This is a genomic window from Streptomyces sp. GbtcB7 (genome assembly GCF_019091445.1).
Taxonomy (GTDB): domain Bacteria; phylum Actinomycetota; class Actinomycetes; order Streptomycetales; family Streptomycetaceae; genus Streptomyces; species Streptomyces mirabilis.
In genome coordinates, this window is record NZ_JAGXJM010000027.1 from 55,685 (window position 1) to 169,507 (window position 113,823).

General features: G+C 70.8%; 101 protein-coding genes, 5 pseudogenes and 1 riboswitch (2 of these 107 only partly in view). Of the genes and pseudogenes, 56 read left to right on the plus strand and 50 right to left on the minus strand.

Annotated features, from left to right (window positions below):
• Positions 1-758, minus strand: the 5' portion of a protein-coding gene (locus KVT44_RS36480) for a VWA domain-containing protein (RefSeq protein WP_217571706.1). 625 nt of this gene lie to the left of the window's left edge; only the first 758 of its 1,383 coding nucleotides appear in the window; it begins with the start codon at positions 756-758; its stop codon lies off the left edge, out of view.
• The gene (locus KVT44_RS36485) at positions 755-1,612 is read right to left on the minus strand and encodes a MoxR family ATPase (protein WP_217571845.1); all 858 of its coding nucleotides are present in this window, start codon (positions 1,610-1,612) and stop codon (positions 755-757) included. Before KVT44_RS36485 ends, KVT44_RS36480 begins: the two co-directional genes overlap by 4 nt.
• Before the next feature lie 158 nt (positions 1,613-1,770).
• Between KVT44_RS36485 and KVT44_RS36490 the strand changes: the two genes are divergently transcribed.
• The gene (locus tag KVT44_RS36490; protein WP_217571708.1) at positions 1,771-2,340 is read left to right on the plus strand and encodes a TetR/AcrR family transcriptional regulator; all 570 of its coding nucleotides are present in this window, start codon (positions 1,771-1,773) and stop codon (positions 2,338-2,340) included.
• 9 nt (positions 2,341-2,349) lie between these two features.
• On the opposite strand, the gene KVT44_RS36495 is transcribed toward KVT44_RS36490, so the two are convergent.
• The 3 genes from KVT44_RS36495 to KVT44_RS36505 form a co-directional block, all read right to left on the minus strand.
• Complete coding sequence (locus KVT44_RS36495) at positions 2,350-2,703, minus strand: SCO4225 family membrane protein (protein ID WP_217571709.1); 354 nt, start codon at positions 2,701-2,703, stop codon at positions 2,350-2,352.
• A 177-nt stretch (positions 2,704-2,880) separates the two neighbouring features.
• The gene (locus tag KVT44_RS36500) at positions 2,881-3,963 is read right to left on the minus strand and encodes a beta-ketoacyl-ACP synthase III (RefSeq protein ID WP_217571711.1); all 1,083 of its coding nucleotides are present in this window, start codon (positions 3,961-3,963) and stop codon (positions 2,881-2,883) included.
• 84 nt (positions 3,964-4,047) lie between these two features.
• Positions 4,048-4,221, minus strand: coding sequence for a hypothetical protein (locus KVT44_RS36505; RefSeq protein WP_180292795.1), 174 nt, complete (start codon positions 4,219-4,221; stop codon positions 4,048-4,050).
• A gap of 50 nt (positions 4,222-4,271) precedes the next feature.
• Here KVT44_RS36505 and KVT44_RS36510 point away from each other — a divergent pair, with 50 nt between their 5' ends.
• On the plus strand, positions 4,272-4,853 hold the full coding sequence (locus KVT44_RS36510) for a dienelactone hydrolase family protein (protein ID WP_099919679.1): 582 nt from the start codon (positions 4,272-4,274) through the stop codon (positions 4,851-4,853).
• A gap of 10 nt (positions 4,854-4,863) precedes the next feature.
• Positions 4,864-5,670 (plus strand): DinB family protein, encoded by an 807-nt coding sequence (locus tag KVT44_RS36515; protein ID WP_217571713.1) that lies wholly within the window; start codon positions 4,864-4,866, stop codon positions 5,668-5,670.
• A 27-nt stretch (positions 5,671-5,697) separates the two neighbouring features.
• On the opposite strand, the gene KVT44_RS36520 is transcribed toward KVT44_RS36515, so the two are convergent.
• Together KVT44_RS36520 and KVT44_RS36525 are read right to left on the minus strand one after the other, a co-directional pair.
• Complete coding sequence (locus tag KVT44_RS36520; protein WP_217571715.1) at positions 5,698-6,864, minus strand: acyl-CoA dehydrogenase family protein; 1,167 nt, start codon at positions 6,862-6,864, stop codon at positions 5,698-5,700.
• A 60-nt stretch (positions 6,865-6,924) separates the two neighbouring features.
• On the minus strand, positions 6,925-8,127 hold the full coding sequence (locus tag KVT44_RS36525) for a CaiB/BaiF CoA-transferase family protein (RefSeq protein ID WP_217571717.1): 1,203 nt from the start codon (positions 8,125-8,127) through the stop codon (positions 6,925-6,927).
• 224 nt (positions 8,128-8,351) lie between these two features.
• Between KVT44_RS36525 and KVT44_RS36530 the strand changes: the two genes are divergently transcribed.
• The 4 genes from KVT44_RS36530 (at position 8,352) to KVT44_RS36545 (ending at position 12,327) form a co-directional block, all read left to right on the plus strand.
• Positions 8,352-9,305 (plus strand): LysR family transcriptional regulator, encoded by a 954-nt coding sequence (locus KVT44_RS36530; RefSeq protein WP_217571719.1) that lies wholly within the window; start codon positions 8,352-8,354, stop codon positions 9,303-9,305.
• A 178-nt stretch (positions 9,306-9,483) separates the two neighbouring features.
• On the plus strand, positions 9,484-10,362 hold the full coding sequence (locus tag KVT44_RS36535; protein ID WP_217571721.1) for a hypothetical protein: 879 nt from the start codon (positions 9,484-9,486) through the stop codon (positions 10,360-10,362).
• Between the two features lie 61 nt (positions 10,363-10,423).
• Entirely contained in the window at positions 10,424-11,326 is a 903-nt protein-coding gene (locus KVT44_RS36540) for a helix-turn-helix domain-containing protein (protein ID WP_217571723.1), read from the plus strand.
• Positions 11,323-12,327, plus strand: a complete 1,005-nt coding sequence (locus tag KVT44_RS36545) for a hypothetical protein (protein ID WP_217571724.1) — start codon at positions 11,323-11,325, stop codon at positions 12,325-12,327. Before KVT44_RS36540 ends, KVT44_RS36545 begins: the two co-directional genes overlap by 4 nt.
• 28 nt (positions 12,328-12,355) lie before the next feature.
• Here KVT44_RS36545 and KVT44_RS36550 read toward each other — a convergent pair whose 3' ends face one another.
• The gene (locus KVT44_RS36550; protein ID WP_217571725.1) at positions 12,356-13,399 is read right to left on the minus strand and encodes a zinc-binding dehydrogenase; all 1,044 of its coding nucleotides are present in this window, start codon (positions 13,397-13,399) and stop codon (positions 12,356-12,358) included.
• 108 nt (positions 13,400-13,507) lie between these two features.
• Positions 13,508-13,996, minus strand: coding sequence for an SDR family oxidoreductase (locus KVT44_RS36555; RefSeq protein WP_217571726.1), 489 nt, complete (start codon positions 13,994-13,996; stop codon positions 13,508-13,510).
• A gap of 306 nt (positions 13,997-14,302) precedes the next feature.
• Here KVT44_RS36555 and KVT44_RS36560 point away from each other — a divergent pair, with 306 nt between their 5' ends.
• The 3 genes from KVT44_RS36560 (at position 14,303) to KVT44_RS36570 (ending at position 17,665) form a co-directional block, all read left to right on the plus strand.
• Positions 14,303-14,827 (plus strand): MarR family winged helix-turn-helix transcriptional regulator, encoded by a 525-nt coding sequence (locus KVT44_RS36560; protein WP_217571727.1) that lies wholly within the window; start codon positions 14,303-14,305, stop codon positions 14,825-14,827.
• A 693-nt stretch (positions 14,828-15,520) separates the two neighbouring features.
• Complete coding sequence (locus tag KVT44_RS36565; RefSeq protein WP_217571728.1) at positions 15,521-16,237, plus strand: response regulator transcription factor; 717 nt, start codon at positions 15,521-15,523, stop codon at positions 16,235-16,237.
• A gap of 165 nt (positions 16,238-16,402) precedes the next feature.
• Positions 16,403-17,665, plus strand: coding sequence for an NAD(P)/FAD-dependent oxidoreductase (locus KVT44_RS36570; protein ID WP_217571729.1), 1,263 nt, complete (start codon positions 16,403-16,405; stop codon positions 17,663-17,665).
• A gap of 62 nt (positions 17,666-17,727) precedes the next feature.
• Here KVT44_RS36570 and KVT44_RS36575 read toward each other — a convergent pair whose 3' ends face one another.
• Positions 17,728-19,257: an MFS transporter gene (locus KVT44_RS36575; RefSeq protein ID WP_217571730.1), complete on the minus strand. Its 1,530-nt coding sequence runs from the start codon at positions 19,255-19,257 to the stop codon at positions 17,728-17,730.
• A gap of 142 nt (positions 19,258-19,399) precedes the next feature.
• Here KVT44_RS36575 and KVT44_RS36580 point away from each other — a divergent pair, with 142 nt between their 5' ends.
• From KVT44_RS36580 to KVT44_RS36595, 4 genes and pseudogenes are all read left to right on the plus strand, one after another.
• The gene (locus KVT44_RS36580; protein ID WP_217571731.1) at positions 19,400-20,620 is read left to right on the plus strand and encodes a cytochrome P450; all 1,221 of its coding nucleotides are present in this window, start codon (positions 19,400-19,402) and stop codon (positions 20,618-20,620) included.
• 6 nt (positions 20,621-20,626) lie between these two features.
• Positions 20,627-21,310: a TetR/AcrR family transcriptional regulator gene (locus KVT44_RS36585; RefSeq protein WP_099919665.1), complete on the plus strand. Its 684-nt coding sequence runs from the start codon at positions 20,627-20,629 to the stop codon at positions 21,308-21,310.
• Between the two features lie 56 nt (positions 21,311-21,366).
• Positions 21,367-21,543 (plus strand): annotated as a pseudogene (locus KVT44_RS36590) (cytochrome P450); the annotation flags it as partial.
• Between the two features lie 112 nt (positions 21,544-21,655).
• Positions 21,656-22,141 (plus strand): hypothetical protein, encoded by a 486-nt coding sequence (locus KVT44_RS36595; RefSeq protein ID WP_217571732.1) that lies wholly within the window; start codon positions 21,656-21,658, stop codon positions 22,139-22,141.
• Between the two features lie 47 nt (positions 22,142-22,188).
• Here the strand turns inward: KVT44_RS36595 and KVT44_RS36600 are convergent, their stop codons facing one another.
• From KVT44_RS36600 to KVT44_RS36610, 3 genes are all read right to left on the minus strand, one after another.
• Complete coding sequence (locus tag KVT44_RS36600; protein WP_217571733.1) at positions 22,189-23,490, minus strand: YhgE/Pip domain-containing protein; 1,302 nt, start codon at positions 23,488-23,490, stop codon at positions 22,189-22,191.
• Positions 23,491-23,652: 162 nt separating this feature from the next.
• Positions 23,653-25,095 (minus strand): MFS transporter, encoded by a 1,443-nt coding sequence (locus KVT44_RS36605; protein ID WP_217571736.1) that lies wholly within the window; start codon positions 25,093-25,095, stop codon positions 23,653-23,655.
• Positions 25,096-25,150: 55 nt separating this feature from the next.
• Positions 25,151-25,594, minus strand: coding sequence for a DUF3291 domain-containing protein (locus KVT44_RS36610; RefSeq protein ID WP_217571738.1), 444 nt, complete (start codon positions 25,592-25,594; stop codon positions 25,151-25,153).
• Positions 25,595-25,743: 149 nt separating this feature from the next.
• Here KVT44_RS36610 and KVT44_RS36615 point away from each other — a divergent pair, with 149 nt between their 5' ends.
• A complete protein-coding gene (locus KVT44_RS36615; protein ID WP_217571740.1) occupies positions 25,744-26,370 on the plus strand; it encodes a MerR family transcriptional regulator in 627 nt (208 codons plus the stop codon).
• 96 nt (positions 26,371-26,466) lie between these two features.
• On the opposite strand, the gene KVT44_RS36620 is transcribed toward KVT44_RS36615, so the two are convergent.
• Positions 26,467-26,940, minus strand: coding sequence for a hypothetical protein (locus KVT44_RS36620; RefSeq protein WP_217571742.1), 474 nt, complete (start codon positions 26,938-26,940; stop codon positions 26,467-26,469).
• Between the two features lie 305 nt (positions 26,941-27,245).
• On the opposite strand from KVT44_RS36620, the gene KVT44_RS36625 reads away from it, so the two are divergent.
• Together KVT44_RS36625 and KVT44_RS36630 are read left to right on the plus strand one after the other, a co-directional pair.
• Complete coding sequence (locus KVT44_RS36625; RefSeq protein WP_217571743.1) at positions 27,246-28,130, plus strand: dioxygenase; 885 nt, start codon at positions 27,246-27,248, stop codon at positions 28,128-28,130.
• A 55-nt stretch (positions 28,131-28,185) separates the two neighbouring features.
• Positions 28,186-28,980, plus strand: a complete 795-nt coding sequence (locus KVT44_RS36630) for a maleylpyruvate isomerase family mycothiol-dependent enzyme (protein WP_217571745.1) — start codon at positions 28,186-28,188, stop codon at positions 28,978-28,980.
• Between the two features lie 24 nt (positions 28,981-29,004).
• Here KVT44_RS36630 and KVT44_RS36635 read toward each other — a convergent pair whose 3' ends face one another.
• The gene (locus KVT44_RS36635; RefSeq protein WP_217571748.1) at positions 29,005-29,550 is read right to left on the minus strand and encodes a MarR family winged helix-turn-helix transcriptional regulator; all 546 of its coding nucleotides are present in this window, start codon (positions 29,548-29,550) and stop codon (positions 29,005-29,007) included.
• A gap of 158 nt (positions 29,551-29,708) precedes the next feature.
• Between KVT44_RS36635 and KVT44_RS36640 the strand changes: the two genes are divergently transcribed.
• Positions 29,709-30,224: a YceI family protein gene (locus KVT44_RS36640; RefSeq protein WP_099919655.1), complete on the plus strand. Its 516-nt coding sequence runs from the start codon at positions 29,709-29,711 to the stop codon at positions 30,222-30,224.
• A gap of 48 nt (positions 30,225-30,272) precedes the next feature.
• On the opposite strand, the gene KVT44_RS36645 is transcribed toward KVT44_RS36640, so the two are convergent.
• Complete coding sequence (locus KVT44_RS36645; protein ID WP_217571750.1) at positions 30,273-30,962, minus strand: cell envelope biogenesis protein OmpA; 690 nt, start codon at positions 30,960-30,962, stop codon at positions 30,273-30,275.
• A gap of 287 nt (positions 30,963-31,249) precedes the next feature.
• A riboswitch (SAM riboswitch) is annotated at positions 31,250-31,395 on the minus strand.
• A 466-nt stretch (positions 31,396-31,861) separates the two neighbouring features.
• Between KVT44_RS36645 and KVT44_RS36650 the strand changes: the two genes are divergently transcribed.
• From KVT44_RS36650 to KVT44_RS36685, 9 genes are all read left to right on the plus strand, one after another.
• The gene (locus KVT44_RS36650) at positions 31,862-32,827 is read left to right on the plus strand and encodes an amino acid ABC transporter permease (RefSeq protein ID WP_217571752.1); all 966 of its coding nucleotides are present in this window, start codon (positions 31,862-31,864) and stop codon (positions 32,825-32,827) included.
• Positions 32,824-33,609, plus strand: a complete 786-nt coding sequence (locus tag KVT44_RS36655) for an amino acid ABC transporter ATP-binding protein (protein ID WP_217571754.1) — start codon at positions 32,824-32,826, stop codon at positions 33,607-33,609. Before KVT44_RS36650 ends, KVT44_RS36655 begins: the two co-directional genes overlap by 4 nt.
• 110 nt (positions 33,610-33,719) lie before the next feature.
• Positions 33,720-34,745 (plus strand): ABC transporter substrate-binding protein, encoded by a 1,026-nt coding sequence (locus KVT44_RS36660; protein WP_217571756.1) that lies wholly within the window; start codon positions 33,720-33,722, stop codon positions 34,743-34,745.
• A gap of 26 nt (positions 34,746-34,771) precedes the next feature.
• Positions 34,772-35,509, plus strand: a complete 738-nt coding sequence (locus KVT44_RS36665; RefSeq protein WP_217571758.1) for a GNAT family N-acetyltransferase — start codon at positions 34,772-34,774, stop codon at positions 35,507-35,509.
• A gap of 106 nt (positions 35,510-35,615) precedes the next feature.
• Positions 35,616-35,705, plus strand: a complete 90-nt coding sequence (locus KVT44_RS61150; protein ID WP_343326426.1) for a putative leader peptide — start codon at positions 35,616-35,618, stop codon at positions 35,703-35,705.
• 75 nt (positions 35,706-35,780) lie between these two features.
• Positions 35,781-37,016: an LLM class flavin-dependent oxidoreductase gene (locus KVT44_RS36670; protein ID WP_308314206.1), complete on the plus strand. Its 1,236-nt coding sequence runs from the start codon at positions 35,781-35,783 to the stop codon at positions 37,014-37,016.
• A 17-nt stretch (positions 37,017-37,033) separates the two neighbouring features.
• On the plus strand, positions 37,034-38,422 hold the full coding sequence (locus KVT44_RS36675) for an NtaA/DmoA family FMN-dependent monooxygenase (RefSeq protein ID WP_217571760.1): 1,389 nt from the start codon (positions 37,034-37,036) through the stop codon (positions 38,420-38,422).
• Positions 38,419-39,564 carry an LLM class flavin-dependent oxidoreductase gene (locus tag KVT44_RS36680; RefSeq protein ID WP_217571762.1) on the plus strand — a complete coding sequence of 382 codons (1,146 nt, stop codon included), beginning with the start codon at positions 38,419-38,421 and terminating at the stop codon, positions 39,562-39,564. The genes KVT44_RS36675 and KVT44_RS36680 overlap by 4 nt, the downstream gene beginning before the upstream one ends.
• A 13-nt stretch (positions 39,565-39,577) precedes the next feature.
• Entirely contained in the window at positions 39,578-40,705 is a 1,128-nt protein-coding gene (locus KVT44_RS36685; protein WP_217571764.1) for an LLM class flavin-dependent oxidoreductase, read from the plus strand.
• A gap of 66 nt (positions 40,706-40,771) precedes the next feature.
• Here the strand turns inward: KVT44_RS36685 and KVT44_RS36690 are convergent, their stop codons facing one another.
• Positions 40,772-41,587, minus strand: a complete 816-nt coding sequence (locus KVT44_RS36690) for a DUF899 domain-containing protein (RefSeq protein ID WP_217571766.1) — start codon at positions 41,585-41,587, stop codon at positions 40,772-40,774.
• 260 nt (positions 41,588-41,847) lie between these two features.
• Here KVT44_RS36690 and KVT44_RS36695 point away from each other — a divergent pair, with 260 nt between their 5' ends.
• Entirely contained in the window at positions 41,848-42,147 is a 300-nt protein-coding gene (locus KVT44_RS36695) for a hypothetical protein (RefSeq protein ID WP_254650400.1), read from the plus strand.
• A 49-nt stretch (positions 42,148-42,196) separates the two neighbouring features.
• Here the strand turns inward: KVT44_RS36695 and KVT44_RS36700 are convergent, their stop codons facing one another.
• Positions 42,197-43,024: an alpha/beta fold hydrolase gene (locus KVT44_RS36700; protein ID WP_217571768.1), complete on the minus strand. Its 828-nt coding sequence runs from the start codon at positions 43,022-43,024 to the stop codon at positions 42,197-42,199.
• 289 nt (positions 43,025-43,313) lie between these two features.
• Between KVT44_RS36700 and KVT44_RS36705 the strand changes: the two genes are divergently transcribed.
• Positions 43,314-43,682 (plus strand): hypothetical protein, encoded by a 369-nt coding sequence (locus tag KVT44_RS36705; protein ID WP_217571770.1) that lies wholly within the window; start codon positions 43,314-43,316, stop codon positions 43,680-43,682.
• A 134-nt stretch (positions 43,683-43,816) separates the two neighbouring features.
• On the opposite strand, the pseudogene KVT44_RS36710 reads toward KVT44_RS36705, so the two are convergent.
• From KVT44_RS36710 to KVT44_RS36720, 3 genes and pseudogenes are all read right to left on the minus strand, one after another.
• Positions 43,817-44,776 (minus strand): annotated as a pseudogene (locus KVT44_RS36710) (RNA polymerase sigma factor); the annotation flags it as partial.
• 62 nt (positions 44,777-44,838) lie between these two features.
• Positions 44,839-47,035: pseudogene (locus KVT44_RS36715) on the minus strand (excinuclease ABC subunit A).
• A gap of 93 nt (positions 47,036-47,128) precedes the next feature.
• Entirely contained in the window at positions 47,129-47,965 is an 837-nt protein-coding gene (locus KVT44_RS36720; RefSeq protein WP_217571772.1) for a CDP-alcohol phosphatidyltransferase family protein, read from the minus strand.
• Between the two features lie 106 nt (positions 47,966-48,071).
• On the opposite strand from KVT44_RS36720, the gene KVT44_RS36725 reads away from it, so the two are divergent.
• The 5 genes and pseudogenes from KVT44_RS36725 to KVT44_RS60685 all read left to right on the plus strand — a co-directional run.
• On the plus strand, positions 48,072-49,052 hold the full coding sequence (locus KVT44_RS36725) for a zinc-binding alcohol dehydrogenase (RefSeq protein WP_099919640.1): 981 nt from the start codon (positions 48,072-48,074) through the stop codon (positions 49,050-49,052).
• A 137-nt stretch (positions 49,053-49,189) separates the two neighbouring features.
• Positions 49,190-49,588: a 6-carboxytetrahydropterin synthase gene (locus tag KVT44_RS36730; RefSeq protein WP_060900963.1), complete on the plus strand. Its 399-nt coding sequence runs from the start codon at positions 49,190-49,192 to the stop codon at positions 49,586-49,588.
• Entirely contained in the window at positions 49,585-50,850 is a 1,266-nt protein-coding gene (locus KVT44_RS36735; protein ID WP_229888710.1) for a glycosyltransferase family 4 protein, read from the plus strand. The genes KVT44_RS36730 and KVT44_RS36735 overlap by 4 nt, the downstream gene beginning before the upstream one ends.
• Positions 50,847-51,791, plus strand: a complete 945-nt coding sequence (locus tag KVT44_RS36740; RefSeq protein ID WP_217571774.1) for a class I SAM-dependent methyltransferase — start codon at positions 50,847-50,849, stop codon at positions 51,789-51,791. The genes KVT44_RS36735 and KVT44_RS36740 overlap by 4 nt, the downstream gene beginning before the upstream one ends.
• Before the next feature lie 182 nt (positions 51,792-51,973).
• Positions 51,974-52,735 (plus strand): annotated as a pseudogene (locus KVT44_RS60685) (lysylphosphatidylglycerol synthase domain-containing protein); the annotation flags it as partial.
• A 167-nt stretch (positions 52,736-52,902) separates the two neighbouring features.
• Here the strand turns inward: KVT44_RS60685 and KVT44_RS36750 are convergent.
• Positions 52,903-53,706: a creatininase family protein gene (locus tag KVT44_RS36750; RefSeq protein WP_217571776.1), complete on the minus strand. Its 804-nt coding sequence runs from the start codon at positions 53,704-53,706 to the stop codon at positions 52,903-52,905.
• Positions 53,707-53,755: 49 nt separating this feature from the next.
• On the opposite strand from KVT44_RS36750, the gene ribA reads away from it, so the two are divergent.
• The 5 genes from ribA to KVT44_RS36775 all read left to right on the plus strand — a co-directional run bounded on the left by ribA (position 53,756) and on the right by KVT44_RS36775 (position 58,872).
• On the plus strand, positions 53,756-54,445 hold the full coding sequence (ribA, locus tag KVT44_RS36755; protein ID WP_217571778.1) for a GTP cyclohydrolase II: 690 nt from the start codon (positions 53,756-53,758) through the stop codon (positions 54,443-54,445).
• A 75-nt stretch (positions 54,446-54,520) separates the two neighbouring features.
• Entirely contained in the window at positions 54,521-55,498 is a 978-nt protein-coding gene (locus tag KVT44_RS36760; RefSeq protein WP_217571780.1) for an ornithine cyclodeaminase family protein, read from the plus strand.
• Positions 55,495-56,640, plus strand: coding sequence for an FAD-binding oxidoreductase (locus tag KVT44_RS36765; protein WP_099919633.1), 1,146 nt, complete (start codon positions 55,495-55,497; stop codon positions 56,638-56,640). The genes KVT44_RS36760 and KVT44_RS36765 overlap by 4 nt, the downstream gene beginning before the upstream one ends.
• Positions 56,637-57,728, plus strand: a complete 1,092-nt coding sequence (locus KVT44_RS36770; protein ID WP_190168207.1) for a saccharopine dehydrogenase — start codon at positions 56,637-56,639, stop codon at positions 57,726-57,728. The genes KVT44_RS36765 and KVT44_RS36770 overlap by 4 nt, the downstream gene beginning before the upstream one ends.
• On the plus strand, positions 57,721-58,872 hold the full coding sequence (locus KVT44_RS36775) for a saccharopine dehydrogenase family protein (RefSeq protein WP_217571782.1): 1,152 nt from the start codon (positions 57,721-57,723) through the stop codon (positions 58,870-58,872). Before KVT44_RS36770 ends, KVT44_RS36775 begins: the two co-directional genes overlap by 8 nt.
• 6 nt (positions 58,873-58,878) lie before the next feature.
• Here the strand turns inward: KVT44_RS36775 and KVT44_RS36780 are convergent, their stop codons facing one another.
• From KVT44_RS36780 to KVT44_RS36790, 3 genes are read right to left on the minus strand one after another with little or no spacing between them, the layout of a single operon-like run.
• Positions 58,879-60,105: a serine hydrolase gene (locus KVT44_RS36780; RefSeq protein ID WP_217571784.1), complete on the minus strand. Its 1,227-nt coding sequence runs from the start codon at positions 60,103-60,105 to the stop codon at positions 58,879-58,881.
• A 57-nt stretch (positions 60,106-60,162) separates the two neighbouring features.
• Complete coding sequence (locus KVT44_RS36785; RefSeq protein ID WP_217571786.1) at positions 60,163-61,575, minus strand: MFS transporter; 1,413 nt, start codon at positions 61,573-61,575, stop codon at positions 60,163-60,165.
• Positions 61,572-62,150, minus strand: a complete 579-nt coding sequence (locus KVT44_RS36790) for a TetR/AcrR family transcriptional regulator (RefSeq protein WP_217571788.1) — start codon at positions 62,148-62,150, stop codon at positions 61,572-61,574. Before KVT44_RS36790 ends, KVT44_RS36785 begins: the two co-directional genes overlap by 4 nt.
• A gap of 99 nt (positions 62,151-62,249) precedes the next feature.
• On the opposite strand from KVT44_RS36790, the gene KVT44_RS36795 reads away from it, so the two are divergent.
• Positions 62,250-62,690 (plus strand): PPOX class F420-dependent oxidoreductase, encoded by a 441-nt coding sequence (locus KVT44_RS36795; RefSeq protein WP_217571791.1) that lies wholly within the window; start codon positions 62,250-62,252, stop codon positions 62,688-62,690.
• Here KVT44_RS36795 and KVT44_RS36800 read toward each other — a convergent pair.
• The gene (locus KVT44_RS36800; RefSeq protein ID WP_217571793.1) at positions 62,643-63,569 is read right to left on the minus strand and encodes an NAD(P)-dependent oxidoreductase; all 927 of its coding nucleotides are present in this window, start codon (positions 63,567-63,569) and stop codon (positions 62,643-62,645) included. The two genes, KVT44_RS36795 and KVT44_RS36800, sit on opposite strands and share 48 nt — an antisense overlap.
• Positions 63,570-63,702: 133 nt before the next feature.
• Between KVT44_RS36800 and KVT44_RS36805 the strand changes: the two genes are divergently transcribed.
• Positions 63,703-64,368: a TetR/AcrR family transcriptional regulator gene (locus tag KVT44_RS36805; protein WP_099919626.1), complete on the plus strand. Its 666-nt coding sequence runs from the start codon at positions 63,703-63,705 to the stop codon at positions 64,366-64,368.
• Between the two features lie 81 nt (positions 64,369-64,449).
• Here the strand turns inward: KVT44_RS36805 and KVT44_RS36810 are convergent, their stop codons facing one another.
• Complete coding sequence (locus tag KVT44_RS36810; RefSeq protein ID WP_190168213.1) at positions 64,450-65,802, minus strand: MFS transporter; 1,353 nt, start codon at positions 65,800-65,802, stop codon at positions 64,450-64,452.
• 296 nt (positions 65,803-66,098) lie between these two features.
• Complete coding sequence (locus KVT44_RS36815) at positions 66,099-66,764, minus strand: TetR/AcrR family transcriptional regulator (RefSeq protein WP_099919624.1); 666 nt, start codon at positions 66,762-66,764, stop codon at positions 66,099-66,101.
• A 156-nt stretch (positions 66,765-66,920) separates the two neighbouring features.
• On the opposite strand from KVT44_RS36815, the gene KVT44_RS36820 reads away from it, so the two are divergent.
• The 3 genes from KVT44_RS36820 (at position 66,921) to KVT44_RS36830 (ending at position 71,034) form a co-directional block, all read left to right on the plus strand.
• Positions 66,921-67,802, plus strand: coding sequence for a shikimate dehydrogenase (locus KVT44_RS36820; protein WP_217571794.1), 882 nt, complete (start codon positions 66,921-66,923; stop codon positions 67,800-67,802).
• A gap of 203 nt (positions 67,803-68,005) precedes the next feature.
• Complete coding sequence (locus KVT44_RS36825) at positions 68,006-69,808, plus strand: bifunctional sugar phosphate isomerase/epimerase/4-hydroxyphenylpyruvate dioxygenase family protein (RefSeq protein WP_217571796.1); 1,803 nt, start codon at positions 68,006-68,008, stop codon at positions 69,806-69,808.
• 263 nt (positions 69,809-70,071) lie between these two features.
• Complete coding sequence (locus KVT44_RS36830) at positions 70,072-71,034, plus strand: hypothetical protein (protein WP_217571798.1); 963 nt, start codon at positions 70,072-70,074, stop codon at positions 71,032-71,034.
• A 53-nt stretch (positions 71,035-71,087) separates the two neighbouring features.
• Here KVT44_RS36830 and KVT44_RS36835 read toward each other — a convergent pair.
• The 8 genes and pseudogenes from KVT44_RS36835 to tkt form a co-directional block, all read right to left on the minus strand.
• A pseudogene (locus KVT44_RS36835) lies at positions 71,088-71,575 on the minus strand (tellurite resistance TerB family protein).
• A gap of 82 nt (positions 71,576-71,657) precedes the next feature.
• On the minus strand, positions 71,658-72,263 hold the full coding sequence (locus KVT44_RS36840; protein WP_054234524.1) for a histidine phosphatase family protein: 606 nt from the start codon (positions 72,261-72,263) through the stop codon (positions 71,658-71,660).
• Between the two features lie 5 nt (positions 72,264-72,268).
• Positions 72,269-73,147, minus strand: a complete 879-nt coding sequence (gene gnd / locus KVT44_RS36845; protein WP_248003255.1) for a phosphogluconate dehydrogenase (NAD(+)-dependent, decarboxylating) — start codon at positions 73,145-73,147, stop codon at positions 72,269-72,271.
• 5 nt (positions 73,148-73,152) lie between these two features.
• Positions 73,153-74,802, minus strand: coding sequence for a glucose-6-phosphate isomerase (pgi, locus tag KVT44_RS36850; RefSeq protein ID WP_217571800.1), 1,650 nt, complete (start codon positions 74,800-74,802; stop codon positions 73,153-73,155).
• The gene (gene opcA, locus KVT44_RS36855; protein ID WP_217571802.1) at positions 74,795-75,733 is read right to left on the minus strand and encodes a glucose-6-phosphate dehydrogenase assembly protein OpcA; all 939 of its coding nucleotides are present in this window, start codon (positions 75,731-75,733) and stop codon (positions 74,795-74,797) included. Before opcA ends, pgi begins: the two co-directional genes overlap by 8 nt.
• Positions 75,730-77,415, minus strand: a complete 1,686-nt coding sequence (gene zwf / locus KVT44_RS36860) for a glucose-6-phosphate dehydrogenase (protein WP_254650401.1) — start codon at positions 77,413-77,415, stop codon at positions 75,730-75,732. Before zwf ends, opcA begins: the two co-directional genes overlap by 4 nt.
• Positions 77,412-78,557 (minus strand): transaldolase, encoded by a 1,146-nt coding sequence (gene tal, locus KVT44_RS36865; protein ID WP_217571804.1) that lies wholly within the window; start codon positions 78,555-78,557, stop codon positions 77,412-77,414. Before tal ends, zwf begins: the two co-directional genes overlap by 4 nt.
• Positions 78,558-78,576: 19 nt before the next feature.
• Positions 78,577-80,670 carry a transketolase gene (tkt, locus tag KVT44_RS36870; protein WP_217571806.1) on the minus strand — a complete coding sequence of 698 codons (2,094 nt, stop codon included), beginning with the start codon at positions 80,668-80,670 and terminating at the stop codon, positions 78,577-78,579.
• A gap of 146 nt (positions 80,671-80,816) precedes the next feature.
• Here tkt and KVT44_RS36875 point away from each other — a divergent pair, with 146 nt between their 5' ends.
• Positions 80,817-81,728, plus strand: coding sequence for an AraC family transcriptional regulator (locus tag KVT44_RS36875; RefSeq protein WP_099919616.1), 912 nt, complete (start codon positions 80,817-80,819; stop codon positions 81,726-81,728).
• A gap of 99 nt (positions 81,729-81,827) precedes the next feature.
• Here KVT44_RS36875 and KVT44_RS36880 read toward each other — a convergent pair whose 3' ends face one another.
• The 4 genes from KVT44_RS36880 to KVT44_RS36900 all read right to left on the minus strand — a co-directional run bounded on the left by KVT44_RS36880 (position 81,828) and on the right by KVT44_RS36900 (position 86,323).
• Positions 81,828-83,213, minus strand: a complete 1,386-nt coding sequence (locus KVT44_RS36880) for a glycoside hydrolase family 16 protein (protein WP_217571808.1) — start codon at positions 83,211-83,213, stop codon at positions 81,828-81,830.
• Between the two features lie 177 nt (positions 83,214-83,390).
• Positions 83,391-84,662, minus strand: a complete 1,272-nt coding sequence (locus KVT44_RS36885; RefSeq protein WP_217571853.1) for an Ig-like domain-containing protein — start codon at positions 84,660-84,662, stop codon at positions 83,391-83,393.
• Positions 84,663-85,007: 345 nt separating this feature from the next.
• The gene (locus tag KVT44_RS36895) at positions 85,008-85,775 is read right to left on the minus strand and encodes an IclR family transcriptional regulator (RefSeq protein ID WP_217571809.1); all 768 of its coding nucleotides are present in this window, start codon (positions 85,773-85,775) and stop codon (positions 85,008-85,010) included.
• Positions 85,772-86,323, minus strand: a complete 552-nt coding sequence (locus KVT44_RS36900) for a MarR family winged helix-turn-helix transcriptional regulator (protein ID WP_254650402.1) — start codon at positions 86,321-86,323, stop codon at positions 85,772-85,774. Before KVT44_RS36900 ends, KVT44_RS36895 begins: the two co-directional genes overlap by 4 nt.
• Positions 86,324-86,488: 165 nt before the next feature.
• Between KVT44_RS36900 and KVT44_RS36905 the strand changes: the two genes are divergently transcribed.
• From KVT44_RS36905 to KVT44_RS36920, 4 genes are read left to right on the plus strand one after another with little or no spacing between them, the layout of a single operon-like run.
• Positions 86,489-87,406 carry an SDR family oxidoreductase gene (locus KVT44_RS36905; RefSeq protein WP_308314207.1) on the plus strand — a complete coding sequence of 306 codons (918 nt, stop codon included), beginning with the start codon at positions 86,489-86,491 and terminating at the stop codon, positions 87,404-87,406.
• A complete protein-coding gene (locus KVT44_RS36910; RefSeq protein ID WP_099919613.1) occupies positions 87,406-88,278 on the plus strand; it encodes an amidohydrolase family protein in 873 nt (290 codons plus the stop codon). Before KVT44_RS36905 ends, KVT44_RS36910 begins: the two co-directional genes overlap by 1 nt.
• A gap of 10 nt (positions 88,279-88,288) precedes the next feature.
• Positions 88,289-89,797: an o-succinylbenzoate--CoA ligase gene (menE, locus tag KVT44_RS36915; protein WP_190168222.1), complete on the plus strand. Its 1,509-nt coding sequence runs from the start codon at positions 88,289-88,291 to the stop codon at positions 89,795-89,797.
• Between the two features lie 14 nt (positions 89,798-89,811).
• Positions 89,812-90,267, plus strand: a complete 456-nt coding sequence (locus KVT44_RS36920; RefSeq protein ID WP_217571811.1) for a MaoC family dehydratase — start codon at positions 89,812-89,814, stop codon at positions 90,265-90,267.
• A gap of 26 nt (positions 90,268-90,293) precedes the next feature.
• On the opposite strand, the gene KVT44_RS36925 is transcribed toward KVT44_RS36920, so the two are convergent.
• From KVT44_RS36925 to KVT44_RS36955, 7 genes are all read right to left on the minus strand, one after another.
• The gene (locus KVT44_RS36925) at positions 90,294-91,964 is read right to left on the minus strand and encodes a histidinol-phosphatase (RefSeq protein ID WP_217571813.1); all 1,671 of its coding nucleotides are present in this window, start codon (positions 91,962-91,964) and stop codon (positions 90,294-90,296) included.
• 59 nt (positions 91,965-92,023) lie between these two features.
• Positions 92,024-93,868, minus strand: coding sequence for a LamG-like jellyroll fold domain-containing protein (locus tag KVT44_RS36930; protein ID WP_217571815.1), 1,845 nt, complete (start codon positions 93,866-93,868; stop codon positions 92,024-92,026).
• 110 nt (positions 93,869-93,978) lie between these two features.
• On the minus strand, positions 93,979-96,897 hold the full coding sequence (locus KVT44_RS36935; RefSeq protein WP_217571817.1) for a glycoside hydrolase family 2 TIM barrel-domain containing protein: 2,919 nt from the start codon (positions 96,895-96,897) through the stop codon (positions 93,979-93,981).
• Positions 96,897-97,781, minus strand: coding sequence for a carbohydrate ABC transporter permease (locus KVT44_RS36940; RefSeq protein WP_229888716.1), 885 nt, complete (start codon positions 97,779-97,781; stop codon positions 96,897-96,899). The genes KVT44_RS36935 and KVT44_RS36940 overlap by 1 nt, the downstream gene beginning before the upstream one ends.
• Positions 97,782-97,793: 12 nt before the next feature.
• A complete protein-coding gene (locus KVT44_RS36945; protein WP_099919607.1) occupies positions 97,794-98,756 on the minus strand; it encodes a carbohydrate ABC transporter permease in 963 nt (320 codons plus the stop codon).
• Complete coding sequence (locus KVT44_RS36950) at positions 98,756-100,042, minus strand: ABC transporter substrate-binding protein (protein ID WP_099919606.1); 1,287 nt, start codon at positions 100,040-100,042, stop codon at positions 98,756-98,758. Before KVT44_RS36950 ends, KVT44_RS36945 begins: the two co-directional genes overlap by 1 nt.
• A gap of 160 nt (positions 100,043-100,202) precedes the next feature.
• On the minus strand, positions 100,203-101,240 hold the full coding sequence (locus KVT44_RS36955) for a carbohydrate kinase family protein (RefSeq protein ID WP_099925241.1): 1,038 nt from the start codon (positions 101,238-101,240) through the stop codon (positions 100,203-100,205).
• Between the two features lie 126 nt (positions 101,241-101,366).
• On the opposite strand from KVT44_RS36955, the gene KVT44_RS36960 reads away from it, so the two are divergent.
• The 4 genes from KVT44_RS36960 (at position 101,367) to KVT44_RS36975 (ending at position 107,595) form a co-directional block, all read left to right on the plus strand.
• On the plus strand, positions 101,367-102,134 hold the full coding sequence (locus tag KVT44_RS36960; protein ID WP_054234544.1) for a DeoR/GlpR family DNA-binding transcription regulator: 768 nt from the start codon (positions 101,367-101,369) through the stop codon (positions 102,132-102,134).
• Positions 102,131-103,468 (plus strand): 6-phospho-beta-glucosidase, encoded by a 1,338-nt coding sequence (locus KVT44_RS36965; protein ID WP_217571819.1) that lies wholly within the window; start codon positions 102,131-102,133, stop codon positions 103,466-103,468. Before KVT44_RS36960 ends, KVT44_RS36965 begins: the two co-directional genes overlap by 4 nt.
• A gap of 43 nt (positions 103,469-103,511) precedes the next feature.
• The gene (locus KVT44_RS36970) at positions 103,512-106,559 is read left to right on the plus strand and encodes a glycoside hydrolase family 38 C-terminal domain-containing protein (protein WP_217571821.1); all 3,048 of its coding nucleotides are present in this window, start codon (positions 103,512-103,514) and stop codon (positions 106,557-106,559) included.
• 151 nt (positions 106,560-106,710) lie between these two features.
• Positions 106,711-107,595 (plus strand): sulfotransferase, encoded by an 885-nt coding sequence (locus KVT44_RS36975; RefSeq protein WP_308314208.1) that lies wholly within the window; start codon positions 106,711-106,713, stop codon positions 107,593-107,595.
• Positions 107,596-107,622: 27 nt separating this feature from the next.
• On the opposite strand, the gene KVT44_RS36980 is transcribed toward KVT44_RS36975, so the two are convergent.
• Positions 107,623-109,320 carry a carbohydrate binding domain-containing protein gene (locus KVT44_RS36980; protein WP_308314209.1) on the minus strand — a complete coding sequence of 566 codons (1,698 nt, stop codon included), beginning with the start codon at positions 109,318-109,320 and terminating at the stop codon, positions 107,623-107,625.
• A gap of 215 nt (positions 109,321-109,535) precedes the next feature.
• The gene (locus KVT44_RS36985; RefSeq protein WP_217571823.1) at positions 109,536-110,714 is read right to left on the minus strand and encodes an ATP-grasp domain-containing protein; all 1,179 of its coding nucleotides are present in this window, start codon (positions 110,712-110,714) and stop codon (positions 109,536-109,538) included.
• A gap of 288 nt (positions 110,715-111,002) precedes the next feature.
• Between KVT44_RS36985 and KVT44_RS36990 the strand changes: the two genes are divergently transcribed.
• Both KVT44_RS36990 and KVT44_RS36995 read left to right on the plus strand, forming a co-directional pair.
• Positions 111,003-111,911, plus strand: a complete 909-nt coding sequence (locus KVT44_RS36990) for a metallophosphoesterase (protein WP_099919601.1) — start codon at positions 111,003-111,005, stop codon at positions 111,909-111,911.
• Complete coding sequence (locus KVT44_RS36995; protein WP_217571825.1) at positions 111,859-112,551, plus strand: 4'-phosphopantetheinyl transferase superfamily protein; 693 nt, start codon at positions 111,859-111,861, stop codon at positions 112,549-112,551. Before KVT44_RS36990 ends, KVT44_RS36995 begins: the two co-directional genes overlap by 53 nt.
• Here KVT44_RS36995 and KVT44_RS37000 read toward each other — a convergent pair.
• Positions 112,548-112,790 (minus strand): hypothetical protein, encoded by a 243-nt coding sequence (locus KVT44_RS37000; RefSeq protein WP_099919599.1) that lies wholly within the window; start codon positions 112,788-112,790, stop codon positions 112,548-112,550. The genes KVT44_RS36995 and KVT44_RS37000 overlap by 4 nt on opposite strands.
• A 239-nt stretch (positions 112,791-113,029) precedes the next feature.
• On the opposite strand from KVT44_RS37000, the gene KVT44_RS37005 reads away from it, so the two are divergent.
• A protein-coding gene (locus KVT44_RS37005) for an alpha/beta fold hydrolase (protein ID WP_190168233.1) crosses the window boundary here: on the plus strand, positions 113,030-113,823 show its 5' portion. It continues 250 nt past the right edge of the window; 794 of the gene's 1,044 nt are visible here — the first part of the coding sequence; its start codon is at positions 113,030-113,032; the stop codon falls past the right edge of the window.

Genomic DNA, 113,823 nt, shown 5'->3' on the forward strand with positions numbered 1-113,823 from the left:
GCCCGGCGGCGGCGTGCGGCGAGCCGGGTGGCCAGCTTGCGCGCCAGCGGCTGCACCGTCCTGCGCAGCTCGGCGAGCCGGTCCCGCCCCGCGAACAGGAAGTCGACCCGGTCGGCGGTCGGGGCCACCGCCCGCCGCGCCAACTCGTCCCGGCCGCGCCGCTCGGCGACCCGGCGCCGCGCCTCCGTGGCGACCAGTGCGCGGAACATCTCGATACGCCGCCGGATCTCATCCTCCAGCAGCCGGTCGGCGAACCCCGCCGCTCCCTCCTGCCGTGCCCGGACGCTGTCACGGACGCGCGCCATCAGCGTCTGCGGGCGGAGCCGGTCGAGTGTCTGGTACGACGACCAGCCGTCCGACCCCGGCGAGGAGCCGTAGCCCCCGAAGCCGTCCACCGCCTCGATCGCCAGCCGCTCCAGCGTCTCCCGGTCGCCCGCGGCGAGCGCGGCCGCGAGCCGCTCGCGCAGCTCCTCCCGGTCGGCGGCGGGAGCGTCGCTCTCCCGTTCTTCGGACATCGGCGCCCCGACGAGACGCGGGAAGTACAGGTCGAAGACGGGGTCGAACACCCGGCGCTGCCCCGTGCTGTGCAACAGGGTGGCGGCGAGGCCCTCACGCAACAGTTCCCGGTCGGTCAGGCCGAGCGCCGCCACCGCCTGCGCGGCGTCCACCGTCTCGCCGGTACCGATCCGCACGCCGTGCGCGCGCAGCGCGCCGACCAGTCCCGTCAGCCGCTCGGCGACGCCCGTCGGCGCGTTCACATGGCGTCCAGGTCGAGCTTGGCGGCCGCCTTGAGGATGTCGTCCTGGTGCTTGAGGAGCACGCCGAGACTGTCACGTACGACGGTCCCGTCGAGGGTGTCGGCGCCCAGCGCGAGCAGGGTGCGCGCCCAGTCGATCGTCTCGGCGACCGAGGGGACCTTCCGCAGGTCCATCTCGCGCAGTGCGCCGACCACCCGCACCACCGACTCCGTCAGCGCCGCGTCCAGACCCGGCACCTTCAGTCGTACGATGCGACGCTCCAACTCCTCCTCCGGGAAGCCGATGTGGAGGAAGAGGCAACGGCGGCGCAGCGCCTCCGACAGCTCACGGCTCGCGTTCGAGGTGAGGACCACGAAGGGCCGGCTGGTCGCGGTGATCGTGCCGAGCTCCGGGACGGTGACCTGGAAGTCGCTGAGCACTTCCAGCAGCAGCCCCTCCACCTCGACGTCGGCCTTGTCGGTCTCGTCGATCAGCAGCACCTTGGGATCGTCGCCGCGGATGGCGGTCAACAGGGGGCGCGCCAGCAGGAAATCCTCGCTGAAGATGTCCGTGCGCGCCTCGTCCCACGTCTCGTCGCGGCCCGCGCTGATGCGCAGCAGCTGCTTGGCGTGGTTCCACTCGTACAGCGCCCGGGACTCGTCGACGCCCTCGTAGCACTGAAGCCGGACCAGTCGCGCCCCGGCCACCTGGGCGACGGCCTTGGCGAGTTCGGTCTTGCCGACCCCGGCGGGGCCCTCCACCAGGAGCGGCTTGCCCAGGCGGTCGGCCAGGAAGACCGTGGTCGCGACCGCGGGCGAGGCCAGATAGCCGGTCTCGGCGAGACGCGCGGAGACATCGTCGACGGATGTGAACAGCAACGGGGCCTCCAGCGCGGCACGGCGGGGTGGGACACACGGTCCGAACTTCACTATCCAAGCGCTTGTTCAGTCGCTGTGTCACGTGTGATTGCGCCCACGCGGCCTGGGGAGACCGATCGGTTTCCTTGTCTCGTCCCGCGCGGTAACCTGCCCTTATGGCCACTACAGACAAGGCGTCCACCAGGGACCGGTTGCTGGACGCGGCGGCCGACCTCGTCTACCGCGAGGGCGTATCCGTAGGCATCGAGGCGCTGTGCCGGTCGGCCGGTGTCTCGAAGCGGTCGATGTACCAGCTCTTCGAGAGCAAGGACGACGTCCTCGCGGCGAGCCTGGAACGGCAGATTCCGCTGTACGAGAAGCAGCTCGCGCCGGATCCGGAGGATGCCGGGACACCGCGCGAGCGCATCCTGGGCATCTTCGAGCGGATGGAGGCGGCCTCGGTGCGGCCCGAGTACCGCGGCTGCGCGTTCCTCGCCGCGCTCGTCGAACTCAAGGACCCCGGGCACCCGGCGTCGGTGGTCGCGGGCGGTGCGAAGGAACGTATGAAAGAGGTGTTCCGTGCGCAGGCCGAGTCGGGTGGTGCGCGTGATCCCGAGCTTCTCGCCCGGCAGTTGATGCTGGTGTTCGACGGCGCGAGCGCCCGGGCCGGTGCCGGGATCGAGACGCTGGAAGGGCTGACCACGACGACGGTGACGGCGCTGCTGGATGCGGGCGGGGTGAAGTAGGCGGGACCTTCAGGCGCTGGGTGCGGTGCCGGGGAACGGCTGGCGGAGCCTGTGGACGACGTGGCCCATGAAGGCGGCGTTCGCGAGGGCGGCGAAGGCGATCCCCGCGAGGTAGAGGGCGGTGAACGCGCCGGTGCTCGTGCCGGAGAAGGTGCCGTCGGGCAGGAGGGTGTACAGCAGGCTCAGCGGGGCGGTCAGCAGCCAGGGCACCACGGCGGCCATGGAGGCGTCGGGGTGGTCGACGAAGAGGGCGTCGAAGAGGAAGTAGCCGGTCGCGGCGGTGACGGCGGCCAGGTAGACACGGGAGAGCCAGTTGTCCGTGGCCCGGGTGAGCGCGGTACGGGTGCGGCGCGAGATGTTCATGATGTCCTCCGTCGGACGAAGCCGGTGTGACGCGGTCCCCCTCTCCGCGTGGGTGCCGGAGGGGCGTGGACATCACGATGGCGGCTGCGTCCGCGAGCGGGCATGAGTACGACTACTCATCTGATCCGGCCGATGCACTCGAGTGATCCGACTGATCCACTGAGTGGCATACGGGTGTCACGGCTGTGGTCCGTTCTGACAGGGTACCGGCGCCGGGGCCGGGATCATGGCCGGCCGGCGCACGGCGGGGGCCGGGAGGGGCCGGTGGACCGGCACCGCGGCCGGCCAGGACAGGGCGATGGAACCCCAGGTCAGGCCCCCGCCGAAGGCGGTGAGCAGGCTGCGCTCGCCGGGCCGTACGAGGTCACGTGCGGCGGTGTCCGCGAGGGCGAGGGGGATGGAGGCGGCGGCGGTGTTGCCGACCTCCGCGATGTTCCCGAAGCGGTGCGGGGCGCCGATGCCGAGCCGGTCGCCCACGGCGTCGAGGATCCGCTGGTTGGCCTGATGGCCGACGAAGGCACGCACCGAGGTCGGCGACCAGCCGGCCCGCTCCAGCGCGAGCCGCGAGGAGGCGGTCATCCGGTGCACCGCGTGCCGGTACACCGTACGGCCCTGCATCCGGAAGTACCTTTGGGAGCGCGGGAGTTCGCCGTCGGCGCGGGGACGGCGGGAGCCGCCCGCGGCCACCGTGATCAGTTCGCCGCCCGAGCCGTCACTGCCGAGGTCGACGGCGCGCAGCGCTCCCGACTCCGTGGGCCCGCCCTCGCGCAGCACGACCGCCCCGGCCCCGTCGCCGAAGATCACCGCGGTGTCCCGGTCGAGCGGGTCGATGATCGACGTGTACACCTCGGCGCCGATCACCAGCGGGCGGGCGCAGGTCCCGGACGCCAACAGGGATCTCGCCACCGTGACCGCGTACACGAATCCCGAGCAGACCGCCGAGACGTCCATCGCCGGTACCTCGCCGAGCCCCAGGCGATGCGCCACCTCGGGCGCCGTCGCCGGGCAGGGACGGTCCGGGGTCGTCGTCGCCAGCAGGACGAAGTCGGCGCCGTGCCCCGCGGAGTCCAGCGCGGCCCGTCCCGCGGCCACCGCGAGATCACCGGTACTGGTGCCCGGCTCCACGATCCGGCGCCGTGCGATGCCGGTACGGGAACGGATCCAGGCGTCCGAGGTGTCCAGCCGGGCCGCCAGGTCGTCATTGCTGACGACACGCTCCGGCAGGCACGTGCCGATCCCACAGACCACAGCAGCTGACATCACGACCACCTCTCCCCGCGTCAGCTGCCGTTCAGCAGCATGGTGCTTACCTAACCCGTTGTGGATCAACAGGGACAAGTGCGCTCAGGGGGCGTGCACTTCGGCAAAGAAGCACTCCACCGTCGCGCCGCGCATCCGATGGACGGAATGCGGAATGGCCAACTCCAGGCGCCCGCCGAACACCACACCCGCCCACCGGACGAGGTGTTTGGCGTGGGTGCGCGGCGACCGCCGGGCGATGTCAGTGCCCCGGTCCATACTCGGTCCCGCGGAGTCACCTGGGCTGCGCGCCGACGGAGGGGGCCGACATGGCTGAAGTACTGCTGTTCCACCACGCGCAGGGACTGACGTCCGGCGTGCACGCGTTCGCCGAGTCGCTCCGGGGCGCCGGACATGCCGTCCACGTGCCGGATCTGTACGAAGGGCGGGTCTTCGAGAACCTGGAAGAGGGGGGCGCGCACGCCCAGGGCATCGGGTTCGGCACCCTTGTCGAGCGCGGCCGGGCAGCCGCGGCCGAGCTGCCCGCCGAGCTGGTGTACGCCGGTTTCTCGCTGGGCGTCCTGCCGGCGCAGTACCTCGCCCAGACCCGGACCGGCGCGAAGGGCGCGCTGCTGTTGCACTCCTGCGTCCCGGCCTCGGAGTTCGGCGGCGACTGGCCGCGGCAGGTCCCGGTCCAGATCCACGGCATGGAGGGGGACGAGTACTTCGTCGACGAGGGCGACCTCGACGCGGCCCGCGCCCTCGTCGAATCGGCCCCCGACGCCGCGGAACTGTTCCTCTACCCCGGCAAGCAGCACCTGTTCGCCGACAACAGCCTGCCGTCGTACGACGAGCACGCCGCCACCCTGCTCACCCGGCGCGTGCTCGCCCTCCTCGACGGCATCGAGTAGGGGCCCGCCCATGGCAGCGGCACAGTACGGTCCGCACCGGTGGTCGGCGGGGGAGTACGACAGCGACCACACGGACGCGTTCCGCGGTGCGCGCTTCACGGTCGCCGACCTCACCGCGACGACGTTCGTCGACTGCGACCTGAGCCGGGTCAGGATCGTCGACTCGTGGCTCGTCGACGTCGACGTGTCCGGTCACGTCAGCAACTTCGTCGTCAACGGCGTAGACGTCACCGCGTTCGTGGCCGCCGAGCTGGACCGACGACACCCCGAGCGCGTGCAGCTGCGGGGCATGCGGACGGCCGACGACCACCGCGCGATGTGGGACACGATCGAACGGCTCTGGTCGGACGCGGTCGCCCGCGCCGAGCGGCTGCCCGAAGCGGCGCGCCACCAACGGGTCCACGACGAGTGGTCGTTCGTCGAGACCCTGCGCCACCTCGTCTTCGTCACCGACGCCTGGGCGCGCCGTACGGTCCTCGACGAACCGCTGCCGTACCACCCGCTCGGCGTCCCCCAGACCGCGTATCCGCGCGCGGACACGGCGGCCCTCGGCATCGACCTGGCCGCGCGTCCGTCGTTCGTGGAGGTGATGTCGGCGCGCGCCGACCGCATGGCGCTGATACGCGGCCTGGTCGACACTCTCACCGACGCCGAGCTCGAACGGCCCTGTGCGCGGACGCCCGCGCCCGGCTACCCCGAGGAGACACGCACGGTCGGCGGCTGCCTGGAGGTGGTGATGGACGAGGAGTGCGAGCACCTCCGCTTCGCGGTGCGTGACCTGGCGGCGCTGGAGGCGGCGGGGCGGGACGTGCCCTGACCGGCCGACGAGCGGGGCGGGACCGTCTCACGCGTCCAGCCCACCCCGCTCGACGAGCTGGCGCACGATCACGTTCCGCTGGATCTCGTTGGTGCCCTCGCCGACGATCATCAGCGGGGCGTCCCGGAAGTAGCGCTCCACGTCGAACTCGGTCGAGTAGCCGTAACCCCCGTGGATGCGCATGGCGTTGAGGGCGATCTGCATGGCGGTCTCGGAGGCGAACAGCTTGGCCATGCCCGCCTCCATGTCCACGCGCCGGCCGGCGTCGGCCTCGCGTGCGGCGTGCAGGGTGAGGTGGCGCGCGGCGGAGAGGGACGTGGCCATGTCCGCGAGGTAGTTGCCGATCGACTGGTGCCGCCAGATGGGCTTGCCGAAGGACTCCCGTTGCTGTGCGTACGCGAGCGAGTCCTCCAGGGCCGCCCGGCCGACGCCGAGGGCGCGGGCGGCGACCTGGAGCCGCCCGGTCTCCAGCCCCTTCATCATCTGGGCGAACCCCTGGCCCTCGACTCCGCCCAGGACTGCGTCGGCCGGCGCGCGGTGGTCCTCGAAGGTCAACTCGCAGCTCTCGACGCCCTTGTAGCCGAGCTTCGGAAGATCGCGGGAGACGGTGAGCCCGGGGCCGTGCTCGACGAGGAGGACGGAGATGCCCCGGTGGGCGGGGGTGGCGTCCGGATCGGTCTTGCACAGCAGGGCGATCAGCCCGGACCGCCGCGAGTTGGTGATCCACGTCTTCGAGCCGTTGACCACATAGCCGTCCGCGGTCCTGCGGGCGAGAGTCCGCATCGCCTGGAGGTCGGACCCGCCGCCGGGTTCGGTCAGCGCCATCGTCGCCCGGACCTCGCCGGTGGCCAGCCGCGGCAGCCAGCGGCGCTTCTGCTCCTCGGTGCCGAACCGCAGCAGCAGCTTGGCCACCACCGTGTGGCCGCCCATCGCTCCCGCCAGGCTCATCCAGCCGCGGGCGAGCTCCTCCGTGACGAGCACATAGCAGGAGGTGGAGACGGGTGTGCCGCCGTACTCCTCGGGGACGGCGAGCCCGAAGATCCCGAGCTTCTTCATCCGCTCGATCAGGGCTTCGGGATAGGTGTTGGCGTGTTCGAGTTCCCGGACGACCGGCTTGACGTCCTTGTCGACGAACTCGCGCACGGTGGCGACGACGAGCCGCTCGTCCTCGGACAGGACGTCGAGAGTGCTCATGCTGTGCCGCTCCTTGGGGACGGGCGCGGAAGGGGAGAGGAGAAGCGCCGGGCCGGGGATTCAGACGGCGCCGTCGGCCCGGAGGGCGGCGATGTCGGCCGCGCTGTGTCCCAGCGCGGCCAGGATCGTGTCGGTGTGCTCGCCGACGGCGGGAACGGCGTCCATACGGGGAGTGACCCCGGACAGGTCGACGGGCGGCAGCAGCGCGGGCACGGGCCCCGCGCCCCCGGGCAGTCGGACGTCCTGCCAGCGGTGGCGCTCCTCGAGTACTGGGTGGGTGAGGAACTCCTCGACCGTGTTCACACCGGAGTTGGCGATCCCCGCCGCGTCCAGCAGCTTCATCGCCTCCTGACTGTCCAGCGCGCGGAACCGCGCGGCCACGATCGCGTTCAGCTCCTCCCGGTGCGACACACGGTCCGAGCCGGTGGCGAAACGCGGGTCGTCGACGAGGTCAGGGCGCCCCAGGAACCGCTCGCACAGCGCGGCCCATTCACGCTCGTTCTGGATCGAGAAGAGCACGTCCTTGCCGTCGGCCGCGGGGTAGGCGCCGTACGGGGCGATGGTGGCGTGCTGGGTGCCGAGCCGTGGCGGCTGGGTGCCGCCGTGGCGCGTGTAGTACGCCGGCTGCCCCATCCACTCCGCCAGCGCCTCGAACAGCGAGACCTCCACCGCGCGGGCGACTCCCGTGGTGGCGCGCGTGAACAGGGCGGTGAGGACACCCGAGTACGCGTACATCCCGGCCGCGATGTCGGCGATCGACACCCCGGTCCGGGCGGACCCCTGCTCGTTCCCCGTCAGGGAGACCAGCCCGGTCTGGCACTGCACGAGCAGGTCGTACGCCTTGCGATCGGCCCAGGGCCCGCTGGTCCCGTATCCGGAGATGGTGCACGGGATCAGAGACGGATACCGCTCCCGCAACGCCGGGGCGTCCAGTCCCAGCCGGGTGGCCGCGCCCGGCGCCAGGTTCTGTACGAAGACGTCGGCACCGGCGAGCAGTCGCTCCAGGACGTCCCGGCCCCGGGCCGACTTCAGGTCCAGGGTCAGGGACTCCTTGGAGCGGTTGAGCCAGACGAAGTAGCTGGACTCGCCGTGCACGGTGGTGTCGTAGCGACGGGCGAAGTCGCCGCCTCCCGGGCGTTCCACCTTGATCACCCGGGCGCCGAGGTCGGCCAGCTGACGGGTGGCGTAGGGCGCCGCCACCGCCTGCTCGACGCTGACGACGGTGATGCCGGAGAGCGGAAGCGCTTCGGAGAGCTCGGTCATGGGGCGACCTCCAGAGGCTGGCCGGGAGACCGCGGCGACGCGGCCGTGATGCCATCATGGTCGCTCATGGAGGCCTCGGTGAAATAGCGAGCCCTGATGGCCCCATACCGGATGCGGATACGAATTCGGATACGGATGCCGGTGCCGGTGCCGGTGCGGATACGCATGTGGGCGCCGCCGAAGACGCGAACGCGCGCGGGGACACGGATGCACGGGAGGCAGCGATGGACGTGAAGCAGCTCAAGGCGCTCGTGACCGTCGCCGAGGTCGGCAGCGTCACGCGGGCGGCGGAACTGCTGCACCTGGTCCAGCCCGCGGTCACCCGGCAGATCCGCACGCTGGAGGAGGAACTCGGCGTCGCCCTGTTCGAGCGCACCCGCCAGGGCATGCGCCCCACCGAGGCCGGCACCCTCATGGTCGAACGCGCCCGCCGCGCCCTGAACGAACTGGAGCGGGCCCGCGCCGAGATCCGGCCGACCCCGGGGGCGGTCACCGGAATCGTGACCGTGGGTCTCCTGGAGAGCGCGACCGACCTGCTGGCGGAGCCGCTGGTGTCCGCCCTCGCCCGCGACCGGCCCGGCATCGAACTGCGCCTGATGACCGCGTATTCCGGCCATCTCCAGCGGTGGCTCGACGACGGCGACCTGGACCTGAGCCTGCTCTACAACCTGGCGAGCACCCCGTCGCTGAACGCCCATCCCCTCGTCCGCGAGCACCTGTGGGCCGTCGCGCCGCCCGACGCCGGTCTGCGCCCCGACCGGCCCGTTCCCTTCGCGCGGGTCGCCGCCCACCCGCTGGTGATGCCCACGGCCGGTCACGCGCTGCGCAGCCTGATCGACGCGGCCGCCGCCCGTGCCGAAGTGAAGCTGGACGTGGCTGTGCAGACCAACTCCATGCGCGTACAGAAGCGGCTCGTCCTGGCCGGCCACGGCTGGACGATCCTGCCGGGTGTGGGCATCGCCGAGGACGTCGCCGGAGGCACCCTGAGCGCCGGGCCGCTGAGCGAGCCGGACGTGTGGCGCTCGATCGTCCTCGGGATGCCGAGGACGGGGCGTACCCCAGCGGCCGTCGAGGTCGTCGCCCGCGAGCTGACCCGCCAGGTCCGCACGGCCGTCCACGAGGGCAGCTGGCCCGCCGCGCGGCTGCACGCGCAGGGCGCGGCGACCGAGGGGGAGTGAGACGAGGGAGGTGAGTGAGCCGGGCGAGCCGCCGGCGCCGGGGGAGCCGATAGTGCCAGGGGGAGCCGTCAGCGCCGAGCGGGCCGACAGGGCCGAGCGGGCTCTCATACCGCCGGGCTATAGAGGCATCAGAACCTTCTATTGTCCAACTTCGTTCATCAGCGAACATGATGGAGGAATGCAGCGCACCCCAGGCCCGCTCCGGTCCTCCGTGGAGTCGTGGGCCCCCGAGGCGGTGACCGACGTGGACGACCTGCACGCCGCCCCCGTCGCCGCGCTGTCGGCCCTCCTGGACGAGCCCGCACCCGTCGCCACCACCGGCGACCCCCTGCCGCCCCTGTGGCACTGGCTCTACTTCCTGCGCTGGCCGGCCCAGCGGGACCTCGGAGCCGACGGGCACCCCCGGCACGGGCACTTTCTCCCGCCGGTCCCCGACCGGCAGCGGATGGTCGCCGGAGGGCGGTGCACGGTCGGCGAGCCGCTGCGCCTCGGCGAGCGCGCCGAGCGCGTCAGCAGCCTGGGGGCCGTGACCACCAAGCGGGGCAGGAGCGGCGAACTCCTCTTCGTGACCCAGCGCCACGAACTCCGCCAGCGCGGCCGTACCTGTCTCGTCGAGGAACAGGACATCGTCTACCGTTCCGGCCGCACCTCCACCCCCCACACCCGGGCGGCGCTCGACCCCTCGGCGACTGCCCGGCCGGACGGTCACTGGCACCTTTCCCTGCACCCCGACCCGCCCCTGCTGTTCCGGTTCAGCGCGCTCACCGCGAACGCCCACCGCATCCACTACGACACGCCGTACGCCCGGGACGTCGAGGGCTATCCCGGGCTCGTCGTGCACGGCCCGCTCCTGGCCCTCCTGATGCTGGAACTGGTCCGCCGCGACGCCCCCTCCCGGCAGGTCCTTTCCCTGTCCTACCGGCTGCGCAGTCCCGTCTTCGCAGGCGAACACCTGCTGGTCCGCGGGACGCCCCGCGACGACCGCGCCGACCTCTCCGTCGCCACCCACCGGGATCCCGCGCACGCCACGGCCGAGGTGACCTTCACGGAGCGCTGAGCCCTCGGGTATCCCGATCAGGGTGTGGTTGGCCCTCGCGGGGGAGCCCAATACTCGGCGCATGGACGGAAAACGACAGCTGGGCGAGTTCCTGCGGGCGCGCCGCTCGCAGCTGCGGCCCGAGGACCTCGGCGTGGTGACGTACGGCGAACGCCGTCGCGTGCCGGGGCTGCGGCGCGAGGAACTGGCCCGGCTCGCCGGGGTGAGCGAGTCGTACTACGCGCGGCTGGAGCAGGGGCAGTCCCAGGCCTCCCCGGACGTCCTGGACGCGATCGCCCAGGCACTGCGGCTGAGCGAGGCCGAACGACGGCACCTGCGGGAGCTGTCCGCCGCTGCCCGGCGCCGGCCCCGGACGCGCCGCCCGGCGCCGGAACGGGTCTCACCCGCGGTCGCCCAACTCCTGGGCCTGCTCTCGGAGGTGCCCGTGGTGGTGACGGGCCGGTACAGCGACGTACTGGCGTGGAACCGCGCCGGGCACGCGCTGTACGCCGGACACCTCGACCCGGACGGCCCGGACCGGCCGGGTGACCGTCCCAACATGGCCCGGCTGGTGTTCCTCGACGCCCACACCCGCGATCTGTACGTGGACTGGCCGGCCAAGGCCAGAGCCGTCGTGGGCACATTGCGTCTGGCGTCCGGGCAGTACCCCGACGACCCGGCGCTCGCCTCGCTCGTCGGTGAACTGACCCTCAACAGCGCCGAGTTCGCGGCGATGTGGGCCGACCACCGGGTCAAGACCAGCGACGTCGCGGTCTACGCGATGCGGCATCCGCTGGTCGGCGCCATGGACGTCACCCAGCAGACGCTGCACACCGAACAGGGACAGTACGTCGTCGTCGCGACCACCGAGGCCGACTCGCCGTCCCGGGCCGCCATGACCCTCCTCACCCACAGCACGGCGGCGGCCGGTCCGTCCGCCGTGCGCCCGAAAACCATCACGAAGGAAACAGCGAAAGAAGCATGAGAAAGAAACTGACCGCACGGAAACTGACCGCACTCGCCTACACGGTCACGGCCGCCGGAATGACTGCCGTGACCGCCCTCACCGCGTCGCCCGCGGCAGCCTCCACCGGGCCGCTCGCGAAGCCCCGTATCGCCGCGCACTTCGACCTGGCACGGGGGCAGATGCCCGAGAACATCGCGCTGGAGCCCGACGGCACGGCCGACGTCACCTTCGCTGCCGCCCGGCAGGTGGCCGCCGTCAGCACGGCGGGCACGACCCGCGTCCTGGCCACCCTGCCGGCCCCGGCCGACGGCGGAGTGCACACCCCGGTCCTCGGCTTCGCCCTGACCACCGGCATCGCCCGGGCCCACGACGGAACGCTGTACTTCCTCTACGCCACCGGCACTTCGGACCTGACCGGCCTGTGGCGACTGCGCCCGGGCGGCACCCCGCAGCGCATCGCCGCCCTCCCCGCGGACGGCCTGCCCAACGGACTGGTGCTGGACGAACACCGCGGCAGGTTCTACGTCGCCGACTCCGTACTGGGGAAGATCTACACCGTCCCCACGAAGGGCTCGACCGGCGGCGAACCGGCCACCTGGTCCGCCGCCCCGGAACTCGCCGCGACCGGCTTCCTCGGCGTCAACGGCCTGAAGATCCACGACAACGCGCTGTGGGCGACCAACCTCGACCGGGGCACCGTGCTGCGCATCCCGTTCGGCCCGGGCGGCGGGCCCGGACCCGTCCGGATCCGGGCGACGGATCTCACCGGCATCGACGACTTCGCCTTCACCGGCCACGGCGACGAGATCCTGGCCGCGCTCAACGGCCCCAACACGGTCGTACGCATCCGCCGCGACGGCACCTCGTCGACCGTACTCACCGCCGCCGACGGCCTGCAGAACCCGACCTCCGTCGCGCTGCGCCACGGCACGCTCTACGTGCTCAGCGCCGCCTACACCACGTCCACCGACCCCAACCTCCTGCTGGGCCCCGCGTCGATCGGAAGGAGCCGGAAGTAGTCCGTCCCACCCGACAAGCTCGCCGGGACTACCGCTCGTCGTCGAAGGTCACGACGACCTTCTCCGCCGCACCCGGCGTCAGCGCGAGCTCGAACGCGTGCTTGGCGTCACCGAAGGGAACGCGGTGGCTGATGAGCTTGGCGAAGCGCTCGTGGTGCTCGACGAGTTCGGGGGTGACCTCGAAGATCTCGGTGGGGTAGCCCTGCGAGGCGATGAGCGTCAGCTCACTGCGGAGCATCCCGCCGAGATCGACCGCGTCGGACTTCTTCTGCACGGCCACCATGACCAGCTTGGCGCCCCACTTCGCCGACTCGACCGTGGTGTTGATGACGGCGGCGACACCGGCCGCGTCGATGTAGATGTCGGTGTCGGGACGGGGCTGCCCGAGCGCGTTCGCGGCCTGGCCGTGCAGTTCGGTCAGGCGCTCGGTCACGTTCTCCTCGGCGGAGTTGATGACGGCGTCGGCACCCACGGCGAGCGCGGTCTCCAGGCGCTCGGGGATGACGTCGGCGACCGTGACGTGCTGGACGCCCCGCAGCTTCAGCCAGATCGCCGCGCCGAGACCGATCGGCCCGGCACCGAAGATCACGACCTTGTCGGCAGGCTCGGCCCCGGACCGGTTGACGCAGTGGCGGGCGACGGCCATGGGCTCGTTGAGGGCCGCGACGTCGAAGGGAACGGTCCCGGGGAAGACGGCGACGCTCTTGCCGATCTCGGCGTTCTCGATGAGGAGGTACTCGGCGAGGGCGCCGAACCTGCCGCCGCAGCCGATGATGCCGGAGGGCGCAGCCTGGGGGTTGACCACCACACGATCGCCCACCTTCAGGTCCACGACCTCGGCGCCGACCTCGACGATCTCACCCGCGGGCTCGTGACCGAGAGGGATGGAGACCATGGAGCCGTCGGGGCCGAAGGGCGCGCCGCCGATGTGCAGGAAGAAGGTGTCGGTTCCACAGATGCCACAGGCGCGGACGCGCATGAGGACGTCCTTGGGACCGGGGACCGGGCGCTCGACCTCGACGATGTCGATGGCGTTGACGGGGCCGGTCTGTACGGACTTCATGGTGGCCATGGAGGGATTCGCTTTCTGAAGACGCTGCGACAGTTGCTTGCTGCTGGCTCGGACGAGCCGTGACCGGTGCGCGCGGTTTGGCGACCCGATCGGATCAGGGGGCCGTCGTCAGACGGCGGACCAGCCGTGGTCGACGGGCAGGACGGCGCCGTTGATGTTGCTCGCGGCGTCGGAGGCGAGGAAGACGACAGGCTGGATACCCGAACAGGTCGGGCTGGGAGCGATCGCGTTCGTACGGATCCCGTGGCCCCGGTACATCACGGCGAGGGACTTGGTCAGGCCGACGACGCCGTGCTGGGACGCGGTGCGGGCGGCGCCGGCCGCGCTGCCCCGCGACGAGGCCTCGGACGCGGTGAAGACGATGGAGCCCCGGCCCGCGGCCATCATGTGCGGCAGCGCGGCCCGGGTCAGCAGGAACGGCGCCGTGAGATCGTTCCGGACGACCCGCTCCCACTCGTCGTCATCGGTGTCGGCGACGGCCGACAACCGGTCCAGGACACCCCCTTCGTCGGCGAACTCCAGCGCCGAGGCGCGGCCGGTCCCGGAGCCCCCGCCCGTGACGGTGACGCCGCGCCCTTCGAGGCCGGTGCTGCTCATGCCCTGCTCCTTCCGTCTGTGTGCGCGGTGGACGTCGACCTCGGTGGACGGGGGAGAGGCGACGTGGGTCGGTGCCCTCGGGCCCGGCGGCGGACGGGGGAGTGAACCGGCCGCCGGGCCCGGGACTGCGCCGTTCCCCGTCCCCACGGGTTCGGCGCGGCGAGGCCGCCTCCGCTGGAGGGGGCCCCGGTCTGTGTGTCGGCCGCCAGGCTTACTTGAGTCAGGCAAGCATATGTGAAGTACTTGAGTCAAGCAAATGGTTCCCTAAGTTACTTGACTCAGGCAATCAGATGCTAGACTGGGCCCATGTCAACGCCGCCGCCCGCAGACGTCCCCGTCTCGACCGCCATGCTGGAGATCGAGCGTGCCCTGAGCCGCATCACCTATCTGGCCAGAGGGATCCGTCAGCACGACCGGCTGATGGCGCTGGCCGGAGTGGCGCTGGACCGCGCCGCGACGGCGCTGCTGCGGCAGATCGCCGACTCCGAGCCCATGCGCCCCGGCGAGCTGGCGGCCCGGCTGGCCGTGGAGGCGTCCCACGTCACCCGGCAGGTGCAGCAGCTGCAGAAGGCCGGTCTCGTGACCCGGGTTCCGGACCCCGACGACCGCCGTGCGCAGCGCATTCAGATCACCCCGGCGGGCGAGGAGGCGGTCCACCGCATCCGCGAGGCGAGCACGCGGGGTATGCAGATGGCTCTGGCGGACTGGTCGCCGCAGGAGTTGCAGCAGCTCGCCACCCTGTTCCACCGGATGGTGGACGACTTCCTCTCCTACGCCATCGAGGACGAGGAGACCCCCCGGGAGCCGGCCGGGGCTGCCCGCCCGGCCTGATCCAACGGCCCGCTCGGCTCGGCCAGTCCGAAGGCCGCCGGGCCGGAGGTGGGGAGGGGGTGCGACCGGTCTGGCCGAACGAACGGAAGGGCAGCGCCCAGGGGCACCCCCGGGCCCGCCGTTCCCCTGCGCGACCCCAGCTCGATCGCTCGACCGCACCGCCCCGACGCGACCAACAGCCCAGCCGCACGACACCCCGCCCCCGACGACCGCCGCCGCACACCCCGCCCGGCAGCACCCCGCCGCCGCACACCCCGCCCGGTTCGCCCGCTCGGCACCACGCACAGCCAACCCGCTCAGCGCAACCCGGACAGCCAACCTGCTCAGCGCCAACCCGTTCAGCGCCAACCCGCACAGCCCGCCGCACCGTTCCACAGCGACCCACGCACCCCGCCGAACCGCCAGCGGCGACCGCACCCCCGCCCGCGGCAACCCGCACCACCCCCGGCCCGACCACGCAGAAGTGCCGCCCCTGGAGCCCGCTCAGAAGCGCCGCAGCGCAGTCCACGGTGGCGGACGTCCCTTCGGAGACCCGCGGAGGAGTCCCCGTGAGTGCACCGTTCCCCTCACTCGTATGCGTCCGAAGCACCGCCTCCGCCGCACGGCGGACCCGGCGGAGACCTCCGACCGCTCCCCTCTCGTCGCTCGGTGCCGCTCCCGCGTGAAGTCCGGCCCTACACGAATGGTCTTTCCATGTACGGATACGTGAGTGAGCGGCGGTCGCCGGTGCGTGGGCAGGGTCAGCATGTCCTCGTAGTCGCCAGCGACCCCGAAATCACCGAACTGCTCTCGACCACACTGGAACTGGCGGGCTATCACGTCAAAATCACGGCCGACGGCGCCGAGTTGACGGCCCAGCTCGCCGAGCACCGCATCGACCTGGTGGTCCTCGACGCGATGATGACCGACCTGGGCGGCGTCCCCCGCAGACACCGGTTCGCGCCCACCGGGCGACCGCCCGTGCTGTTCCTGACCGAGTGCGACTCCCTGGGCAGTCTCATCCCCGATCTGGGCCTGGGCGAGGTGGACTACGTCACCAAGCCCTTCCGGATCGCCGAGGTGCTGGCCCGGGCGCAGGTACTGCTGCGCGGCAGGGGCGCGGGGCGCGGGGACGGCTCGCCGCACTACGGCGATCTGGTTCTCGACGACGCGGCCTGTCAGGCGCGGCGCGGACAGCGGGCGCTCGATCTGACTCCCGCCGAGTACCGGCTGTTGCGGTATCTCCTGGTCAACGCGGAACAGGTGTTCTCGAAGAACCAGATCAGCCGGCACGTCTGGGGTGAGGTCCGTGCCGAGAACGCGATCGAGAAGCTCGTGTCCCGCCTTCGACGCAAGGTGAACCAGGAGGAACCGGCCCTCATCCACACCCGCCGGGGCTTCGGCTACTGGTTGGGCCGCGGCACCCTGTGAGGAACCGCGACCGTGTGACCTCGATCACGTCAGCTTGAAGTCAGGCAAAAGGCCGGAGGGCGTCAGCCCGGTTCGGTTGCCTGGGCTCAACCAGGTCCACAACCGGGTCTTCGACCACCTTGTTCCGACCTGCGGTTGAGGTCGGACCCACGACCGAGGAGTGACATGGCCGACACACAAGGGCGTGGTGATCCGGCTGATGGACGGGCGAGGCGGATTCTGGTCGTCGGCGCCTCGGCCGCCGGGCTCGCGGCGGTGGAGACCCTGCGCGGGGAGGGGTACGACGGCACGCTGACCCTGGTCGGTGCGGAGACGCGCGCGCCGTACGACCGGCCGCCGCTGTCGAAGCAGGTCCTCGGCGCGCGGTGGGAGCCCGAGCGGCTGGCGCTGCGCGGGCAGGCGGAGTTGGACGGGCTCGATCTCGATCTGCGGCTGGGGGTCGCCGCGACGGCTCTCGACGCGGCCGCTCGTACGGTCCTGCTGGCCGACGGCACGCGACTGTCGTACGACGGTCTGATCGTGGCCACCGGGGTAGGCCCGCGCAGGCTCCCCGGCGAGGGCGCGCACGTACTGCGCACGGTGGACGACGCGCTCACCCTGCGGGAACGGCTGGGGCACGGTCGGCGACTCGTGATCGTCGGTGCCGGGTTCCTCGGTGCGGAGGCCGCCGCCGTGGCGCGCGGCATGGGCACGGAGGTCACGCTCCTCGAACCGGCCCCGGTTCCGCTGGCGCACGCGGTGGGCGAGGAGGTCGGGCGGGTGTTCGCGGCGGCCCATCTGGAGCACGGCGTCGATCTGCGGACCGGTGTGACCGTCACCGAGGTGACGGAGGACGGTGTGCGGCTCGCGGGCGGTGAACTCGTGGACGCCGACGAGGTGTTGGTCACGATCGGGTGTGTGCCGAACACCGGGTGGCTCGAGGGCAGCGGCCTCAAGGTGGCCGACGGCCTGGTGTGCGACCAGTTCTGCGCGGCCGGGCCGGGGGTGTACGGGGCGGGGGACGTCGCCCGTTGGTACAACCCGCTGTTCGGTACGTCGATGCGGATCGAGCACCGGACCAATGCCGCCGAGCAGGGCGTCACCGCCGCCTACAACCTGCTCCACCCCGAGGCCCGCAGGCCCTTCGCCCCGATTCCGTACTTCTGGTCGGACCAGTACGATATGAAGGTGCAGGCGTTCGGCCATCTGCGCGGGCACGACGAGATCGTCGTGGTGGAGGGCGAGATGAGTGAGCGTCGGTTCCTGGCCATCTACCGCACCGGTGACCGGCTGGCGGGAGCCCTCGCGGTCGGGATGCCGCCGAAGGCCATGCGCCCCTGGCGGCAGGCCATTGCCATGGGCACCAGCTGGCACGAGGCGATACGGGCGTGGGCATGGGCGACGGACGCCGATGCCAAGGAGATCGTCCACGGCGAACCGTCGTTCTGAGCACCGCCCGCGGGAGGGCCCGCGCGTCGCCACGCGGGCCCCGTCGGTCTGCGGCCTACCGCCTATGGCCTCGTCTCCACGGCCGTACCCGTCGAAGTGCCCGCGGAACTGCCCTCGGAAGTGTCCGCGGGCGTGGACGGTTCCCCGGGCACCGGCGTCGACGGGGTGCCGGCGAGCGGGCTTCGGCGGGGGAGGCAGGCGGCGAAGCCGAAGGCGACCAGGGCGGCGCCGGAACCGATGGCCATGACCACCCGGAAGGCGTCCTCGGAGGGCAGGGCCACGGAGCCGAACGTGCTGGTCATCTGGGCCAGGGTGACCCCCGCGACCGCGCTGGAGACCGACGTGCCGATGGACCGCATGAGTGTGTTGAGGCTGTTGGCCGCGGCGGTCTCGGAGACGGGCACGGCTCCCATGACGAGCGAGGGCATCGCGCCGTAGGCGAGCCCGACGCCGGCCCCGATGATGCTGGAGACGAGGACGAGCTGCCAGATGGCGGACATCATCGTGACGCCGAGGCCGTAGCCGGCGGCGACCACGAGGGCGCCGAGCATCAGCGTGACCTTGGGCCCCTTGGTCTTGGAGATCCGCGCGGACAGCGGTGCCGTGGCCATCATCACCAGGCCGTTGGGCGCCATGACCAGGCCGACGACCATCATCGACTGCCCGAGGCCGTAGCCGGTGGCCTTCGGCAGTTGCAGGAGCTGCGGCAGCACCAGGGCCATCGCGAACATCGAGAAGCCGAACACGGCGGAGGCGAGATTGGTGAACAGCACCTGACGCCGTGCGGTGGTCCGCAGGTCCACCAGCGGCTGTCCCGCACGCAGTTCCCAGCGGCCCCACACCAGCAGCACGGCGACGGCCACCGTGAACAGGGCGAGGGTCGTGGCGCTCGCCCAGCCCCAGTCGGCCCCCTTCGAGATTGCCAGCAGCAGACACAGCAGCGCGGCCGACAGCCCGGCCGCGCCCACCCGGTCGAAGCGTCCGCCGGTGCGCACGGACGACTCCGGTACGAGCGTCATGACGAGTACGGCCGCCACCACGCCGAAGCCCGCCGCGGTCCAGAACAGCAGGTGCCAGTCCGCGTGGTCGGCGAGGAACGCGGCCGCGGGCAGACCGAGCGCGGCACCGATTCCCAGCGAGGCGCTCATCATCGCGGTCGCCCCGCCGAGCCGCTCGGGCGGCAGTTCGTCGCGCATGATGCTGATCCCGAGCGCGATCACACCGGCCGACAGGCCCTGCAGGGTCCGTCCGACGACCATCGGGGCCAGGCTGTCGCTGAGCGCGCACACGGCGGATCCGGCCACCAGCGTGGCGAGGCTCGCCAGGAGCATCCGCCGCTTGCCGTACATGTCACCGAGACGCCCCACCACCGGGGTCGCGACGGCGCCCGCGAGCAGGGTGGCCGTGATCGCCCACGTGGTGTCCGAGGCCGAGGCGCCCAGGTACCCGGGAAGCTCCGGGACCAGGGGGATCACCAGGGTCTGCATCAGCGAGACGACGATCCCGGCGAAGGCCAGCACCGCCACGACGGTGTCCGGCCGCGGCGGACCGCTCGTCCCGGAGTCGGAGGGGTGAGCAAGGGCCTCGGGCATGGCGGAGCCTCCGTCTGGGTGCTGCGATGGCCAGATTTTAAAGCAGCTGCTTGACTTAGATTACTGGAGGGGGTTGCCTGATCGTGTGGAGACGGCTGAATCGGAGGGGACCGCTGAATCTGAGGAGGCGGAGGAGACCGCGATGGACGTACACGACGACGAGCCGACGTTGACCTACCCGATCCCCGGCGCGACACCGCTGGGACCCCCCGAGGAATGGGCGAGACTGCGACAGCGGTGCCCGGTGGCGCGCGTGAGCCTGCCCAGCGGCGACGAGGCATCCCTGCTGACCCGCTACGCGGACGTCAGACAGGTGCTGTCCGATCCCCGCTTCAGCCGCCTGCTGAACGCCGACGACGCCGCCCGGATCTCCGCCACCGAATCGGGCGGGGCCTTCAACGACGAGATGTCCAACGCCATGCCGCAGACCGGCGAGGCCCACCGGCGCTGGCGGCGGATGGTGAGCAAGTGGTTCACCGTCAAGCGGATGGCCGCGCTGCGCCCGGGGATGGAGGCGATGGCCGACCGGCTCCTCGACATCATGGTGGAGCACGGCCGACCCGCCGACCTGAAGGCCCACTTGGCCTTTCCGCTGCCGGTGTGGGTGATCTGCGATCTGCTCGGCGTCCCCGACGAGGACCGGGACCGGTTCTCCTACTGGTCGGACACCCTGCTCAACCTCACCAAGTACGGCCAGGCGGAAATCGACGCGGCGCAGGCCGAGTTCGTCGCCTACATGAGCGCCCATGTCGCCGCCAAGCGGGCGCACCCGGGCGACGACCTGCTCAGCGACCTCCTCACGGCCACCGACCCGACCGGATACCGGCTCACCGAGCAGGAGTTGGTGTACACCGGCCAGGGCCTGCTGGTCGCCGGGCACGAGACCACGGCGAACATGATCGGGAAGATGGTCGCCATGCTGCTGGCCGACCGGCGGCACTGGGAGCGGCTGCTCGCGGACCCCTCGTTGGTGCGCCCCGCGGTCGAGGAGGCGCTGCGCATGGACGCCAACCCAGGGCTCGGCGTGCCGCGTTACATCGGCGAGGAAACCGAGGTCGGCGACACGGTACTGCCCAAGGGCACCACTGTGCTGTGCAGCATGGCCGCCGCGAACCGGGACGAGACCGCCTTCGAGGACGCCGGGGAGATGATCCTCGACCGCACCCCGAACACCCATCTGGCGTTCGGCGTCGGCCCGCACTCCTGCCTGGGACAGGCGCTCGCCCGAACCGAGCTGGGGGTCGTCCTCGACGTACTGCTGCGTAGGCTTCCCTCGCTCGACCTGGGCGTTCCGGTCGAGGAGCTGCGACGGCTCGAGGGACTGGTCGTCGGAGGGCTGCGCGAAGTCCCGGTGAGGTGGTGACCGGCCATGGCGGCCAGAACCGTACGGGCCGAACAGGTCAGTGCGACACGGGAGTCGATCCTGACCGCGGCGGAGCGGCTGTACGCCGAGCAAGGGGTGTACGCGGTCTCCAACCGCCAGGTCAGCGAGGCGGCGGGACAGGGCAACAACGCCGCGGTCGGCTACCACTTCGGCACCAAGGCCGACCTGGTGCGGGCGATCGTGCGCAAGCACTTCGTACGGATCGAGCAGGTGCGCCTGCGGCTGCTGGCCGAGATCGACGAGGAGAGCGCCGACATCCGCGACTGGGTGGCCTGCCTGGTGCGCCCCCTCACCGAACATCTGGCCGAGCTCGGCCGGCCCTCCTGGTACGCCCGCTTCACCGCGCAGGTGATGACCGACCCGGCGCTGCGCCGGATCGTGATCGACGAGACCCTCAGCTCCCCGTCGATGCGGATGGTCCTCGAACGGCTGCACCGGTGCCTTTCCGACCTGCCGGTCGAGGTGCACGCCGAGCGCAGTGACATGGCGCGGGAGCTGATGGTGCACATGTGCGCCGAGCGCGAGCGCGCCCTCGCCGACAACACCCCCACACCACGGTCCAGTTGGCACGACACCGCACTCGGCCTGACCGATGCCGTCGTCGCGCTGTGGCTGGCACCGATCACGCCCTGCCCGCGTCGGCAGCGGGGTGAGATCTGCCGCGACTGATCCCGCCCGTACGGCTTCCGCGGACGAAAGAACGATGCATCCCCCGCGAATCGGACGCCTTCGGCTTCGGCGTCCACCAGTGCCTGGGACAGCCCCTCGCCCGGATGGAACTGGAGGTCGTCTACGGCACCCTCTACCGCCGGATCCCCACCCTGCGCCCGGACACCGACCTCGACAGGCTCCGGTTCAAGCACGACGTGTACGGGGTCCACGAACCGCCCGTGGCCTGGTGAAGGAGGCGCCCCGGCGCACCCGTCCTGACGGCCCGTCGTGAACAGGGCCCGGCGTCCCTTCGTATCCCTTGTCGAGTACGCGCGAACCGCACCGGAGAAGGAAAGAGACGACGTGCCTCAGCAGCGACGGCAAGGACGCCTCGGCCGAACGCCTTCCCCCACCCGGCTCGCGCACCGGGCCGCGGTCGCCGGGGGCCTGGCTCTGCTTCCCCTGACCGTGGGCTGCGACGCCGGAGGGGAGGAGGCGGCCACCGAGCGCAAGGCGTCGAAGAAGACCGCCGCCGTCGAGGTGGTGGCGCCCGCGGACGTCGAGGTGATCGCGAACCTCACCGGATGCAAGGTCACGATCCGCATCGACGCGACGGAACTCCGCGAGGGCGCCTGCCACACCGAGACCGGCGACTACCTCATCACGACGTTCCCCGAAGAGCGCTACAAGGTGACCTGGCTGGACAGCGCTGCGATCTACGGCGGCACCTATCTCGTCGGCCCCCGCTGGGCGATCAGCGCGGAGCCGAAGGTCCTCGAACCGCTGCGCGCGAAGGTCGGTGGAACCGTCCGGCGACTGCGGGATTCCAACGCCACGACCGGGCCTTGACGAGGACCTGCCCCCACGGTGTGGCCTCCCGTCTCGCGTTACCTCTTCTACGCGATCAGTCGGGAGGGTTGGGGGGTGAGGCGGTCCAGGCGCTTGCGGTCGTAGTAGCGGGTCATGGCGAGGCCGAAGAGGAGGGCGAGGGCGGCGCCGACGGCGATCATGATCCAGGAGCGGGTGAGGCCGGCGTCGGCGCGGGCGTCGAAGAAGAGGATGGCGCGGACGCCGACGCTGAGTTGGCGCATGGGTTCGAAGAGGCTCAGGAAACGGTAGAAGCCCGGGACGGCTTCGAGGGGGACGGTGGAACCGGAGGAGGGCAGGCCCAGAACGATGAACACGAACATGGAGACGAGCTGGCCGATGCCCCCGAAGGCGGCGTTGATGGCCTGCACGCCCAGGCCGACGGCCAGTGACGCGCAGTAGGAGTAGATCCACAGCAGGGGCAGGTGCGAGGCGTCCATGCCGAGCATCCCGACGGTGGCGATCATGACCAGTGTGGTGGTCAGGACGGTGATCCCCGCGGTCATGACCATCTTCAGCAGCAGCGTCTGGGTGCGGCTGATGGGCACGGTGGGACGGCGGGCGTGCCAGGGGCCGATCTCGTTGTCGGCGTAGCCGAGGGCGGTGTCGACGCCGTTGCTGATGACGTTGCCGCCGAGGAACCCGGCGAGGACGAGGAGCAGGGTGTAGTAGAACGCGCTCAGTCCCAGACCGCTGTGGTCGCCGATCGGGTGGCCGACCTGGGTGGCGACGGCGACGGGGTCGGCCAGCACGAGGCGGGTGGTGGCGTCGGCCCCCGCGGTGGCGGGGGAATCCATCAGCTGCGTGCCGATGGCCAGGGAGGCCTGCTGCGCGGCCTGTTGGGTGATCCGGCTCGCGAGGGAGGAGCCGAGACTGCCCATGCCGGGGTTGGTGAGCACGGTCAGGGTGGGCCGGGTGGTGGCGTTCGCGGTGGTGAGGGCGGCGGCGGTGGTCGTGAAGTCGGCGGGGACGACCAGGGCGCCGTAGATCTTGCCGGAGGCCAGTCTGTCCTGGGCCTGGGCGCGGGTGAGGGGTTGCCAGTCGGCCTTGCCGGAGGTGTCGGCGGTGATGGAGCGGGTGACCTGTGTGCCGAGGTTCGTGGTCTGCCCGGGCAGCGGTCTGCCCTGGTCGGCGTTGACGATGCCGATGGGCAGGTGGTGCAGTTCCCCGTTCGGGTTCACGATGCCGCCCATGTAGAGCAGCGACAGCAGGAACGCCAGCAGCCCGCACAGCACGGTCGGCACCAGCCACAGCTTCGGCCGGCGCACAAGCGCGGCGGCGCGTGCCCGGACGCGGGTGTCGTCGGCGGGGGGCGTGCTGTCGGCGGCCATGGCTCTCCGTGGGTGGGTGCGGCGCGGGACCTGCGTGGGCGGGTACGGGCGCCCGCACCAGGCCAGGATGGAGGCTGCGGCGGCGCGGCGGTCAGCGACGCGCCGCGCACGGAACGCCACGGGGGCACCGCGCCTCTCGCTCAGCGCCGCGCGGACCGGCGTTCACGCGCCCGTCCCCTCCGGTCGCACCCCGCGCGGGATGCCCAACGCGCACAGCGCGCCCACGAGGACGACCGCGACGCCGACCCACACCGCAGGGCGCAGACCGTCGATGAACCGCTGGGGCGTGCCCATGCCGCCGTGGGCGACGAAGACCGAGCTGAGGACCGCGATGCCGAGGGCGCCGCCGATCTCGCGGACGGTGGTGTTGGCGCCGGAGGCCTTGCCGGCGTGCTCCTTGCTGACCGAGCCGAGGACGACCGCGGCCGTCGGGGCGAACACGAGGCCCATACCGACACCGGCGACGATCATCGGGGCGACGAGGGAGGAGTACGGGGTGTCGATGTCGGCCACCAGATTGATCCAGCCGAGACCAACGCCCTGGAGGAAGAGCCCGAGGGCCATCAGCCGGCCGCCGCCCACCCGGTCGGAGAGCAGTCCGGCGACGGGGGCGACGAACATGGGCATCAGGGTCCAGGCGAGGGTGCGCACTCCGGCCTCGAACGGCGTGCGCTGCGGCACGATCTGGAGGTACTGGGCGAGCAGGAACAGCGAACCGAAGACGCCGCAGTACATCGCCGCGGAGACGACGTTGGTCAGGGTGAAGGCCCGTACCCGGTAGAACGAGAGCGGCAGCATCGGCTCGGGAACCCGCGCCTCCCAGGCCACGAAGACGGCGAGCAGCACCGCGCCCCCCAGGAACGCCCCCAGCACCTTCACCGACGTCCAGCCGTCCGTGTCGCCGTGCACGATGCCCCACACCACGGCGCACAGTCCGGCGGCGGCCAGCACCATCCCGACCAGGTCGAGGCGGACGCCCGGAAGCGCGCTCTCGCGCAGCGTGAGCAGGATGAGCGGTACGGCCACGACACCCACCGGCACGTTGATCCAGAAGATCCATCGCCAGTCCAGCCCGTCGACCACCGCACCGCCGACCACCGGGCCCATCGCCACCGCCAGCCCGCTGATGCCCGACCACAGACCGAGGGCGAGGCCGCGCAGCCGCTCCGGCACGGCCTGGGAGAGCAGGGTCAGCGACAGCGGCATCACGGCCGCGGCGCCGAAGCCCTGGACGGCGCGACAGCCGATCAACTGCGCGCTGCTGTCGGCCAGTCCGCAGCCGGCGGAGGCCAGGGTGAAGACGACGATGCCGATCACGAACACCCGCCGACGCCCGAAACGGTCGCCCAGGGCGGCACCCGTCATCAGCAGGCAGGCGAAGCTGAGCACGTACGCGTTGACGAACCACTGGAGCTGCTGGGTGGACGCCTCCAGGTCCACGGCCAGGGTGCGCAGTGCCGTGGAGACGACGAGGTTGTCCAGCGCGACCATGAACATGGGCACGCTGCACGCGACGATCGCGAGCCACAGCGGCACCCTTCGTCGCTCGCGCGCCGGGTCGACCGAAGGGTCGTCCAGGGCCGGGCTTTGCTCGGACAGCGTCATGACGGTACGTCTCCTTGGGCGATGAAGAGTTGGTCCGGGGGAGGGGCGTGGAGTGTCAGGCGGGGCCGGGTCCGGTGCCGGAAGGTCCGCGCTCGCCGGTGGCGTCGGCGCGCTCCTGCTCGGCGAGCCGTCGCCGGGCGTCCGCCCAGTCGAGGGGGAGTTCCGAGGCCGGAAGCTCCCAGAACGTGAAGACCGAGCCGCTCGTCGTGGACCGCAGCCCGGTCATGATCGAGCGGTGCGGTTCCGTCTTCGCGTAGGTGTAGAGGGCCCGCTTGTCCTCCCAGGCCGACAGCGTCCAGAAGGTGCGCTTGAGCGGCTGGGCGACGAGCGTGGCGCCGTACGCGCCGGGCGCGCCCTTCACCTGCTTCCACGCCGCCAGGGATCGCAGGAAGAAACGCGGTACGTCACGGAAGGAACGGACCTCGAAGCGCGAGGCCATGACGAACGCCCGGGAGTCCGGTGCGGGCACGTTGACGGTGGTCCAGGGGAGCGTGGGCACGGTGGCGCCTTCTTCCTCAGAGGCAGGACGACGGGCGGAGGCCGAGAGGAGCGCTCGACGGACGGAGACCCAGGGGAGCGTCCATTGGATACCTATGCTATCCATCTTAGACAGTAGAGGTATCCAATGACCAGAGCGGAGCCGACCCGATGCGCATGTCCGAGCTGAGCCGCCTCAGTGGCGTCTCCGTCACGACGATCAAGTACTACCTCCGCGAGGGGCTGCTCCCGGCCGGCCGGCAACTCTCGGCGACCCAGGCCGAGTACGACGGGAACCATCTGCGCAGGCTGCGCCTGATCCGCGCGCTGACCGGCGTCCGGGGGCTGTCCGTCAGCACCGCCCGGGAGGTCCTGGGAGCTCTGGCGGAGCACACCGGCGACACCCATCGCCTGCTCGGTCTCACCCTCGGTTCGATCGGGCCCGCCGAGGATTCCGCGGAGGACTCCACTGAACGGGCCGAAGTCGACGCGCTCGTCGAGGAGTTGGACTGGGACGTCCACAAGTCGGCGCCCGCGCGGGCGACTCTGGCCGAGACCCTGGGCTCGCTGCGCGGTCTGGGCGTGCCGCTCGACCGGGGCGCGCTCGTGCCGTACGCCCGGCTGGCCGAACGCACCGCGGCGCTCGACCTCGACCAGCTGGACGGAATCGACGACCCGCTGGAACTGGCCGAGCGCGCGCTGCTGCTCACGGTGCTGCTCGAACCCGCGCTGATGGCGCTGCGCCGCATGGCCCAGGAGAGCGAGTCGGCGCGGCGCCACGGGGGTGGTCGCCGATGAACGGACGGCCGCCGTTGATCGGACGGCCACCATTGGGTGGACGGTGTGGTTCGCGCGGCCCTGATCCCGGGGGCGCCGATCAGGCGGTGGTCGCGATCAACGCGGATCTTCCGGGAGGCAGTTGAGCAGGGCGTTCAGGCCGTCGTGGTCGAGGACGGAGACGCCCAGGGCCACGGTCATCACGGCCAGCAGATGCACGGCCCCCGGGAGGTCCGCGTCGGCGGCGCGGGTCAGGGCCTCCGTGTCGCCCGCCGCCCAGGCCCGGACCGCCTGCCCGAAGGCGAACTCGTAGTGCGGGGGAGCCGCCGCGGCCGCCTGTTCGGCGGCCCGGCCCACGTCACGGGCCGCGGGCTGGGCGGTGAGGGTGAGGCGCAGGGTGACGTCCATGACGGCACAGAGATAGGTGTACGTGTCGTCGAGGGCGGAATCGTCCAGGGTGTCCAGGGCCGAGGCGACGGTCCGCGCGTCGCCGTCGGTGTACCCGCGCAGCAGGAGCAACGCGGTGTGCCGGGCGGGGTGGGGGCCGGTGATCCGGTCGTGGGGCGAGGGAACGGAGGGATGGTGCGACACGCGGTGGACTCCTTCGGCGGGCAGCCCGAACTCCGGACGGTCCACCGCTGAGCTGCACCTGACCGTGGACTCCGGCCGACCCTAGTGAAGCCCGTCGGCCACCGCGTCCAACCGGCGTCCGATCCCGCATACGGAGATCGGACTACTTCCGATCGCGTACGGCGCCCTTCTTCGGACCTCCGGCGCCTCCGTCCGCGGCCGTTTGGTTGACGTCTCAAATGGGATGACCTAATGTCAAAGTTGAATGTTCAAGTTAATACCCTGAACCCGCAAGCCGGGGCATCCTCACCCACGTAAGGACCGGCATGAACTCCCTCCTTGATCCCGAGGTGCCCGCCGGAGCGTACGACCGGTTCCTGATCGACGCGCTGCCGCGAGCCCGGTCCCAGCGTGCGTGGACGCCCGCGGACGGACCGCTCCCCGCTCTGTACCTGAGCCACGGCGCGCCCCCGCTGTTCGACGACGGACCATGGCTGCGAGAACTGTTCGAGTGGGCCCAGTCCCTGCCGAAGCCGAAGAGCGTCCTGATCGTCTCCGCACACTGGGAGGCGGCACCGCTGTGCCTGTCGGCCCCGGCGGCGCACACCCCGCTCGTCTACGACTTCGGCGGCTTCCACCCGCGCTACTACACGATGACGTACGACACCCCCGACGCGACCGCCCTCGCGCACCGCGTGGCCGGGACCATGCCGGACGGCGAGTCGCTGTACCAGCACCCCTCCCGCGGCCTCGACCACGGAGCCTGGGTGCCGCTGATGGCCATGTACCCCTTGGGCGACATCCCGGTGCTCCAGCTCAGCCTGCCCACCCACGACCCCGGCCGGCTCCTCGAACTCGGCGCCCGGCTCGGCCCGTTGCGGGAGGAGGGCGTCCTGGTGATCGGCTCGGGGTTCATGACGCACGGGCTGCCCTTCCTCACCCGCGGGATGCTGACGAAGGGCGAAGTGCCGCGCTGGTCCTCGGACTTCGACACCTGGGTCGCCGACGCGCTCGCCCGCGGCGACGTCGACGAACTCGCGGCCTTCCGGACCAGGGCGCCCGGAATGCCGTACGCCCATCCGACGGTCGACCACTACATCCCGCTGTTCGTCACGCTGGGCGCCGCCCCGAGTGCCGACCGGGCGGTGCGCACCACCGTCGAAGGTTTCATGATGGGCTTCTCCAAGCGGTCCTTCCAGACCGCGGTGTGAACCCTTGAACCCTCCGTACCGACACAAACCGCTTTCACTTCGACGGAGTTGAGACATGAACGACCGTGCCGACCAGACCATCGACGCCCTGCGTGGCGGACACGACTACCTGACCGCCGTGGTGCACGGGCTCGCCACCGCCGACCTCACCCGGCCGTCCGGGGCGTCGGAGTGGGACGTGTCCCAGGTCCTCAGCCACCTGGGCAGCGGCGCGGAGATCGGCCTCGCCTCCCTGGAGGGCGCGCTGAACGGCACCGGGCCCAAGGACGGCGACTTCAACAAGTCGGTGTGGGCGCGCTGGGACGCGATGTCCCCGGTCGAGCGCGCCGAGAGCTTCGTGACCGCCAACAAGGCGCTGGTGCGCGGGTACGAGGCTCTCGACCCGCAGGCCCGTGCCGAACTCCGGGTCGACCTCGGCTTCCTGCCCGCGCCCGTGGACGTCGCGACGGTGGCGGGTCTGCGGCTCGGCGAGTTCACCCACCACACCTGGGACGTCGAGGTGGCCTTCGACCGTACGGCGGTCCTGGCGCCCGCCGCGGTCGAGCCGCTCCTCGACCAGTCCGGACTGCTCATCGGCTTCCTCGGCAAGGTCGAGGCCCTCGGTGGGAGGCAGGTTCGCCTCGCGGTCCACACCACCGCTCCCCGGCGCGCGTTCGGGCTCGACCTGGTCGACGCGGTCGCGCTCACCGACGAGCCGGCCGAGCCCGACGCCGTCCTGAGCGCACCGGCCGAGTGGTGGCTGCGGCTCGTCACCGGCCGCCATGCCGCCGCCCACACCCCGGCCGAGGTGACCCTCAAGGGCGACACCCTCACCCTGGACGACCTGCGACGCGTCTTCCCCGGGTTCTGATCCGCCGGTCCATCCCCTGAGGGGCTACTTCCCCGGCCCCTCGGGGGCCGTATCGCCACCCTCGACCTGCCCGGAGTCCCCACCGGGATGTGGCGAGGGTGGCAGCAAGTCGTGCAGTGCCTCGTACCGCTGCGCGCAGGCCGTCTGCGCTATGGCCTGCGAGACGGCGTCGGCCAGCGGGCCCGTGGACTCGCGCAGCAGCCGACGCGCCTTGTCCGTGAGGGCCACCTCGATACCGCGCCGGTCGCCGCACGCCGAGCGCCGTGTGATCAGTCCCGCGTGCTGCAGACACGCCACCTGATAGGTCAGCCGTGTCTTGGGGCGGCCCAGCAGTTCCGCGATCTGGGTCATCCGCAGGCTGGATCCGGGCTGATCGGCCAGCAGGCACAGCACCAGGAACTCGTCGTGCGAGACGTCGAGGGTGTCCTTGACGCGGGCGCGCAGTTGCTGCTCGATCGCCCCGGCCGCCGCCAGGAGACGCATCCAGGCCCGCAGCGGGGCGGGCAGCAGCTCACCGTCGCCCGACGGCTCGCGTTCGGGCAGGTCAGCGGGGGCGGAAGGGTCGGCCATAGTGTCACAGTCTACCGGTTGTCCAAATTTGAAGAACCGGCTAGCGTGGAGTCATCCAAATTTGGATGACCGCGTTTGTCCCCACAGTCCCCGTGTGCCGCGCGCCCCCGTGCGTCGCGCACCCCTGTGCACTGCCCGTAACCGTCTGGAGAACTCTCATGACCGTCGCCGTCGAAACCGGCCTGTGGCAGCTCGACCCCGCCCGTACCGCCGTCGCCATCAAGCACAAGACGATGTGGGGCATGGTCACCGTGAAGGGCACCTTCACCGGAGTAGTCGGAGAGGGCGAGGTCCAGCCCGACGGGACCGCCCGCGGCACCATCACCCTGGATGTCGCGTCCCTGGACACGAAGAACGCCAAGCGGGACAAGCACCTCCGCTCCGCCGACCTCTTCGACGCCGACCGCCACCCCACGATCACCTTCGCCGTCCGCGACGCCGTCCTCGGTCAGGACGACACCGTGGAGATCAACGGGCAGCTGACCGTGCGCGGCATCAGCCGGCCGCAGCCCGTCACCGGCCGGGTGACCGGGGCGAGCGCCGACACCGTCACGCTCACCGCGGAGTTCACCGTGGACCGCGACCAGTTCGACATGGGCTGGAACCAGATGGGCATGATCCGCGGCCTGACGACCGTCACCGGCACGCTCGTCTTCACCCGCGCCAAGGGCTGAGCCGACACGGCGCCGGGGCCCGGGCCCTACCGGCCCCGGCGTACGCGCTCAGCGCACCTTGCCGTGGAAGGCCGGGTGGGCGTCGAGCCGACGTACGTAGTCGCGGAGCCGACCGTACGGTGAGAGGGACTCCGTCGGGCCGAGTCGGGTCAGGCCCACCCAGAGGTCGACGTCCGCGGCCGTCAGCTCGTCGCCCAAGGCGTAGACGTGCGAGGCGAGTTGCCGGTCCAGCGACTGGAGTGCCGTCGTGCGCGCAAGCGGCGGCGCGGCGGGGGTGACGTCCCGGTCGAGGAGTTCGCGCAAGGCGTCGATGTCCGCGGTGAGGGCCGGTGGGTTCAGCCGTGGGAGGCGGGCGTCGCTCTGGCAGACCGGCAGTCCGGCGAGGTCACGCAGGATGTCCGGCGTGTGGTTGCTCACGATCCGTCCGCTCCAACGGTCGCACAGCGCGGGCGCGGTGAGCGGACCGTCGTAGTGGTGCCAGGTGGCCTCGTACGCGCCGCGCAGCGCGGCGAACGCGTCGGGTGTCTCGGCGGGAAGCGTCAGCAGCGTGGTGGCGACCGAGTCGTGGAGACCGAGCAGCTCCAGGGTGACCGAGATGCGCAGCGAGCGCGGACAGCCCTCGGCGAGGTACAGCTGATAGCGGTGCGGCGCCGGGTAGAAACCGCCGGCCAGGCCGACGCCGATGCGGCTGCGGATGCGGTGGGGGCGAGGGGCGGCGAGCGACACTGTCTTGGGCATGACTCTCCAGGGAACGTCGAAGCCCCCGCGACCCGTTGGGCGGCGGTGGCGGAACGGAGTGACTGCGCTGACGTACGGGCCGGTCCGGATCGTGGGACGTGCCCGACCGGACGGACCGCAGGGACCAGTACGCGCTGGACGGACCGCGTGGACCAGTACGGACGGACCGCCTGGACCAGTACGCGCTGGAGACCCGCTGCAGATCGATGTGCAGGCGCCTGGTCAGACCGTTCGTGCTCCTCCTGGCCATTCCCATCGCTCCCGTGTCCGGGGCTCGCGAAGAGGCGAGACCACGCTTGCCCCGCCGCACCGGCGGGACCCGGTCGTCACCCGGGGCACCCCGTCGCGGTGGAAGGGTTGCCTGTCAGCGGGCCGGGGCCGATAACCGCGTCGAACGGGAGAACCCGCACGACGGGCGCTGACAATCGTGACCGTCCCCGCCAGTCTCGGTGCGGTCCGCGGAGCCGTCAAGAAGGCATATGCGCGGTCTCACCACGTGGTCATTCCGGCCGGTGCGCGTTGACATTCGTTTGGGGCCATGCCTAACTTACGCCGCATCGGACCGGATCGATTCCGGTGCGTTCGAGGCCCAACGGGGCGGAATGGTGACGGTGAACGCGATGTACGCAGCTGACGGGACGACCGCTTCGCGGCGCCACGGCTGCCTCGCCACCGCACTGTGTTGTAGCTCCCGCGGCGCCCGCTGTCTCTGTCAGGGCTGACCGCTTCCGCCTTCCGCGGCGTTGAACGTCCGCACGGCTCGACCTCCCTCGCCCGCCACCCTGTTGGTGCGCTGTCGGTGAGCCTCCCCCTCCGTACCCCCTGACATCCGTCTGTCCCCGCGCGCACCGCCGTCGTACGGGCCGGCGGCGGTGTGTCCGCATTCGTTGGAGCCCTCCATGAGTGAATCCCTGGGCTCCGCCGTGCCGTTGAGCACGACGGAGCCCCGCCCGGCCGCGGCACAACGCGTGCTGCCCCTGCGCCACCCCGGCCGCTGGATCGCCTCGGCGATCGTGCTCGTCGTGGTCGCCCAGATCGTCCACGGGCTGGCGACCAACCCCTTCTTCCAGTGGGACCGGTTCCAGTACTGGTTCCTGCGTCCCACGATCCTCGACGGCCTGCTCATCACCCTCGAAGTGACGCTCTACAGCGCCGTGTTGGGCCTGCTCGGCGGCATCCTGCTCGCCCTGGCCCGACTCTCCAAAAGCCCCGTGCTGCGTGCGGTGAGCTGGGTCTACATCTGGCTGTTCCGCTCCGTGCCGCTCATCGTCGTCCTGCTCTTCCTCTACAACTTCAGCGCGCTCTACAGGACGCTGAGCCTCGGCGTCCCCTTCGGCCCCGCCTTCCTCACCTTCGACGAGTCCCGGCTCGCCACCGACATGGTCGTCGCGGTCGTCGGACTGAGCCTCAACGAGGCGGCGTACGCGGCGGAAGTGGTCCGCGGCGGCATCCTCTCCGTCGACCAGGGCCAGCACGAGGCGGCCTCCGCACTCGGTCTGCCCAAGGGCTACCAGTTCACGAGGATCGTGTTCCCGCAGGCGCTGCGCTCCATCACCCCGAACTACGTCAACCAGCTGATCGGCCTGATCAAGGGCACCTCGCTGGTCTTCTACGTCTCGCTGCTCGACCTCTTCGGCTCGGTGCAGAGCATGGGCTCCACCTACCCCGGCGACATCGTGCCGCTGCTGCTGGCCGCCACCGCCTGGTACCTGATCCTCACGAGCGTCGTGTCCGTCGTCCAGTTCTATGTCGAGCGGTACTACTCGCGGGGCGCGCTGCGCTCCCTCCCGCCAACCCCGTTGCAGAAGGTCCGCACCGGTCTGCGTGACCTGCGGGCCCGGGTCCGCAAGGAGGCGGCGATATGACCGGCGAGACGCTCGGGATCCGACCGGCCGCCGTCGAGGTGCGCGATGTGCACAAGTGGTACGGCGTCCAACGCGTCCTGAACGGAGTGGAGTTGACCGTGCGGCCCGGAGAGGTCACCGTGATCCTCGGCCCGTCCGGCTCCGGCAAGTCCACCCTCCTCAGGGTGATCAACCACCTGGAGAAGCCCGAGATCGGCCATGTCAGCCTGAACGGCGAGCTGATCGGCGTACGCCGGCACGGCGAGCGGCTCAAGGAGCTGACCGAGCGGGCGATCCTGGCCCAACGCAGCCGGATCGGGTTCGTCTTCCAGAACTTCAACCTGTTCCCGCATCTGACGGTGCTGGACAACGTGGCGGCCGCGCCGGTGGCGACCCGACGGCTGAAGCGGCCCGAGGCCAGGGAGCTCGCGCGCACCCTCCTCGACCGTGTGGGTCTGGCCGACAAGGCCGACGCCTATCCACGCCAGTTGTCGGGCGGCCAGCAGCAGCGGGTCGCCATCGCCCGTGCCCTCGCGCTGCGGCCCGGAGTCATCCTCTTCGACGAGCCGACCTCCGCCCTCGACCCCGAGCTGGTCGGCGAGGTACTCGCCGTCATCAAGGACCTGGCCACCAGCGGCACCACGCTCGTCATCGTGACCCACGAGATCGGCTTCGCCCGCGAGGTGGCCGACCGCATCGTCTTCCTCGACGAGGGTCGCGTCGTCGAACAGGGTTCGCCCACCGAGGTGTTGGACCACCCGACGCACGAGCGGACCAGGGACTTCCTGAGCAAGGTCCTCTGAACTTCCCCCCTCACCGCACCCTGACCCACCGCACCTTCACCCATCACGCCTTCCCCCACCGCGCCTTCCCCACCACACGGTTCACTCACGAGCATCGGACAAGGACAGCCATGCGCACCCTCACCCTCCGCAGCAGACTCCTCCGTGGCCTCACCGCCTCCACCGCCGTCGCCGCTCTCGCCGCCGGACTCGCCGCCTGCGGCGGCGAGAGCGACGCCGCCACCACCTCCGACAGCGCGGCCGCCGGCACCGTCACCGTGGGCGCGCTCTCCAACGGCGCCGCACGGCAGACCGACCTCAAGGTGTCCGAGGTCAAGTCCATCAGCGCCGAACTGCCCAAGTCCGTCGCCAAGAGCGGCAAGCTGGTCATCGGCGTCGGCGCGCTGCCCGCCGGGTTCCCGCCGCTGGCGTACGTCGGCCAGGACCAGAAGACCCTCACCGGTGCCGAACCCGACCTCGGCCGACTGGTCGCAGCCGTCCTCGGACTGAAGGCGGAGGTGAAGAACTCGACCTGGGAGAACCTGTTCGTCGGCATCGACAGCGGCAAGGTCGACGTCGCCTTCACGAACGTCACCGACACCGAGGAACGCAAGAAGAAGTACGAGTTCGCCTCCTACCGGCAGGACAACCTCGCCTTCGAGGTACAGAAGAAGAGCACCTGGAACTTCGCCGGCGACTACGAGAACCTCGCCGGCAAGACCGTCTCCGTGGGCGCCGGAACCAACCAGGAGAAGATCCTGCTCGAGTGGAAGGCGAAGCTCGCGAAGGAGGGCAAGAAGCTCACCGTCAAATACTTCCAGGACAACAACAGCGTCTATCTGGCGCTGTCCAGCGGGAAGATCGACGCGTACTTCGGACCCAACCCCGGTATCTCGTACCACATCACCCAGACGGCCAAGACGCCCAACCCGACCCGCAACGCGGGCAAGTTCTCCGGCGCGGGCGCGACCCTCCAGGGCCTGATCGCGGCCACCGCGAAGAAGGACAGCGGGCTGGCCAAGCCGGTCGCCGACGCGATCAACCACCTCATCAAGGACGGTCAGTACGCCAAGTGGCTCGCCGCCTGGAACCTCTCCAACGAGGCCGTCAGCACCTCGCGGATCAACCCGCCCGGCCTGCCGCTCGACAACTCCTGACCGCTTCCCGGAGGTCCGACACCACCATGTCCACCGTTGCCCGACCGACCCCGCCGCAGAGCCCGGCGACACCCCACATCCTGGACAACGCCGCCTGGGCAGCGCTGACCGGCCCGCACGCCCACCTCGCCGAGCGCGTAGGACGTGCCGCCCGCTACCCCCTGGACGTCTCCCCGTTCACCGCCCTCGCCGACCCGGCCGACCCGCGCGCCTGGGACGACCTCGCCGCGCTCGTCGGCCCCGGCACCGTCACCCCCGTGACCGGGGCGAAGTCGGCGCCCCAGGGCTGGGAAACGGTCCAGCACGGCCAGGGCGTACAACTGGTCGACACCGCGCTGCGCGCCGAGCCCGCCCCCGAAGCGGTCCGGCTCGGGCCCGACGACGTCCCCGAGATCCTGGACCTGATCGCCCTGACCGAGCCGGGGCCCTTCCTGCCCCGCACGGTCGAACTCGGCACCTACCTCGGCATCCGGCACCGCGGCCGGCTCATCGCCCTGGCCGGCGAACGGCTGCGACCGCCCGGCTGGACGGAGATCAGCGCGGTCTGCACCGCCCCGGACCACCGCGGCAAGGGCCTGGCCACGCGACTGGTCCGCGCGATCGCGTCCGGCATCAGGGAGCGCGGAGACACGCCCTTCCTGCATGCCTCCGCGACCAACACCGGCGCGATCCGGCTCTACGAGTCGATCGGCTTCACCCTGCGCCGCCGCTCGGACTTCCTCCTCGTCCGAACTCCTGGCGCCCAGCAGGAACAGACGGCGTAGGCGGACCGTTGAGTTGAAGGGATTCACGATGTCGGCGCGGCCACGGGCCCGCCGGGACACAAAAGCGGAGGTGAGGGACGTGCGAGTCGGGTCCGCTCTCCGCGTCATGGCGCTCGTCCCGCGCCGCCGTGTGCACCTGCACTCCCGGCCGCACATCGATCTCCAGCGCGTGGCCGGCGCGCTCTGTCGTCCCTGACCTGTCACCCCGCCGCCGCGCCCTCCGCGTAGAGGGCCGCGCTCTCGTACGGTCGACCAGGAAGGCACCCCCTCCGTGTCCGCATCATCTTCGCTGCCCGATTCCTCCCCCTCGTCCCCCCCTCTGCACCTCGCCGTCGCACTCGACGGCGCCGGCTGGCACCCGGCCGCCTGGCGCGAGCCGGTGGCCCGCCCCCGTGAGCTGCTCACCGCCGGGTACTGGACGGACCTGGTCACCGAGGCCGAGCGCGGTCTCCTCGACTTCGTGACCATCGAGGACGCCCTCGGACTCCAGTCCTCGCACCTCACCGAGCCCGACAGCCGCACCGACCAGGTCCGCGGGCGCCTGGACGCCGTCCTGATCGCCGCCCGCGTCGCCCCGCTGACCAGCCACATAGGACTGGTCCCGACCGCCGTCGTCACCCACACCGAGCCCTTCCACATCTCCAAGGCGATCGCCACCCTCGACTACGTCAGCACGGGCCGTGCCGGCGTACGGGTGCAGGTGTCGGCCCGCGCGCACGAAGCCGCGCACTTCGGCCGCCGTACGCTCCCGCCGCTGCGCATCGAGGACCTGGACAGCCCGGCCCTGCGCGAGCTGACGACCGACCTCTTCGACGAGGCCGCGGACTACGTCGAAGCGGTGCGCCGGCTCTGGGACAGCTGGGAAGACGACGCGGAGATCCGGGACGTCGCCACCGGACGCTTCGTCGACCGCGACAAACTGCACTACATCGACTTCGAGGGCAAGCACTTCAGCGTCAAGGGCCCCTCGATCACCCCCCGCCCGCCGCAGGGCCAGCCGATCGTCAGCGCCCTGGCCCACGCGACCGTCCCCTACCGACTGGTGGCCCGGGCCGCCGACATCGGTTATGTCACCCCGCACGACGCCGGCCAGGCCCGTGCCATCGTCGAGGAGATCCGCGCCGAGCGGACGGCGGCCGGCCGCGCCGACGAACCCCTGCACCTCTTCGGCGACCTCGTGGTGTTCCTGGACGACGACCCGGCCGCCGCAGCGGTCCGCCGCGAGCGTCTCGACGCCCTGGCCGGATACCCGTACACCAGCGATGCCCGGATCTTCACCGGCACACCCGACCAACTGGCCGATCTGTTGCAGGAGTTGGGGGAGGCAGGACTGTCCGGCTTCCGGCTGCGTCCCGCCGTCGTCGGCCACGACCTCCCCGCCGTCACCCGGGGCCTCGTGCCCGAACTCCAGCGCCGGGGCGTCTTCCGGCAGTCGTACGAGTCCGACACCCTGCGCGGGCTGCTCGGCCTCTCCCGCCCCGCCAACCGCTACGCCGCCACCGCCTGAGCCGGAGGGACCCACCCATGAGCAGCACGTCACAGGACAAGCCCCGCAAGCAGGTCCACCTCGCGGCGCACTTCCCCGGCGTCAACAACACCACCGTGTGGAGCGACCCCGAGGCCGGCAGCCACATCGAGTTCAGCTCCTTCGCCCACTTCGCGCGCACCGCCGAGCGCGCCAAGTTCGACTTCCTGTTCCTCGCCGAAGGGCTGCGACTGCGCGAACAGGGCGGCAAAGTCTACGACTTGGACGTCGTCGGCCGCCCCGACACCTTCACGATCCTCACCGCGCTCGCCGCCGTCACCGAACACCTCGGCCTGACCGGCACCATCAACTCCACCTTCAACGAGCCCTACGAGGTGGCCCGCCAGTTCGCCAGCCTCGACCACCTCTCCGACGGCCGAGCCGCCTGGAACGTGGTCACCTCCTGGGACGCCTTCACCGGCGAGAACTTCCGCCGCGGCGGCTTCCTCCCGCAGGAGGAGCGCTACTCCCGGGCCAAGGAGTTCCTGACCACGGCGAACGAGCTCTTCGACTCCTGGCACGGGGACGAGATCGTCGCCGACCAGCAAACCGGTACCTTCCTGCGTGACGCGAAGGCCGGAGCCTTTGTGTACCAGGGCCAACACTTCGACATCCAGGGGCAGTTCAACGTCCCGCGCAGCCCGCAGGGACGCCCGGTGATCTTCCAGGCGGGCGACTCCGACGAGGGGCGCGAGTTCGCCGCCTCCAGCGCCGACGCGATCTTCAGCCGGTACGCGACCCTCAAGGAGGGCCAGGCGTTCTACACGGACGTCAAGGGACGCCTCGCCCGCTACGGCCGTGAGCGCGACCAGCTGCTGATCCTGCCCGCCGCGACCTTCGTCCTCGGCGACACGGACGCCGAGGCGGAGGAGATCTCCCGCGAGGTGCGCCGCCAGCAGGTCAGCGGCGCCACCGCGATCAAGCACCTGGAGTTCGTCTGGAACCGCGACCTGTCCGCGTACGACCCGGAAGGTCCCCTGCCCGACATCGACCCGGACCTCGGCGAACACACCATCGCCCGGGGCCGCGCCCAGGTCCGGATGTACCGCGACCCGCTCGCCACGGCCCGCGAGTGGCGGGAGCTCGCGGCCGCCAACAAGTGGTCCATCCGCGATCTGGTCATCGAGACCGGCAACCGGCAGGCCTTCGTCGGCTCCCCGGCCACCGTCGCCGAGACCATCGACTCCTTCGTGCAGGCCGACGCCAGTGACGGCTTCATCCTCGTCCCGCACATCACCCCCGGCGGCCTCGACACCTTCGCCGACACCGTGGTCCCGCTGCTCCAGGAGCGCGGCGTGTACCGCACCGAGTACGAGGGCACGACCCTGCGCGACCACCTCGGCCTCGCCCACCCGGACCACGTGCGCGACGAGCGGGTGGCGTCATGAAATTCCTGGCCATCACCCTGATCGTGCACCGGCCGGACCCGATCACCGGCGTGCGGAAGCCCACGCACGACCGGTTCCGCGAGGTCCTCGACAACGCCCTGCTCGCCGAGGAGTTGGGCTTCGACGGCTTCGGCGTGGGGGAGCGGCACGAGCGGCCGTTCATCTCGTCCTCGCCGCCCGTCGTGCTCAGCCACGTCGCCGCGCTCACCAAGCGCATCCGCCTGTTCACGGCCGTGACGACGCTCAGCCTGCTCGACCCGGTACGCGCGTACGAGGACTACGCGACCCTCGACCACCTCTCCGACGGTCGCCTGGACCTGATCATCGGCAAGGGCAACGGCGCCGCCCAGCGCGACCTCTTCGACGTCACCCCCCAAGACCAGTGGGACCGCAACGCCGAGAGCTACGAGGTGTTCCGCAAGATCTGGCGCCAGGACAAGGTGACCGCCGAGACCCGCTTCCGCCCGGCCCTCAAGGACGCGGAGGTGTGGCCCCGGCCGTATCAGCAGCCGATCCGGGTCTGGCACGGCAGCGCGACCAGCAAGGAGTCGGTCGACCTGGCCGCCCGCTACGGCGACCCGCTCTTCTCCGCCAACGTCACCAACCCCATAGAGCCCTACGCCGAGTTGATCCGCTACTACCGCGAGCGCTGGGAGCACTACGGCCACGACCCGGCCGACATCGCGGTGGGCGCGGGCACGGCGGGCCTCTACGCGGCCCGTACGTCGCAGGAGGCGCTGGCCGCGTACCGCCCGGTGTTCGAGGGGAACCTGGCCTTCCAGAAGAGCCTGGGACTGGAGCCGGTCTTCCCGACACTGGAGGACTTCGTCGAGCGCAGCTCGGCCCTCATCGGCAGTCCCCAGCAGATCATCGACAAGGTGCACCGCTACCACGAGCGGTTCGGACACACGGTGCTGCATCTGCACGCGGACGCGAGCGGTCTGGGCGACGCGCAGCACCGCGACTCCCTCGAGCGCTTCCAGTCGGAGGTCGCTCCGGTACTGCGCCGCGAGATCCCCGACCCGCCGTTCGCGTGGGGGCCGGTGCTCGCGACGCCCGAGGCTGCGGCGGAGCCGGCGTCCCAGCGGGCGTCCGGGCCGGTGTCCGCCCCCGCGTCCGCGTCCGTCCCCGCCGACCGCTGAGGAGCCCCGCCCCATGTCCGACATCCCCCTCGGCGTCCTCGACCTCGTCCCGATCTCCTCCGGCTCCACCGCGACCGAGGCCCTGCGCAACTCCATCGACCTGGCCCGGCAGGCGGAGCGGTTCGGGTACGCCCGCTACTGGTTCGCCGAGCACCACCTCAACCCGGGAGTCGCCGGCACCTCACCCGCGGTGGTCCTCGCCCTGACCGCCTCCGCCACCTCCACGATCCGGCTCGGTTCGGGCGCCGTACAGCTCGGGCACCGCACCGCGCTCTCCACGGTCGAGGAGTTCGGCCTGATCGACGCCCTGCACCCCGGCCGTCTCGACCTGGGCCTCGGCCGCTCCGGCGGGCGCCCGCCGGGAGGGCCCACCGCCCCGCTGCCGACCGCGACCCCCGTGGTCGACGGCCGCGCCCCCAACGGTCTCCGCATCCCGCCCCGGTTCTCCTTCGAGTACCTGCTCGGCTCACCCCGTATCGCCCTCCAGCGCACGCTGCTCCAACAGCCGCACGCCCGGTCGCAGGACTACGGCGAGCAGATCGACGACATCCTCGCCCTGCTCGCGGGGACGTACCGGTCGGCGGACGGCGTCGAGGCGCATGTCGTCCCGGGCGAGGGCGCGGACGTGCAGGTGTGGATCCTGGGCAGCAGCGGCGGGGAGAGCGCCACGGTCGCCGGCCGCAACGGGCTGCGGTTCGCGGCGAACTACCACGTCAGTCCGGCCACGGTGCTGGAGGCGGCGGAGGGCTACCGCGCCGCCTTCCAGCCGTCCGACGTCCTCGACAAGCCGTACGTCAGCGTGTCCGCGGACGTGGTCGTCGCCGAGGACGACGGGACCGCGCGCGAACTCGCCACCGGATACGGGCTCTGGGTCCGCAGCATCCGTACCGCCGAGGGCGCCATCGAGTTCCCGACGCCGAAGGAGGCCCGCGCCCACGTGTGGAGCGACCCGGACCGGGCGCTGGTCGCGGATCGCGTCGAGACCCAGTTCGTGGGCTCCCCGGGACACGTCGCCGACCAGTTGGAACAGCTCCAGGAGGCCACCGGGGCCGACGAGTTGCTGATCACGACCATCACCCACGGCCATGCGGACCGGGTGCGCTCGTACGAACTGCTGGCCGAGGAGTGGCGACGCCGATAGCGGTACTGGCACTCGGACGATACGTGGACCCGGCCTCCTTTTGCCGACGCCGTCGACGAAGGCGCGTCAGTGGTGGTGGCCGTGCCGGCCGAGGGTCTCCACAGGGGTCGCGCCGGGGCGGGTCCACTGCGGCACGGGCCGGCTGGTCGGGCCCCAGGTGGCGTTCCCGTCCGCGTCCGAGCGCCAGTACCAGCAGGCCTGGCGGCCCTGGGACGGGTGCCCCTCGCGGACATCGCCGATCACGGTCCGGCCCTCGGGGTTGTCCTCCCACTCCTCGCCGCGGCCGTAGGGCGTCATGTCGAGCAGGGCGAGGGACCCGTTGACCGGCTCGTTGCCACGGCCCGTCGTGGAGTAGGTGAGGAACACGCGATCGCCGTCGCGCAGGAAACAGATGATGTGCCCCATTCCTCCGCCGATCGGCGCGTCCACACCGCGCACCGAGTACCAGGGCTGGGTGTAGCCCATGAACTCGACGTAGGAGGCCACCTCGACCCACGGGCCCGAGGTCAGGACGGCGAACGAGACGCCGCGGGCGTTGAGGTAGACGGCGTCCTTCACATGCCAGGCCGTGGTGGTGCAGCCCTCGCACTGCCCCTGGTGCGGCGCGCCGTCGTACCACATGTGCCGGTAGACCACGAGCTCGTCGCGGCCCTGGAACAGGTCCAGGAACGGGACCGGGCCGTCGGGTCCGACGACCTCGACCGTCCCGTCGAGCTCCACCATCGGCAGCCGGCGGCGAGCCGCGGCGAGGGCGTCGCCCTCGCGGGTGTGGGCCTTCTCGCGGACCAGGAGCTCGTCACGGGCGGCCTGCCAGGTGGCCAGGTCGACGACGGGCGGGCCGCCGGGCAGCGCGGTGGTCGGGTCACTCGGCGTGGTCGTCATGGTGTCCTCCGTGATGTCTGGTGCCGGGCAGCGTCGCAGGACGTCCCACGACGTCCAACGGCGCTCACCAGAACAGACTCGCGCGCCGACCAGAACTCATCGCGGCGGCAGGGGACACCTACGGTCGAGCCCGCGTGGAGGGCCGCGTGCGGGACCGCGCCGGTACGCCTCTACGCGCCCTGTCCGGCAAGGCCCGCGGGGTGGAACGATTTCCGTGCTGGTACCCGCGTTTGGCACTACGAGCAGCAAGGGGGCTGGACATGGCTGTGGTGATGTCGATGCATTGGGCAGGGGTCACGCCGGAGCAGTACGACATGGTGCGGGATGTGGTCGGTTGGGAGGAGACCCCGGCGGCTGGTGGCCAGGTGCACGTGGCCTGGTTCGATGCCCAGGGGTTCCACGTGACCGATGTGTGGGAATCCCAGCAGGCATTCGAGACCTTCTTCACCGAACGGCTCGCACCCGCGATCCAGAAGGCCGGAATCACCGGTACACCCGAGACAGGCTTCAGTCCGCTCCACCGGCGTTTCATTGCCGCCGACATCAGCGGTGCGGCATAGGGACAGGACAAGCGCCGTTTCTGACGAGACGGGCCGGAGTTCGAGACGGTCAGGCCGAAGCGTCGGGCCTGACGATCGTGCTGACGAAGTCGCCGATGGCTCCGAGGGTGCGTCCCATCTGCTCGATCTGCGGGAAGTGCCCGGCGTCGGGGATCGGGGCGAAGTGTCCGTGGGGGAACGAGTCGGCGTAGCCGCGCCCGTACTTCAGGGGCGCTATGCCGTCCTCCTCGCCCCAGACGACCAGCACCGGCACGGTCACCCGGTGCAGTCGGCCGCGCAGCTTCGGGTCGTACGTGAACCCCTCGCCCCCGTACACGGCGAGGGTCTTCTGGTTGGCGACCGCCGCGGTCCGCTGCGCATCGCTGAACGAGGCGAAGTCGGGGCGGAACCGCGCGTTGGCGAAGGACAACTGGCTCACCTCGGCCGGGGCCAGGGCGCGCGGGTCGACGACCCGGTTCTCCTTCATGTGGGCGTGGATGCCCACCGCGTTCAGCAGGGTCAGCGCGCCGATCCGGCCGTGGTTGTCGCGCAGGGCCATCTCGGCGGCGATCCAGCCGCCGATGGAGTTGCCGACCACCATGACGCCCTTCAGATCCAGGGTGTCGAGCAGATCCAGGTACGCGACGGCCAGGTCGGCGACGGTGTCGAACCGCTCCGGGCGGGGAGTGCCGTCGAAGCCGGGGTGGGTCGGCGTGACGACGTACACGTGCTCGGACAGTGCGGACGAGATACCGGCCACCGTGCGCGGGCCGGCACCGCCGTGCAGTATCAGCACGCCGGTGCCCTCGGTGTTCTCGCCGTACTCCTCGACAGTGACGGACAGCCCGCCGGTCAGCTCGATGGTGCGGGAGGCGGGGGTGGAGGTAGGGGTGGGCATGGTGAGGTCCTTGTCATCGCGTGGTGAGAGTCGACTCTCATGAAGTTAGAGGGTTCGCTCTCTTCATGCAAGTGAACTCTCATGACGAGACTTGGCTATTCGCGGGAGAGGTCCCGGGGGTGGGCCTCGAGGTGCGGCCGCGGCCTGCTGCATTGGCGTCATCGGCGTCACCGGGTCGAGGGACCGCGCCTCCGGCTGGCAGGCAGGACATACCGGGTAAATGCGATCATCGCACCGAGGTGACATGGCGACTCCGAGCCGTCACCACATCTGGCAGGAGGACCAATCGATGAACCCCACTCTGAAGCGCCTGCTCGGCGTTGCCGCGGCGGTGGTCACGGGCGCGTCGGCCCTGCTCGGCACCGGCGCCGGCACCGCCGACGCCTACGGTCGCGCGCACTGCGACCGAGCCGAACAGGACATGTGGAGCAGCGCCGGGCCCAGCCGCAACCTGACCGGCCACCACTGCAGCATCCCGAACAACAAGAGACGCTGGTACACCATCGAGATCGACACCCTCGTACGGACCCACTACAAGAGGGACACTCTGGACGGAGGGGTCGACCGGACCGAGACCCTGCACCACAGAACCATCAGCTGCATGGGCTACACCTCAGGCAACGGCAAGGTGAACTGGTTCGGATGCCCGCCCGCCTGACACACCCGCCGAAGGGTCGGCCCGGGAGGAAACCCCTCCTGAGCCGGCCGTCTCTCTGCGCCCCCCGGCCGGCCCTTCTCGCTCTGCCCCCGGCAGGATGCGAACCTGCGACACCCGCTGCAGGAGTGGGGGGATCAGCTGACGTCGAGGTAGTCCCGTAGGGCCTGGGAGCGGGAGGGGTGGCGCAGTTTGGACATCGTCTTGGACTCGATCTGACGGATGCGCTCACGGGTCACCCCGTACACCTGCCCGATCTCCTCCAGGGTCCGGGCCTGCCCGTCGATGAGGCCGTAGCGCAGGGAGATGATCCCGGCCTCGCGTGCGGTCATGTTCGCCAGGACGGCCTGGATGGCGTCCTTGAGGAGCAGGAAGGTGACCATGTCCGCGGGGGAGATGGTCTCGCTGTCCTCCAGGATGTCACCGAGTTCCGTGCCGCCGTCCTCGCCGAGCGGGGTGTGGAGTGAGACCGGCTGCTTGCTGTAGCCCTCTATCTCGGTGATCTTCTCGACGGGGACGTCCAGCTTGTCCGCGAGTTGTTCCGACGTGGGTTCGGCCCCGGTGTCCTGGAGTATTTCCCGGCGGACCTTGGCCATGCGATTGATGACCTCGACCATGTGGACGGGAATGCGGATCGTCCGGCTCTGGTCGGCCAGGGCGCGTGAAATCGCCTGCCGGATCCACCAGGTCGCATAGGTCGAGAACTTGAACCCTTTGGTGTAGTCGAATTTCTCCACCGCGCGGATCAGTCCCGTGTTTCCCTCCTGGATCAGATCCAGGAACAGCATTCCCCGCCTGCTGTACCGCTTGGCGATGGAGACGACCAGGCGCAGGTTCGCCTCGACGAGATGGGACTTCGCCACATGCCCGTCCGCGGCGAGAATCTCCAGTTCGCGTTGGAATTCCGGGCTGATGTGCGGCTCCTCCGTCAGCCTTCGCTCGGCGAACAGGCCCGCCTCGATCCGCTTCGCCAGCTCCACCTCCTTCTCGGCGTCGAGGAGGGAGACCCGGGAGATCTGCTTGAGGTAGTCGCGCACCTGATCGATCGTGGCGCCGCCGGAGGTGAGCCGGGGGCTGGGCGCGTCGTCGTCCTCGTCCGCATATGCGGCGGGATTGGGCGACTCCAGTTCCCATGCCTGAGTGTCCGTTTCCATGGCGCTCAACTCCTCTCCAGAAGCGGTCGGAGGAACTGCCCGGTGTAGGACCGAGGCTGGGCCGCCACCTGTTCGGGGGTGCCCTCGGCGATCACTGTGCCGCCGCGGTGGCCGCCTTCGGGATCCATGTCGACGATCCAGTCGGCGGTCTTGATCACGTCGAGGTCGTGCTCGATGACGACGACCGTGTTGCCTTGGTCGGCGCGGTGGAGCACGGCCAGCAGTTGGCGGACGTCTTCGACATGCAGGCCGGTGGTCGGCTCGTCGAGGACGTAGAGCGTTTTTCCCTTGGTGCGTTTCTGCGGTTCGGCGGCGAGCTTGACGCGCTGTGCCTCGCCGCCGGAGAGCGTCGTGGCGGGCTGGCCGAGTTTCACATGGCCCAGACCCACGTCATGGAGCGCCCTGAGGTGCCGGGAGATGATTGCGTGTTCCGCGAAGAAATCCAGACTGTCCTCGATGGTCATGCCCAGTACGTCGGCGATGGACCTGCCTTTGAAGTGTACGTCCAGGGTCTCCCGGTTGTACTGCGCTCCGTGACACACCTCACACGGCACGTAGATGTCAGGGAGGAAGTTCATCTCGACCTTGAGGGTGCCGTCGCCGTAGCAGTGCTCGCAGCGGCCGCCCTTGAGGTTGAAGGAGAACCGGCCCGGCTGGTAGCCGCGCACCTTCGCCTTCGGGGTCTGTGCGAACAGCTGCCGCAACCGGTCGAAGACTCATGTGTACGTCGAGGATGTCGTTGACCAGTGTCGACTTGCCCGAGCCGGACACACCCGTGACGGTGACGAACTGCCCGAGCGGGAAGGAGACCGACACGTCGCGCAGGTTGTGCTTGCCGGCGTAGTGCACCGTGAGCGCGCGCCCCTCCGTGCGGGGCCTGCGACTCGCGGGCAGCGGTATCCGCCGTCGGCCGGACAGATAGGCGCCGGTGAGGGAGGTCGGATGGTCGAGGAGTTCGCGCGCGGTACCCGAGTGCACCACGTGTCCGCCGTGCGCGCCCGCGCCCGGCCCGATGCCCACCACCCGGTCGGCGACCTTCACGGTCTCCTCGTCGTGCTCGACGACGATCACGGTGTTGCCACGGTCCCGCAGCCGCAGCAGTGTCTCGATGAGCCGTCGGTTGTCGCGCTGGTGCGGCCCGATGCTCGGTTCGTCCAGCACGTACAGCACGCCGACCAGACCGGCGCCGATCTGGGTGGCCGGCCGGATCCGCCGCGCCTCGCCGCCGGACAGACTGGCGACGGGCCGGTTCGGCGACAGATGGTCCAGGCCGACGTCGAGAAGGAACCGCAGCCGCTCGCCGATCTCCGCGACGACGGCGTCGGCGACTCGCCGCTCGCAGCCCTCCAGCTCCAGGTGCTGTACAAATCGCGCGAGTTGATCGATCGGCAGTGCCGTCAGCTCGGCGATGGCGCGTCCGGCCACGGTGGCGGCGGGCACGGCCGGTTTCAGCCGGGCGCCGCCGCAGGCCGGGCAGGGCACCTCGCGCATATAACCCGCGAACCGCTCCCGGGAGGCGTCCTCCTGCGCGTAGCGGCGGGTGACATGGGGGAGGACGCCCTCGAACCGGGTCAGGTGGCACCGCTGGTCTTCGTCCACGGCGCGACGGCGCCCTCGGACAGCGACTTCTCCTCGTCCGGTACGACGAGTTCGGGGTCGACCTCCATCCGTGAGCCCAGGCCGGTGCAGACGCAGACGACGCCTCCGGCGAGCCCGAGCGCGGTCTCGACGGACTCGGTCAGCCGCTGTCGCGCACTCGCCTTCACCGCGACCCGGTCCACGACCACGTCGATCGAGTGCTTCCTGCGCCTGTCCAGCGGCGGCGGCCCGGTGAGCGGATGAACCTCCGCGTCGACCCGCACCCGGCTGAACTCGTCGGCCCGCAACTGCTGGAACACGTCCGCATGCTCGCCCTTGAGGTTCCGGACCACCGGAGCCAGCACCTGGACGCGGACCCCGTCGCCCTGAGCGAGCAGTCGGTTCACCGGGCTTGTCCAACTGGCCGAGAAACTGTCGGGCGTAGACGGAAAGCGATTCGACGTATCGCCGCCGGCCTTCGGCGAAAATCGCGTTGAAAGCCAGGCTGGATTTACCCGAGCCCGATACTCCGGTGAAAACGATGAGCGCATTCCTGGGCAACTCCACGGAGATGTCACGCAGGTTGTGCCGGCGGGCGCCCTTGACGACGAGTCCGTCTTTCACATGTCCGAACCCTACGACGCGGTAGAGCGTGCGGTTGCCGAATCGTTATCGACCGGTTCCGCCCTCGGTGACGCTCCGCCCACCGCCGCGGCCTCACGCTTCGACGAGCTCGCGGACGCCGTCCCGCACCTGCTGCTCCTGCTCCAGCACCCGTTCCTGCTCCAGCACCCGCTCCGTCTCCTGCGCCCGCTCCTGTGCCTGCTCCCGCTCCTCGACCGGGTGGCGGTGGCGGTACAGCCAGGTGATGTCGCGGCCGAACGACCAGATGAGCGAGGCGAGCGCGAGGAGCACCGCGGCGGCGTTGCCCTCCAGGGGCATGATCCCGGCGCCCGCGACGAGCAGCACGATCCCCTGAAGGGCCGCCACGGTCTTGCGCGCCATGCTGTGCGGCAGGGCCGCGTTCAGCCAGGGCAGCACCCGGGCCGCCGCCACGAACGCGTACCGCATGGTGCCGATCAACAGCACCCACGGGCCGAGCGACATCGAGACGTACACGCTCAGCACCAGGATGAGGAACGCGTCCACCTCCATGTCGAAGCGGGCGCCCAGCGCGGTCGAGGTGCCGGTGCGACGGGCGACCTTGCCGTCCACCCCGTCGAGGATCAGGGCGACCGCCGTGAGACCGACGAGCAGGCTGACCGGGGGCGAGCTCTCGAAGGAGTCCGCGACCAGGGCGGTGACCCCGCCGACCAGGATGGCCCGGCCGAGCGTCACCCGATTGGCCGGTCCGAAGGAACGGGGCCGTGAGCGACGCAGGGCACGGGTCAGGACCGCCCAGGTGGCGAGCGCGAAGGCCAGACCGGTCAGCCAGCCCGCGGGCCCCATCCCGATCGCCGTGCCCAGCAGAGCCAGCACCAGGAGCTGCAGACCCGCTCCCACCGTGGTCTCCTGCGCCAAGAGCCTCGCGTCGTACGTGTTGTTCAGGGCCACCGCACATCCTCCGGCCGTATGACAGAGTCGATCAACGCCGCGTACAGTGCGCGGCTTGTCACCGCTCCGTACGTGAAGATCTGCTGAATCGTTCAGGGGGACGCTCATGGAACTCACAGCTCGTGCCTTCTGGCTGAGCTCGCCCGGCCACGCCGAGATACGCGAGGTCGCCCTGCCGGCCCCCGGCGAGGGGGAGGTGCTGGTGCGCACGCTCTACTCGGGAGTGAGCCGGGGCACCGAGACCCTCGTCTTCCGCGGCGGCGTTCCGGAAAGTCAGCATGCTTCGATGCGTGCACCGTTCCAGGAAGGGGATTTCCCCGCGCCGGTGAAGTACGGCTATTTGAGCGTCGGCCAGGTGGAAGAAGGCCCGGCGGGTCTGCGCGGCCGGACCGTCTTCTGCCTGTATCCGCACCAGACGCGCTACGTCGTGCCGCTGAGCGCCGTGACCGTCGTACCGGACTCCGTCCCCGCTCCGCGCGCCGTGCTCGCCGGGACCGTGGAGACCGCGGTGAACGCGCTGTGGGACGCGGCCCCGCTGGTTGGCGACCGGATCGCCGTGGTGGGCGGCGGCATGGTCGGCTGCTCCATCGCCGCGCTCCTCGCCCGCTTCCCGGGCGTACGCGTCCAGCTGGTCGACGCCGACCCCGCGCGCGCCGACATCGCCCGCGCCCTGGGCGTGGACTTCGCGCTCCCCGCGGACGCCGCCGGCGAGTGCGACCTCGTCGTGCACGCCAGCGCCACCGAGGCCGGGCTCACCCGGTCGCTGGAGCTGCTCGCCCAGGAGGGCACCGTCCTGGAGATGAGCTGGTACGGCGACCGGCGGGTCAGCCTGCCGCTGGGCGAGGCCTTCCACTCGCGGCGCCTGGTCGTGCGCAGCAGCCAGGTGGGTTCCGTTTCCCCGGCGCGGCGCGCCAGTCGGACGTACGCCGATCGGCTGGCACTCGCCCTGGAACTGCTCGCCGAGCCCGCCTTCGACGCGCTCGTCACCGGCGAGTGCGGCTTCGACGAACTGCCCGACGTGATGCCGAAGTTGGCCTCCGGATCGATACCCGGCCTGTGCCATCGCGTCGTCTACGAAGGCGTTTGAGCACTGAACAACCTGCCTGACCTCCAAAAACTGCAAAGAAAGGGGAACAGGCAGCTGAACAAGGAGAACGGGGCAGCCGTACTACACGGCATGGTCCCGGCAGGGGATCAGACGTGCCGCACCTGGAGGGTCGTCCGTTGTTCAGCATCACCGTCCGCGATCACCTGATGATCGCCCACAGCTTCCGTGGCGAGGTCTTCGGGCCCGCGCAGCGCCTGCACGGGGCGACGTTCCTGGTGGACGCCACGTTTCGCCGGGCCGAGCTGGACGACGACAACATCGTCGTCGACATCGGTCTGGCCACGCAGGAACTCGGCGCCGTCGTGAGCGCGCTGAACTACCGCAACCTCGACAACGAACCGGACTTCAAGAACACCAACACCTCGACGGAGTTCCTGGCCAAGGTCATCGCCGACCGCCTCGCCGAGCGCGTGCACGCCGGGGCCCTCGGCGAGGGCGCCCAAGGCCTCGCGGGCATCACGGTCACCCTGCACGAGTCGCACATCGCCTGGGCGAGTTACGAGCGTGCGCTGTGACCGACACGACCATGGACCAGGCGTCCCCCAAGACCGGTCAGGTGTCCCCGAAGACCGGCCAGGCGTCTGCGAAGACCGGCCAGGCGGCCGCGAACGGCGACCAGGCTTCCCTGAACTACGTGCCCGTGCAGCACACGGCTCTCAAGAACGCCGAGATCATCCCCATGTCCCTGCGCTCCGTGCACTTCGTGATGCCGGGCGGTGTCGACGACGCGTCCGCGCCCAGCGGCGGCAACGCCTACGACCGGCGGCTCTGCCTCGACCTGCCCGGCTTCGGCTGGCAGGTCCACAAGCACGCCGTCGCGGGCAGCTGGCCCCGGCCGTCGGCCTCCGCCCGTACGGAGCTGGCCCGCACGCTCAGTGAGTTCCCGGACGACTCGGTCGTCCTCCTCGACGGCCTCGTCGCCTGCGGCGTCCCCGAGATCATCGTCCCCGAGGCCGAACGGCTGCGTCTCGCCGTCCTGGTGCACCTGCCGCTCGGCGACGAGACCGGGCTCGCGCCCGCCGTGGCCGCCGAGCTGGACGCGAAGGAACGGGCGACGCTGCGGGCCGTGTCCGCCGTCGTCGCCACCAGCGACTGGGCCGTCCGCCGGCTGGTCGCCCACCACGGGCTCGCCCCGGAACGAGTCCATGTCGCCGCCCCGGGCGCCGACATCGCGCCCCTCGCCTCCGGCACCGACGGCGTCTCCCGGCTGCTGTGCGTCGCCGCGGTCACCCCGCGCAAGGGCCAGCACCGGCTGATCGAGGCCCTCGCCACCGTCACCGACCTGCCCTGGAGCTGCGTCTGCGTCGGCGGACTCACCCAGGACCCGACGTACGTCGCCCAGCTGCGCGGCCTGATCGAGAAGTACGGGCTCGGCGACCGGCTGCACCTCGCGGGACCGCAGGCGGGCGCGGAACTCGACGCGAGCTACGCGGCGGCCGACCTCATGGTCCTCACCTCCTACGCCGAGACGTACGGCATGGCCGTCACCGAGGCGCTCGCGCGCGGGATCCCGGTGCTGGCGACCGACGTGGGCGGTCTCCCCGAGGCGGTCGGGCGCGCGCCCGACGGCGGGGTCCCCGGCATCCTCGTACCCCCGGAGAACCCGGCGGCGCTCGCCGCTGAACTGCGCGGCTGGTTCGGCGAGGCCGATGTGCGCCGCCGGCTGAAGGCCGCCGCGCGCAGTCGCCGGGCCGCACTGGACGGCTGGGCGACCACCGCCCGCAGCCTGGCCGGTGTGCTGGGACGTCTTCCGCAGCAGCCCCGGAGGGCGGCATGAGTATGACTGCGACTCCGTCGGGAGTTCCGGAACAAGGCGTGTCGGAGGTGGGCGTGCAGGGTGGTGTGTCCGGGGTTCCGGGGCAGCGCGCGAGCGCGCCCGACGACGACGTGCCCCGCTACGCCCCCCAGTGGCTCCAGCTGCGGGAGCCGGCGGACGCCGCCGCACGGGCGCCCGAACTGCTGGACCCGCTGCGCATCCGGCTGGCGAACCGGCCGGGCCGCGGCGGCGATCTGGTGATCCACGACCTCGGCTGCGGCACCGGCTCCATGGGCCGCTGGCTCGCCCCCCGGCTCGACGGCGCCCAGCACTGGATCCTGCACGACCGGGACCCGTATCTCCTTCACTTCGCGACCGTGGGCGCACCGCACGCGGCCGCCGACGGCAGCCGGGTCACGGTCACCACCCAGCGCGGTGACATCGGCCGGCTGACCGCGGACGCGCTGACCGGGGCGTCACTGGTGACGGCGTCCGCCCTGCTCGACGTATTGACCCGTGAGGAGATCGACCGGCTCGCGGCGGCCTGCGCGGGCGCCGGGGTACCGGCCCTGCTCACGCTCTCCGTCGTGGGGCGCGTCGAGTTCACACCGGCCGATCCGCTGGACGCCGAGTTCGCCGAGGCGTTCAACGCCCACCAGCGGCGCGGGGAACTGCTCGGCCCCGACGCGATCACGGCGGCCTGCGAGGCCTTCGACCGGCACGGCGCGACGGTACGCGTGCATCCGAGCCCCTGGCGGCTCGGCGCCGACGAGGCCGACCTCACGGCGGAGTGGCTGCGCGGCTGGGTCGGCGCGGCCGTCGAGGAGCGGCCCGAGCTGGCCGCCCGTGCAGAGTCGTATCTGCAGTCCCGCCTCGCCGCCTGCGCCGCAGGTGAACTGCGCGTACGGGTCCACCACAGCGACGTACTGGCGCTGCCGCGGCCGACCGGCGGTGCGGTGTGAGTACCGGGGTGGAGACGGCGGAGCCGGTCGACGTGGACGCGGCGGAGGCGGTGTCGGACCCCGACGTGCCGGAGCTCCTGCGCTCCGGCCCCGCCGTGGAAGCCGACCCGACCCCCGCCCGCCGCAAGGGGGGCTCCCTGCGCACGCACATCGGTTCCGTCGCCGGTGTCCTCATCCTCGGTGTGCTGCTCTGGCGGCTCGGTACCGGTGTCTTCCTGGACGGCCTGCGACGGGTCGACGGCCCGACCCTGCTGGCAGGGCTCGGGCTCGGCCTGCTGACCACCGTGTTCAGCGCCTGGCGGTGGTGCCTGGTGGCACGAGGACTGCGGATCCGGCTGCCGCTGGGCGGTGCCGTCGCGGACTACTACCGCGCGCTGTTCCTCAACGCGGCGCTGCCCGGCGGTGTCCTCGGCGATGTGCACCGCGCCGTACGACACGGCCAGAGCACCGGGGACGTCGGCCGCGGCGTACGCGCCGTGGTCCTCGAACGGACCGCGGGCCAGGCGGTCCTGGTGGCCGTCGGCGCGGTGGTCCTGCTCACCTTCCCGTCACCGGTCCTCGCGGACGCCCGCCAACTCGCCCTGATTCTGGCGATCGTCTCGGTGTGCGGAGTCGTCACGGCGGGCGCGGTCCGCAGGGGCAGAGGCCAGTCCGGCCCGTCCCGGCGCTACGGAGCCGTCCGCGCCGCGCTCACCGAGGCGCGCGGCGCGCTGCTCGCCCGCGGCAACTGGCCGGGCGTGCTCATCTCGTCGGTCGTGGTGCTGGCGGGACATCTGGCGATGTTCCTGCTCGCAGCCCGTGTCGCCGGATCCCACGCCTCCGCCGCCGTACTGCTGCCGCTCGCCCTCCTGGCCCTGCTCGCCATGGGCCTGCCGCTGAACATCGGCGGCTGGGGCCCCAGGGAAGGCGTCATGGCCTGGGCCTTCGGCGCCGCCGGGCTGGGCGCCGGCATGGGCCTGAGCGTCGCGGTGATCTACGGAGTGCTCAGCTTCGCCGCCGCCCTGCCCGGCGTCGCGGTCCTGGTCGTCCGGTGGTTCGCGGCGCTGCGGCGCCCCCGGCAGGAGAACGCAGGAGGGCACGATCAATGCCGACCGTCAGAGACCGCCGAAGTTCACACTCCGGAAGTCCCCTTGGCCGGGGCCGCGTCGGAGGCAGTGGGCAGCGTCTTCGCCGTCACCAAGGAGAAGTACGCCCCGAAGGCCTCGGTCAGCCCCGCCAGGAGCTCCTTCCCCTTCTCGGCGGACGCCTTCGAGGGACGGCCGATGACGCCGGACTCGGTATAGCCGGCCATTCCGAGGGTGAGCAGATGACGCCGGTCGTCCGCGACGAAATCAGAGGTCTTGTAACCGGGCCGGACCAATTCAGGATGCGTGTGCAGAAGAATGGAGGTCTCGATTTCACCGGCGTGCATATCGGTGAGCAACGAGGTCTCCACACCTGCCCGTTCGAGCGCGGCCTCCCAGTCCTCCATGGCCGGGAAAAGCGCCATACGCGTACCGGTGCCGACGGATTCCTGAACCACATTGCCCAGCACGTAATTCCCGCCGTGCCCGTTGACCAGCACCAGGGTGTCGACGCCGGAGTGGCGCAGCGATGCGGCTATGTCCCGCACCACCGCGTGCAGCGTGACGGCGGAAATGCTGACGGTACCCGGCCAGGCCGCGTGCTCGTGCGAGCAGGAGATCGTCACCGGAGGAAGGAGATGGACCGGATGAGCGGCGGCGATCCGTTCCGCGACGGCGCACGCGACCAGGGTGTCCGTCGCCAACGGAAGGTAGGCACCGTGCTGTTCGAAACTCCCGACGGGAAGCACGGCGACCTCACGGGTGACACCGGCCCCCCGCTCGCGTACATCCTCCGTGGTGTCCGCCGGCAACAGACCGGATACCGCCGAGCGCGTTCCCGAACCACTCATGTTTCACGGCCTTTCGACGCTGCTTTCGACTCTGCTTAGGAACCAGATCATGACAGATAACTTTGGAGTACTCGCCGGGACCGCACGCCTCACAGGTGTCGAACGAGTCGTGAATGCCCCTTTGCCCACCGTGTACGGCGACTTCCAGGCGGTCGGCTTCCTGGATCACGATCGCGGAGAGGAGCAAGTGGCCCTGGTTTACGGCGAGGTCGGCGACCTCAGCAAGGGCGGGGAAGGCGCCACGAAGGAGGGCGTCCTCACCCGGCTCCATTCGGAGTGCCTCACCGGGGACGCCTTCGGCTCCGCCCACTGCGAGTGCGGTGACCAGCTCGCCGCCGCGCTGCGCGCCATCGTCGCGGAGGGCCGTGGCGTCCTCGTCTACCTCCGCGGCCACGAGGGCCGCGGCATCGGCCTGCTCGCGAAGCTGCAGGCGATGAAGCTCCAGTCGGAGGGCCTCGACACCGTCGAGGCGAATGTCGCCCTCGGGCTCCCGGTCGACGCCCGTGACTACCGGGTCGCGGCGGACATCCTGCACGACCTCGGCGTCCGCTCCGTACGCCTGCTCTCGAACAACCCGCGCAAGCGGGAGTCGCTCCAGCGCAACGGCATCAAGGTCGCCGAGCAGGTCCCGCTGCTCATACCGCCGTGCCCGCAGAACATCACCTATCTGCGCACCAAGCGGGAGCGCCTCGACCACTTCCTGCCCCATCTGGACGTGGTGGTGTCCCACTCCTCCTGAGCGCGGGCGCCCGAGGGCGTCACCCGGAGGCGTCGGCTGTGGTGAGAGAGGTGCGCGCGGGGAAAGGTACAAGGAATGACCGACGACGTCCTGTACCTCTCCCGGGACCGGGTGACGGAGCTGTTGGACACCGATGCGGCGATCGCCTCGCAGCGCGCGGCGTTCACCGCGCTCGGTGACGGCACCGCCGAGCTTCCCGGCAAGATCATGCACCCCAGCCGATTCGACGACAGCGTCGTCTTCGCCTACCTCGCCCGGCTGTCCGCCGACACCGGGGCCGTCGCCAAGTTCGGCAGTGTCAACCCGGCCAACACCGCGGCCGGGCTGCCGACGGTGCACGCCGTGATCAACGCGCTCGATCCGGTGACCGGGCAACTCGCCGCCGTCATGGACGGTACGGCGGTCACGACCCTGCGCACCGCCGCGGCGAGCGCCGTCGCCCTCGACGCGCTGGCCAACGCCGACAGCGCGGAGCTGGGCCTTCTCGGCTCCGGCACCCAGGCCCTCGCCCACGCGCGGGCCGTCGCCCGGGTGCGGGACCTCAGGTCCGTACGGGTGTGGAGCCCGAACCCGGCCCGACGGGCGTGGGCGGCGCGGCGCCTCGCGACCGAACTCGGGGTCGCGACCAAGGCCGTCGACACGGCGGAGGAAGCGGTCGCGGGCCTGCCCATGGTCGCCGCCTGCACGCTCAGCAGCACACCCGTCGTACGGGGCGCGTGGCTGGCGCCCGGGTGCGCGGTCGTCAGCGTCGGCTCCTTCGAGCCCACCCGCAGCGAGGTCGACACGGACGTCGTACGGCGGGCGGCGGCGGTCGTGGTCGACGACCCGGAGACGGCGGCGGAGCACGCAGGACCGATCGTGGACGCGCTGCGGGAGGGAGTGCTCACCCGCGCCGACCTGATCCCGCTCGGTGGCGTCATCACCGGCAGCCACCCGGCCCGCACCCACCCCGACGACGTCGTCTTCTACAACAGCGTCGGGCTCGGCGTCCAGGACGCCGCCGCGGCCTGGGCCGTGATCGCGGCCGCTCGTGCCCGGGAGGCGCGCCGATGACCGGCAGCGCGCGGGTCGTCGTCATCGGCGGCGGGGTGATGGGCACGAGCATCGCCTACCACCTGGCCCGGGCCGGTGTACCGGACGTGGTGCTCGTCGAGCGCGACGAACTCGCCTCCGGGTCCACCTCGCGGGCCGCGGGTGGGGTCCGGGCGCAGTTCTCCGACGAGCTGAACATCCAGCTGGGTGCCCGGAGTCTGGAGGCGTTCGCCCGTTTCGGTGAGGAACCGGGCCAGGACATCGGGCTGCGCCGGGTCGGCTATCTGTTCCTGCTCTCCACGCCCGAGGAGGTCGCCGCCTTCGAGGACGGCGTACGGCGGCAGAACGCGCTCGGGGTGCCCAGCCGTCTGATCGACCCGGCCGAGGCCCAGCGGCTGTCCCCGCTGATCAGCACCGACGGGTTGCTGGCGGCGGCCTTCTCCCCGGACGACGGGCACTGCACACCCGAGTCCGTCGTGCAGGGCTACGCGGCCGGGGCCCGCCGGTACGGCGCGACCGTGCTGCGGCACCGCGAGGTCACCGGCATCGAGACCCGCGGCGACGAGATCACCGCGGTCGTCACCAGCAAGGGGCGGATCGCCACCGACACGGTCGTCTGCGCGGCCGGCGCCTGGTCGCGGGCGGTCGGCGCGATGGTGGGCGTGGACCTGCCGGTGGAACCGCTGCGCCGCCAGATCGCCGTCACCGAAGCCGTCCCGGGCCTGCCGCCCGACCTCCCCATGACCATCGACTTCACCACCAGCCTCTACTTCCACACCGAGGGCCCCGGCCTCCTCCTCGGCATGTCCGACCCCGACGAGATCCCCGGTTTCGCCACCACTCCCCACGACCGCTGGATCCCCCGCCTGTCCGAGGCGATGGAGCGCCGCGCCCCGGCCCTGCTCGACCTGCGCCGGACGGGCGGCTGGGCGGGCCTGTACGAGATCACTCCGGACCACAACGCCCTGATCGGCGAGGCGCGTTCGTGCGCACGCTTCCTGTACGCGACGGGGTTCTCGGGCCACGGCTTCCTCCAGGGACCGGCGGTCGGCGAGGTGATCCGTGATCTGTACCTGGGCCGCGTACCCTTCGTCGACATCAGCCCCCTGAGCGTCGAGCGCTTCACCGCCGACGCCCCGCGCCCGGAGGTCAACCTCGTATGACCGAGCTCCACTTGTGGCTGCGCCACGAGATCCGTACGACCGAACGGCGTACCCCGATCGTGCCCTCGGACGCCCGACGGCTCGTCGAGAGCGGCGTGACGCTCACGGTCGAGGAGTCGCCGCAACGGGTCTTCCCCATCGAGGCGTACGAGGAGGCCGGGTGCCGGGTCGCGAAGGCAGGTTCCTGGGTGTCGGCGCCGCCCGAAGCGGTCGTCGTGGGACTGAAGGAACTCCCCGACGGACCATCGGAACTGACACATCGCCATGTCTTCTTCGGGCATGCCTACAAACGGCAGCCGGGGGCAGCGGCGCTGCTCCGCAGGTTCCTCGCCGGGGGCGGGGCCCTGCTGGACATCGAGTACCTGGTGCACGACGACGGGCGCAGGCTCGCCGCGTTCGGCTACTGGGCCGGATACCTGGGCGCCGCCCTGGCGGTGCTGCACCACCGCGGCAGCCTCAAGGCCCCGCTGCGGCCCACGTCGAAGGAGGACCTGGACGCCGAACTCGCCTCCGAGAAGGGTGAGTTGCGAGCCCTCGTCATCGGCGCGCTCGGCCGCAGCGGCCGGGGTGCCCGGGTGGCCCTTGGCGTGGCAGGGGTCGAGCCCACCTGCTGGGACCTCGCCGAGACCCGTGAGCTGGACCGACCGGCGCTGCTGGCACACGAGTTGATGGTCAACACCGTGCTCACCACCCGGCCGATCCCGCCCTTCCTCACGGACGAGGACCTCGACGAGCCCGGCCGCCGGCTGCGCACCCTGTGCGACGTCACCTGCGACGTCGGCTCCCCCCTGAACGTACTGCCGATCTACGACACCACGACGGACTGGACGCACCCCGCCCGCCGCATCCGCGAGCGGCCCGCCCTCGACCTGATCGCCATCGACAACCTGCCGTCGCTGCTGCCGCTGGAGGCGAGCGTCGACTTCTCGGCGGCGCTGCTGCCCCAGCTCCTGGAGTTCGGGGTCGGCGGACCGTGGGGGCGCTGCCTGGACCGCTTCCACGAGGCGTGCCGCGCCCTGGAAGCCGAGGATGCCGGGGAAGCCGAGAAGGCCGAGAAGGCAGAGGAAGGGGAGTCGCGTGATGTCTGAGGTGACGGCCGCGAGCGGCACCGTCCACTGGATCGGCGCCGGCCTGTCCACCGGCAGCGGTCTCGCCGCGACCTGCGACGCCGCCGACCGCGTACGCCTGTGGCACCGCACCGAGGAGCGCGCCGCGCGCAGCCTGGAGGCGCTGGGCCTGACGGGGCGGGCCGAGCCCCGTGCGTACACACGGGAGGCGCTCGCCGCCGAGCTCGCCCCCGGAGACGTCGTCGTCTCCATGCTGCCCGCCCCCGAACACGCCCCGCTGCTCGCCGTCTGCGTCGAGCGCGGCGCCCACTTCGTCTGCTCCAGCTATGTGTCGGACGCGGTCCTCGACCAGGTGCCCGCGGCCGTGGCGGCGGGAGTGGTGGTGCTGACCGAGTGCGGGCTCGACCCGGGCATCGACCACCTCTTCGCGCACAGTCTGATCGCCCGGGCCGAGGCCGAGATCGGCGCCGAGTCGGCTGCCTCGTACCGCCTCACCTCGTACTGCGGCGGCATCCCCGCCGTGCCCAACGACTTCAAGTACCGCTTCAGCTGGGCACCCGCGGGCGTGCTCAACGCTCTCCGCTCGCCCGCCCGATATGTCGAGGACGGCATCGAGACCACCGCCGACCGCCCGTGGGAGGCCACCCGCCCGCACCTGATCGACGGCGAGGCCTTCGAGGTCTACCCCAACCGCGACAGCGTGCCCTTCGTCGAGCAGTACGGGCTTCCCGGCACCTGGAAGCCGGAGACCTTCGTGCGCGGCACCCTGCGCCTCGACGGCTGGCTGCGGGCCTGGGACGCGGTCTTCGAGGAGTTGAAGGCGGGCGACGACCGGCGGATCACCGCCCTCGCCCAGGAGCTGGCCAGGACCTATCCGACCACCGACGCGGACCGTGACCGGGTCGTCCTCGCCGTCTCCCTCGACGTGCGCGGCGGCTCCGGCGCGACCTGGTCGGGGCGCTACCTCCTCGACCTCGTGGGCACCGCCGAGGAGAGCGCCATGGCCCGCTGTGTCTCCCGCACGCTCGCCCTCGGGGTCCGCCACATCCTGGACGGTTCGCTCCCGCCGGGCCTCGGCCGCGCCGCGGAGACGGCGGAGCGCTCCGAGCGGTGGCTGGCCGAACTCGCCCGGGAGGGAGTGCCCTTCACCCTGCGCGCGGGGTAGCCGGGCTCAGCCGAGCACCGCCTCGTGCACGAGCCGCTTGAGCTCGGGATAGATCGAGTGGGACGAGGTCGGGCGGACCTGGGTGTAGAACTGCACGGTCAGGTCGTGGCGTGGGTCGACCCAGAAGGTCGTACTGGCGACCCCGCTCCAGCCGAACGCGCCCTCGCTGGACGGCGACCGGGTGATCTCGGGGTCCACCACGACGGAGACCCCGAGTCCGAAGCCGAGCCCCGCGTTGCCGGGTTCGCGGTGCAGCGCGCTGCCGAAGGTGCGGCGGTCGACGCCGCCCGGGAGGTGGTTGGCGGCCATCGTGTCCACGGTCTCCGGCTTCAGCAGCCGGGCCCCGTCGAGTTCGCCGCGACGGCGGAGCATCTCCATGAAGCGGTGGTAGTCGTACGCGGAGGCCACCATGCCGCCGCTCCCGGAGAGGAAGCGCGGGCGGCCGTGCAGAGGGAGCCCGGCGATCGGGGTGATGCGGCCCTCGGTGTCCTCGCCGTAGAGCTCGGCGAGCCGCCCGGCCTGCTCGTCGGTGACGCAGAACCCGGCGTCCGTCATCCCCAGCGGCCCGAAGATCCGCTCGGCGAGGAACGCGTCGAGGTCCTGCCCCGACACTACTTCGATCAGGCGGCCGAGCACATTGGTGGAGACGGAGTAGTTCCACTCGGTGCCCGGCTCGAACTGCAGGGGCAGGCCCGCGTACACGTCGCAGGTCCCGGCCAGGTCCGCGCCCGGCGCCACCGACGACTCCAGACCGGCGTCGCGGTAGAGCGCGTCGACGGGGTGGGAGTGGTAGAAGCCGAAGGTCAGACCCGAGGTGTGGGTCAACAGGTGCCGGATCAGGAGGGGTTGCTCGGCCGGGCGGGTCGTCATGTCGGCGCCTGACCCGCTGACGTACACCCGGGGGTCGGCGAAGGCGGGGAGGAAACGGGCGACGGGGTCGTCGAGCCGGAGGCGTCCCTCCTCCAGGAGCATCAGCGCGGCGACCGAGGTGACCGGCTTCGTCATCGAGTAGATCCGCCACAAGGTGTCGGTCTCGACGGGGAGTCGGGCCTCGAGGTCGCGGTGGCCGTATGTGGTGAGGTGCGCGACCCGGCCGTGCCGGGACACGGACACGAGGTAGCCGGGCAGCCGGAGGTCGTCGACCAGGTGGGAGAAGTGCTGGTCCAGGCGGGCCAGCGCCTTCGGATCGAGGCCGGCCTCGCTCGGCTCGACCTCTCGTCGCAGATGTCCCATGGTTCTCCTCCGGACTGCGGCTCTCGGACTCGCTCGTCCTCATCGTCTCGCTCGCCCTCATCGTCTCGTACGGACTTCGCGAGCGGCGTCGCCGGGTGGGTGACCGGCGGGTCGCCGCTCGGCGATCGGCGCGTCGTCGCGGCCCGGGAGCCGCAGCGCCGACAGCGCGCCGACCGCCGTGAGGGCCGCGAGGACGGTCAGCGCGGGGCCCATGTCGAGGCCGGACAGGCCGACCAGCGTGGTCGCGACGGCCACCCCCACCGTCGGTCCGATGTTCATCGCGGTCTGCTGAAGCCCGCCCGCCACCCCGGCCGACCCGGCGGACGCGCAGCGCACGACGACGGCCGTCGCGCTCACCATCACCGCGACGAACCCCGCGCCCAGGAGCAGGAATCCGGCGCCGATCGCCAGGTCCGTCGAGGCGCGGTCGAGCCCGGACAGCAGCAGGACGCCGAGGAGGAGCAGCAGCATCGCGGTCCCGGTCGTGCGGCGTGGGCCGTAGCGGCGCAGCAGTACGGCGGAGACCGGCGCGCCCAGCACCATCATCACGGCCAGCGGGAGCGCGCGCAGACTGCTCTGGAGCGGGTCGAGGCCGAGCACGTCCTGAAGGTAGTAGGTGCTGACGAAGAGCGTGCCGACCAGCGCCGCGGAGGCGCACACGAGGGTGCCGAGCGCCGCGCCGACCGTGGGGGAGCCGAGCAGTCCGTGCGGCACCAGCGGGCTCGCCGCGCGCCGTTCGTGCCGTACGAACGCGGCTGCCGCGGCCGTCGCCACGACCGGCCCGAGCATGGTCGCCGTGGTCAAGCCGGTCGCCGGCAGCACGACGAGCGTGCGCACCAGGGCGACCAGGGCCACCGCGAGCAGCGCCGCGCCGGGCAGGTCGAGTCCGGCCGCCGAGCCTCTGGCCCGGGGTGCGTCCCGGACGGTCAGGGCCAGGGCGGCCATGACGAGCGCGGGTACGACGTTCAGGAAGAAGACGGCCCGCCAGCCCAGCTGGGTGACCAGCGCCCCGCCGACGAGGGGACCCGCGGCCGCCGCGAGACCGATGGCGCTGGTGCGCAGCGCGATGGGCATGCCGAGTCGGTCGGGCGGGTAGGCCGCGCGCAGCATCCCGAGCGTGGCGGGCTGCGACAGCGCGCCGAAGACCCCCTGGGCGACCCGCAGTCCGATCACCCAGCCGATGTCGGGCGCCAGACCGATCCCCGCCGACGCCGCCCCGAACCCCACCATTCCCACGGCGAAGACCTGTTGGTGGCCGTACCGGTCCCCGAGTCGCCCCGCGAACACCAACAGACTGGCCACCGCGATGAGATAGCCGGTACTGGTCCACTGCACCTGCGCGAACGAGGCGTCCAGGTCGCGCCGCAGCGTGGGCTGAGCGACGGTGAGGACGGTTCCGTCCAGCGCGACGATGACGGCCCCGACGACGCTGTTGGCCAGCGTGAGACGGCGCCGCGCCGAGGGGTTCACCGCTCCTCCGGCCCGAGGTGCGCGTCCAGCGCGGCATCCAGCAGGGGTACGAAGTCGGTGGCTCCCGTGGCGAGCTGGAGGCTGCCCCAGCCCCACAGTTGGGCGATCCCGTGCAGGTTCGCCCAGAGGGCGCCCGCGACGAGCGCGGCGTCGGCCTCGGGGCGTGCCCGGCCGACCAGGTCCACCAGGACGCCGAACAGCGGCAGACTGGTCTCCCGGAGCCCCAATTTCCCACTCTCCAAGAGATCATGGCGGAACATCAGCTCGTACATTCCGGGCTGAGTGAAGGCGAAATCGAGATAGACCCTCCCCAGCGTCGTGAGCTGGGCGCGGGGACTCGCCCCTCCGTCGCCCAGCGCCTCCGTCGCCCGGGCACCCAGGTCGGCGAAGCCCCGGCGCGCGATGGCGGAGAGCAGTTCCAGATGGGTCGGGAAGTAGCGGCGCGGGGCACCGTGGGAGACGCCCGCGCGACGGGCGATCTCCCGCAGGGTCAGAGCCTGCGCGCCCTCCGTGGTCACCAGGTCCACGCCCACCTCGATCAACCGGGCCCGCAGCCCCGTGTCCGCTGCACTCATAGGCACTGTCTACCAGTCCTCGTAGACGCTGTCTACTACTCTGATAGACAGTGTCTACGTGACGGGAATGGCCATGCGTTCCCCGGGGTTGAGCGATACATGACTCAGGACGCGACGCAGGACACGCTGCTCAAGCTGCTCTCCGAGTACGACGGCGGAGTGCTGGTCACCCTCAAGAAGGACGGCCGGCCCCAGCTGTCCAACGTGAACCACGCCTACGATCCCGCCGAGCGGATCGTCCGGGTCTCGATCACGGACGATCGCGCCAAGACCCGCAATCTGCGCCGGGACGCGCGGGCCTCCTACCATGTGACGGCCGAGGACCGTTGGGCGTACACGGTCGCCGAGGGCACCGCCGAACTCACTCCCGTCGCCCGGGACCCCCACGACGAGACCGTCGAGGAACTGGTGCGGCTCTACCGGGCCGTCCGGGGCGAGCACCCCGACTGGGACGACTACCGGGCCGCCATGGTCAGCGACGGCCGGCTCGTCCTACGGCTCCACGTGGAGCGCGCGTACGGGATCCCCCGCGGACGCTGAGCCCGCTCCCTCGTCGCTGCGGGCCTCGATCGCGCGGAGCACGGCCACCATGTCGGACCCGCCGTGGCCCTGTGCCACGGTCTCGTCGAAGAGGGCGTGGCAGACGTCGAGCAGGGGTGAGGCCAGCCCCGCTCGACGGGCGGCCCCGGCGATCAGCTCGTTGTTCATCAGGACGTCACGGGCCGCGGCCTGCACGGCGAAGTCGCGCTCCCGCAGCTTCGGGGCCTTCATCCGGGAGACGCCGCTGGCCATCGGACCGGCGTCCAGCACGTCCAGGAAGAGCTTGCGGTCCAGGCCTTGCCGTTCGGCGAAGTGGAACGCCTCGCTGAGGCCGGTCACCAAGGTGATCAGGAACAGGTTCACGGACAACTTCATCAACAGGGCGTTGGGCACCGGCCCGCAGTCGAAGCTCTCGTGACACATCGGGCCGAGCAGCGGCCGTACCTCCTCGACGGCCGCGGGATCCCCGGCGAGCATCGCCACCAGCCGCCCGGCCTCCGCCGGGACCCGCGACCCGGAGACCGGGACCTCGACGTACCGGCCGCCCGCCGCGCGCACCTCGGCCTCCAGACCGCGCGAGTACTCGGGGGACGTCGTGCCCATGGGGACGACGGTGCGCCCCTCGACGCGCGCGGCGAAGTCCGCGGTGCCGCGACCCAGGACGGCGTCCGTCACGGAACCGTTTGCCGGCATCAGGAGGACGACACGGCAGCGTGCGAAGACCTCGGCCGGGTCCGCGGCCACCTCGGCCCCCGCGGCACGCAACGGCTCGGTCCTCGCGGCCGTGCGGTTCCAGACGACCAGCGGGGTGCCCGCCCTCACGAGGTTGAGCGCCATGGGCTGTCCCATGACACCGAGGCCGATGAATCCCACGTACACGACGCACCACCGTCTCTGCCGGCACCCCCGTCGAGCCGCCGTCTCCGCTTATGACCGCTGTCATGATAGCCAGCTCTATGACAGCGGTCATAGTGGGTAGTGTGCCTACGTCAGTCCTGGTGGGAGGTCGATGATGGCGGTTTCCGAGCGGGGGCCGCGCGAGCGGATGGTGTTCAGCGCGGCACAGCTCATCCGGCGCGACGGGGTCACCGCGACGGGGATGCGCGAGGTCGCCGCGCATGCGCGGGCGCCGCGCGGATCGCTCCAGCACTACTTCCCGGGCGGCAAGGAGCAGTTGGTCAACGAGGCCGTGGACTGGGCGGGCGGCTACGCGGGCAAACGCGTCGCCCGCTTCCTCGCGGCGCTGAACGAACCGACGCCGAGCGGACTGTTCGCGGCGATGGTGCGGCAGTGGACCGACGAGTTCCAGGAGGCCGGATTCGCCTCCGGCTGCCCCGTCGCGGCGGCGACCGTGGACTGCGCGGAGTCCACCGAGTCCACCAGGACCGCTGCCGCCGCCGCGTTCGCCCGCTGGAACCGTCCGGTGGCCGAGGCCCTGACGGACATGGGCGTACCGGCCGAACGGGCCGAACCGCTGGCCACGGTCATGATCAGCGCCCTGGAGGGGGCACTCCTCATCGCCAGGACCGAACGGGACGTACGGGCCCTGACTGCCGTGGCCCACGAGCTCGGTCCCTTCCTGGACGGGGCCCGAACGGTGAGCCGAGGGTCGACAGGATCTCCGCGCACACCGGCCGCCCCTGAACCCGGCCGGGGTGCGCGGAGTGGCTCTGTGTAACCGCGCTGTTTCTTTCCGCTTGCCCCGGGCGATGTTCATGCCGAAAACGTCAGCTGTCAACCGTGCCCCCCCGTCGGGCGGTCAGGCGGTCACGGCCTCGCGCTTCGCGGCGTCCTGGGGCGCCCGCTCGCCCAGCTCCTCCGTCGGCACCGTGTGCGTCTCGCGGGCGGTGAGCGCGGCGAGCACCGGCGGGACGCACAGCGCCGCGGTGAACAGCGCCACGGACGACCAGTCGTCGCCGCCCGGGCCCGCGATCTGCGCGGCGAAGGTGACCGCGAACCCGGCGACGGCGAAGCCGATCTGCGTGCCGATCGCCATACCGGAGAGCCGGACGCGGGTGGAGAACATCTCGCCGTAGAAGGACGGCCAGACACCGTTGGCCGCGCTGTACACGACGCCGAAGGCGAGGACGCCGAAGAGGAGGACGAGGGGGTACGAGCCGGTCGAGATGGCCCACAGGTAGGCGAACATCAGTACGGCGCTGCCCGCGGCGCCGATCAGGAAGACCGGACGGCGGCCGATGCGGTCGGAGAGCGTGGCCCAGGCGGGGATCGCGCCGAGGGCGACGATGTTGGCGAGCGCGCCCACCCACAGCATCTGCGTGCGCGACAGCCCGACCGAGTCGCTCGTGCCGTACGCCAGCGCCCAGACCGTGAAGATCGTGCTGACCGAGGCGATCAGAGCGCCCGCGACGACCCGCAGGACGTCCGCCCAGTGCTCGCGGAGGAGCACGAGGAGCGGCAGTTTGGGAACGCCCTCGCTCGCGGCCTGCTGGGTGAAGGCCGGCGTCTCCTGGAGGGTGCGGCGGATGACATAGCCGACCACGGCGACCGCGACGCTCGCCCAGAACGGCACGCGCCAGCCCCAGGAGAGCAGTTGGTCCTCGGGCAGCGCGGCGACCGGCAGGAACACCAGGGTCGCCAGGAGCTGGCCGCCCTGGGTGCCGCTGAGGGTGAAGCTGGTGAAGAAGCCCCGGCGGTGGGGCGGCGCGTGTTCCAGCGTCATGGAATTGGCGCTCGCCTGCTCACCGGCCGCGGAGATGCCCTGGAGGACGCGGCAGAGCACCAGCAGGACCGGGGCGAGGCCGCCGACCTGGGCGCGGGTGGGCAGACAGCCGATGAGGAACGTCGACAGGCCCATCAGGATCAGCGTGAAGACCATGATCTTCTTGCGGCCGACCCGGTCGCCGAAGTGGCCGAGGAAGAGCGCGCCGACCGGGCGGGCCGCGTACGCGACGCCGAACGTGGCCAGCGAGAGGAGGGTCGCGGTGGCCGGGTCCGACTCGTCGAAGAAGACCTTCGGGAAGATCAGGGCCGCGGCGCTGCCGTAGATGAAGAAGTCGTAGTACTCCAGGGCGCTGCCGATCCAGGCGGCCATGGCGGCCTTCCGGGGCTGGCCGGGTGGCGCGTCGAGCGGGACGGCGGGGACGGACACGGCGTGCTCCTTCGAGGGAACTCCGGGGACGGGAGTGGCGGAGGGGTGAGGTGCCGGGACCCTGGGGGTGTACGGGTCGGCCGTGCCGGATGCGACGAGTCTGCTTGACGGTGGGAGGTCTGCTCAACGTTGCGCGTCCGGCTAATTAACCCACTGGATAGTTAGTAGCGGATGGCTACGGATGTTGCGCCCACGTTTCCCGGGTGTCAAGAGGTCGTACTGAAGGATCTCTCCCGGCCGTGCCCCGCCCCGGCCCCGGAGCGGGGTACGGGAGGGGGTGACGGTCCAGCCCGTTCTCAGTCCTCCGTGCGGTCCGCCGTCAGATAGGCGATGACCATGTCGCCGAGCATGGTCCGGTAGTGGTCCCGCTGGTCGGGGGCGACCAGGTCACGGCCGAAGAGGGCGCCGAAGGTATGCCGGTTGGAGACCCGGAAGAAGCAGAACGAGCTGATCATCGCGTGCAGGTCCACGGCGTCGACGTCCGCTGTGAACAGCCCCGACTTCCGGCCGGTCTCCAGGATGCGGCGGATCACCTCCAGCGCGGGCGAACCGATCTTCCCGAGTTCCTCGGACGCGGCTATGTGCTCCGCCTCGTGGATGTTCTCGATGCTGACCAGCCGGATGAAGTCCGGATGCGCCTCATGGTGGTCGAAGGTCAGCTCGGCGAGCCTGCGGATGGCCGCGACCGGGTCCAAGTGCTCGACGTCCAGCTCCTGTTCGGCCATCCGGATCACGGAGTACGCGCGCTCCAGAACGGCCGTGAACAGCTGCTCCTTGCCGCCGAAGTAGTAATAGATCATCCGCTTGGTGGTGCGGGTGCGGGCGGCGATCTCGTCGACGCGGGCACCGGCGAAGCCGGCGCGCGAGAACTCCTGGGTCGCCACGTCGAGAATCTCGGCCTTGGTCCGGGCGGCGTCGCGGATGCGCCCGACGGGCCGTGCAGGTTCTTCGACGCTGGTCATCGGCTTCCTTCGGGCGAGGGGGTCAGTGCCCGCGATTGTAGAAGCAGGGTCTGCCGCCGTGGTCCCGAGTTCCGGGGCGGGCCTTCCCGCGAGCCCGGGATGCTGATATAGCTAACGTACTAGTTCGTACATTAGTGAGCGCTCAGGAGGTCCGCCGTGACCATGGACACGTATCTCGTCGGCCTCATCGGTTCCGGCATCGGCCCCTCGCTCAGCCCCGCGCTGCACGAGCGGGAGGCCGACCGGCAGGGACTGCGCTATCTGTACCGGCTGATCGACATCGACGTGCTCGGCGTCGGGCCGGAGGCGGTGGGCGATCTCGTACGGGCCGCGCGGGACCTCGGTTTCGACGGGCTGAACATCACGCACCCCTGCAAGCAGCTGGTCATCGACCACCTCGACGAGCTCGCTCCGCAGGCGGCGGCCCTCGGCGCGGTCAACACCGTCGTCTTCGAGGGCGGTCGTGCGATCGGGCACAACACCGATGTCACCGGGTTCGCGGCGTCCTTCGCGCGCGGGCTGCCCGATGTCCCGCTGGAGCGGGTCGTGCAGCTGGGCGCGGGCGGGGCGGGGGCGGCGGTCGCCCACGCCGTGCTGACACTGGGCGCGGGGCACGTCACCGTCGTGGACGCGATGCCGGACCGGGCTGCGGATCTTGCCACCGGGCTGAACCGGCACTTCGGTGCGGGGCGGGCGGCGCCCGCGACGCCGGACGCGCTCGGGGGACTGCTCGGTCGTGCCGACGGGGTGGTGCACGCGACCCCCACCGGGATGGCGGCCCATCCCGGGCTGCCGTTCCCGGCCGAGCTGCTGCATCCCGGTCTGTGGGTCGCCGAGGTGGTGTACCGGCCACTGGAGACCGAGTTGCTGCGCACGGCCCGGGCGGTGGGGTGCGCGACGCTGGACGGCGGGGGCATGGCCGTGTTCCAGGCGGTGGACGCGTTTCGGCTGTTCACGGGGCGGGAGCCGGATGCCGTTCGGATGCTGGCGGACATTTCTGAGCTCGCGGGTGTGCCAGGTGCGGGTGTCGGTGGCTGAGGGCGCCTTATGGGTGGGGTGGCTCGGGTTGTGCGGCGGGGTGCGGGGTGGTGGGGGCTGGTCGCGCAGTTCCCCGCGCCCCTTGCGGGGCGGGTGCGGGGCGCGCCCACGTGGCGGAGCCGCACATGGCACAGCCCCACGCCCCTTGCGGGGCCCGGGCCTGGCCGCGCCTGTCCGTGGAGCGATAGCTAAGGAGTATCGACGTGCGTACGTCCATTGCCACTGTCTCGCTCAGTGGGTCCCTGACCGAGAAGCTCACGGCTGCGGGGCGGGCGGGGTTCGACGGGGTGGAGATCTTCGAGAACGATCTGCTCGCGAGCCCCCTCACACCCGAGGAGATCCGGGCCCGCACCGCGGACCTCGGTCTGAGCATCGACCTCTACCAGCCGATGCGGGACATCGAAGCGGTGCCCGAAGAGGAGTTCGCCCGCAATCTGCGCCGCGCCCGACACAAGTTCGAACTCATGCGCCGCCTCGGCACCGACACGGTCCTGGTCTGTTCCAGCGTCTCCCCGCTCGCCGTGGACGACGACGCGCTCGCGGCCGACCAACTGCGCCGGCTCGCGGACCTCGCACAGGACTTCGGTATGCGCGTCGCCTACGAGGCGCTCGCGTGGGGCCGCCACGTGAGTACGTACGACCACGCCTGGAGCATCGTCGAAGCCGCGGACCACCCCGCCCTCGGCACCTGCCTGGACAGCTTCCACATCCTCGCCCGCGGCGGCGACCCCAAGGGCATCGAGGACATCCCCGGCGAGAAGATCTTCTTCCTGCAACTGGCCGACGCCCCCTTGATGGCGATGGACGTCCTGCAGTGGAGCCGCCACTACCGTTGCTTCCCGGGCCAGGGCGGCTTCGACATCGCGGGGTTCCTCGGACACGTCCTGCGAGCCGGATACCGGGGACCGCTCTCCCTCGAGGTCTTCAACGACGTCTTCCGGCAGGCCGAGGCCGGGCCGACCGCCGTGGACGCTCGTCGCTCCCTCCTCGTCCTCCAGGAGGCGACGGGACTCGCGGCCCCGCCCGCGCCCGTGGTGCCGACCGGTGTCGCCTTCGCCGAGCTCGTCACCCCCGACGTCGAACCCGTCACCGCGCTCCTCGGCGCCCTCGGCTTCACCCGCAGGGCCAGGCACCGCAGCAAGCCCGTCGACCTCTGGCAGCAGGGCGAGGCCCGTGTCCTCGTGAACACCGGACCGGCCGCCCGGCGCGACGGCACCTCCCTCGCCGCCGTCGGCCTGGAGTCCCCTGACCCGGCCGCCGCGGCCCGGCGCGCCGAATCCCTCCTCGCCCCGGTCCTGCCCCGCCGCCGCGCCCCCGAGGACGCACCGCTGGACGCGGTGGCCGCCCCCGACGGCACCGAACTCTTCTTCTGTGTCACGGATCGCTCCGGGCACCCCGAACTCGCGGGGTGGACGGGCGACTTCGTGCCGGTCCCGCACGAACGACTCCCGCAGCACGTGACCCGCATCGACCACCTGGCCCTCACCCAGCCCTGGCACCAGTTCGACGAGGCGGCCCTCTTCCACCGCAGTGTGCTCGGGCTGAGCGCACAGGACAGCGTCGATGTCGCCGACCCGTACGGACTGCACCGCAGCCGCGCGGTCACCAACGCCGACGGCAGCGTCCGGATCGCCCTCGGCGTCGGGCCCGCCCCCACCGACGAGGGCGCCCGCGCCCAGCACATCGCCCTCGCCACGGACGACGTGGTCACCGCGGCCCGCCGCTTCCGCGAGGCCGGCGGCCGACTGCTGGCGATGCCCGCGAACTACTACGACGACCTCGCCGCACGGTATGAGTTCGCCGACGGCGAGCCGGAGACGTACCGCGAACTCGGCATCCTCTACGACCGTGACGCTGAGGGTGAGTTCCGCCACTGCTACACGGAGACGGTCGGCCGTGTCTTCTTCGAACTCGTCCAGCGTGACGGCGGTTACCGGGGCTACGGGGCGCAGAACGCCCCTGTGCGGCTGGCCGCGCAGCACCTGCCGCGCCGACCGGGGCGCTGACCCCTCAGCCGCGGCACGGCGCCACTCGCGTCACGACGCCGCTCGTCCGGGCCCCAGGCGGCGCCAAATTACCCGTCAGTTGACATTGAAACACCAATGACCACCGCTATCATCACACCACCCGCGGAACACCTCTGCGGAGCGACCGTCGGCCGATGACAGCGGCAGCACGGTATCGCCCCCAGTCTGCTGCCCAGGACGTGGAGCAATCGGCCTCCGGCTCCGAGGCCGGTTTCAGTGCTTCACGTTCTGAGAGGGAGCCCATGCCGGGAGACCGCTTCACCCCCGACTTCGACCCCGACTACGGGGACGCGCCCCTCACCACCGCACGCAAGGACATCGCCAACGGGCGCTGGCAGGGTCTGCGGGATCTGCTGCGGGTGACCGGCCCCGCCTGGTCCGTGCGCGCCCACCGGATCCGGCTGCTCGCGCCCGCGTGCGCGGGCAACTCGTCGGTCGAGTCCTGGCTCGCCGCGGAGCCGCGCAGCCCCGACGCCCTGGTACTGCGGGCCGCGACCGAGGTGGCCAGGGCCTTCACCCTCGCCACCGCCGCGGGCGGGCGCGTACCCGTCGAACAGCGGCGCGTCGACCGGGCGGTGATGGCCTGCCTGCAGGGCGCCGAGGCCTACCCCGAGGACCCCACACCCTGGATCTGCCTCATCTCCGTCGCCCGGCTCTACGCCGCCGGGGTACGCCGTCAGGAACTCGGCCGCTGGTGGGACGAGTTGCACGCCCGCGACCCCTACACGATCGAGGGGCACCTCCATGTGCTGCGCTACTACTCGGCGCGCTGGCACGGCACCCACGGCCTGATGTACGACTTCGCCCGCGACGCGGCGGCCGTCGCCCCGCCGGGCTGCGCGCTGCCGGTCCTGGTGCAGTTCGCCCGCGTGGAGGAGTACCGCTTTCTCCAGGAGGGGGCGAACGGGCGGCCGGACGTGTCCGTCGACCTCGACGGGCACTGGAACAACGAGGGAGCCGTCGACGACGTACGGCGTACCTGGCAGCGCTGGATCACCGCGCGCCCGGACGGCCAGCCCGCGCCGGAGGAGGTGCGCGACCTCAACTACCTGGCGCACGCCGCCAGCCACGCGGGCCTGCCGGACCTCGCGGCCCCGCTCTTCAAGACCCTGGGGGTGCGTGCCAGCCGGATGCCCTGGTCCCGCACCGGCGACCCGGAGGCGGAGTACGTGAAGTGGCGCAGGCGCGCCACGCGCGGCGCCTGAGCCACCTCACGTGTCCCGGCCGTCGAGGTGGCACGGCCGGGGCCGGTGGGGAACTACAGGTCGAACTCGTGCGGCGGCAGTTCGAGCGTGAAGCACGCCTCGCGCACGACGGCCTGCTCGGTCTTGTCGAAGTCGCCGTCGGCGCCGCCGATGACGATGCCGATCTGGATGACGGCGCGCGCCTCGGCCGGCTTCTTCTTCGCCTTGGCGATCTCCTGGAGGACGCTGACCTTGCCGAAGGCGAAGTCGGCGGTCAGCTTGTTCAGGTTGTCGTCGAAGCGGCGGCGCAGGTCGTCGGCGTCGAAGTTCTGCAACACCTCGTTCGTGGCGATGAGTTGCGCGACGCGCTGGCGCTCGGAGGGATCGACCGTCCCTCCCCCACTGCCTAAAGGGCGTGGGAGGTGCCCCCAGCCGCGGCGACGAGCGCGCACATCGCCATGCTCGCGTCGCGGAAGGCACCGCTCTTCAGATCGTTCTTCTTCGCCACGGGCTGGGTCTGCATCGTCGACGCGGACTCCTTGATGAGGTCCCACAGGGCCATGAGAGCTCCATACGTTGGGAGAGGTCCGGCCCGCCCCGGAGGGCGGACCGTGACCCCGTCAATTTCTACAGCAATGTAGAAACTAGCGAACCGCCGCAGAAGTTCCGGTGGCGTTCCACTCGGCGATCACAGGATGCCCGTGCTCGGTGGACAGCCGGCTGACGGTGCCCGTCGCGAGCTGGAACAGCCGCCCGTCCGCGGGGGACAGCCCCAGCCGACGGGCCGTCAGCACGCGCAGGAAGTGGGCGTGTGCCACGAGGATCACGTCGCCGTCGGCGAGCGCCGGCCCGACGCGGGACAGCACGCGGTCGGCGCGCTCTCCCACCTCCGCCGGCGACTCGCCGGGATGGCCGTCGGGGCCGGGCGGCACGCCGTCGTTCCACAGGAACCAGTCGGGCCGGGTGCGGTGTATCTCGACGGTCGTGATGCCTTCGTACGCGCCGTAGTCCCACTCGTGCAGATCGGCATCGGCCACGGCCCCGTACACGCCCGCGAGTTCCGCGGTGCGTACCGCGCGGCCGAGCGGGCTGGTCAGGGCCAGGGCGAAGGTCCGGCCGGCGAGCAGCGGGGCGAGGGACTTGGCCTGTTCCTCGCCGTGCTGGGTGAGGGGCAGGTCGGTCCAGCTGGTGTGCTGGCCCGACACGCTCCACTCGGTCTCGCCGTGGCGGACCAGCAGGAGGTCGCCCATGGTCGTTACTTCGCCGACTCGACGGCGTGGCCGCCGAACTGGTTGCGCAGTGCCGCGATCATCTTCATCTGCGGGGAGTCGTCCTGGCGGGAGGCGAACCGGGCGAAGAGGGAGGCGGTGATGGCGGGCAGCGGGACGGCGTTGTCGATGGCGGCTTCCACCGTCCAGCGGCCCTCGCCGGAGTCGTCCGCGTAGCCGCGCAGCTTCTCCAGGTGCTCGTCGTCGTCCAGCGCGTTGACCGCGAGGTCGAGCAGCCAGGAGCGGATGACGGTGCCTTCCTGCCAGGAGCGGAAGACCTCGCGCACGTCGGTGACGGAGTGGACCTTCTCCAGGAGCTCCCAGCCCTCGGCGTAGGCCTGCATCATGGCGTACTCGATGCCGTTGTGGACCATCTTGGAGAAGTGGCCCGCGCCGACCTTGCCGGCGTGCACGAAGCCGGCGTCGCCCTCGGGCTTGAGGGCGTCGAAGACCGGCTGCACCTTGGCGATGTGCTCGGCGTCGCCGCCGACCATCAGCGCGTAGCCGTTCTTGAGGCCCCAGACGCCGCCGGAGACGCCCGCGTCGACGAACCCGATGCCCTTGGCGGCCAGCTCCTCCGCGTGCTTCTCGTCGTCCGTCCAGCGGGAGTTGCCGCCGTCGACGACGGTGTCCCCGGGCTCCAGGAGCTCGCCGAGCTGGTCGATGGTGGACTGCGTGGCGGCGCCGGCGGGGACCATCACCCACACCACGCGCGGGCCTTCGAGCGCGCTCACGAGTTCGGTGAGGCTGCTCACGTCGGAGACCTCGGGGTTGCGGTCGTAGCCGACGACCGTGTGGCCCGCGCGGCGGATCCGCTCGCGCATGTTGCCGCCCATCTTGCCGAGGCCGATGAGTCCGAGCTGCATGACAGTCACTTCTTTCGGAGGGTGCGGTACGCGGCCACGAGGGCGGCGGTGGAGGGGTCGAGGCCGGGCACGTCGGCGCCTTCGGTGAGCGCGGGTTCGACGCGCTTGGCGAGGACCTTGCCGAGCTCGACACCCCACTGGTCGAAGGAGTCGATGTTCCAGATCGCGCCCTGGACGAACACCTTGTGCTCGTAGAGGGCGATGAGCTGGCCGAGGACCGACGGCGTCAGCTCGCTCGCGAGGATCGTCGTCGTCGGGTGGTTGCCCTTGAACGTCTTGTGCGGGACCAGTTCCTCGGGCACGCCCTCGGCGCGCACCTCGTCGGGCGTCTTGCCGAAGGCGAGGGCCTGGGTCTGCGCGAAGAAGTTCGCCATCAACAGGTCGTGCTGGGCCGCGAGTTCGGGCTCCAGCTCGTCCACCGGGTTGGCGAAGCCGATGAAGTCGGCCGGGATCAGCTTCGTGCCCTGGTGGATGAGCTGGTAGTAGGCGTGCTGTCCGTTCGTGCCGGGCGTGCCCCACACCACCGGACCGGTCTGCCACTCCACCGGCTCGCCGTCGCGGTCCACCGACTTGCCGTTGGACTCCATGTCCAACTGCTGCAGGTAGGCGGTGAACTTGGACAGGTAGTGCGAGTACGGCAGCACGGCGTGCGACTGGGCGTCGAAGAAGTTGCCGTACCAGACGCCCAACAGGCCGAGCAGCAAAGGCGCGTTGGCCTCGGCGGGAGCCGTACGGAAGTGCTCGTCGACGAGCCTGAACCCGTCGAGCAGCTCCCGGAACCGGTCCGGGCCGATCGCGATCATCAACGACAGGCCGATCGCCGAGTCGAAGGAGTAGCGTCCGCCGACCCAGTCCCAGAACCCGAACATGTTGGCGGTGTCGATACCGAAGTCCGACACCTTCCCGGCGTTCGTCGACAGCGCCACAAAGTGCTTGGCGACCGCCTTCTCGTCACCGCCCAGCCCGGCGAGCAGCCAGGTCCGTGCCGAGGTGGCGTTGGTGATCGTCTCGATCGTGGTGAACGTCTTCGAGGCGATGACGAACAGCGTCTCGGCCGGGTCGAGGTCGCGGACGGCCTCGTGCAGATCGGCGCCGTCCACGTTCGACACGAACCGCACGGTCAGCGAACGGTCGGTGAAGGCCCGCAGCGCCTCGTACGCCATCGCCGGGCCGAGGTCGGAGCCACCGATGCCGATGTTGACGACGTTCTTGATGCGCTTGCCGGTGTGACCGGTCCACTCGCCGGCGCGGACCCGCTCGGCGAAGTCGGCCATCTTGTCGAGCACGGCGTGCACGCCAGGCACGACGTTCTCGCCGGCGACCTCGATCACCGCGTTCCGCGGGGCCCGCAGGGCGGTGTGCAGCACCGCCCTGTCCTCGGTGACGTTGATCCTCTCGCCGCGGAACATCGCGTCCCGCAGTCCGAACACGTCCGTGGCGGTGGCCAGTTCCTGGAGGAGGGCGAGGGTCTCGTCCGTGATCAGGTGCTTGGAGTAGTCGATCCGCAGATCGCCGACCCGCACGACATAGCGCTCGGCGCGGGCGGGATCGGCGGCGAACAGCTCACGCAGCCGCGGGTGGAGCAGACCGTCCGCGCGGTGGTCCTCCAGGGCCACCCACTCCGGACGCCGCGTGAGCTTGGGGGAGTCAGACATGACGGGGGGTCTCCTTGGTGCCGTTCTCGCCCCGCAGGGCGACGGCGTACATCTCGTCCGCGTCGAGGCGGCGCAGCTCCTCGGCGATCAGCTCGGAAGTGCTGCGCACCTTCAGCGCGAGGGTGCGGGAGGGCTGCCCGGGCAGCGACAGCGTGGCCAGCGGTCCCTCAGGCCGGTCGATCACGATCTCGCCGTTCTTCGTGCCGAGCCGCACCGCGGTCACCACCGGACCGGCAGTGACGACCCGCTCGACCGGCACGTCGAGCCGGGCGCCCAGCCAGCGGGCGAGCAGCTCGGCGCTCGGGTTGTCGGCCTCGCTCTCGACGGCGGCCGAGATCACCTTCGTACGGGCCTGGTCGAGCGCGGCGGCCAGCATCGAGCGCCAGGGCGTCAGCCGGGTCCACGCCAGGTCGGTGTCGCCCGGCGCGTACGAGTTGACGCGGGCCGCCAGGGCCGTGAGCGGCGACTCGACGGCGTACATGTCGGTGATCCTGCGCTGCGCGAGGGCGCCCAGCGGGTCCTTGGCCGGTACCTCGGGGGCGTCCACCGGCCACCAGACGACGACGGGCGCGTCCGGCAGCAGCAGCGGCAGGACCACGGAGTCGGCGTGGTCGGACACCTCGCCGTAGGTCCGCAGCACGACGGTCTCACCGGCACCGGAGTCGGCGCCCACCCGGACCTCGGCGTCGAGGCGCGAGTTGGTGCGGTCGCGCGGGGTGCGGGCGTGCCGCTTGATGACGACCAGGGTGCGCGAGGGGTGCTCGCGCGAGGCCTCCTCGGCGGCCTTGATCGAGTCGTACGCGTTCTCCTCGTCGGTGACGATGACCATCGTCAGGACCATGCCCACGGCGGGGGTGCCGATGGCGCGGCGCCCCTGCACGAGCGCCTTGTTGATCTTGCTTGCCGTGGTGTCGGTCAGGTCGATCTTCATGGCCTGCGCCAGCTCCGTCCGTCTCGTGCGAGCATCTCGTCGGCTTCCTTCGGACCCCAGCTGCCCGAGGGGTACTGCGCGGGCTTGCCATGGGTCTCCCAGTGCTCCTCGATCGGGTCGAGGACCTTCCAGGACTCTTCCACCTCCTGGTGACGGGGGAAGAGATTGGCGTCGCCGAGCAGGACATCCAGAATCAGCCGTTCGTACGCCTCCGGGCTGGACTCGGTGAACGACTCGCCGTAGGCGAAGTCCATCGTGACGTCCCGGATCTCCATCGACGTACCCGGGACCTTCGATCCGAAGCGCACCGTCATGCCCTCGTCGGGCTGGACGCGGATGACGATCGCGTTCTGGCCGAGCTCCTCGGTGGCGGTCGAGTCGAACGGTGAGTGCGGGGCGCGCTGGAAGACGACCGCGATCTCCGTCACCCGCCGGCCGAGGCGCTTGCCGGTGCGCAGATAGAAGGGGACGCCCGCCCAGCGGCGGTTGTCGACCTCCAGCTTGACGGCCGCGTAGGTGTCGGTCGTCGACTTGGGGTCGATGCCCTCCTCCTGCAGATAGCCGCGCACCTTCTCGCCGCCCTGCCAGGCCGCCGCGTACTGGCCGCGCACGGTGTGCTCGCCCAGGTTCTCCGGCAGCTTCACCGACTTGAGGACCTTGAGCTTCTCGGTCAGCAGCGACTCGGCGTCGAAGGCGATCGGCTCCTCCATGGCGGTCAGCGCCATCAGCTGGAGCAGGTGGTTCTGGATCACGTCACGGGCCGAACCGATGCCGTCGTAGTAGCCGGCCCGGCCGCCGATGCCGATGTCCTCGGCCATGGTGATCTGCACGTGGTCGACGTACGACCGGTTCCAGATCGGCTCGTACATCTGGTTGGCGAAGCGGAGCGCCAGGATGTTCTGGACGGTCTCCTTGCCGAGGTAGTGGTCGATGCGGAAGACCTGCTCCGGGTCGAACACGTCGTGCACGAGCGCGTTCAGCTCGCGCGCGCTCTCGAGGTCGTGGCCGAACGGCTTCTCGATGACCGCGCGCCGCCAGGAACCCTCCGGCGGGCTCGCGAGCCCGTGCTTCTTGAGCTGCTGGACGACCTTCGGGAAGAACTTCGGGGGCACGGAGAGGTAGAACGCGTAGTTGCCGCTGGTGCCCCGGGCCGCGTCCAGCTCCTCGATGGCGGAGCGCAGCTGCTTGAACGCCGTGTCGTCGTCGAAGGTGCCCGGGATGAACCGCATGCCCTCGGCGAGTTGCTGCCAGACCTCCTCCCGGAAGGGGGTGCGCGCGTGTTCCTTCACCGAGTCGTGCACGATCTGCGCGAAGTCCTCGTCCTCCCAGTCGCGGCGGGCGAACCCGACGAGCGAGAAGCCCGGCGGCAGCAGACCGCGGTTGGCGAGGTCGTAGACGGCCGGCATCAGCTTCTTGCGGGACAGGTCGCCGGTGACACCGAAGATGACGAGGCCCGAGGGGCCCGCGATACGGGGGAGGCGACGGTCGCGGGGGTCACGGAGCGGGTTCTCCCATTCCGCCACCGGAACGGGGCCGTTGCTCTTGGCCTCCGCCTTCGCATCGACCGGCTTCACACCCTCCGCCTTCACACCGACCGGTTCCACGGTCGTGTCACCAGATCCCTCCGGCGTGGTGGCCGCATCCTGCGGGGTACCGTCGGGAAGCGCTTCACGCTTCGTCATTCCCCCTCAACTCCCTTGCTGCTCAGCGAGGTCGCGACCGCGTCGAGCAGATCCTCCCAGGCCGCCTCGAACTTCGAGACGCCCTCGTCCTCCAGCTGGTGGACCACCTCGTCGTAGGAGATCCCGAGCCCTTCCACGGCGGCCAGGTCGGCGCGCGCCTGGGCGTAGCCGCCGGTCACCGCGTCGCCGTGGATGTCACCGTGGTCGGCCGTGGCGTTGAGCGTCGCCTCCGGCATGGTGTTGACCGTGCCCGGCGCGACCAGCTCGTCGACGTACAGCGTGTCCTTGTACGAGGGGTCCTTGACGCCCGTCGAGGCCCACAGCGGGCGCTGCTTGTTGGCGCCGGCCGGGGCGAGCGCGGTCCAGCGGGCGGAGGCGAAGACCTCTTCGTACGCCTCGTAGGCGAGCCGCGCGTTGGCGAGCGCCGCCCTGCCCTTGAGGGCGAGGGCCTCGTCCGACCCGACCTTCGTCAGCCGCTTGTCGATCTCGCTGTCGACGCGGGAGACGAAGAAGGAGGCGACGGAGTGGATGGTGGCGAGGTCGATGCCCGCCGCCTTGGCCTTCTCCAGGCCCGCCAGGTAGGCGTCCATCACCTCGCGGTAGCGCTCCAGGGAGAAGATCAGCGTGACGTTGACGCTGATGCCGAGGCCGATGACCTCGGTGATCGCCGGGAGGCCGGCCTTCGTCGCCGGGATCTTGATCATCACGTTCGGGCGGTCGACGAGCCAGGAGAGCTGCTTGGCCTCGGCGACGGTCGCCCCGGTGTTGTGGGCGAGGCGCGGGTCGACCTCGATGGAGACCCGGCCGTCCCGGCCGGCGGTCGCGTCGTGGACCGGGCGCAGGATGTCGGCGGCGGCGCGGACGTCGGCCGTCGTCATCATCCGGACGGCCTCGTCGACCGTCACGCCGCGCTCGGCCAGGTCGCCGAGCTGCTCCTCGTACCCCTCACCGGAGCCGATGGCGGCCTGGAAGATGGAGGGGTTGGTGGTGACGCCCACCACGTGCCTGGTCTCGACGAGTTCGGCGAGGTTGCCGGAGGCGATGCGCTTGCGGGAGAGGTCGTCCAGCCAGATGGAGACGCCTTCGTCGGAGAGGCGCTTCAGGGTTACCGCGGTCGCGGTTGCTTCGGTCACAGTGATCATCTTCCTTCGTGCGATCGGATCAACCGCGGGCGGCGGCGAGGCCAGTCGTTGAATTAAGCACAGCCCGCGCGGCGGCGGCGACGTTCTCGGCGGTGAAACCGAACTCGGCGAACAGGGTGTTGGCGTCGGCGGAAGCGCCGAAGTGTTCGAGCGAAATGATGCGTCCTGCGTCACCCACGTACCGGTACCAGGTCAGGCCGATGCCCGCCTCGACCGCCACGCGGGCCTTCACGGACGGCGGTAGGACGCTCGCCCGGTACTCGGGGGACTGCTCCTCGAACCACTCCACGGACGGCATCGACACGACCCGGGTGCCGATCCCCTCGGCCTCCAGCAGCTCACGCGCCTCGACGGCGAGGTGCACCTCGGAGCCGGTGGCGATCAGGACCAGGTCGGGCGTCTCGGTGGAGGAGTCACGCAGCACGTAACCACCCTTGGCGGCCTCGGAGTTGGCCTCGTAGGTGGGTACGCCCTGGCGGGTCAGGGCCAGGCCGTGCGGGGCGGGGTGGGTGGCGTGCCGCTTGAGGATCTCGGCCCAGGCGATCGCGGTCTCGTTGGCGTCGGCCGGGCGGACGATGTTCAGGCCCGGGATGGCGCGCAGCGAGGCCAGGTGTTCGACCGGCTGGTGGGTGGGGCCGTCCTCGCCCAGGCCGATGGAGTCGTGCGTCCACACGTAGGTGACGGGGAGCTGCATGAGGGCGGACAGGCGTACGGCGTTGCGCATGTAGTCGGAGAAGACCAGGAAGGTGCCGCCGTAGATGCGGGTGTTGCCGTGCAGCGCGATGCCGTTCATCTCCGCGGCCATGGAGTGCTCGCGGATGCCGAAGTGGACGGTACGGCCGTACGGGTCGGCCTCCGGCAGCGGGTTGCCCTTCGGCAGGAAGGAGGACGTCTTGTCGATGGTGGTGTTGTTCGAGCCGGCCAGGTCGGCGGAGCCGCCCCACAGTTCGGGGATCACCGAGCCGAGCGCCTGCAGGACCTTGCCGGAGGCGGCGCGGGTGGCGACGGACGTGCCCGCCTCGAACGCGGGGAGCTTGTCCTGCCAGCCCTCGGGAAGCTGGCCGGCGACGATCCGGTCGAACAGCCTGGCCCGCTCGGGCTGCGCGGTGCGCCACTCGGCGATCCGCTTGTCCCAGGCGGCGTGTGCCTCGGCACCCCGGTCCAGGGCCTCACGGGCGTGGGCGAGGACCTCGTCGGCGACCTCGAAGGACTTCTCCGGGTCGAAGCCCAGGAGACGCTTGGTGGCGGCGACCTCGTCCGCGCCCAGCGCGGAGCCGTGCGAGGCCTCGGTGTTCCGGGCGTTGGGCGCGGGCCAGGCGATGATCGTGCGCATCGCGATGATGGAGGGCCGTCCGGTCTCGGCCTGCGCCGCCTCCAGTGCCGTGTACAGCGCGCGGACGTCGATGTCGCCGTCGGCCGAGGGCTCGATGCGCTGCACGTGCCAGCCGTAGGCCTCGTAGCGCTTCAGCACGTCCTCGGAGAAGGCGGTGGCGGTGTCGCCCTCGATGGAGATGTGGTTGTCGTCGTAGACGAAGACCAGGTTGCCCAGCTTCTGGTGGCCCGCGAGGGAGGAGGCCTCGGCGGAGATGCCCTCCTCCAGGTCGCCGTCCGAGACGATGCCCCAGATGGTGTGGTCGAAGGGCGACTCGCCCTCCGGCGTCTCGGGGTCGAACAGACCGCGCTCGTAGCGGGCGGCCATCGCCATGCCCACCGCGTTCGCGACACCCTGCCCGAGCGGACCGGTGGTGGTCTCCACGCCCGCGGTGTGCCCGTACTCGGGGTGGCCCGGCGTCTTCGAACCGTGCGTGCGGAACGCCTTCAGGTCGTCCAGCCCCAGTTCGTAGCCGGAGAGGAAGAGCTGCGTGTAAAGGGTCAGCGAGGTGTGACCGGGGGACAGGACGAACCGGTCGCGGCCGGTCCACTCCGGGTCGGCGGGGTCGTGTCGCATCACCTTCTGAAAGATCGTGTACGCGGCCGGGGCCAGGCTCATCGCCGTGCCCGGGTGGCCGTTTCCGACCTTCTGAACGGCGTCAGCGGCCAGGATGCGGGCGGTGTCGACCGCCCGGCGGTCCAGCTCGGTCCATTCGAAGCCGCCGGGGCTCTGCGTACTCATCTTCAAGAAGTCCTCACTGGATCGGGAATCGCTGGTGGAACGCCTTCAAACCTAAAAGTCTGACTTTTGCCGGGGAAGGTGCCCGTGTGTCAGCCTTCGGTGAAAATGGGACACGGAGTGCTGGAGCGAGTCGACGCGAGAGGGACATGGCAGACAGAACCACCCAAGGCGGTGCAGGGGGCGAAGGCGGGACCCGGGACGGGATCAGGACCTTCCCCTTCCCGGTCGATCTGAGTCTGTCCGGCGTCGGTATGCAGGTCGGCGCGATGGGGACCGGGCGCGTCTGGCACGTGGACGCCCCGCTGGAACGCGTGCACCGCATCGACTTCCACGTCGTGATGCTCTTTCACGAGGGCCCGGTCAGACACATGATCGACTTCGCCGAGTACGAGGCGTCCCCGGGCGACATCCTGTGGATCCGCCCCGGTCAGGTGCACCGCTTCTCCCGCACCGACCGCTACCGCGGCACCGTCCTGATCATGCAGCCCGGTTTCCTGCCGCGCGCGACCGTCGAGGCGACCGGTCTCTACCGCTACGACCAGCCCCCGCTGCTGCGCCCCGGCGCCGCCCAACTGGCCGCCCTGGAGCACTCGCTCACCCAGCTGGAACGCGAGTACGTCGACACCACCACGCTGCCGCTCAGCCTGCACACCTCGGTGCTGCGGCACTCGCTCACCGCGTTCCTGCTGCGCCTCGCCCATCTCGCGGCCAGCTCCGCCGAAGCGGCCCGCGAGCAGACCGACACCACCTTCACGCGCTTCCGGGAAGCGGTCGAGAAGGACTTCGCCACCAACCACAGCGTCAGCGCGTACGCCGACTCCCTCGGCTACTCCCGCCGCACTCTGGTCCGCGCGGTGCGCGCGGCCACCGGTGAGACCCCGAAGGGATTCATCGACAAGCGGGTGGTCCTGGAGGCCAAGCGGCTGCTGGCCCACACGGAGATGCCCATCGGCCGCATCGGCGTCGCCGTGGGCTTCCCCGACTCGGCGAACTTCTCCAAGTTCTTCCACCAGCACACGGGCACGAGCCCGGTGGTGTTCCGGGCGGAGCTGCGCTGAGTCCGTGCCGTAGGAAACCTGAGTCCGTGCCGAAGAAAAGGGGCGGGCCCGCGGGCCCGCCCCTTCACTCCTCGTACCGCTCGCCGAGGAACTTCCTCGTCAGTGGCCGAAGTCGAACCAGTTGACGTTCACGAAGTCGGCCGGCTGGCCGCTGGTGAAGGTCAGATAGACGTCATGGGTGCCGGTGACGCCGGTGATGTTGGCCGGGACCGTCCGCCAGCTCTGCCAGCCGCCGGTGTTGCCCACCGCGAAACTTCCGATGGGCGTGCTCGTACGGCTGTCGAGGCGCACCTCGACCAGACCGCTGACCCCGCTCGCCGCACCGCTCGCTACGCGCCCGATGAACTGCGTGGCCGCCGTGGAGCCGAAATTGACGCCCTTGTACAGCGCCCAGTCTCCGTTGGCCAGCGAGCCGATGTCCTGGCCGCCGCCGGTGTCCGTGGTGGCCTCGGTGCTGGTGCCCGACTGGCTGTCGTACGACTCGGCCTGGATGGCGCTGTAGGCGTCACGGTTGCCGGTCGGAGGCGGTGTGGTACCGCTCCCACTGGCCTGCAGCACCTGCACGTAGTCCACGACCAGCGGGTGGCCGGGTTCGGTGCCGCTGTCCGGACCGCCGCCGAACGCGTCGGGGAAGCCGCCGCCCATCGCCACGTTCAGGATGACGAAGTAGCCGTGGTTGGTGGCGTTCGCCCAGGTGGTCGCGTCGACCTGGTTCGCCTTGACCGTGTGGAAGTTGACGCCGTCGAGGTAGAAGCGGATCTCCTCGGGGCTCGTCGAGCGGTCCCACTCCATGGCGTACGTGTGGAAGCCGGCCTGACACGTGGTGCCGGCGCACGGGGTGTTGCCGCCGATGCCGCTGGTCTCGTTGCACGGGCCGCCCGGGTTGGTGCCGCAGTGCATGGTGGCCCACTCGGTGTTGAGGCCCTGGACGTTCTCCATGATGTCCAGCTCGCCGACGCTCGGCCAGTTCTGGTAGTTGCCGCGGTAGGGCGCGCCGAGCGTCCAGAAGGCCGGCCAGTAGCCCTTGGCGGCGGCGCCGGTCACGTTCGGCATCTGCAGGCGCGCCTCGACGCGGAGTTTGCCGCCCGCGGGTGGCTGGAAGTCGGTTCGGGTGGTCTCGATACGGCCCGAGGTCCAGTTGCCGGACGCGTCCCGGCGCGGGGTGATCAGCAGGTTGCCGTTGCCGTCGAGCGCCACGTTGTTGGTGCTGGAGGTCATCGTCTCGACCTCGCCGGTGCCCCAGTTGGCGGCGCCGCCCGGGTAACTGGTGCCGGTGTCGTACTGCCAGTTGGAGGTGTTGACGCCGGAGCCGGCCGCCCCGTTGAAGTCGTCGACGAAGACCTGGGACCAGCCGGCCGGGGGAGTGGGCGCGGACGCGTTCGCGGGGAGGACCGCGGCCACGGCCAGGGTCAGTGTGCCGACCGCGGCCAGAATGACGCGCCGCAGGGGGCCGCGTCTGACAGGTGTGCCGGAGGGTTCACTCATGAATGCCTCTTCGGTACGGAGTGGGGGTGCGCGGGTGCTGCTGAGAGCGCTCTCAAGCAAGGTGCGCGGCCAATGTGCTCTCTGTCACTCCGAGCGTCAAGAGGTAAAGCCGAGAAACTCCTTTCCCTGTGCGGGAGTTCAGGCAGTGAAGAGTGGATGTGCGGGGCCCGGCGGCGCCTAGAGGGCGCTGCCCGCCTTCCAGTCCGACCAGGACAGGTTCCAGCCGTTGAGGCCGTTGGAGGCCTCGACGGTCTTCTCGCCCGAGTTCTTGACGACGACGACATCCCCGAGCATCGAACCGGCGTAGAACTTGTAGCCCGGCACGGAGCTGTCGTTCGCGCCCTTGGCGTCGTGCAGGCCGACACATCCGTGGCTGGTGTTGGTGGAGCCGAAGACCGAGGTCGAGGCCCAGTAGTTGCCGTGGATGAAGGTGCCGGAGGTGGTCAGGCGCTGGGCGTGCGGGACGTCCGAGATGTCGTACTCGTCGCCGAGCCCGACGGTCGAGGACTCCATCCGGGTCTGCTTGAACCGCTCGCTGATCACCATGATCCCGGACCAGGTGGTGTGGTCGGCGTCGCCGCCGCTCACCGGGTAGGTGGCGAGGGTGGAGCCGTCGCGCTCGACGGTCATGGTCTTCTTCGCCAGGTCGACCGTGCTGATCTGACGGCGGCCGATGTGGAAGGTGACGTCCTTGGACTGGGTGCCGTAGACGCCGGTCGTGCCCTCGACGTCCTTCAGACGCAGGCTCAGCGTGATCTTCGTGCCCGCGGCCCAGTACTCCTCGGGCCGGAAGTCGAGCCGTGTGTCGCTGAACCAGTGGCCGACCACCTCGACCGCGGGCTCCGCCGTCACCGTGATCGCCTTTTCCACGGCGGCCCGGTCCTTCACGACCTCGGTGAAGTTGATCGATACGGGCATGCCAACACCGGAGGTCGAATTCGCCTCGGGCGTGAAATAGCCCACGAACGTTTCCGAGGGCTGCTTCGTGACGAAGCTCGCGCTCTGCGCGGCGGCGCCCTTCGGCGTGGCCGTGACCGTGTATTTGGTGCCCGAGTAAGGGTTTTTCGTGGACGTCCATTTCGTACGGGCGTCATTGAATGATCCGGCCAGGGTGGAGCCGTCGTTTCCGCTGACCTCGACGCTCGCGAGGGTGCCGTGGCTGACGGTGACCTCGACCGGGCTCGTGAAACCGGCCTTCTTCGTGCCGTCGGCCGGGGTGACGGTCACGGTCGGGGTCTTGACCTCGGCTTTCGTGCTCGCTCCCGCCGTCGAGCCCGCCTTGGCGTCCGTTCCCTCCGAGGCGTCCGCCGAGCCGCTGCAGCCCGCGAGGATGCTTACGGCCGGTACGGCGCCGAGGGCGGCCAGCACCCCGCGCCGCGACCAGGCCTGCCGCTCGGACCGGTTCGCCGTCCGCCGCTCGGACCGGTTCGAATTCTTCGCGAAGCCCACGGCACGCCTTTCCTGGATGACCACCACGACTGCTGGTGCATCCTGCGCCGCCTTCCTGGGGCGATTCTTTGAAACCCGGGGCTGCCGCCTGAGATTTACGTGAAGAGGACCTGAGAATCGGCCTGAAGGAACGACGTACGGCAATGCGCGAGGCCGAGCCGGCCTTCAACTTCAACGGGCTCCTCGCGCTCGGCGCGCCCGGCTACGGCGGTGCGGAGGTGGGCGAGTGCTCACTGCCGTGAACGCGATCAACAAGTCCGGCCTCTCCGCGCAGACGTAGGGCAAGTTGTCGGGCGGCTGACCGCCGTGGCGGCCTCTTCGCCGCGGGGCAGCGCCCCGGGAGCCTCAGGTGCCCGGCTCGGGCCGTGTCTGCGGCTGCCACCCCAGGGCGCGGGAGATCCCCCGCGCCGCCAGCCGTACCGCCGGGATCAACGCCGGTACCTGGGCGTCGTGTTCGGGGACCACGACGGAGACCGCGGAGACCACCGCGCCGCCCGCGCCGCGCACCGGAGCGGCGACCGACAGGGCGTCGTCGGTGACCTGACGGCTGCTCACCGCCACTCCGGTGCGGCGGACCTCGGCGAGCGCGCGGCGCAGGCGGGCCCCGTCGGTGAGGGTGTGCGGCGTGAACGCGGCCAACGGCCCTGAGCAGTAGGCCTCTTGGAACGCCGGGTCACCGTGGGCCAGCAGTGCGAGGCCCACGCCCGTCGCGTGCAGTGGCCAGCGGGCGCCCACCTGGATGCGTACACCGACCGCGGAGCGTCCGGAGATCCACTCGATGTAGACGACCTCGGCGCCGTCGCGGACCGCCATCTGCACGTTCTCGTGCGTGGCCTCGTACAGGTCCTCCAGGTACGGCAGCGCGATCTGGCGGAGGGCGAGGCCGCGGGGTGCGAGGGCCGCGATCTCCCAGAGGCGCAGGCCCACGTGGTAGACGCCGTCCGCGTCCCGCTCCAGCGCGCCCCAGTCGGTGAGGGCGCCGACCAGCCGGTGCGCGGTGGTGAGGGTCAGCCCGGCCCGGCGGCTGATTCCCGTCAGGGAGAGTGCCGGGTGCCGGTGGTCGAAGGCGGCGAGCACGGCGAGCAGACGGTCGGGCGCGGACAGTGCGGTCATGAGTCCAGTTCGGCTTCCGCGACCCGTTGCAGGAGCGTGTGCAGGGTGTCCCGCTCGGCGGGGGCGAGCGGCTGGAGCAGGTCGTTCGTGACGCGCAGGCCCGCCTCGTCCGTGTCGCGCAGGAACGCCCGGCCGTCGTCCGTGAGCACGACGATCCGGCTGCGGCGGTCGTCCGGCGACGGGCGGCGCTCGGCGAAACCGAGCTTCTCCAGGTCGTCGACGAGTCCGACGATCGCGCTCGGGTCGTAGCCGAGCCGCGAGCTCAGCTCCCGCTGGAGCGCGCCCTCGGAGGTGACCAGGAAGCGCAGCAGCGCGTAGTGGCGCAGCCGCAGTCCCGACTCCTGGAGGAAGGTGTTGAACAGCTGCCCCGAGCGAAGGCCCAGCCGGTACAGCAGATAGCCGGTGTCGGCGTGCAGTCCGCGCATCCACGGCTCCTGGGCGTCGATGGGGACGGGGCCGGTGGCCGGGCTGGTGGCGTGCTGCTGGCCTGTGATGACGGGCTCCCTGGGCCGGGCCCCGGGCGGGGCGGTTCGTGCCGGGTACGGCATGCCGTACTGCGTACAGCATCACGCCGTACTCCGCACAGCATGCCGCACGGATGAGTCGGCAACAACTATTGACGTCAACAATTATTGTCCTTAGCTTCGATCTCCTAGCCGCAGCTCGGCATCGCACGCCGTGCTCTGGACCCTCAGCGTCGAAGGGACCCCCTCGTGCCCAGCATCGATCTCACCGGCAAGGTGGCCGTCGTCACCGGCAGCGGCCGTGGCCTGGGCCTGGCCTACGCACACGCCCTGGCGGCCGTCGGCGCCCGCGTGGTCGTCAACGACGTCGACGAGGCCGTGGCCGAGCAGGCCGTGAAGTCCATCACCGCCGCGGGCGGAAAGGCCGTGGCCGAGGTGGTCCCGGTCGGCACCACCGAGGCGGCCGACCGGCTCGTCGCCCGTGCGGTGCAGGAGTTCGGACGGCTCGACATCCTGGTCACCAACGCGGGAATCCTGCGCGACAAGGTGCTGTGGAAGATGACCGACGAGGACTTCGACGCGGTGATCACCACGCATCTGAAGGGCACCTTCACCTGCGCCCGCGCCGCCGCCGTGCGCATGCGCGAGCAGGGCGAGGGCGGCTCGCTGATCCTGGTTGGCTCGCCGGCCGGTCAGCGCGGGAACTTCGGCCAGACGAACTACGCCGCCGCGAAGGCGGGCATCGTCGCCATGGCCCGTACCTGGTCGATGGAGCTGGGCCGCGCGGGCATCACCGTCAACGCGATCGTGCCGGTCGCCGCCACCGCGATGACCGAGACCATCCCCGCGTTCGCCCCGTACGTCGAGGCCATGAGGAACGGCGAGCCGCTGCCCGACTTCCTCCGCAAGGGCGAGGGCTTCGGCACCCCCGAGGACTGCGCCGCCCTCGTCCCGTTCCTCGCCTCCGACGCCGCCCGCGGTGTCACCGGCCAGGCCATCGGCATCGGCGGTGACAAGGTGGCACTCTGGTCGCATCCGCAGGAGGTCAGGGCGGCGTACGCGGACGGCGGCTGGACCCCCGACACCCTGGCCGACGCCTGGGCCACGTCGGTCGGCGCCGAGCCGCAGACCGTCGGGATCCCCGCGCCGAAGCTTCCGGAGGCGTGATGGACCTGAACGAACTCGTCGCGATCGACGTCCACACCCACGCGGAGGTGTCCTCGAAGGGCCACGCCTCGCTCGACGACGATCTGCACGAAGCCTCCAGCGCCTACTTCAAGGTCGAGGGCAAGCGGAAGCCCACCCTGGAGGAGACGGCCGCCTACTACCGCGAGCGGAGGATGGCCGCCGTGATCTTCACGGTGGACGCCGAGTCCGCCACCGGCACCGCGCCCGTCCCGAACGAGGAGGTCGCCGAGGCCGCCGCCGCGAACCCGGACGTGCTGATCCCCTTCGCCTCCATCGACCCCTTCCGCGGCAGGGCGGGCGTCAAGCAGGCCCGCCGGCTCGTCGAGGAGTACGGAGTGAAGGGCTTCAAGTTCCACCCCAGCATCCAGGGCTTCTTCCCCAACGACAGGTCGGTGGCGTACGAGCTGTACGAGGTGATCGAGGAGACCGGCACCATCGCCCTCTTCCACACCGGGCAGACGGGGATCGGGGCCGGGGTTCCGGGAGGCGGCGGCATCCGGCTGAAGTACTCCAACCCCCTGCACGTGGACGACGTGGCCGCCGACTTCCCGCACCTCAAGATCATCCTGGCGCACCCCTCCTTCCCCTGGCAGGACGAGGCGCTGGCCGTCGCCACCCACAAGCCGGGTGTGCACATCGACCTGTCCGGCTGGTCGCCCAAGTACTTCCCGCCGCAGCTCGTGCAGTACGCCAACACACTGCTCAAGGACAAGGTGCTCTTCGGCTCCGACTACCCCGTCCTCACCCCCGACCGCTGGCTCGCCGACTTCGACAAGCTGACGATCAAGGACGAGGTCAAGCCGAAGATCCTCAAGGAGAACGCCGCCCGGCTGCTCGGGCTGACACCGTAAGGGGCCACAGATGCGCAATGAGGGACTGGGGTCGTGGCCCGCACGCCGGGCCCGCAAGACCCCGCACCGTACCGCCCTGATCCACGGCGACACCACCGTCAGCTATGCCGAGCTGTACGCCCGCACCACCCGCCTCGCCCACGCGCTGCGCGCGCTCGGCCTGCGCCGCGGCGACCGCATCGCCTATCTCGGCCCCAACCACCCCTCCTACCTCGAAACCCTCTTCGCGGCGGGCACGCTCGGCGCGGTCTTCGTGCCGCTCAACCCCCGCCTCGCCGGACCCGAGATCGCCTACCAGCTCAGCGACTCGGGCGCCAAGGCCCTCGTGTACGCGCCCTCGCTGGCCGGACTCGTCGCGGGGCTGCCGGGCAACGCGCACGTCCGGACGTTCGTCGAAGTCGGCTCCTGGTACGAGGAGTTGATCGGCCAGGCCGCCGAGGAACCGATCGACCAGCCCGTCACCGCCGAGGACATGTGCATCATCATGTACACCTCGGGCACGACGGGCCGCCCCAAGGGCGCGATGCTCACCCACGGCAATCTGACCTGGAACGCGGTCAACGTCCTCGTCGACCACGACCTGATCGCCGACGAACGCGCCCTGGTCTCGGCCCCGTTGTTCCACACGGCCGGGCTGAACATGCTGACCCTGCCGGTGCTGCTCAAGGGCGGCACCTGTGTCCTGGTCGAGTCCTTCGACCCGGCGGCCACCCTCGACCTGATCGAACGGCACCGGATCACCTTCATGTTCGGGGTGCCGACCATGTTCGACCAAGTGGCCCGGCATCCCCGGTGGGCCGACGCCGACCTGTCCTCGCTACGCATCCTCACCTGCGGCGGCTCACCCGTACCGACCCCGCTCATCGCCGCCTACCAGGAGCGCGGGCTCACCTTCCTGCAGGGCTACGGCATGACCGAGGCCTCGCCCGGCACCCTCTTCCTGGACGCGGAACACGCGGTCGGCAAGGCGGGCTCGGCGGGCGTGCCGCACTTCTTCAGCGATGTCCGGGTCGTACGGCCCGACTTCACGCCGGTCGACATCGGGGAGACGGGCGAGGTGGTCGTCCGCGGGCCGCACGTCATGCCCGGCTACTGGGGGCTGCCCGACGAGACGGCCGCGGTGTTCGCCGACGGCTGGTTCCGCAGCGGGGACGCCGCCCGGGTCGACGAGGACGGCTACGTCTTCATCGTCGACCGCATCAAGGACATGATCATCTCGGGCGGCGAGAACATCTACCCCGCCGAGATCGAGGACCTGCTCCTCGGCCACCCCGGCATCGTCGAGTGCGCCGTCATCGGAGTCGCCGACGACAAGTGGGGCGAGGTGCCGCGCGCGGTCGTCGTCCCCCGCGAGGGCGTCGAGCTCGACCCGGACGAAGTGCTCGCCTCGCTCGCCGGACGCCTCGCCAAGTACAAGATCCCGAAGTCGGTGGTCGTCGTGGACGAACTCCCGCGCACCGCCTCCGGAAAGCTCCTCAAGGCCCGTGTCCGTACGCGGTACGGCACCACCGACTCGTAGGCAAGGAAGTGCACATGAGCATCACCGTGAACGGTCTCGACGAACTGAAGAAGCTCGCCGGCAACGACCTCGGCACCAGCGAGTGGATCGAGGTCACCCAGGAGCGGATCAACACCTTCGCCGACGCCACCGGCGACCACCAGTGGATCCACGTCGACCCGCAGCGGGCGGCCGAGGGCCCCTTCGGCGCGCCCATCGCGCACGGCTATCTGACCCTCTCCCTGTTCATCCCGCTCTTCACCGGGCTGCTGGAGGTCGAGGGTGTGTCGACGAAGGTCAACTACGGTCTGAACAAGGTGCGTTTCCCCTCCCCGGTGAAGGTCGGCTCGCGCATCCGGCTGGTCGCGAGGCTCGCCTCGGTCGAGGACGTGCCGGGCGGGGTGCAGATCGCCGTCGACGGGACGATAGAGATCGACGGCGGCGGGAAGCCCGCCGCCGTCCTCCAGAGCCTGTCGCGCTTCTACGCCTGACGGTCCACCTCGGACGGGTGTCCTCCCTACTGGCCGCCCACCACGTCCACGAACACGGGGTTCGCGTAGAACCACGTGTCGACCCACGGGTCACCGTTTCCGGGCACGTGCGGAATCGGGCCGTACGGGTCGATCGAGGCGCCCAGGTAGCCCGTACCGTTGCGGTTGCCGTCACTGCCGCGCAGCCGGACGTAGAAGGACTCGTCGCCGGCGACCAGCGGGATGCGCAGGGTGTACGTGCCCTTGCGGCCGCTCACGTCCACCGTGCGGACGACCTTGGTGTCGGGCGCGCGCCAGTCGTCGCGGTCGGCGGCAGGGCCGCGCACCGCGCCGCGGATCACGTCGACGTGCGCCAACTCCGGGAGGATTCCATGGGGGTTGGCGCGCGAGGCGGTCGTCACGGTGACCGACAGGGTGAGCTTCTCGCCCTTGCGGACGCGGATCCGGCCGCCCATGGTCACGCCCGGACCGTGGTCGCAGTCCCGCTTCACCCGGACGTCGAGACCGTCCAGCAGGTGCCCGTGGTCGAGCCAGACGCGGCCCGCGCGCAGGCCCGCCATCACGGCGCGGTAGCCGTAACGGGTCACGCCCACGTGGGTGCGGCTGAACTGGCCGGGCCAGAAGTCGCCGCCCGGCTGTTGGGAGTCGGTGTTGACCGGGTCGGGGATGTGCCCGGTGTTGTCGAAGTTCTGCCCGGGTGCCCAGTCGCCGTTCTTCCAGGTGTCGAAGACGACGCGGTGCACATCGGAGTTGGTGGTGATGGTGAACAGCCTGCCCTCGGCGAGCATCGCGTCCCACATGCCGCCGACGGTCGCCGTCATCCAGTCGAAGCCGCCGTACAGGACGTACGCGTTCTCCGGGTAGCCGGCGAAGGAGTTCTCGGACGGCTTGTTGGTGTACTCGCCGCGCTGCTGGCCCGAGCCGACCCAGCCGGGAATGCCGCCGCCCTGGGCGCCGGGCGCGCCCTCCATGCCGATCATGATCTCGGGCGCCGCGTCCCGCCAGCCCCGTATCTCATGCGGGGAGTCGATGCCCAGGCGCGTGGGGTGGTTGGCCAGGACGAGCACGTCGTCGACGTAACCGGTGCGGCGCTGCTCCGCGAGCCACTTGATGGCCTTGACCGCGTGGGCCTCGTTGCGGGCCGTGTCGGGGCTGGTCGGCGAGCCCGCCGTGTAGCCCAGCAGCTTGCCGTCGTAGGCGAGTTCGAACTGCGTGAGGAGATCCACCTCGTGCCGTCCGGGCGCCGCGAAGACCGTGGCGTGCTCGGCGCCCGGGATGTACCACTCCAGCCCCTGGAAGATCAGCTGACGCGGGTTCTCGGCGCGCGCCTTCAGGATCTCCTGGTGCTCCAACTGGGCGCCGTAGTTGGCGTGCCCGAAGTTGGAGTGCTCGTTGAAGACCATCCAGTCCAGGCCGTACTTGGCGCTCGCCTGGGCGAGTTGGGAGAACGTGTACTTCGCGTCGTGGCTGTACACCGAGTGGATGTGGTGGTCGCCGACGAGATAGGCGAGGCGCGGGTCGTCGCCGCCGAGGCGCCGGGAGTCGGCCGCCGCGGGGGTGGCGAGCGAGCCCACCGCGAAGGCCGCCCCGAACAGGCCGGCGCTGCGCAGCAGCCCGCGCCGTGACACGCCCTGCGGGTCCAGCGCGGCGGGGGAGACGGATGGATCGGCCCAGGCGGGCAGTTGCTGCTCGGACATGCGGAGCTTCTCCCTCGGGGAGTCAGAAGGTCTTCGGGGTCACCGGTGGCCGAGACGGCTCAGTGGTTCATGAACTGCGCGACGGACAGAGCCCGTTCGGCGATCCGTACGTCGCCGAGCCGTCCGTGCAGGATCTGGTCGATCTTGCCCGCGTACTCGTAGCCGCCGAGCAGCCAGGGCAGCCCGAGCGAGGTGAGGCCGACGGCGACGGTGTGCGGGTTGCGGGCGACCGGGCAGCCCTGGACGTACATCGTGGTGTGCGAGCCGTCGTTGACGACGGCGACGTGCCACCACTGCTCGCGGGCCGTCTCGTCGCCCCAGTTGGTGACGATGCCCTGCTGGTTGAGCGGCCGGACGGCCCACTGCGGGCCGGGCCCGTCGGAGAGGGAGAGCGTGGCGAGCGGCTCGTCCGGGTCGTCGGCGGTCTTGCCCGCGCCACCGCCCGTGCCGGTACGGCTGATCAGCGAGGCCCAGGCGTTGTGCGAGGCGTCCCAGTCGGCGGGGAGCTGGTAGAAGGCCTCGATGGTGTAACCGCGCTTGAAGGTGACCGAGTTGAGGGGTGCCCCGTCGACCGTACGCAGATACGCGCCCTTCAGCGGGGGCTTGCCGCCCTGGAAGAAGAGGCTGCCATGACCCGGCTGGTCGGGGTGGTGGGCGGAGGACCAGGTGAGGGCGCTGTCGCCGACCTTGACCACGGTCAGGTCGTTGCCGTGCCCGGACTGGTCGCGCACCGTGCCCTCGGCCGCCGTACCGTCCGCGTGCCCGTCGAAGCGCCAGTACGCGAGTGTGCCCCGTACCAGCATCTCGGACACCGGGCGCGCCGAGCGGGCGGGCACCGGCGCGAAGCCCGCGAAGCGGTCCTCGAAGTCGACGGCGACCGAGAACCGGTCGGCGTCACCGCTGAGTTCGATCTCCTGCCGCTCCAGCTCGTTGAGCCCCTCGGCCGCCCGGCCCAGGATCCAGGGCGAGATGGTCTCGACGTCGATGGTGTTGCGGTCGAGGTCGAAGCGGTAGAGGCGGATCATCGCCGCCCCGCCGTAGTAACGGTTCTGATAGTTCGTCAGGTGGAGGTGGACGTCGTGCCCGGCCGCGTTGGTGCGGGTGGCGCGGGCGGCGGGCCAGTAGTGCCCGTTCAGGGTCAGGAAGATCTGGTCGTGGTCGTGGATCAGCTGGTCCCAGAGCTGCTGCCCGTACGAGGACAGGGTGTCGTCGTCCACGACCAGCTCGTGCGTGGTGAGGATGACCGGCGTCTTGGGGTGCTGGGCGATGACGTCCTTCGCCCACGCGTAGCCCTGCGCCGACAGCCGCCAGTCCAGGGCGAGGACGAGCCACTCCATGCCCGCCGCCCGGAACAGGTGGAAGGTGTTGTAGCCGTCCGGCGAGGCGCCGCCGAAGGTGCGCTTGCCCCGGAAGCGCTGCGGACCGAAGACGTCCAGGTAGGGGGTCGCGCCCCGCTGGTCGTTCGTGGACGACCTGATGTCGTGGTTGCCCGCGAGCACGCTGTAGCCGACGCCGCGCCGGTCGAGCAGTTCGAACGCCTTGCCCGCGGCGGCGAATTCGGGCTGCGCCCCGTTCTCGGTGAGGTCGCCCAGGTGCGAGAGGAAGACGATGTTCTCGTCCTTGCCGTGCTCCAGGAGATAGCGCAGCGAGGCCTCGATCGGCGCGGGGTTGATGCTCGGCCCGTCGAAGAGGTACTGCGTGTCGGGCATGACGGCGAGCGTGAAGCGGCGGCTGTCGGCGTCGGGCCGCCAGTTCGCCTCACGCGTCGCCGCCTGTGCCGTCACCGCGGGCAGGGCGACCGAGGTGGTGGCCGCCGCGCCGATCAGGGCCGTGGCCCGCAGGAAGTTGCGTCTGCCGGCGCCGGCCTGCTCGGCCTCCGGCGCCTGGTCATGCGAAGTACACACGTCTGCTCCATGAAGGTGCGAAAAGGTCAGTGAGGAGTTCGAGTCAGGTCGAGCGTCGAGTCAGGTCGAACGGGTCGAGCCGGTGGGACGGGCGGCGCGCCGCGCGCGGGTCAGAGCACGCGCAGCGTCCAGGACCAGCGGTGGGTACCGGCCGGGACGAGATAGCCGGCCGAGGTGTCGGGTCCGCACGAGGCCGTGCCCACCCCCCGGTGCGCGGCGTCGAGGTGCACCACGCAGCCGGGCCGCGGCACCAGCTCGTCGTGATGGGTGGCGGCCGCCAGATCCGCGGCCCGGTAGCGGGTCACGGTCACCTGACGCGGTTCGTCGAGCGCGACCGCGAAGCCCGTGGCGTCCGGTGCCGAGAGCGTGAAGCGGCGTACACCGTGCCGCCCGCCGCTCTCCTGCGGACGCAGATAGGGGGTGAACAACTCGTCCACGGGAAGGGAGTGGTGGCCCACCGGCGCGCCTGTGCTCCGGTCCGGGTAGGACTCCCAGGGGCCCTGGCCGTACCACTCCAGGACATCGAGCCCGGTGACCGTCTCGAAGACCGAGCCCACCCGCGGTACGTCGTCGAGCGCGGCCGGCAGTTGCGCGGTCTCCTCGATCCGCACCCCGCCCTCGACACGGGTGAACACCTGCTCGTGACGTACGGCGCCCGCCAGGGTCGCGTACTCGGCGACCACGGTGACGTTTCCGTCCTCGCGGTGTACGTCGACGAGCTTGCGCTCCAGCGCGTCGAGCCCCCAGGCCCGCCAGCGCACCGCCATGCCGCCGAGCTCGTCGTTGTCGGTCGGTGTCCGCCACAGCGACAGCACGGGGGCCGCGGTGAGCAGCGGATGGACGAGCAGCCCGTCCTCGTCGACCTCGACAGCGGAGTCCGACACTGCGGCGGAGCCCACGGGGGTGGCCGCCCTGAGCCGCACCTGCGGCACACACACCTCCGTGCCGCGCGGTGCCCACGCCTCCTCGTCCGCCGTGGTCACCCGCAGCGTCAGCCAGGCCTCGCCGCCGTCCTCCGGCAGCGTGAACGGCATCGGCACGGCCACCGATTCACCCGCCCGTACGTCGGGCAGCTCGGCCGCGGCCGTCAGCGTGCCGCCCTCCGCGAGGGACAGCTCCCACTCGGCGGTCAGCCACTCGAGGCCCCGGAAGTGCTGGTGGTTGGTGACCCGCAGCTCGCCCCCGACGTACGCGAGGCGCACCGGCGCCGCGATCTCCCGGTGCTCGTACATCACCGGCTTGGGCGTGCGGTCGGGGAAGACGACCCCGTCGGCGACGAACGCGCCGTCGTGGATCGTCTCGCCGAAGTCGCCGCCGTAGGCCCAGCGGTGGCCCGGCGCGGCGACACCGTTGTCATACAGCCCGGCGCCACCGCGCCCGGCCGGTCTTCCGTCGTTCACGCGTTGAAGAATGCCGTGGTCCCAGAACTCCCAGATGAAACCGCCCTGAAGCCCTGGGGTTGACTCGATGGCGGCCCAGTGGTCGGCCAGCGTGCCGTTGCTGTTGCCCATGGCGTGCGAGTACTCGCACTGGATGAGCGGCTTGGTCTGCTCCCCGGAGAGGGCGTGCGTGACACAGTCCTCGAGCGGCGCGTACATGGGACAGGCGATGTCGGAGGCGACCTTCGGGTCGGCCCAGCCGAGCTTGGCCGCGCCCTCGTACTGGAGGGGCCGGCTCGGGTCGTGGCGGCGCAGCCAGCCCGCGGCGGCGTCGTGGTTGGCGCCGTAGTCGGACTCGTTGCCCAGCGACCAGATGATCACCGAAGGGTGGTTCTTGTCGCGCAGGACCATTCGGGAGACGCGGTCCACGAAGGCGCCGAGGTAGCGGGGGTCGTCGGCGATCTCGTGCGCGTGGTCGTGCGCCTCGATGTTCGCCTCGTCCACGACGTAGAAGCCCAGCTCGTCGGCGAGGTCGAGCAGGGAGGGGTCATTGGGATAGTGGGCGGCACGGATCGCGTTGAACCCGAAGCGCTTCAGCGTCACCAGATCGGCGCGCATGTCGTCGTACGACACCGTCCGGCCCGTCAGCGGGTGGAAGTCGTGCCGGTTGACGCCCCGGATGTAGACCCGCTCGCCGTTGAGGAGCAGGTCCCGGCCGCGGATCTCGACCTCGCGGAAGCCCACGCGGTGGTGCGAGGTGTCGGTGACCGAGCCGTTGGCGCGGTGCAGCCGTACGGTCAGGTCGTACAGTTCGGGCGTCTCCGCGGTCCAGGTGCGGACGCCCGCGACGACCGTGGTGAGACGGGCCTCGCCGAGGAAGTCGGAGACCCGGCCGTCCTCCTCCTTGAACCGCTCGTACTCGACGTCCTGGGTGAGCAGCTGGCCGTCCAGCTCCCCGGTGACGTACCAGCCCTCCGGCAGCGCGCCCCCGGCGTCCCGCACCTGGCAGTCGACCCGCAGGCCGCCGTCGCACCGCGTCCGTACGGTCACGTCGGCCAGCCGCAGCGGATCGGTCGCGTACAGCAGCACCGAGCGGGTGATCCCGGCGTGCCACCACTGGTCCTGGTCCTCGAGGTGCGAGGCGTCCGACCACTTGACGACGGTGAGCCGCAGCGAAGCGCGCTCTCCGGGTCGTACGACGTCGGAGAGGTCGAACTCGGCCGCGAGGTGCGAGTCCTTGGACACGCCGACGGGCCGCCCGTCCACATGGACCAGCAGCACGCTCTCGGCGGCGCCGACCTGGAGCACGATCCGGCGGCCGGCCCACTCGGCGGGGACGTCCACCTCACGCTCGTACACGCCCGTCGGATTCGCGTCCGGCGAGGCGGGCGGGAACTCGCCCCAGGGCATCCTGAAGTTGGTGTACTGCGGCAGGTCGTCGGTGTCCTGGGTGGTCCAGGAGCCGGGCACCTGGAGCGAGGACCAGGCGAGACCGGGGGCCGAGGTGGGCGTGGGCAGCAGTTGGAAGCGCCAGGAGCCGTCCAGTGACAGGGCTCCGGCCCGGCGGTCGACGGCGTTCATGGGCAACCGCCCCCAGGAGGTCACCTCAGGTGCTTCCCAGGGGCGGAGCGCGAGCAGCGGGTCCGTCATCAGCGGATGGCCCCCTTGCCGAGATCCGCGATGATCTGCTTGGCGCCGATCGCGAAGACGATCAGCAGGGGGATGAGGGCGAGAAGCGCGCCGGTCATGACCATTCCGTAGTCGGTGGTGCCGTGGACACCGTTCAGCTGGGAGAGCGCGACCTGGAGGGTCACGTTGTCCGGGTTGGTGAGGGCGATCAGCGGCCAGGCGTAGTCGTTCCACTGGCCCATGAAGGTGAAGATGCCGAGGAAGGCGAGGCCCGGCCGGACCACCGGGAGCGCCACGTGCCAGTACTGGCGCAGGAAGCCCGCCCCGTCCAGCTTGGAGGCGTCGATCAGCTCGTCGTGGATCGCGCTCTTCATGTACTGGCGCATCCAGAAGATGCCGAACGCGTTGGCCGCCGCCGGGACGATCAGCGCGGTCATCGAGCCGATCCAGCCCAGCTTCGCCATGATCACGAACTGGGGGATCGCCTGGAGCTGCGCCGGGACCATGAAGATGACCATCATCAGCGCGAACAGCACCCGGCGGCCCGGGAACTGGAACTTGGCGAACACGAACGCGGCCAGCGAGTCGAAGAACAGGACCAGGACGGTCACCGAGCACGCCACCAGCAGCGAGTTGAACATCGACCCGAAGAAGTCGACGTTGTCGAAGAGGTTGCGGACGTTCTCGAGGAAGTGCGAGCCGGGCAGCAGCTTCGGCGGGTAGGAGAAGATCTCCGTCGACGAGTGCGTCGACATGATCACGGCCCAGTAGAACGGGAAGACCGAGAGCAGCAGACCGATGATCAGGGAGAGGTGGAGGGCGATGCCCCGGCGCCGTGACCCCTTGATGGTCGACGTGCGCCCCGCCCCCTTCATGGAGGCCGATGAACCCTTGAGGATTGCCATGGTGGGGCCTCCCTAGTCTTCGCCCCGGCGCTGCACCAGGCGCCAGTTGATGATCGAGAAGATGATGACGACGAGGAAGATGCCCCAGGCCACGGCGGCGCCGTAACCGAAGTCGTTGTTGTCGAAGGTCTGCTGGAAGAAGTAGAGGACCATCGTCTGGCCCGAGTGGCCGGGGCCGCCCGCGAACGACGAGTTGTTGTCCGTGGTCTGCAGCAGCACCTGCGGTTCGGAGAAGGTCTGCAGGCCCGTGACCGTCGAGATGATGAGCACGAACAGCAGCACCGGACGCATCAGCGGCAGCGTGATCCGGAAGAAGGTCTGGACGGGTCCGGCGCCGTCCATCCGCGCCGCCTCGTACAGCTCGCCCGGGATCGTCTGGAGCCCCGCGAGGAAGATGATCGCGTTGTAGCCGGTCCACTGCCAGGTCATCAGCGTGGCGATGGCGACCTTGATGCCCCACGGTGTGTTCAACCAGGCCACCTGGTCCAGGCCGATCGCCTGCAAGAACGCGTTGACCAGACCGAAGTTGGTGGAGAAGACCGAGCCGAAGATGATCGCGACCGCGACGATCGAGGTGACGTTCGGCAGGAAGTAGGCGAAGCGGTAGAGGTTCTTGAAGCGGACGGCCGAGTTGAGCATCACGGCCGTGACCATCGCCAGGAAGATCATCGGGAAGGTGGCCAGCGCCCAGATGATGATCGTGTTCCCGATCGAGGTCCAGAACTGGGTGTCCGACAGCAGATAGCGGTACTGCGAGAGCCCCGCGAACTCCATCGAGCCGAGGCCGTCCCAGCGGTGGAACGACAGATAGAGCGAGAAGCCGACCGGTATCAGACCGAAGGCGAGGAACAGCAGATAGAAGGGGGAGATCGCGGCGTACAGCCGCCAGTAGCTGAGGATGCCCTTCTTGGGGTGGGTGACGGGGGTCTCGGCGAGGGCCGCGCGGGGCGTGTCGACCACGGGTGCGGTAGCCATCAGTAACTCACCCCCAGGTGGTCCGCGATGCGCCGGCACTTGCTCATGGCGTCCCTCCAGGCCTTGTCCGGGTCCTTGCCGAGGACGGAGAAGTTCCGCAGCTCGTCGTTGATCGGGGTGCTCAGCGCGATGTCGTACGGGCTGTTGAAGGCGACCGGGATGTTCTGCGCCGCCGGACCGAAGACGTCCATGGTGACCTGGTCGCCGAAGAAGGCGTCGGGTTCGCGCAGCTTCTTCATCGCGTACGACGCCGGGGTCGAGGGGAAGAGCACCGAGTCGACGAAGCCCTGGGCCTGGTTGCTCGCGTCGAGCATCCAGGTGATCATCTCGAAGGCCTTCTCGGGCTCCCGGCACGCCTTGGTGATCGCGAGGAACGAGCCGCCGATGTTCGAGGGACCGCCCGGACACGCGGCCACCCGCCACTTGCCCTTGGTCTTCGGTACGTTGAGCTTGATGTCGCCGGCCGCCCATGAGGCGTTCAGCTGGCTGGGCAGCAGACCCCGCTCGGTGGCCGAGGTGTTGTCGGCCGTACCGTTGATGATCTTCGAGACCAGTCCGCGACGGGTGGCCTCGACGGAACGGTCCCAGGCGGTGCGCACATGCTCCTGGTCGCCGATGAAGTGCCGGTCCTTGTCGACGAACCGCTTCGTCGTCTGGTTGACCGAGATGCCGAAGACGCTGAGCGCGTCGGTCAGGATGAACGTGCCGGGGAGGCGCTTCTTCAGCTGCTCGCCGGCCGCGAAGAACTGGTCCCAGGTGGCCAGCTCCTTGGAGACGTCCTCGGGCTCGTACGCCAGTCCGGCCTTCTGGAAGACGGCGGGCTGGTAGTAGTGCGCGACCGGACCGCAGTCGATCGGGAAGCCCACCATCGAACCGTCCGGGGCCATGCCCTGATCCCACTTCCAGGGCAGGTACTGGTCCTTCAGTTTCTCGGCACCGAGCGTGCGCAGGTCCACGAACTGGTCGGAGTTGGGCAGATACGAGGCCATGTCCTCGCCCTTGAGCCCGGCGATGTCCGGGATGTGGGCGCGTCCGGTCATCGTGGTCATCAGCTTCGAGCGGTAGTAGCCGCCGATCTGGATGGCCTGCAGATTCACCGCGCTGTCGTAGCGGGCCTTGGCGTCCTGGACGACTTTCGGGCTCAGCCCGCCGCTCCAGTACCACAGGACCATGTTGCGTCCGGTCGAGCCGGTCGGAACGCCGCAGCCGGTCGCCAGGCCGCTCAGCGCCGTGGCGGCCGTACCGGCCAGGCCGGCGCGCAGCAGGCCCCTTCGTGAGAGCCGCACAGCTCCCACCGCCTTTCGGATCTTTTCGGTCTTCGCGTACGAGGGGTCTTACGTGGGGTCTTGCAAGGGGTCGTGCGTGGGGTGTTTCGCGTTGCGATGCGTGGGGTCATCCGTGTCGTGCGTGTGATGCGGGGGGTCTTACGGGGTGTTGCGCGTGGGGTCATCGGGGTGCGCCCGGCCGACGCGTGGCGTCGGGCGGGGTCACGGGGGCGGGACGGACGGGCGGGCCCGGGTCCGCCGGGACGCGGTCGGCGAGGAAGCCGTACGCACGCCGCAGTTCACGGTCTTCGAGCGACTGCCACCAGCGGTGGACGCCGTACCATCCGGGCGCGGCCAGCGCACCGCCGTGCCGCTGTACGGACAGGCCGGCGGCCAGCACCGCGAAGCGCAGCCGCTCCTCCAGCGGCCAGCCGCCGAGCGAGGCCGCGACGAAGCTCGCGCCGAAGACGTCTCCGGCACCCGTCGCGTCCAGGACGTCGACGGGGAGGGCGGGTACCTCCGCGTACTCGCCCGTCGTCTGGTCCACCGCGACCGCGCCGTCGCCGCCCCGGGTGACCACGGCGACCGGCACCAGCTCGGTCAGCGTGCCCAGGGCCGCGACCGCGCTCTCGGTGCGCGTGTACGCCATCGCCTCCGTCTCGTTCGGGAGGAAGGCGTGGCACAGGGAGAGCTGGTCGAGGAGGTCCCGGGACCACCGTTGTGTGGGGTCCCAGCCGACGTCCGCGTAGATCTGCGTGCCGGCCGCGGCGGCCTTGGCGAGCCAGGCGCGCGGTTCGGCCTCGATGTGCACGAGGGCGGTGCGTGCCTCGGGCGGGTCGCCCATCAGCTCGTCCTGCGAGTACGGCGGTTCCTGGCCGTGGGTGACCAGGGCCCGGTCGTTGCCGTGGGCCAGCGAGACGGTGACGGGAGTGTGCCAGCCGTCCGCGGTGCGGGACAGGGAGAGGTCGATGCCCTCCTGGTCGGCGAGGACCTCACGGCAGTACGCGCCGTAGTAGTCGTCGCCGAAGACCGTGGCCAGGGAGGTGCGCAGGCCGAACCGGGAGGCCGCGACCGCCAGGTTGGCGATGCCGCCGGGGCTCACGCCCATTCCCTCGGTCCAGATCTCCTCGCCGGCCGTCGGCGGCTTCCCCAGTCCGGTGAGAACGAGGTCGTAGAAGAGCAGCCCGGTCAGCATCACATCGGGCCGTTCGTCACCCACGAGCACATCCTCTCGTCAAAACTCTGCAAGCGGTGCACAGGATCGTGCGCGCCTCTGGCCAATTTGGCAAGAGTCGAGCAGAACTGAGCATAGAAATGATTGGGAATGACGAGTACTGTTCACAGGGTGCTGGCAGAGCGACGACATCAACTCATCCTGCGGGCCCTGCGCTCCGGCGGGCCCGCAGCCGTGACCGATCTCTCCGAACAGCTGGGCGTGAGCCCCGCCACGGTCCGCCGTGACCTGCTGAAACTGGAGGAGGAAGGCCTGCTCACGCGGGTGCACGGCGGGGCGGTCGTGGAGGAGGGCGACCAGCCCTTCGCCGAGGTCGCCGAGGTCCGTGTGGCCGAGAAGGACGCCATCGCGGAGCGCGCCGCCTCGATGGTCCAGGACGGCCAGTCCGTCCTGCTGGACATCGGCACCACCGCCTACCGGCTGGCCCGACAGCTGCACGGCCGCCGGATCACCGTGATCACCAGCAACCTGGTGGTCTACGAGGAGCTGGTGGACGACGAGGACATAGAGCTGGTGCTGCTCGGCGGAATGGTCCGCCGTGAGTACCGCTCCCTGGTCGGCTTCCTCACCGAGGACAACCTGCGACAACTGCACGCCGACTGGCTGTTCCTCGGTACCAGCGGGGTACGGCCCGGCGGGCAGGTGATGGACACCACCGTCGTCGAGGTGCCGGTCAAGCGGGCCATGATCGAGGCGGGCGACAAGGTCGTCCTGCTCGCCGACCGCGCGAAGTTCCCGGGTACGGGAATGGCGCGGGTCTGCGGCCCCGAGGAGCTGGACGTGGTGGTGACGAACGGCCCGCTGGACCCGGCGACGCGGTCGTCGTTGGAAGAGGCGGGCGTGCAAGTGGTCGTGACAGGAAAGGCGGAAACGGCGTGAAGCTGACGATTCTGGGTGGCGGCGGATTCCGGGTGCCGCTCGTGTACGGGGCACTCCTCGGGGACCGCGCCGAGGGCCGCGTCACCCATGTCGTGCTGCATGACGTGGACGCCGGACGGCTCACGGCCGTCGCCCGGGTGCTGGCCGAGCAGGCGAAGGACCTGCCGGACGCCCCCGAGGTGTCCTTCACCACCGACCTCGACGACGCGCTGCGCGGCGCCGACTTCATCTTCTCCGCGATCCGCGTCGGCGGCCTGGAGGGACGTGCCGACGACGAGCGGGTGGCACTCGCGGAGGGCGTCCTCGGCCAGGAGACGGTCGGCGCCGGCGGCATCGCGTACGGCCTGCGCACGGTCCCCGTGGCCGTGGACATCGCCCAGCGGGTGGCCCGGCTCGCCCCCGACGCCTGGGTCATCAACTTCACCAACCCGGCCGGACTGGTCACCGAGGCCATGTCCCGTCACCTCGGCGACCGCGTCATCGGGATCTGCGACTCGCCGGTCGGCCTCGGCCGCCGCATCGCCACCGTCCTGGGCGCCAACCCCCGCGAGGCCTGGATCGACTACGTCGGCCTCAACCACCTCGGCTGGGTGCGCGGGCTGCGTGTCGCGGGCCGCGACGAGCTGCCGCGGCTGCTCGCCGACCCCGAGCTGCTCGGCTCCTTCGAGGAGGGCAAGCTCTTCGGCGTCGAGTGGCTGCAGTCCCTGGGCGCCGTCCCGAACGAGTACCTGCACTACTACTACTTCAACCGGGAGGCCGTCCGGGCCTACCAGCAGGCGGAGAAGACCCGCGGCGCGTTCCTGCGCGACCAGCAGGAACAGTTCTACGCCGAGATGAAGCGCCCGGACACCGCCGCGCTGAGTGCCTGGGACCGTACGCGGGCCGAGCGCGAGGCCACCTACATGGCGGAGAACCGGGACGCGGCGGGCGCGGGCGAACGCGACGCCGACGACCTCTCCGGCGGCTACGAGAAGGTGGCGCTCGCCCTGATGCGGGCCATCGCCCGCGACGAGCGCACCACGCTCATCCTCAACGTCCGCAACCGCGGCACGCTGGGCGTGCTCGACACGGAGGCCGTCATCGAGGTGCCCTGCCTCGTCGACGCCAACGGCGCCCACCCGGTCGCCGTCGACCCGCTGCCCGACCACGCCAGCGGACTGGTCTGCGCGGTCAAGGCGGTGGAGCGCGAGGTCCTGTCCGCCGCCGAGTCCGGCTCGCGCACGACCGCCGTCAAGGCCTTCGCCCTGCACCCGCTCGTCGACTCCGTGAACGTGGCCCGCCGTCTGGTCGAGGGGTACACCTCGGTCCACCCAGGCCTGGCGTACCTTAAGTAAGCGCTTACCCCCTGCTCGGCTTCTTGGCTCCTGGAGACCTCACATGCACGACGAACGCCGCCGGATCGAGGAGCGCGTCGCACGCGTCCACGACCAGCGCATCAAGCCCGCGATCTACGCCGCCTCGGTGCCCTTCGAGGTCGAGGCCTGGCAGGCGCCCGGTGAGCCGGTCCCCTTCGAGGAGGCCGCCGCGGCGCCGTACAAGCCCTTCGCGATGGACACCCCCTGGGGGCCGCCGTGGGGCACCACCTGGTTCCGGATGCGCGGCTCGGTTCCCGCGGACTGGACGGGCAAGCGCGTCGAGGCCGTCTTCGACCTCGGCTTCGTGGGCGACTGGCCCGGCAACCAGGCCGAGGCGCTCGTCCACCTGCCGGACGGGGTCCCGCTGAAGGCGGTCAACCCGCAGAACCAGTACGTGCCGATCGCCCACCCGGCCACGGGCGGCGAGGAGATCCACTACCTGGTCGAGGCGGCCTCCAACCCCGACATCCTGGCGAACGACTTTGCCGGCCCGACCCCGCTCGGCGACCGCCTCACGGCCGGTGACAAGCCGCTCTACACCTTCAAGCGCGCCGACATCGCCGTCCTCGACGAGAACGTCTGGCACCTCGACCTCGACGTCCAGGTGCTGCGCGAACTCATGCTGGAGCTGGGCGAGCTCGACCCGCGCCGCCACGAGATCATGATCGCGCTGGACCAGGCGATGGACGCCCTCGACCTCGACGACATCTCCGGGACGGCCGCCGCCGCCCGCGCGGTGCTGGCCCCCACTCTGGCCAAGCCCGCCCACGCCAGCGCCCACACCCTCTCCGCCGCCGGTCACGCGCACATCGACTCCGCGTGGCTGTGGCCGATCCGCGAGACCAAGCGCAAGACCTCCCGCACCTTCTCGAACGTCACCGCGCTGGCCGAGGAGTACGAGGAGCTGGTCTTCGCCTGCTCGCAGGCCCAGCAGTACGAGTGGGTCCGCGACAACTACCCGCACGTGTGGGAGCGCATCAAGAAGGCCGTCGCCGACGGGAACTGGGCGCCGGTCGGCGGCATGTGGGTGGAGGCCGACGGCAACCTGCCCGGCGGCGAGGCGCTGGCCCGCCAGCTCATCCACGGCAAGCGGTTCTTCATCGAGCACTTCGGCATCGAGACCAAGGGCGTCTGGCTGCCGGACTCCTTCGGCTACAACGCGGCCTACCCGCAGCTCGCCAAGCTCGCCGGCAACGACTGGTTCCTGACCCAGAAGCTCTCCTGGAACCAGACCAACAAGCTGCCCCATCACAGCTTCTGGTGGGAAGGCCTCGACGGCACCCGCATCTTCACGCACTTCCCGCCCGTCGACACCTACAACGTCGAGTTCTCCGGCAAGGAGATGGCGCACGCCGTCCGCAACTACCAGGACAAGGGCCGCGGTACGACGTCCCTGGCCCCCTTCGGCCACGGTGACGGCGGTGGCGGCCCCACCCGCGAGATGATGGAACGCGCCCGGCGGCTGGCGAGCCTGGAGGGCTCGGCGAAGGTCAGGGTCGAGCACCCGGACGCCTTCTTCGCCACCGCCCGCGAGGAGATCCCCAAGGACCAGGTCTGGTCCGGTGAGCTGTACTTGGAGCTGCACCGCGCCACCTACACCTCGCAGGCCCGCACCAAGCAGGGCAACCGGCGCAGTGAACACCGCATGCGCGAGGCCGAGTTGTGGGCGACCACCGCCGCGCTGAACGCGCCGGGCTACTCCTACCCGTACGAGAAGCTCGACCGGCTCTGGAAGACGGTCCTGCTCCACCAGTTCCACGACATCCTGCCCGGCTCGTCCATCGCCTGGGTGCACCGGGAGGCCGAGGCGGAGTACGCGCGGGTGGCGAAGGAGGTCGAGGCGATCACGGCTGAGGCCGTGGCCGCGCTGGGCACGGGCGAGACCCGGGTGTTCAACACCAGCCCGGTCGACCGCGCCGAGGTGGTCCGTACCTCCGTCGGCATCCCGATGTACGCCGAAGTCCCCGCGAACGGCAGCGCGTTGCTCGACGCGGCTGAGCCCCCGCGGCCGGTGACCGTCGAAGGCCGCGTCCTCGACAACGGCCTGGTCCGCGTCGAGCTGGACGAGGACGGCACGCTGGCCTCCGTACGCGACCTGACGGCCGACCGTGAGGTCCTGGCCGACAAGGGCAACCTCCTCCGTCTGCACAGCGACCTCCCGAACTACTGGGACGCCTGGGACATCGACAAGCACTACAAGAACCGCTACACGGACCTGCTCGACGCCGAGTCCGTCACGGTCGTCGAGGACGGTCCGCTGCTCGGCGCGCTGAAGGTGGAGCGCGCCTTCGGCAAGGGCTCCCGGATCGTCCAGACGATCACCGTGCGGGCCGGCAGCCGCCGGATCGACGTCGAGACCGAGATCGACTGGCACGAGGCGGAGAAGATCCTCAAGGCGGCCTTCCCGGTGGACATCCGGGCCCCGCACTCCTCCGCGGAGATCCAGTTCGGCCATGTCCAGCGGCCCACGCACACCAACACCAGCTGGGAGTCGGCCCGCTTCGAGGTCTACGGCCACCGCTGGGTGCACATCGCCGAGCCCGGCTACGGCGTCGCGGTCATCAACGACTCGACGTACGGCCACGACGTCTCCCGCACGGTCCGCGAGGACGGCGGTACGACCACGACCGTACGCCTGTCCCTCGTGCGCGCCCCGCGGGTGCCGGACCCCGAGGCCGACCAGGGCAAGCACCGCTTCACCTACGCGCTGCTGCCGGGCGCGAGCATCGAGGACGCGATCGCGGAGGGCTATGCGCTCAATCTGCCGCTGCGGGTGGCGGATTCGGCCGGTCCGGCCGAGCCCGTCGTCTCCGTGGACGGGGAGGGCGTGACCATCGAGGCGGTCAAGCTCGCCGACGACGCCTCGGGCGATGTCGTCGTACGCCTCTACGAGTCCCGCGGAGGTCGCGGCACCGGCACCCTGCGCACCGGCTTCCCGCTGGCGGGGGCCCAGGTGACCGACCTCCTGGAGCGCCCGCTGACCACGGTGGACACGGACGGGAACGCGGTCGCGGTCGCGCTGCGCCCCTTCGAGGTGCAGACGTTGCGGCTGGCCGTGGCGAAGGCGTGACCCCAGTTCCCATGAAGTATTAAGGAAACGGTAAAAGGCCTGGTCGCGGCGGGTTTCACGCCCGCCGTGACCACGGCGCTTCTTCTGCGCGACACCTGGAGTTCGCCCTTCCCCCTTGTGATGCGGGGACCAGCGAGAAAGAGGTGTCACGGTGCGAGACCCGCGTATGTCCGCGATCGGCAAGGGACTGAAGCGCCGGGGGAGGCTGATGGCGGAGGCGGTGCGCCCGCCGCGGCGAACCCTCGACGGGGTGCCGTCGCCCCGGAGTCCCGAGGGCGCCGACGGCCTGCCGTACGTCGCCCCGCCCGCCCCGCGGCTGGTGGACTCGCCCGTCTTCGTGCTCTCGTCCGTGCGCTCCGGCTCGACCCTGCTGCGGGTCCTGCTCAACAGCCACAGCCAGATCCGCGCCCCGCACGAGATGCATCTGCGCACCGTCCACGTCCACTTGTCCCGGGACTTCACCGCGGAGGCCATGCGGGCCCTCGAACTCGACAAGGACGAGCTGGAGCACGCCCTGTGGGACCGGCTGCTGCACCTCGAACTCACCCGCAGCGGCAAGCGGATCATCGTCGACAAGACCCCGCCGAACACCCTCGTCTGGCCCCGCCTGCACCGATGTTGGCCCAGCGCCCGTTACATCGTGCTGCTGCGCCACCCCGGCGCGGTCATCACCTCGCTGACGAACCGCCGCTCGGACCCCGACCACGAGGCCATCCACGAGGAGGTGCTCGGCTACAGCGAGAAGCTGGAGGAGGCCCGGCAGAACCTCGACGCGCACGTGATCACGTACGAGGAACTCACCGCCGACCCCGAGGGGACCACCCGAGGCCTGTGCGACTACCTCGGTGTCCCCTGGGAGAGCGGCATGCTCGACTACGGCCGCCAGGACCACGGTACCTTCCGCCCCAAGCTCGGCGACTGGAGCGACACCATCAGGTCGGGCCGTATCCAGCCCGCCAAGGCCGCCGAGGCTACGGTCCAACTCCCGCCCAGGCTGGCCGAGTTGGCGCGGGCGTGGGGGTACCCGACCGTCTGACGGCCGGATACTCCCACGCCGGGAGCGTCAGCCGGTGAATCCGGCCGTGATGGAGGTGAACTGCCAGTTGTTCTGGCTGATGCCGGAGCAGTTGCTCACCACGCCGCCGCCGGGGCAGGGCCGGTCACGGTTGACCGCCCAGTAGGCGAGACGGGCGATGTGGTGCGAGTTCGCCCAGTCGCGGATCTGGGTCCAGATCGCCGGGGTGGTGTTCTCCTGCTGGTCGGACAGACCGTTCATGCCGGAGATGCCGATGTGGGAGTAGGCCGTGGCGTCGTCCCAGCCGAAGGTGGACTTCAGCTTGGCCTTCAGCCCCTCGGCGGCGTTGACGGTGTTGCCGTACATGTCGGAGCCGCCGCCGAAGTCGAACGGCATGATCGTGAAGACGTCGATGCCCGCGTTCAGCGACTGCGCCTGCTCGATGAGCCGGTTGCCGTAGTAGGTCAGTCCGGTCGTCGAGGTGCCGAAGGTGACGATCGTCTTCAGGCCCGGGTTGTTGGCCTTGACGGTCTTCAGCGCGGTCAGGATCTTGGCCTGGACGGCCTCGTTCTCGAACTCGTCCGTGTTCTCGATGTCCATGTCGATCGCCTTGAGCCCGTAGGCGTCGATGACCTTCTGGAGCGCACCGGCGAGCGCGCTCGCCGAGGAGCAGTTGGCCCCGAGCTTGCTGCCCTGCCAGCCGCCGAACGACGGGACGACGTCACCGCCGGCCGAGCGGATCTGGTTGATGACGGTCTGGTCGGTGCCGCCGGTGAGCGCCCTGCTGCCGTCCCAGGCGGGGTTGCAGCCGCCCGAGTCCAGCATGAACGCCATCGTGAACCACTTGACGCCGGTCGAGCTCATCACCGAGGTCGCGCTCGGCGGGTCGCCCCAGCCGAGGTAGAGGTACGGTGCCGCCTGCTTGAAGCCGGTGCCGCCGCCACCGCCCGCGTCCGTGGTCACGGACACGGAGTTGGAGGCCCCGGAGGTGTTCCCGGCCGCGTCCCGCGCCTTCACCGTGAACGTGTAGGCGGTGCTCGACGCGAGACCGCTGACCGTCGCGCTCGTCCCCGAGACGCTCAGCACCTGGTTCGAGCCGCTGTAGATGTCGTACGCGGTGACGCCCACGTTGTCGCTCGACGCGCCCCACGACAGGGACACGCTGGAGGAGGTCTTGCCGGTGGAGGTCAGGTTCGTCGGCGCGGTCGGCGCCTGGGTGTCGGAGCCGCCTCCGCCGCCCGGACCGTCCAGGCTGATGTCGTCGGCGTAGTAGGTGCCCTGCGCGTACCAGCCGTGGACGTAGATCTTGGCGCTGGTCTGCGAGGCGCCGGTCGTGAAGGAGACGCTGAGCTGGCTGTACGCCGACGGGGACGTCGTCCACGTCGAGGCACCGCCGTCGACGCCCAGGTAGACGTAGCTGCCGCGCACCCAGCCCGAGAGGCTGTACGTGGTGTTCGGCTGGACCGAGACGGTCTGGCTGCACTGGGCGTTGTCACTCGAACTCACCGCCCCGGCCAGGGCCTTGGAGCCGCCGTGCACGGGGCTGGAGACGACCGAGCCGAGGTTCCCTGTGCACGACCAGGGGGAGAGGCTGCCCGACTCGAAGCCGGGGTTGGACAGGATGTTGGCCGCCTGGGCCGTGGTGGGCAGCGCGACCGCCCCGGCCAGCGCCAGGGCGGCGGTGCCGAGCAGCGCGAGGACGCGATGTCTGGAGCGCCTGAGGTCTGTTCTGAGGTTGATGCGCACGCGATCTCCCTTGAGGCATGGGGGTGTTCGGGAGTGCTTCGGGAGTGCTGAGAGGTGCGCAACCAAGTTGGTATGGACCAATCCCGCTGTCAAGGCGTTGCGCGGAATTGGTCCAGACCGGTGAGTGGGTGGTGAAGGTGAGACGCGAGGGGGTTGGGGGAGAGGTGCGAGGTGCGAGGTGCGAGGGGTGGGGGCAGGGGCAGGGGGCGTAAGGCTCAGGCGGGGGCGATGGCGGCCGTGGTCGCGTTGGAGGCCTTGGACGCATGGGCGGGTGCGGGCTCCGATGCCGGAGCGGCCTCCGTGGCGGGGGCCGGGGCGGGCACGGCGGGCAGGGTGGACGCGGGCGCGTCGGTGCGCTGCTGCGGCAGCGAGACCGGACGCACCGGACGGGGACCCGCGAGCACGGTGTAGTCCTGCCCGAGCAGCGGCGGCACCATCTCGCCCGGCTCCTCGCCGAGCGCCAACCGCACCGCGGCCCAGGGGGCGTTGATACCGCACTGCGAGAGCTGGTGCAGACCGCCCGCCGGGCGGGTGTTGACGTCCATGAGAACCGGGTCGTCACCGAGCATCCGGAACTGAATGTTCGTCAGATAGTGCAGTCCGAACGCCTCCGCGAGCAGCCGTGCGGGCTCGATGAACGAAGGGTGCAGCGTGAAACCGCGACGCCGTCCGTTCTTCGTGCGGCCCACCGCCATACGGACCCGGCCGTCCGGCGCCGTGAGGCAGTCGACGGACACCTCCGGCTGCCCCAGGAGCGGCATGACCAGCCAGTCGACGGGCTCCTCCGCCGACCGCAGTGCCTCCACGACCAGGTCGAGCGGCACGTACGGGCTCGGAAATCCATTGAGGTGAGCGAGCGAGAAGGGGGCGCGCGTGATGACGCGGAAGCCCACTCCGCCCGCCCCCGCCGCCGGCTTGAAGCAGGCCTTGTGGCCCTCGGCCTCCAGCGTCTCGACCGCGGCGACGAGCTCCTCCTCGGTGCGCACCCGCCACCACGGCGGCACCGGCACGCCCACCGCCTGCACCGCCTGGTACGCGGTGGCCTTGTCCAGGAAGACGGCCACGGCCTCGGAAGGCGGCGCCAGCAGGGCCGTACCGAGCGCCGCGAACTCGGCGCGGTGCGCCACGATCGCCGCCTGCTGCAGGACCGGCACGAACACGTCGATGGAGTGGCGCGCGCACTGGTCGAGGGCGTACTCGACGTAGGCGGCGGGGGAGAGGCCTTCCGGCTCCATGGCGGCGGTGTCGGCGGCGGCCAGCACGGGGGAGTCGGGATCGCCGTGGGTGGCATGGATCTCGACCGGGCGGAGCTGCGGATTACTTCGCAGCTGGTCCATGAAGAACACGTTCTCCGCGTACGTGCGGTTGAGCCAGACGCGTACGCGAGAACCCATGCAGGCCGCCTTTCAGGGTTCCGGGCACGGCGGAGCAGGCCGTGCCCGGCCAGGGGAGAGGGAGGAACAGCAAACCGCCATACGCCGAGAAGGGTTCGTGGCGGTTGTGTTGGGGCGATCATAAGGGGCGCGAGCCCGGTGTGACGCTACGGGCATGTTACGGATTTCCCGCGACCCCGGAATCAGGCTCGACGCGCCGGGGCGCGAGGCCCGGCGCGCGGGCCGTCCTTGTCCCGCGGGGACGAATGTGTTCTTGTGTTTCCAGTCCTTTTCTCGGAGGTGGCAAGGGTGCGGTCGACGGCCGGCGGAATCGGAAACCTGCTGGCCATCAGCGACCTGCACATCGGGTACGCGGAGAACCGCGCCCTGGTCGAGAAGATGCGCCCGCACACCGACGACGACTGGCTCCTCGTGGCCGGTGACGTCTCGGAGACCGTGGCCGACATCCACTGGGCCCTCGAAACCCTCAGCGGACGCTTCCGCAAGGTCGTCTGGGTGCCCGGCAACCACGAGCTGTGGACCCATCCCAAGGACGCCGTGCAGCTGCGCGGTGTCGCCCGCTACGAGCATCTCGTCGCCATGTGCCGGGAGTTGGGTGTCACGACGCCCGAAGACCCCTACCCCGTCTGGGACGGGCCGGGCGGCCCCGCGGTCGTCGCACCGCTCTTCCTGCTCTACGACTACTCGTTCCTGCCACCGGGCTGCACGAACAAGGACGAGGGCATGGCGTACGCCGAGGGGACCGGGGTGATCTGCACCGACGAGCACGTCCTGCACCCCGACCCCTACCCGAGCCGCGAGGCCTGGTGCCGGGCCCGGGTCGCCGAGACCGAGCGCAGGCTCGCCGAGCTGCCCGAGGACCTGCCCACCGTCCTGGTCAACCACTACCCGCTGGACCGTCACCCGACCGACGTCCTGCGCTACCCCGAGTTCGCCATGTGGTGCGGCACCCGGCTGACCGCCGACTGGCACCGCCGCTTCCGCGCCCAGGTCATGGTCTACGGCCATCTGCACATCCCGCGGACCACCCACCACGAGGGCGTCCGCTTCGAAGAGGTCTCGGTGGGATACCCCCGGGAGTGGCGGCCCCGCCCCGGCCCGCCGGACACCCTGCGCCACGTACTGCCGATGGAGGTCGGAACCGGTGATCGAGGAGCTGCTCCCGGAATCGGTCGTGACCGTGGAGACACACGGTGACGACCAGGACTGGGGCGCGCCGCTGTACCCCGGGGAGCAGCAGCTCGTGGCGCGGTCCGTGGAGAAGCGGCGCCGTGAGTTCGCCGCCGTGCGCGCCTGCGCCCGCCAGGCCATGGAGAAGCTCGGCGTGCCCGCGCAGGCCGTCCTGCGCGGCGAGCACGGGGCGCCCGTCTGGCCCGCCGGGCTGATCGGCAGCATGACGCACTGCGAGGGCTACTGCGCGGCCTCCCTCGTCCGCGCCACCGACCTGGCCTCGCTGGGCATCGACGCCGAACCTCACGAGGAACTCCCCGACGACGTCATCGTCTCCGTGGCCCTGCCCACGGAGAACGACCGGCTGCGCGAGCTGGCGCGGCAGGACGCCTCCGTGCACTGGGACCGGCTGCTGTTCAGCGCCAAGGAGTCCGTCTACAAGGCGTGGTACCCCCTCACCGGAAAGTGGCTGGACTTCCTCGAGGCGGACATCGAGCTCTTCGCGGACGACGGCCCCGCACGCTCCGGCGGCCTGCGCGCCGAACTCCTCGTGCCGGGACCGCTGGTGAACGGGCGACACATACAGGCCTTCGAAGGACGCTGGACCGTGCGCCGGGGCCTGCTGGCCACGGCCGTCACCGTCCCGCACACCGGGGCCGACGCCTAGCCAAGGCGGCCTCCGGGCTCCGGGCACCAGCTGTGCAGCAGGCGGAAGAACTCCTCCTCGTTGCCCGCGAGTCCGGCCGCTGCCAGCGCCTGCTCCGCCTCGGCGAGTGCGGCGGGCGGCACCACGGGTGGTCGACGTCCGTCCGGCGGACCGTCGAACGCCGCTCGTACGGTCTGGAGGAGACGCAGATAGGCCTGCACGGCGGCGCGTTCGTGGTCGGTCAGTACGGCGGTCGGCATCGGACGGCTCTCCCCGGGTCGGCTGGTCGAAGCGGTACATGGCGGTACGTGCCTCCAGCTTGCCAACCGCCACTGACAATGCGGTTTCGATGCGTGCAGGTTCGCCCGCTTAGCGGAGGTGAAACATCACGGAAATCCCTTGTGGGACAGGGGCCCTAGGGTGGTGAGAAGAGCCGGGAAGCGCCTTCTCGGCGGCGGGGAAGCCGCCTTCATGGCGGCCCGTAACAGGAGGTGAGCCCGTGGTCGACGTACCGCCTCGGCGTCCGCGGCGCAACCCGCGGCTGCGTTCCGTGGGCGACGCGGAGCTGCGTCTGCAGCACCGGGTCGTGCACGGCTACCGTCGTGCCTACCGCGTGGCCGGTGAGGGCCCCGCGCTCGTCCTGATCCACGGCATCGGCGACTCCTCGGCGACCTGGGCGGACCTGATCCCCGACCTCGCGCGCTCCCACACGGTGATCGCGCCCGACCTGCTTGGCCACGGCTCCTCCGACAAGCCGCGCGCCGACTACTCGGTGGCCGCGTACGCCAACGGGGTCCGCGATCTGCTCACCACGCTCGACATCGAGTCCGCCACCCTGGTCGGGCACTCGCTCGGCGGCGGTGTCGCCATGCAGTTCGCCTACCAGTTCCCGGAGCGCACCGAACGGCTGATCCTGGTCAGCGCGGGCGGCGTCGGCGGCGAGGTCAACCCCGTACTGCGGGCCGTCTCGCTACCGGGCGCCCACCTCATGCTCTCCGCGCTGCGACTGCCCGGCATGCGGCTCCAAGTCGGCCTGTTCCTGCGTCTGATGAGGCTCCTGGACACCGATCTGGGCCAGGACGCACCGGAGTTGCTCAACCTCGTCGACGCGCTGCCCGACGCGACCTCCCGCAGCGCGTTCATCCGCACCCTGCGGGCGGTCGTCGACTGGCGCGGGCAGGCGGTGACCATGCTCGACCGCTGCTATCTGACCGAGGGCATGCCCACGATGCTGCTCTGGGGCGACCGGGACAGCGTGGTGCCGGTGCGACACGCGTACGGCGCGCACCAGGC

Coding starts and splice junctions, on each gene's coding strand:
- KVT44_RS36750 (WP_217571776.1), bottom strand. CDS start 53,706: ATGAGTGGTTCGGGAACGCGCTCGGCGGTATCCGGTCTGTTGCCGGCG.
- zwf (WP_254650401.1), bottom strand. CDS start 77,415: ATGACGAAGCGTGAAGCGCTTCCCGACGGTACCCCGCAGGATGCGGCC.
- KVT44_RS36675 (WP_217571760.1), top strand. CDS start 37,034: ATGAGCAGCACGTCACAGGACAAGCCCCGCAAGCAGGTCCACCTCGCG.
- KVT44_RS36790 (WP_217571788.1), bottom strand. CDS start 62,150: ATGAGTGCAGCGGACACGGGGCTGCGGGCCCGGTTGATCGAGGTGGGC.
- KVT44_RS36815 (WP_099919624.1), bottom strand. CDS start 66,764: ATGACCAGCGTCGAAGAACCTGCACGGCCCGTCGGGCGCATCCGCGAC.
- KVT44_RS36535 (WP_217571721.1), top strand. CDS start 9,484: ATGCAGCGCACCCCAGGCCCGCTCCGGTCCTCCGTGGAGTCGTGGGCC.
- KVT44_RS36840 (WP_054234524.1), bottom strand. CDS start 72,263: ATGGGCGACCTCCTGCTGGTCCGCCACGGCGAGACCGAGTGGAGCGTG.
- KVT44_RS36645 (WP_217571750.1), bottom strand. CDS start 30,962: ATGCCCAAGACAGTGTCGCTCGCCGCCCCTCGCCCCCACCGCATCCGC.
- KVT44_RS36615 (WP_217571740.1), top strand. CDS start 25,744: ATGCGCATGTCCGAGCTGAGCCGCCTCAGTGGCGTCTCCGTCACGACG.
- KVT44_RS36780 (WP_217571784.1), bottom strand. CDS start 60,105: ATGGGACATCTGCGACGAGAGGTCGAGCCGAGCGAGGCCGGCCTCGAT.
- KVT44_RS36760 (WP_217571780.1), top strand. CDS start 54,521: ATGACCGACGACGTCCTGTACCTCTCCCGGGACCGGGTGACGGAGCTG.
- KVT44_RS61150 (WP_343326426.1), top strand. CDS start 35,616: ATGGCGCTCGTCCCGCGCCGCCGTGTGCACCTGCACTCCCGGCCGCAC.
- KVT44_RS36665 (WP_217571758.1), top strand. CDS start 34,772: ATGTCCACCGTTGCCCGACCGACCCCGCCGCAGAGCCCGGCGACACCC.
- KVT44_RS36935 (WP_217571817.1), bottom strand. CDS start 96,897: ATGACGGACCCGCTGCTCGCGCTCCGCCCCTGGGAAGCACCTGAGGTG.
- KVT44_RS36520 (WP_217571715.1), bottom strand. CDS start 6,864: ATGAGCACTCTCGACGTCCTGTCCGAGGACGAGCGGCTCGTCGTCGCC.
- KVT44_RS36600 (WP_217571733.1), bottom strand. CDS start 23,490: ATGGCCGCCGACAGCACGCCCCCCGCCGACGACACCCGCGTCCGGGCA.
- pgi (WP_217571800.1), bottom strand. CDS start 74,802: ATGTCTGACTCCCCCAAGCTCACGCGGCGTCCGGAGTGGGTGGCCCTG.
- KVT44_RS36925 (WP_217571813.1), bottom strand. CDS start 91,964: ATGTCCGAGCAGCAACTGCCCGCCTGGGCCGATCCATCCGTCTCCCCC.
- KVT44_RS36540 (WP_217571723.1), top strand. CDS start 10,424: ATGGACGGAAAACGACAGCTGGGCGAGTTCCTGCGGGCGCGCCGCTCG.
- KVT44_RS36510 (WP_099919679.1), top strand. CDS start 4,272: ATGGCTGAAGTACTGCTGTTCCACCACGCGCAGGGACTGACGTCCGGC.
- KVT44_RS36945 (WP_099919607.1), bottom strand. CDS start 98,756: ATGGCTACCGCACCCGTGGTCGACACGCCCCGCGCGGCCCTCGCCGAG.
- KVT44_RS36680 (WP_217571762.1), top strand. CDS start 38,419: ATGAAATTCCTGGCCATCACCCTGATCGTGCACCGGCCGGACCCGATC.
- tal (WP_217571804.1), bottom strand. CDS start 78,557: ATGATCACTGTGACCGAAGCAACCGCGACCGCGGTAACCCTGAAGCGC.
- KVT44_RS36895 (WP_217571809.1), bottom strand. CDS start 85,775: ATGACCGCACTGTCCGCGCCCGACCGTCTGCTCGCCGTGCTCGCCGCC.
- KVT44_RS36640 (WP_099919655.1), top strand. CDS start 29,709: ATGACCGTCGCCGTCGAAACCGGCCTGTGGCAGCTCGACCCCGCCCGT.
- KVT44_RS36555 (WP_217571726.1), bottom strand. CDS start 13,996: ATGAGCAGCACCGGCCTCGAAGGGCGCGGCGTCACCGTCACGGGCGGG.
- KVT44_RS36500 (WP_217571711.1), bottom strand. CDS start 3,963: ATGTCAGCTGCTGTGGTCTGTGGGATCGGCACGTGCCTGCCGGAGCGT.
- KVT44_RS36505 (WP_180292795.1), bottom strand. CDS start 4,221: ATGGACCGGGGCACTGACATCGCCCGGCGGTCGCCGCGCACCCACGCC.
- gnd (WP_248003255.1), bottom strand. CDS start 73,147: ATGCAGCTCGGACTCATCGGCCTCGGCAAGATGGGCGGCAACATGCGC.
- KVT44_RS36725 (WP_099919640.1), top strand. CDS start 48,072: ATGGAACTCACAGCTCGTGCCTTCTGGCTGAGCTCGCCCGGCCACGCC.
- KVT44_RS36765 (WP_099919633.1), top strand. CDS start 55,495: ATGACCGGCAGCGCGCGGGTCGTCGTCATCGGCGGCGGGGTGATGGGC.
- KVT44_RS36565 (WP_217571728.1), top strand. CDS start 15,521: ATGTACGGATACGTGAGTGAGCGGCGGTCGCCGGTGCGTGGGCAGGGT.
- opcA (WP_217571802.1), bottom strand. CDS start 75,733: ATGAAGATCGACCTGACCGACACCACGGCAAGCAAGATCAACAAGGCG.
- KVT44_RS36940 (WP_229888716.1), bottom strand. CDS start 97,781: ATGGCAATCCTCAAGGGTTCATCGGCCTCCATGAAGGGGGCGGGGCGC.
- KVT44_RS36970 (WP_217571821.1), top strand. CDS start 103,512: ATGCACGACGAACGCCGCCGGATCGAGGAGCGCGTCGCACGCGTCCAC.
- KVT44_RS36570 (WP_217571729.1), top strand. CDS start 16,403: ATGGCCGACACACAAGGGCGTGGTGATCCGGCTGATGGACGGGCGAGG.
- KVT44_RS36585 (WP_099919665.1), top strand. CDS start 20,627: ATGGCGGCCAGAACCGTACGGGCCGAACAGGTCAGTGCGACACGGGAG.
- menE (WP_190168222.1), top strand. CDS start 88,289: ATGCGCAATGAGGGACTGGGGTCGTGGCCCGCACGCCGGGCCCGCAAG.
- KVT44_RS36685 (WP_217571764.1), top strand. CDS start 39,578: ATGTCCGACATCCCCCTCGGCGTCCTCGACCTCGTCCCGATCTCCTCC.
- KVT44_RS36515 (WP_217571713.1), top strand. CDS start 4,864: ATGGCAGCGGCACAGTACGGTCCGCACCGGTGGTCGGCGGGGGAGTAC.
- KVT44_RS36690 (WP_217571766.1), bottom strand. CDS start 41,587: ATGACGACCACGCCGAGTGACCCGACCACCGCGCTGCCCGGCGGCCCG.
- KVT44_RS36880 (WP_217571808.1), bottom strand. CDS start 83,213: ATGAGTGAACCCTCCGGCACACCTGTCAGACGCGGCCCCCTGCGGCGC.
- KVT44_RS36660 (WP_217571756.1), top strand. CDS start 33,720: ATGCGCACCCTCACCCTCCGCAGCAGACTCCTCCGTGGCCTCACCGCC.
- KVT44_RS36920 (WP_217571811.1), top strand. CDS start 89,812: ATGAGCATCACCGTGAACGGTCTCGACGAACTGAAGAAGCTCGCCGGC.
- KVT44_RS36580 (WP_217571731.1), top strand. CDS start 19,400: ATGGACGTACACGACGACGAGCCGACGTTGACCTACCCGATCCCCGGC.
- KVT44_RS36525 (WP_217571717.1), bottom strand. CDS start 8,127: ATGACCGAGCTCTCCGAAGCGCTTCCGCTCTCCGGCATCACCGTCGTC.
- KVT44_RS36695 (WP_254650400.1), top strand. CDS start 41,848: ATGGCTGTGGTGATGTCGATGCATTGGGCAGGGGTCACGCCGGAGCAG.
- KVT44_RS36560 (WP_217571727.1), top strand. CDS start 14,303: ATGTCAACGCCGCCGCCCGCAGACGTCCCCGTCTCGACCGCCATGCTG.
- KVT44_RS37000 (WP_099919599.1), bottom strand. CDS start 112,790: ATGCCGACCGCCGTACTGACCGACCACGAACGCGCCGCCGTGCAGGCC.
- KVT44_RS36550 (WP_217571725.1), bottom strand. CDS start 13,399: ATGGCCACCATGAAGTCCGTACAGACCGGCCCCGTCAACGCCATCGAC.
- KVT44_RS36795 (WP_217571791.1), top strand. CDS start 62,250: ATGACTCAGGACGCGACGCAGGACACGCTGCTCAAGCTGCTCTCCGAG.
- KVT44_RS36630 (WP_217571745.1), top strand. CDS start 28,186: ATGAACGACCGTGCCGACCAGACCATCGACGCCCTGCGTGGCGGACAC.
- KVT44_RS36985 (WP_217571823.1), bottom strand. CDS start 110,714: ATGGGTTCTCGCGTACGCGTCTGGCTCAACCGCACGTACGCGGAGAAC.
- ribA (WP_217571778.1), top strand. CDS start 53,756: ATGACAGATAACTTTGGAGTACTCGCCGGGACCGCACGCCTCACAGGT.
- KVT44_RS36830 (WP_217571798.1), top strand. CDS start 70,072: ATGCCGGGAGACCGCTTCACCCCCGACTTCGACCCCGACTACGGGGAC.
- KVT44_RS36605 (WP_217571736.1), bottom strand. CDS start 25,095: ATGACGCTGTCCGAGCAAAGCCCGGCCCTGGACGACCCTTCGGTCGAC.
- KVT44_RS36910 (WP_099919613.1), top strand. CDS start 87,406: ATGGACCTGAACGAACTCGTCGCGATCGACGTCCACACCCACGCGGAG.
- KVT44_RS36635 (WP_217571748.1), bottom strand. CDS start 29,550: ATGGCCGACCCTTCCGCCCCCGCTGACCTGCCCGAACGCGAGCCGTCG.
- KVT44_RS36900 (WP_254650402.1), bottom strand. CDS start 86,323: ATGCCGTACCCGGCACGAACCGCCCCGCCCGGGGCCCGGCCCAGGGAG.
- KVT44_RS36545 (WP_217571724.1), top strand. CDS start 11,323: ATGAGAAAGAAACTGACCGCACGGAAACTGACCGCACTCGCCTACACG.
- KVT44_RS36700 (WP_217571768.1), bottom strand. CDS start 43,024: ATGCCCACCCCTACCTCCACCCCCGCCTCCCGCACCATCGAGCTGACC.
- KVT44_RS36770 (WP_190168207.1), top strand. CDS start 56,637: ATGACCGAGCTCCACTTGTGGCTGCGCCACGAGATCCGTACGACCGAA.
- tkt (WP_217571806.1), bottom strand. CDS start 80,670: ATGAGTACGCAGAGCCCCGGCGGCTTCGAATGGACCGAGCTGGACCGC.
- KVT44_RS36490 (WP_217571708.1), top strand. CDS start 1,771: ATGGCCACTACAGACAAGGCGTCCACCAGGGACCGGTTGCTGGACGCG.
- KVT44_RS36575 (WP_217571730.1), bottom strand. CDS start 19,257: ATGCCCGAGGCCCTTGCTCACCCCTCCGACTCCGGGACGAGCGGTCCG.
- KVT44_RS36775 (WP_217571782.1), top strand. CDS start 57,721: ATGTCTGAGGTGACGGCCGCGAGCGGCACCGTCCACTGGATCGGCGCC.
- KVT44_RS36495 (WP_217571709.1), bottom strand. CDS start 2,703: ATGAACATCTCGCGCCGCACCCGTACCGCGCTCACCCGGGCCACGGAC.
- KVT44_RS36805 (WP_099919626.1), top strand. CDS start 63,703: ATGGCGGTTTCCGAGCGGGGGCCGCGCGAGCGGATGGTGTTCAGCGCG.
- KVT44_RS36650 (WP_217571752.1), top strand. CDS start 31,862: ATGAGTGAATCCCTGGGCTCCGCCGTGCCGTTGAGCACGACGGAGCCC.
- KVT44_RS36705 (WP_217571770.1), top strand. CDS start 43,314: ATGAACCCCACTCTGAAGCGCCTGCTCGGCGTTGCCGCGGCGGTGGTC.
- KVT44_RS36875 (WP_099919616.1), top strand. CDS start 80,817: ATGGCAGACAGAACCACCCAAGGCGGTGCAGGGGGCGAAGGCGGGACC.
- KVT44_RS36625 (WP_217571743.1), top strand. CDS start 27,246: ATGAACTCCCTCCTTGATCCCGAGGTGCCCGCCGGAGCGTACGACCGG.
- KVT44_RS36530 (WP_217571719.1), top strand. CDS start 8,352: ATGGACGTGAAGCAGCTCAAGGCGCTCGTGACCGTCGCCGAGGTCGGC.
- KVT44_RS36655 (WP_217571754.1), top strand. CDS start 32,824: ATGACCGGCGAGACGCTCGGGATCCGACCGGCCGCCGTCGAGGTGCGC.
- KVT44_RS36740 (WP_217571774.1), top strand. CDS start 50,847: ATGAGTATGACTGCGACTCCGTCGGGAGTTCCGGAACAAGGCGTGTCG.